Genomic DNA, 115,343 nt, shown 5'->3' with positions numbered 1-115,343 from the left:
TGCAGCTTGTCGTAAAAAAAACTCCCCCGGTCCTGCTGAAACCTAATAAATTCTTTTTGGGACTTGGGGATTTGAAATGCTATAATCTTTGACATAAATCAAAAGTAATAGTATTTTAAAACAAACACAGCCTATTGAATAAAATAAATATCAATATAGAATCAGTAAATATTAATTCTGTGAAAGACAGTGAGATGGTGGACAGCTACATTTGAAATAAAAAAAATCACTATGAACTGGAAAGGCGTATTCCCTGCTGTCACGACCAAGTTCCATGCAGATGGGACTTTGGACATGGACCTATTTTTCAAAAATATAGATTTTCAATTAGAGTCTGGTGTTCACGGAATTATTTTGGGAGGCACTTTGGGCGAAAGCTCTGTACTTTCTCAAGAAGAGAAAATTACTTTGACGAAAGAGACTGTAGACTATGTAGCCGGAAAAGTCCCAGTCATTTTAAATATCGCGGAAGGAGCCACACAAGACGCTCTATTCTGGGCAGAAAAGGCCAAAGAATTAGGTGCTTCTGGACTGATGATCCTTCCTCCTATGCGCTATGCTGCGGATGCCCGGGAAGTAGTGGCTTATTTCAAAACCGTCGCCAACAGCACTGATCTTCCGATCATGATCTACAATAATCCCGTGGACTACAAGACGCTAGTGACCATCGATATGTTTGCGGAGTTGGCTGAGTGCGACAACATTCAGGCGATCAAAGAATCCACCCGAGATATATCCAATGTAACTCGAATGATCAACAGATTCGGAGACAGATTCCAATTATTGTGCGGTGTGGATACCTTGGCAATGGAAGAGCTCCTCATGGGCGCTGTAGGATGGGTTGCAGGATTGGTTTGCGCCTTCCCCAAAGAAACCGTAACCATCTTTAACCTTGTCAATGAAGGGAAAATCGAAGAAGCGAGAGAAATCTACCGATGGTTCCTTCCCCTATTGGAGCTGGACATCCATCCTAAGCTCGTACAATACATCAAGCTGGCCGAGCAACACTGCGGCATCGGGTCTGAGCACGTGAGAGCTCCGAGACTTCCGCTGATAGGAGAAGAGAGGGAACGAATTGAGAAAATCATCGCAGACGGCATTGCCAAAAGACCAGCTTTGTAAAAGCCTCTTTACATGGCATCTGTCTTGCATCATTTTCTTACCTTGAATTCTTTCTATTAAAAATCAAAAGACTTATGATAGACGACATTTTCGCAGCATCCTCAGCTGCTTTTATCCAATACAAGAATATCCCTGCTTCGACAAAAGCGGATTTTCTGGAAAAAATAGCCGAAATACTAGAAGCCAACCGTCCGACTATCGTCCCTTTGGCGGTAGAGGAGTCCAATCTACCCGAAGGCCGAATCAACGGAGAACTGGGACGTACTACAGGTCAAGTCAAACTATTTGCCTCTATGGTCAGAGATGGCAGCTGGCTAGAAGCAACCATTGATCCTGGAGATTCTCATCGGGAGCCACTTCCTAAAGCTGACATCAGACGAATGCTGATTCCAGTAGGGCCCGTGGTCGTCTTTGGAGCGAGTAATTTCCCATTGGCATTTTCTACCGCAGGCGGAGACACGATTTCGGCTCTTGCTGCTGGCTGTCCGGTCATTTACAAAGGACACCCTGCCCATCCCAAAACCTCAAAACTGGTGGCGGAATGCATCAACCAAGCCGTGGTGGAATCCAAGCTTCCAGATGGCGTCTTCATTCACGTAGAAGGAGGTATAGAAGTAGGACAAGCGCTGGTCAAGCATCCTGCGGCTAAGGCAGTGGCATTTACGGGTTCTTTTGCCGGAGGCAAAGCGCTGTACGATTTGGCAGCTAATAGAGATGAGCCTATTCCTGTCTATGCCGAGATGGGCTCAGTCAATCCTGTCTTTACTTTTCCGGAAAAGCTGGAAAACGAATTGGTTCCACTTGCACAGTCCTATGTCAGTTCATTGACTTTGGGAGCGGGGCAGTTCTGCACCAACCCCGGGCTGATCTTTGTACCCAAGGCATTTGAAATTCCTTTTGAAGCAGCTGTAGCAGATGCAATCAAAGATCTCGCTGGCTCACCTATGCTCCACCCTGGCATTGCCAAGGCCTACTATGAGTCCATCTCTTATTACCAAACCAGAAATGAACTCAAGTGGATCAAGGTAGCCGGTCCGCAACATGAAATCCATGGTAGCCCTGCCATTGCATCTATCTCAGCTGCTGACTGGCTCAGCGATGATGCTTTCCAACAAGAAGTCTTTGGTGCTTTTGCCTTGATGGTAGTCTATGACTCACCAAATGAACTGATGGAGGTTGCCAAAAAACTCCATGGACAGCTGACTATCACCCTCTGGGGAGATATCGCAGAACTGAAGCTCCATGCTGCCCTGATCAATCTTCTCGAGGAAAAATGTGGAAGACTGCTATTTCATGGAGTACCTACAGGGGTGGAAGTAGGCTACGCCATGCAGCACGGAGGCCCATACCCTTCGACTACTGATTCGAGAACCACCTCCGTAGGCTCTGGTGCTATCAAACGCTTTGCAAGGCCGATCGCATTTCAGGATATGCCACAGGAACTGCTTCCGGATGCATTGAAAAATGAGAACCCGCTGAAAATTGTTCGTCAGGTCAATGGGAAGTTTACAGTAGAGAAAATCAAGTGATTTAAAATTTAGGATGTGAGAGACCGTCAATCGATAGTCGATTCCGGTTTCTCACTTTTATATCCTATCCATCATCAAGTCCACGTTCCCCTTATTTCAATTTTGAATTAATTCATGTCAACAAGGCACACTTTCTCCTGCATCGATGCCCATACCTGTGGCAATCCCGTGCGGGTGGTTTCTGGCGGAGTTCCATTTCTCAAAGGCTCCAACATGCTGGAAAAACGGCAGTATTTTCAGGAAAATCTGGACTGGATCCGGACGGGATTAATGTTCGAGCCAAGAGGTCACGATATGATGTCCGGCTCCATGCTTTTCCCTCCCCACAATTCTGAAAATGATGTAGCAGTGCTCTTCATCGAAACCAGCGGATGTCTGGCGATGTGTGGTCATGGGACTATCGGTACGGTGACGATCGCGATCGAGGAAGGTTTGATTTTTCCCAAAACTCCCGGACATCTTCGGCTAGAGACCCCTGCAGGATTGGTGTTGGTCGAGTACAAGCAAGAAGGTAAAAAAGTGAAATCCGTAAAGCTCACCAATGTCAAAAGCTTTTTGGCAGCGGAAGCTCTGGAAATTGAATCCGAAGAACTCGGAAAACTTACGGTCGATGTGGCCTATGGGGGCAACTTCTACTGCATTGTGGATCCTCAGCAAAATTTCCCTGGCTTGGAGCATTTCAAAGCGGAGCAATTGATCTCCATGGCCCGCTCTCTGCGTAAAAAGATGAATGAGCGCTATGACTTTGTCCATCCTGAGCATACCCAGATTCGGGGGCTTTCCCATATCCTATGGACAGGCAAGACATTAAACCCCACAAGTACAGCCAGAAATGCTGTCTTCTACGGAGACAAAGCGATCGATCGATCTCCATGTGGCACTGGTACTTCGGCGCGACTTGCACAGTGGTATGCCAAGGGACTTCTAAAACCCGGTGAGGACTTTGTGCATGAAAGCTTCATCGGCTCCAAATTCATCGGACGAATCGAAGAAGAAACTGAAATAAACGGCCAGCCAGCCATCATTCCCAGCATAGAAGGCTGGGCCAAAGTTTACGGATATAACACCATCATCCTGGACGATGACGATCCCTATGTCCATGGATTCCAAGTCATCTAAATTGTACAAAGTACGATGTACCAAGTACAAAGTCATTTTGACACACCTTGGTACGTTGTACATTGTACTTGGTACAAAAATATGAAACCAACCCTCATCATCGGCGGCGGAATAGTGGGACTTTTCTCTGCTTATTTTCTTCAAAAAGAAGGAATAGAAGTGCAGGTCATCGACAAAGGAGACATGCAGCAAAATTGTTCTACAGGCAATGCGGGCATGATCGTGCCGAGCCATATCATACCGCTGGCCGCTCCAGGGATGATCAGCAAGGGAATTTCCTGGATGTTTTCTTCCAAAAGCCCCTTTTATATTCAGCCCAGACTGGACGCCAAGCTGCTCAGCTGGTGCCTGCAATTTTATCGAGCAGCAACTCCGGCTCATGTGGAGCGAAGTATTCCTTTCCTAAAAAACCTAAGCTTACTCAGTAAGTCGCTTTATCAGGAACTAAGAGATGAGCACCCTGAGTCCCAACTTGCCCTAGCCGAAAAAGGCTTGATGATGATCTATCAGACAGAATCGATAGAAAAAGAAGAGACGGAGTTTGCGCACATTGCACGGAAACATGGCTTAGAAGCTGACATTCTTTCTCCTGAAGATATTCGAGCAATAGAGCCAAATTTGGAAGTACGAGCAAGAGGTGCCGTACGATTTCCGGGAGATGCTCATTTGGATCCGGGAAAGCTGTACTCGTTTCTTAAAACATACTTACTCGAAAAAGGAGTCAAATTCCTACCACAAACAGCTGTAACTGGTTTTGAAAAAAACGGAAATCATATCAGCGCGGTACTCACCGATCAAGGGAAGATTCCTGCCGAGAAAATCATATTGTGCGGCGGATCTTGGTCTGGTGAATTGGCAAAAATGCTCCAGTTCAACCTACCTATGATGGGAGGAAAAGGCTATTCATTTCTTCAGGAAAACAAACCAGAAATCCAGCAAGCAGCGATACTCACAGAGCAGAAAGTAGCTGTAAGCCCTTACGGATCCCAGATTCGATTTGGCGGAACGATGGAAATAGCCGGAACCAACGAAAAAATCAACCTCAATCGGGTCAAGGGTATTTTTGAATCAATCAATCGCTACTACCCTTCATTTGAGTCTAAATTTCCGGAGGAAAACAAAATCTGGAAGGGTCTCCGTCCCTGTTCACCAGATGGACTACCTTACCTGGGTTTCGCACCTACCTACTCTAATGTACTGGTAAATACAGGGCATTCTATGATGGGAGTAAGTCTGGCACCGGCTTCCGGCAAACTCATCGCCGAGCTACACCAACAAAAAGACTCCAGTTTGGAAATAGCAGGATTCGAACCAGGCAGATATCATTCATATAAGTAAAAGGCGCTTTATTGAATTTTTATTTCAAAAGAAAAAGGAAAGCTTCTACCTTTAAAAGACACCCTAATTCTTGACACCATGAAAGATTCAATGAATAAGCATCTCGGCATGTTGATCTTACGCTTAGGATCAGCCGGAATGATGCTGACACACGGCATCCCTAAAATAAATCGACTCTTTGCAGATGAAGTAAAGTTTGCAGACCCTTTTGGCTTGGGCCCCACTATTTCCTTAGCATTGGCTGTGTTTGCTGAAGTTGTCTGCTCGGCCTTACTCATTTTGGGCCTCAAAACCAGACTAGCCACAATTCCACTCATGATCACCATGCTGACAGCGGCATTTGTAGCACATGCAGCAGATCCTTTTGGAAGGAAGGAGCTTCCTCTACTCTATTTCACAGTCTTTTTGGTTCTCCTGATAGTAGGTGGAGGGAAATATTCACTAGACGCTTTTTGGAAGAAAAAAACGAGTCTACTCTAAGATTAGATAAAAGAACAGCCCTAGTGTATGCTAGGGCTGTTTTTAGTCTTAGTCGTTTATGAAACCAATCTGCTTCCATTCTCCGTCGATCGGATCGTTTGGTTGAGGAGCACCAGGTGTGCTTCTTCCCTCCTGGATGTACTTGCTCAGCAATTCTTTTAGCGAAGCTACCTTCTCCGGATTCTCAGCTTGTAGGTTCTTGGTTTCGCCAGGATCGGAGGCTAAATTATACAGTTGCACATCTGGAAGACCTTCCTCATCTGAAGTATTTGGTTTGGGTGAGCTCCAGCCACCAGACCCCTTGGCCATGATCAACTTCCAATCTCCTTGACGGATAGCAAAGCTTCCATTGATCGAATGAAAGACGGTCGCCTCCCGAAAAGTCTCAACTGGCTCAGCTGAGTCAAATAAACTCATTAGGCTATAGCTATCTTCTGCTTCGTTATCCTTTAGTGAATACCCGACAAAATCCGCAACCGTAGCCATCACATCCGTCAAACTAATGGTGTGCTCTCTCTCAGTACCCGCTTGGATTTGAGCTGGCCACTTGGCTATAAATGGAACTCTATGCCCTCCTTCGTAGATATCAGCCTTGTGTCCTCTGTAGATATAGCTGGAAAAGTGTCCTGCTGCCTGCATTACATCCAGCCCTGCTGCCGGAGATCCACCATTGTCACTGGTGAAGATGATCAGTGTATTTTCTTCGATCCCGGCTTCTTTTACAGCTGCGGACAATTGCCCCATGTAATCATCTATCATCATCATAAAGTCAGCAAATGGAGCTACTCCACTTTTGCCCTGCCACTCAGCTGGAGGGAGAATTGGCGTATGAGGAGACGGCAAAGCCAAATACAAAAAGAAGGGCTGATCAGTAGCAGCTTTTTCATGAATGAAAGAAATAGATTTTTTAAAAAAATGGGGAGTCACTTCTTCATGATCAAAATCAGGAGCAGTCGGGCCTTCTCTCCACCAAGAATATTTACCTTTGTTCACAGTGACAGTATCTGGAATAGCTGTCGCCTTTCCATTCTCTACATAGACATATGGTGCCATATCCAGAGATCCCGAATGGCCATAAGCATAGTCAAAGCCCAGATCATTGGGAGTATGCGTGACTGGTTTGCCGAAATCCAACTGGTCGAAATCCCTAGCATCCCAACCTTCACCTCGCAGGGAATCACCATCTACAAGGCCCCAATTCCAGCCCAAATGCCACTTTCCGATAAAAGCAGTCTGGTATCCTGCACTTTTCATCACATCAGCAATGGTAGTTCGCTCATCTTCTATCAAGGCTTCAGATTTCCCAGTAAGCACTCCTGACTTCAGTCTGCTACGCCAGTTGTACCGGCCGGTGAGTAGTCCATATCTCGTGGGAGTACAGACCGCCGATGGAGTATGAGCATCTGTGAAACGCATGCCTTCCGAGGCTAACTGATCGATATGCGGTGTTGGGATTTTGCTATCGGGATTAAAGGCTCCAATATCTCCATATCCGAGATCATCAGCCAAAACAATAATCACATTGGTTTTCTCACTCTTGTTTGTGTTTTGTTCCGGTTGGCAAGATGCCAAGAAGCCAAAAGCTAAAAGAGCAAAAATAAATTTGGATAGGGTTTGATTCATAAGTCAACAATTCAGGAAGCTAATCTAGTCCTTTCGCCCTAGTTAATCAAACGAAAATGAATAATCCATTACGCAAGCCAATCTCCGAGTTTTGACTGAGTTGGATTGAAAAAAACAAAAAACCACAACCCTTGCGAGCTGTGGTTTCGAAGATAGGTCTATTGTAATTAGTATCAGCCAAGCGCATTAGCACCTGCCACGATTTCCAAAATCTCATTGGTAATCGCCGCTTGACGAGTTCTATTGTACATCAATCTCAATTCTTTCAACAATTCTCCGGCGTTTTCAGTCGCCTTATCCATCGCTGTCATACGAGCACCATGTTCGGAAGCATTGCTTTCCAAAACGGCCTTGTAAAACTGGATTTTCAAAGAAGTAGGAACCAGCTCCTCGATGATATAGGTTCTGGAAGGCTCCATGATATAGTCAGTCTCTGCTGTTTTCTCCACCTCAGCGGCTTCATCTTTTGCCATAGGCAAAAACTGCTCGGTACGGATGATCTGAGTCGCTACGTTTTTGAATTCATTGAATACCAAAACTACCTGATCAAAATCTCCTGCAAGGAAGCCTTTCATCGCAAATTCGGATGCGGCCTTCACATTGTCAAAAGAGACGTCAGAGAATACCTGGTAGAAATCATTGATCACTGCAAACTCACGCTTTTTGAAGGTTTCGTAAGCTTTTCTACCAAGAGGCAAAATGGTAATTTCTTTACCTGCAAACTGCTTGGTGATCGCGGCGTTGGTAGCCTTGATTACATTGGTATTGAAAGCACCACAAAGGCCTTTGTCAGAAGTAACAGGTACGATCAATACCTTCTTCACATCACGCTTTTCAGCAAAAACAATGTCAGCAGCGCCTTCAGATGCAGCGGATACATTGTTCAGGATATTGGTCAACTTCTGAGAGTAAGGACGCATCTGAACGATTTTGTCCTGAGCTCTTCTGAGTTTCGCAGCGGATACCATTTTCATTGCTTTGGTAATCTGCTGTGTAGAGACTACCGAATTGATCCGTTCCTTTACTTCCTTGAGGTTAGCCATTCGTGCTTGATTGTAATCAGATATCTAAAATCCGGAGGCTTTCACCTCCGGAGGGTTTGATTTAGTTTGCGTATTTAGGAGCTAGTTCAGCGGCAGCTTTTTTCAAAACTTCACCTGCTCCGTCGATATTTCCTTTCAGGATCAACTCCAATGCATCTGGATAAGAAGTATCCAACAAGGTGTAGAATTCCTTCTCAAATGCTCTTGCCTTTTCTACAGGTACAGTATCCATCAAGCCTCTAGTAGAAGCGTAGATGATTGCTACCTGATGCGCTACAGATACTGGAGAGTACTGAGGCTGCTTCAAGATCTCTTGGTTTCTTCTACCTCTTTCGATGGTACGCTTGGTAGTAGCATCTAGGTCAGAACCGAACTTGGCAAATGCTTCCAATTCACGGAACTGAGCCTGATCCAACTTCAAAGTACCAGCTACTTTCTTCATAGATTTGATCTGCGCGTTACCACCTACACGAGATACGGAGATACCTACGTTGATCGCTGGACGGATACCTGAGTTAAACAAGTTTGTTTCCAAGAAGATCTGACCATCAGTAATGGAGATTACGTTAGTCGGGATATAAGCAGAAACGTCACCAGCTTGAGTTTCAATGATAGGAAGAGCGGTCAAAGAACCTCCACCTTTCACCAATGGTTTTAGAGACTCTGGAAGGTCATTCATCTGCTGAGCGATCTCATCAGACTTGTTGATTTTCGCAGCTCTTTCTAGCAATCTGGAGTGAAGGTAGAATACGTCACCTGGATATGCTTCACGTCCCGGAGGTCTTTTCAATAGAAGAGAAACTTCACGGTAAGCAACAGCTTGCTTGGAAAGATCATCATAAACTACCAAAGCAGGACGTCCGGTATCACGGAAGAACTCACCGATAGCTGCACCAGTAAATGGAGCAAAGAACTGCATAGGAGCAGGTTCAGAAGCAGCTGCAGAAACAACTACTGTATATGGAAGGGCACCGCCTTTTTCCAAAGCTGCTACCACACCGGCAACAGTGGAAGCTTTCTGGCCTACAGCAACGTAGATACAGAATACAGGCTCACCTTTGTCATAGAATTCTTTTTGGTTCAAGATGGTATCGATCACTACCGCAGTCTTTCCAGTCTGACGGTCACCGATGACCAATTCTCTTTGTCCTCTACCGATTGGAATCATGGCATCGATAGACTTGATACCCGTTTGAAGAGGCTCGGTTACAGGTTGTCTGTAGATTACACCTGGTGCTTTACGCTCCAAAGGCATTTCGTACAAATCACCAGCGATAGGGCCTTTACCGTCGATCGGGTTACCCAAGGTATCCACTACACGACCCAACATGCCCTCACCTACTTGGATGGAAGCAATTCTTTTGGTACGTTTTACAGTATCACCTTCTTTGATCTCTTTGGAGTCACCGAACAATACAGCACCTACGTTGTCTTCTTCCAAGTTCAGTACCATTGCTTTCAGACCATTGTCAAATTCCAGCAATTCACCTGACTGAGCCTTAGAAAGTCCATAGATACGAGCTACACCGTCCCCTACTTGGAGGACTGTACCCACTTCTTCGAGTTCGGCCTCTGTTCTGGCACCTGAGAGTTGCTCTCTCAAAATCGCCGAAACTTCATCTGGTCTTACTTCTGCCATGATATATGTTGATTAATGCTTTTAAGATTAGATTTTACTTTCGTAATGGTTTTGGCTAAACTGATTCTTCAATTCTCTCAGTTTGCTACTCAATGACTCATCCAACTGACGGTCATTTACTTTCAGAACAAATCCACCGATCAAAGCCGGATTGATTTTTTCTACCAATTGTACAGACTCTTTTCCGGAGATTTCCTTCACGATTTTGACAAATTCAGCTTTCAGCTTTTCGTCAATCGGGAATGTCGTTGTCACTTCTGCTACCTGGATAGACTTATGCTCATTGTACAGACTTTCGAATTGCTTCGCGACATCCAATAGGACATCTTCTCTGTTTTTGCGGGAGATGATTTCAAAAAACTTGATGGTCAACTCTTCTGCTTTTTCCCCATACAATGCTTTCAGAATGCTCAATTTCTTTTCAGAATTGACCACCGGGTTGTTCAGAAGCAAGTTCAGCTCACGATGCCCTTTGGCCATAGCGGTGAGTTTCTGAAAATCCGCATGTACTTCCTCCAGCTTGCCATTTTCTATGGCTAGTTCCAAAATGGCCTTCGCATATCTGGATGCTACTCTGTAGTTTGACATGTGCTGGGATTAATTAAGCTTCAAGTCGTTTACAAACCCGTCTACCAATTCCTTCTGGGCTTTGTCGTCTGACAGGTTCTTTTTCAACAATTTCTCTGTTACTTCCAAAGTCAAAGTAGCCACTTGAGTTTTCACTTCAGCAAGCGCAGCTTTTTTCTCTGTTTCGATCACAGCTTTGGCATTGGCGATCATTTGAGCACCTTGCTTTCCAGCTTCATCCTTCGCTTCTTCGATCATTTTAGCAGAAGCTTCCTGAGCTTTCTTCAGGATATTGTCTCTTTCTAGTCTTGCCTCAGCCAACAACTTCTCGTTCTCAGCTTTCAAGTTTGCCATTTCACTGCGAGCTTGCTCGGCAGATTTCAATGCATTGTCAATACTTGCTTCACGCTCTTCTAATGCGCCCAACATAGGCTTCCAAGCGAACTTGATCAAGATAAACAACAAGGCCAAGAAGCCAAACAATTGCCAGAAAATCAGGCCAGAACTAGGTAATATCAGATCCATGATGTAGTGTGTATAATTTCGATTTTGTTCAATAAGAAGGGATTGGCCTAGCGCCAATCCCTATTCTTTTGTTCTTAGAAGGTAAGACCACCTGCATTCAATGCAATAAGTAGACAAACTACTACTGCAAACAGGGAAACCACCTCGATCAACGCAGCGATGATCAACATAGCGGTTTGTACCTTACCAGCAGCCTCTGGCTGACGGGCAATAGATTCCATTGCCTGGCCACCGATACGACCGATTCCAAGTCCTGCGCCAATCGCAACAATACCTGCACCGATACCAGCACCCATTAGAGCCAATCCAGCAGACAACAAGATAGAAGTTAACATAACGTTAGATTTATAAATTGAACAAAGAAATTTAAATTAATGATGATCGTCATGCGCATGCTCAGCCACAGCCCCACCGATATACATCGCTGTAAATAGTGTGAAGACATAAGCCTGAATAGTCGCTACGAGCAATTCGATCATATTGATAAAGGTCACCATGATGGTACTCACTACCCCGATGGCATAGGACTCAAAGATGAACACCAATGCAATAAAGGCAAGTATCACGATGTGCCCAGCCGTGATCGCTACAAAAAGACGAACCATCAAGGCAAAAGGCTTAGTGAAAAGACCTATAAACTCAACCACTACAATAATAGGAAGCAATGGAGCCGGCACACCCGGAGTCGCAAATACGTGCTTCCAATAATCCTTATTCCCATTGACATTGACCAAAACAAATGTCAACATCGCCAAGGTAAATGTCACTGCAATGTTCCCGGTCAGGTTAGCCGCACCAGGCATCAAGCCTAGCAGGTTTCCTACCCAGATAAACAAAAACAAAGTGATCAGATAAGGAACGAATTTTTTGTATTTCGGCCCGATCGCTGTTTTGGCAATCTCATCACGAATAAAAATCACAATCGGCTCTACCAAAGCAGCAGCTCCTTTAGGCGCCACAGCCCCGTGCTTTTTGTAATGTCCAGCTGCAGAAAGCGCCAGATAAAGCACCAACGCAATCACAATGAACATCATGGCCACGTTTTTGGTAATAGAGAAGTCTGTAATAGAACCCCCATCTACTCTTCCCAAATGCTCATGGGAGTCGATGTAGATACCATTGTGAGCATTCTCCTCACCGAAAAGATGGGTCTCATGGTTTTGGAAATCAGAAGACATGTAAAACTCCAATCCTCTATCCGATGCGTAGGTAATCACCGGCAAAGGCAAAGTGACATGAGTATGTCCAATGTTGAAAAAATGCCATTCATGCGAATCCTTTACGTGGTGCATGATAAATCCCGTAGGGTCTTCCCCACCTTCTTCAGTCTCTGCTCCTGCTGCAAATGCCGCATTGGAGAAATTCAGCAAAAATGCTGAAAGTAAAAGACTTAGGGCCAGAATTTTACGCGTCATCAAGTCGTTTTTTTGAGGGCTACTTCGAAATCGGGCGCAAGTTAGCTATAAAGGTGTAGATATCAAAAACCAGATATAACAAAAAAAGCACAAAGAAATCTGAGATAAACAGAATAATATTCTCCATTCCGCCCCAAACCTGTATGCCAATAAATACAAAAGAGCCTATTATTCTGAGAATCATTGCCAAAAGAGATATTTGAAAGAAATTTTCAGCGCTTTTCTTCAGCAGAAAACTTGTCATCAAATTGATCAAAAAGAATAAAATCACTAGAAAAATATAAATCTCCCAAATCTGAGAATGGATCACTTGAGGCAAAACTTGCTGAAATAAGAGGATCAATCCCGCCAGAAAAGCTGACAAAATTGTGAATTTCAAATGGGTGCCTTTGCTAGAAGCCATGTTGATTTTTTTTTTTGCAAAGGTAGGCTTTTATGTCATTTTCACCTATCCTGCTTCATCGATACCCACAATTGGTAAAAGGCCAAAACCACCGAAAGGAAAGAAAACACTAAGATCCACACCGGAAATTTCATCTCACTTTGCTGCTGAATCCACCATCCCAGCCATGTCCCAAGCCCGATCACACCAAACAACTGAAAGGATAGGCCCATGTATTTGGCCCAAGTGGGAATTTGTCTTTTAGGTTGATTTTCGCTTTTTGCCATAGAAATCAAGTTTACTTTGCTTAGCAAACTAGTAGCTAAAAAAATGCCGAAAACTCAACTATGAATTTCCGGCAAAATCATTTCATTTTTTGATCCCGAAATTGAATATCGGATTTGAGGTTCGGACCCCATCCAATATCTCAGTTAGTTCAGCTGCTTTTTCTGGATATTGGTCCGCCACATTTTCAGTCTCTGATGGATCTTTTTCCAAATCATATAGCTCAATTGCCCCAGATGGATTTTTACCCACTTCGAGTCTGATGGCTTTCCATTGGTCTTTTAAGATCGCCTGTTTTCCTCCCTGCTCGTGAAACTCCCAATAGAGATAGTCATGGCTTGGCTGCTCACCTTGTCCTGTCAAGAGCGGAGCTAGAGATAGGCCATCCAGATTGTCTTGAGTGCTGACTCGCGCCAGTTCTGCGAAAGTCTGGGGCAAATCATAAAAAGAGGCTCGGTGATCAGAAAGCGAACCTGCTTTGACCTGTGCAGGCCATTTTAGGATAAAAGGCACATGTACTCCTCCTTCGTATAAGTCACGTTTCTTGCCTCTGTAGAAAGAGCTACTGCTAAAAAACTCAACATCTTTGTCCGTACGCCCACCTTCTGTGTGGGTACCATTATCAGAAGTGAAGATGAAAATCGTGTTTTCATCCAACCCTTTTTCTTTCAGCAGTTTCATCAAATCCCCTACTTGCTGATCCATGTGACTGACCATGGCGGCGTAGGCGGCCTTTGGATATTCCTGAGGTCCATAATGTCGACCATCTGGCCAAGCCACCTCGTCCGCGAATACGCTATTCCCCTCCTTATCCAAATACAAACTCAATGCTTTTGGATTCAAAATCAACTCTGCATGAGGTACTGTGAATGATAGATAAAGGAAAAAAGGCTTTTCGGCTGTCTGGTCAGAAATAAATTCACCGGCTCGTTGCGCAAAGTAATCATTGGCATACATACCACCGGGCACGGGAAGTTTCTCGATTTTCCCATCCACGATCATATCTATAGAGTCTGGGTGCTGATAGTGCGCATCGACATGATGGAGAAATCCAGCAAACACATCCCATCCTCTTTTTTCCGGACTGCTTTCTGTTTCTTTTTGCCCAAGCCCCCACTTGCCAAACATGGCCGTGTTGTATCCAGCTTGCTTCAGGTATTCGGGCATGATCTTTTGGCCTGGGTCTAGGGGATACTCACCGTTTCCTCTGACATGCCCGTGTCCAGTATGTTGACCAGTCATCAGAGCTGCTCTAGAAGGTGCACAAACGGTACTCCCGGCATAGAAATTGGTAAATTTCATCCCTTCCTGTGCCAATTGATCCAGATTGGGAGTTTGGATCAAAGTCTGTCCATAAGCACCAATATCCCCAATCCCTAGATCATCTGCCATGACAAAAACAATGTTGGGAGATTGGGTTTGTCCAAAAATCGAAAGAGATATGAATTGAAGTAAAAAGACAAAAATGGGTTTAAGGATAATTTTCATGAATTAAATAGATCGTTTCTGCAGAAATAGACGGAAAGGCAAATTAGTTATTTTTCAATGGATCGCCTTTTCCTTGCAAACAATATCGAATCCGAAACACTCTTCGTTCTCTAAATCCACCAAAAAGGCTAATTTAGAATCCTAATGGCAAAGCATTCATTTTTCAATCATCGCTTCTTCTGGATCACGGCTTTTGGTCTGGCTATGATAGCCTGCTCTTCGGAGCGCAATACTTTTGTCAATCGCAACTTCCATAATTTGACTGCCCACTACAACGCATTTTATCTGGCAGATGTCAAAATCAAGGAAGTGGAAGATGAGGTTCGGGCTAATTATAAGGAAGATTATACGCAGGTCTTACCTGTTTTTGTACCGATAGACTCAGCTACGATCCAATCCAACCAAGAAAAATTAGAGTCGGCACGGGAGCTCTCTTCCAAGGCCATCGAATGGCATCGTATCTCCAAATGGGTAGATGACAGCTACTACCTGATCGGCAAAATCGACTACCTCCAGGCTCAGTTTGACGATGCTCAGAATGCATTCAAATACGTCAATGTCAGCGGAAAGGACAAAGACCTAAGACATCAGACTTTGATCAGCTTGCTCAGGCTCTATGTAGATCTGGGGGACTATGAAGATGCCAATTTCACGATCGACTACCTTTCCAAAGAATCTGGGATCAATGACGACAATCGCTACGAGCTTTACAGGACTTTGGCATATTACTATGAAAAAAGGAATGACCGCAATGGGGTCATCGGTGCGCTGGACAAGGCTATAGAATATTCCAAAGACAAGAAGGAGGAATCTCGTATAAATTTCATTCTGGCACAGCGCTATCAAAGAGAAGGGCTGGATGCCTTGGCATATGACTTTTATAGAAAGGCCCAAGAAGGAAATCCTCCTTATGAAAGAAGCTTTTTTGCGCAGCTCTATGCGCAGCAAGTGGCAGAGCTCAACGCTTCTAAAGATCTCCGCAAGGTCAGAAACTACTACGAATCCCTGTATGATGACCCAAAAAACAAAGACCTCAAAGACGTAGTTGTCTACGAGCGTGCCCTATTTGAAGAAAAACAGGGGGACATCGATCTCACCGTAGACCTACTGCATCAAGCGGCCAAAGAGCCCGGAAGCAATCCACGCATCAAAGGCTATATCTACCAAAAGCTGGCAGATATAAGTTACAATGAATTCAATGACTACCGTGCCACCAAGTATTACTTAGACAGCGCTCTGACACACATTCGCGAGGGAGATCCCGTAGCTATTCAGATAGCACAACAAAAAGAGACACTGGACCAGTTTGTGTTTCATGTTGAGAGAATTCAGGAAAATGACAGCTTGTTGATCCTATCGGGACTGTCCAAGGACGAGCAAGTCGCGCAGGCTACTGCCTTTATCAAGGCTGAAGAGGAAAGGCTGCTAGCTGAGGCACGTGCTCAAGAGCAGCCCAAAGGCAATGGGATTTTTGACAATCTCCTCGCATTTGCAGATAGAGGCTCCGGCTCTTCCTTCTATTTTGACAATGCTGTGGCGATGCAGCAAGGATCTATAGAGTTTTACAGAACATGGGGCAACCGTCCTCTTCAGGACAATTGGAGAAGAAGTGCTGTCAATTTTCAAAGCAATTCTCCCCAGCCCGAGATTGCTCCCAAGGATTCCACTGCACAAGAAGAGAACCCACTCAATAAGCTCCCAGACGTAGAGAGCCTCTTGGCTAATATCCCGAGCAGCCCAGAGGAAAAACTGACCTTGAATAGCGAACTTGAAGAGTCCTATTTTGAACTAGGAAAGTTGCTCTACTTTGACTTGGATGAAACGGAGCAAAGTATCGATAACCTCGAGACACTCGTGAGAGAGTATCCTGAAAGCGCCCGAAAACCAGAAGCTTACTATCTCTTATATCTGGGACAAAAAGACCTAGGAGGAAATTCACAACAATATGTCACTCGACTCAATCGAGAATTCCCAGAATCCCAGTACACCTATTCGGTCAATAACCCTGAAGCTGCTTCCGGAAACCTAGCCTATCTCGAGTCATCCAAAAACTACGAAAAAGCCTACGAGCTCTATTATCAAGACCAATTTGCCCAAGCCAGACAACTCATCCAACGCACGCTGGAAGACTTCCCGCTCACTCGCAATACCGAGCGCCTACTCATCTTGGACATCATGGTGACAGGAAAATTGGAAAGCCGTGACCGGTATCGATCTAGACTTGAATCTTTCATAGAAAACTCAAAAGATGCAAATCTGGTAGAATTGGCAAGAAATATGCTAAAACCTATGCTGTCTGCTGAGGAGCTGGCTGCCCTTAATCCCGAAGACAACAGTTCGCTGGATTCGGCCGAGGTCAACCAAACCCTAACCGACTCACTTTCAACAGCCAATCAACTGACAGACTCGCCATTTAAGCTCAATGAGAGTCTGACTCATATCATGGTCTTGTCTATGAGTTTGGAAGAAGCAGCACAAGCGGAGGGTTTGACGGGAGATTTGGAGACATTCCATGCCAAAAACTTCTCTGGCTCCAGACTAAGAATCGGAAACATGAATATGAATCAGGAAAATGCGATTTATATCATCAGTCCTTTCAATAATGTCGAAAAAGCAAAAGAGTATTTTGTGAAGTTTTCAGAAGATTTTGAGTCCAGTCACTTGAGTCAGGAGATCAAAGAAAAATCATTCTTCATCTCTATCGAAAATTTCCAAATTCTCAACAAGTCCAAAAATATAGAGGAATACCTGGCTTTTTTCAGAGCCAATTATCAATAAACTATGAGTAAGAATACAAAACCGGAGAGCTCCAATTGGGCAAAAAAAACCGTCAAATTTCTTTGGATTGCTTTTGCCGCGGGATTCTTCGGATTCATCCTGTTTGTATGGATGGTCAGTGTCGATTTCCTAGGGTTGTTTGGGGCACTTCCTGATTTCAAAGCTCTGGAGAATCCAGACAGTGAAGTAGCCTCAGAGCTTTATTCCATTGACGGGTTTTTGCTAGGAACTTATGCCAGAGAAAATCGAAGCCCTGTCACCTACCAGGAACTTTCTCCCAATTTGGTCAATGCCTTAATCGCAACCGAAGACGAGCGATTTGAAGAGCATTCCGGTATAGATATCAGAGCAATGTCCCGTGTGTTTGTCAAGTCCATTCTTTTGGGACAAGATGCAGGTGGTGGGTCGACGCTATCACAGCAGACTGCCAAAAACCTATTTAAAACTCGGACAGACGATAATCAGGGATTTCTCAGCTCCATACCGGGATTGAGAATGCTGATCATCAAGACCAAAGAATGGATCGTAGCCTCCCAGCTCGAAAAAGCCTATACCAAACAGGAAATATTGACTTTGTACCTCAATACATCTGAATTTGGATCCAATGCTTACGGGATCAAAACTGCATCCAAGACTTTTTTCAATAAAACTCCAGACGAACTAGATATTCAAGAGGCAGCGGTTTTGGTAGGTCTTTTCAAAGCGCCCACCTATTATAGCCCCGTTTATAACCCTGACAACTCGCTTCGAAGAAGAAACACTGTATTGAACCAAATGGTCAAAAACAATTTTCTGAGTAAAAGTGACTATGATTCTATTTCCGCCATGCCTATCGAGCTGGATTACAAGGTTCAGAATCAAAATATCGGATTGGCCACTTACTTCAGGGAAGTAGTCAAAGCCGATTTGCTCCGCTGGACCAAGGAAAACATCAAGTCAGATGGCAGCTCCTATGACTTATTTGGCGATGGCCTGAAAATCTACGTAACCATTGACAGCCGCATGCAGCGCTATGCGGAGGAAGCTGTAGAAGAGCATATGAAAGCTCTTCAGGCATTGTTTTACAAAGACATGGGCTCTAGGGATCCTTGGATTGACGAGAGTCATAGAGTGATTCCAAACTTCATCGAAAATGCCGTCAAAAGAACAGAGGCCTATCGACTACTCAAGGTCAGATATGGTGATGACACGGACTCTATCGACATCAAGCTTCATGAAAAGAAGAAAATGAGAGTTTTCTCTTGGGACGGTGAGATAGACACATTGATGAGCACAATGGACTCTCTGAAGTACTACAAGAAATTTCTGCAGACTGGTTTTATGAGTATGGACCCACATACAGGCCATATCAAAGCTTGGGTGGGAGGTATAGACCACAAGTACTTCAAATTTGACCATGTGATGAAAGGCAAAAGACAACCGGGCTCCACTTTCAAACCATTCGTCTATGCAGCAGCGATCGAAAACGGCTACAGCCCTTGCTACTCCGTCGTAGATCAACCTGTGGAAGTTTATATCCCTGGTCAGCCAGCTTGGTCTCCCTCCAATGCAGATGGGAAGTTCACCTACCAGAAGATGACAATTAGAAAAGCAATGGCTCAATCTATCAATTCAGTCACTGCCTATATGATGAAAAAACTGAGTCCCAAGATCGTCGTAGAAACAGCCAGAAGACTGGGCGTAACTAGTGATCTGCAGGAAGTCCCTGCTTTGGCACTTGGAGTGAATGATGTATCTATTTATGAAATGATCGGCGCCTTTGGCACTTTTGTCAACAAAGGAGAACATACCACACCATTTTATATCGATCGCATCGAAGACAAAAATGGAAATGTGATTCAGCAATTCACCCCCAAAAAACGTCCCGCGATGAGTGAAGAGCATGCTTATCTGATGACCTATATGCTTAGAGGAGGGTTTGAAGAAGAATCCGGCACCAGCCAAGGCGTTCCTTGGTCCTTGCGTGAAGGAAATGAACTGGGAGGAAAAACAGGGACTACGCAAAATGCATCCGATGGATGGTATATCGGGATGAGCAAAGATCTAGTATCAGGTGCTTGGACTGGTGGCGATGATAGAGCAATTCACTTCCGTAGTTGGATTTCCGGTCAAGGTGGACGTACTGCAAGACCTATCTGGGTCAAATACATGGAGAAAGTATATGCAGACAAAGAGCTAGGCTATACCAAAGGTCCTTTCCCAAGACCGGAAAGACCATTGAGTATCGAGATAGACTGCGATGTCTACGAACGCGAAAGTCAACGGTTTGTCGAGTTTGACTATGATGCAAAAAAGAATGATTTCTAATTGACGATAAACCCATTTCACAAAAACAGCTTCATTCCGGAGCTGTTTTTTTAATTTAGAGCTATGCAAGCATCATCTTTTGCTCCGACCGATTATAGTCATTTGCCAGACCACCCTGGCGTATACAAATACTTCAATGAAGCTGAAGAACTTATCTATGTAGGCAAAGCCAAAAGCCTGAAAAAGCGGGTCAGCAGCTACTTCAACAAAAACACCGGAGTAAACCTCAAAACAAGACGGATGGTCAGGGAAATTCGTCGAATCGAAATCGTCCTGGTCAATTCGGAGTTTGATGCCTTGCTTCTCGAAAACAATCTAATCAAAAAGTCACATCCCAAATACAATATTTTGCTTCGGGATGATAAGACTTACCCTTATCTGTTAGTCACCAAAGAGAATTTCCCAAGGATATTCCAGACTCGAAAGATGATTCCCAAAAAAGGAACCTATTTCGGGCCTTTTGCCAGTGTCAAGGCAATGAATAACGTTCTGGACTTGATCCGGGAGCTCTTCACCATCCGGACTTGCAAACTGGACCTCTCCCCCTATAAAATCCAGGAAGGGCAATACAAAGTCTGTTTAGAATATCATATTGGAAACTGCCAAGGACCCTGCGTGGGCAACCAGACTGAAGCAGACTACCTCAAAGATCTAGAGCAAGCCAAACATATCTTAAAAGGAAATCTGGGAATAGCCAAAAGCTATTTCAAACAGAAAATGCAGGAAGCTGCAGAAAATCTGGAATTCGAAAAGGCCCAGAAAGTAAAAGATAAACTTGATCTGCTCGAAAAATATCAATCCAAATCTCTGGTAGCCAATCCTACTATCTCCAATCATGATGTTTGCAGTATCGTGATGGATGAAAAAAACGCCTATGTCAACTATATGCGCGTGAAAAATGGAGCATTGATAGTATCCAAAAACGTAGAGCTGAAAAAGAAATTGGATGAAAGCGAAGAGGAATTATTACTTGCTGCTTTGATCCAATTACAGGATCAATTCCACAGTGATGCAGAGGAAGTTCTAGTCAATATTGCTATTGAAAACCCTATAGAAGGACTCAACTTAACCCAGCCCAAAATCGGAGATCGAAAGAAGCTTGTAGAATTGTCGACCAAAAATGCCCTATTCTACAAGAAAGAGAAGGCATTACTGAAAGGTCTCAATCAAGACAAAAAAGACCGTGTCATTCGCCAGCTCCAGCAAGATCTAAGCCTTCCTGAGATTCCAGATCACATCGAGTGCTTTGACAATTCAAATATCCAAGGGACAAGTCCTGTAGCCAGTATGGTCTGTTTTCTCAATGGAAAGCCTGCTGTAAAAGAATATAGACACTACCACATCAAAACCGTAGAAGGCCCCAATGATTTCGCCAGTATGAAAGAGATCGTCTCACGGAGATACAAGAGACTAATGGAAGAAAACAAACCCCTTCCTAAACTGGTCGTAATCGACGGAGGTAAGGGCCAGCTATCCTCAGCCGTAGAGGCACTTCATGAGCTTGGGATCTATGGTTCGATGCCGATCATCGGCATCGCAAAACGTCTGGAAGAAATTTACTTTCCTGGGGACTCCTATCCCATTCACATTGACAAGAAATCAGAAAGCCTAAGACTCCTTCAACGGGTTCGAGATGAAGCTCATAGATTTGCGATCACCTTTCACCGGAAAGTACGAAGCAAAAATGCATTTGGCACCCAGCTGACTGCAATCCCAGGAATCGGAGAAAATACAGCGAATAAATTGCTCAGTCATTTCAAGTCTGTTAAAAAAATAAGTGAAGCCTCATTAGAAGAATTGACTGCCGTTGTAGGAGCTAGTAGAGCTCAAAACTTAATGGAATGGAAGGAAAAAAATAAAGGGGCTTAAAAGCCCCTTTTTTATTACCATTCCCAAAGGGAATTTTCAAATTCTAGAAGTTTGTACTCAAAGGCCAAAGCATCCATATATGCCTGAAGCTCTGGATTAGGATGATCAAAATCCACCATATCTGCTATCAAAGCGTCTTCAGAATTGGTGAACCTTTGTACCACGGATCTAAATAGTCGTGTTTCGAAAGCTTCATCGTAAGTCAGGCTTTTGGACAAGTTTTGGAAGTTGATCCATCGTGCCTCTGGATGATCTTTAAAGTAATTGAAGAAATCCTTGTAGCGGATATATCCAATTGTCTTTTGACCCGCATTAGAGTTCGTTGCGGACGGCATCACCAAATGAATGTACTTGATATCAAATACCATATCCGAATGATGCTTGTCAAAAACAAAATCTTCTTTGAAATCCAAATAATACAATTGCTTGACGAAAATACTATCACCGGTAGCATTCAACCAGAAGTTTTCCTGAAATTCAGCAATCGATAAAGGTTGGGTAAATTCTTCATCTCCGAACACCTCAAGTGCATTTTCATCTACAACAGCTTTATAGATTTGGTTGATAATCCCATTGGATTTGGCATCACCTTGTCCATAAAGAGCCAAGTTGTATTTTTCACGCAGATCTATTCTTCTCCAAACACCGATCTGGTACATTTTATCATCTTCTCTGATTCGCTTAGCAGAGAAAACTGTATCCATATCAAACTGTCTGTCTCCAAAGCCAGATGGGGTCACACTAGTGGCCACCTGAGCAGTACCCATCATAGGTGCTCCAAGCACAATGACCAGTAGAGAAAGGATGAATTTTTGAAGAAGATTTTTCATAATCATATTTTCTTTGTCCTGTGAGGAGTTTTTACTTCACTCCAATTCGGATGATTTGATTCAAATTAGAAGGAATTTTATTTCCTCTAAAGTTCGTTCTGGTCACTTGGTTGACTACAACCACGATATCATCACCAGCTCTGGCACTCTCGAGCAATTGACGCATCGCCAAACTATTTCCATTTGAAATCTGGATAGTCTGTCTTGGCACATCATTTCTCAACAATCTGACCTCGCCTCCGGTAACTTCGAAGTTAGCATCTCTGGCCATTGTTCTACCAAAAGTAGGCTCTGGAACAGCGGTTACTTTCAATCCTGTCAATGAGCCGATTGCATGAGACTGACTCAAATCAATCGCTGATCCATTGGACATGGATGGCACAATAGTCGGAGCAGGAACAGGTTTAATATCAAACGATTCCTCACCGATTTTATTTCCTCCCGAGCTCACTCCGATAGTCACTTGACCAGAAGCGCCAGGAATAATAGTCACTTGACCTGGAGTATTTCCTTTGATCGCATTACCGTTGCTTACTGCAAATTCAGGAGCATAAGTATTTCCCAAAGCAGGAACCTCAATCAATAGATCATTCGCACAATCAGCATATAACTGCTGAACTACTTCAGAAGATACTTTAATTACCGGCTGAGCTACGAAGTATTCATATTCGACAGGAAGAACCTGATCTTCACCTCCGATATTGGTTACGATTTCGCCTTGAAGTACTCTTCTAGCCAAACCTCTGTCATCATATTCAGAAGCAGGAGTTGCAGTGAATTCGATCTGACCAAAGCCTTTCTCATCCACAGTGACTGATCTCCCATCCAAGGTCATGGTAGGAGCAGCAGAAGAAGAGGAAGAAGCAATAAACATAGTACCTTCAAATTTGGTACCCGCAGCTACGATATTGGAAACTGCTGAGATTTTTGCTTCTGTGATATCTGCTTTGAAATAGAATGAACCGATCGTACCAGCTACAGCGTTTAGCGCTTCACTTTCGATGTTCAAAACTTCATTTTGATACTGAGAAAACTGAGTCATCACGGCTCCCACTGGAGACTTGACGAAGGTCAGAGCTACAAAGCTCTTGTTTCTAGCTTCTCTGTCGTTTGCAAAGATTTCCATTTCGGAAGCATCTAGTGCAATCGGCGCAAATTTTCGATCAGAGATCCCTACACTAGATAGGATTTCTTCGATTTTGCTTGGATAAGCATTCAAAGTCTGCTTCAATTCTTCTCCCATCCCATTATTCACAAACATGTTGCCTGCCACTTCTGTGTTTTTCAATGCAGAATTCACAAAGTTTCCTTCGTCATTTTTTGCATTGGACTGAGTGATCAGTTGTTGTTTGAGATCTTCGAGGTAGGCGTATATTTCTCTGGTAGCGGTTCTGATTTGCTCAGATGCTGCTACTTTCGGAATATCTTTTTCGTTATTGCCTTGCTGCTCCACATTGTATGCGATTGAGCTCACAGTGGCTTCATTTTTCTGGATGAAATTTCGGGAAGTTCGCTCCAAGCCGTCATTAATCAAGACGAACTTTTGGAGGATCTGATTACTTACCTGCAGTGCCAGCAATGCTGTCAATACGAGGTACATCATCCCGATCATCCGCTGTCTAGGTGTCTCTTTAGCTCCTGCCATTTGTTTTTGTAATGGTTTTGATGATTAGGAAAGAATTAACCTTTCATAGCGGATAGCATTCCACCATAGATTTTGTTGAGTGAACTTACGTTTTGATTGAGTTTCGAAAGTTCGTTTTTGAATGCTTCAGTCTCTTTTCCAGCTTCTGTCAGGCCTTCCATGGCAGCAGTCATATTGGAATAGAATTTATTCAATGTTTTCACATGGCTATTGGCATCCTGTAGCTCCATCTCATACACTGCGTTCAATGCTGAAAGATTTTTGGTTACAGTTACTACTTGCGTGTGATATTCTTTGGCATCCTGAGAAGCGGAAGACATTTCTGTCAACGCTGCAGCAGTTTTACCATAAGATGCATTCATGTCTACCAATGTTTTGGCAGCAGTCTTTACGTTAGTTGCATATTCATTTGTAGCTACAGCAGCATCAGACAAATTGCCCATTTTTTCAGCTGAAGAAGCCAAGTTTTGCATTCCTTTGCCTAAGCTCTCGATCAATTCAGGACCGACTTTGGCATTTGCTAGCATTTCATCAAGCTTTTGAGAAACTTGATCTCCACCTGCAACAGCGGCAACTCTCGCCTTTTTAGGTGCTGGAGCGTCACCAGCCAATTCAGGGTACACTTTACTCCAATCGACTTCTTCGGCACGAGGCTCAAAAGCAGAAAGAAAGAAGATCAATGCCTCTGTAGAAAGTCCAATCCCGATCATCCAGTTTGCTCCTTGCCAATCAAGGATTTTAAACATCGCTCCTAGGATTACGACTGCAGCGCCAATACCGTAAATCTTAGGCATGACGTTGGAATAAAAGAAGTTGTTGCTTGTGCTAGCCATTTGTAATTGAAATATTAAGGTTTCTGGTTTTTAGTGTGAAGTGTAGTATAAGTGTTATCTTCTTCTTCTTTTGCTGGATTTCACATCCATAGAACCCGATCTACCGATAAAGGTCATGACAGTTCTAAATCCTATGTGTGCTTGTGCCACATCTTGGTACTCGTATGTTCTTGTAGAAGTCTCCAAATAATGGGCAATGTCTTTCCAGCTACCTCCGCGAATTACTTTTCTAGGCTCAGTCTCTACATCATAGACTGGATTGAGGTCCCAAGTAGCAGTACTTGATGTCGCATCATAGGCATCCAAAACCCACTCTGATACGTTTCCTGACATGTTATGTAAACCGAATCCATTCGGTGCAAATACATCTACTGGAGCAGTGTAAGCAAACCCATCGTCGATATAGTTACCTCTTCCAGGCTTGAAGTTTGCCATGAGACAACCTCTTTTGTTCTTCAAATAAGGACCACCCCAAGGATATTTAGCCACGTCTTTACCTCCTTTAGCAGCATATTCCCATTCAGCCTCAGATGGCAAGCGGAAGCTTGGAGCATCAAAGTCATACTCATCATTGGCATTCTGATGATAAGATCTCCATTCACAGTACATTTTTGCTTGCTCCCAAGACACACCTACAACAGGATAATTGTCAAATGCAGGATGCTCAAAATAATACTCCATCAATGGATCTCCATAATGATAAGAAAAACTAGTAGACCATACAGTAGTATCAGGCACTAGTTCGTCGTAATTAAATTGGGGTTCTTCTTTCAGTGTAGTAGGAGTCCCTGTAGTAAGGGTTCCTTCTTTGACAGCCATCAAAAACTGTCTGTATTTATTATTGGACACTTCATATTTGTCCATAAAAAATTCTGAAATCGTAATCTGCTTGTTCATTGAAGATTGCGTGTAAGCAATATCTTCATCGGACTGTCCCATCCAAAAAGTACCTGCTTTGATGGGTACCATATCATATGGAAGATTTTGCTGCCAAGAATCCCTTTTGGGCACCCCTGTCACCTCTCCTCTACGATTTAGCTTTTCACTAGCCGACCCTTTTTTATTAAAAAGCCCACAGCCAGGTAAAATTGTCGCAATGGCTAAACCCATCAATATGGTAGTCAAGCGAATATTAAATTTACTATACATAAATGACGTTTTTTATATCATCAAATGAATGCCCAATCTAAAATACGGTCTGAAAGCGAAATTTAGCTGAATTTTCAACAGTTATGCAAATAACCTGCCAAATTTCAGGTCATTTTTTTGTTATGTTTTCAGCATATTCCGCCCATATTCCTATTCCAGATCAAAATCTGAACCTCGGGGTCCGCTGGATCACCCGCTGTACCTCTCTACTCACAGTACTGAGCTTATATCTCAGCATCAACTCATGGCTAGTTGGCGACTTGGCTTCCAGACCACTGATCACCAGATCAAATGCATATCCCAAAGTAAGCGAATTATCTCTCAAGAGAGAATAACCCAAAATCAACGAAACCGACTCCTCGCCTCTAAAAGCTATCCCTCCACTAATCTTATTCTGATGGGTAGCAATAACGCTGACATCATAAGAAAAATTATTGAAAGACACAGATTTAAGTAGAAAACTTGGCTCGATTCTCAATTGACCAATCGGTCTAAATCTATAACCAAGCAGTAAGTAAGAATGATTTAACAATGGATTCTCTACCCCTCCTTCTCCAAAATCAAATGTAGGCTGATTGATATGTCTGGAACTCAAACCTACATAATAATCTCCCCGGTCCAAAAGAAGCCCTGCCCCAAAATTAAGGTTCATGGAGTTTTCTTTTCCAGAAGTAGGCAAATTAGGCTCCGGATTCACTACCACCAGCTCCCCATAATCAAGCGAACTGGAAAACATCCCTACGTAAGCGCCTACACTTAAAGTAGCACGGTTGAATTTCTTATGATAGGCTCCTTGAAGATTGACTTCCAAGTTACCCGTAGCCCCGATCTGATCATTGGTAATTGTCAGACCGTAGCCTATATTTTTTCCTTCCAATCTTCCCTGCGCGGTCAAGAGCTGGGTGACAGGAGCTCCGCCAGCCCCTGATGAGGTTGAATAATTTGCCCACTGGCTCCTATGAAGAGCAGAAAATCTAAATCCCCCCTCTTTGCCTGCAAATGCAGGGTTGTAATACATGCCATTGTACATGTATTGGGTAAATTGGGCGTCCTGCTGGGCATATCCAGCGGTAGATAGCATCCAAAGGCCAAGCACCACTGCTAGGGTAAAAGTGAAATTCCATCGACCGCTTCGAATCATGAATTTGTAGTTTTGTCAGACGAAAGGACTATTGTAATCATTATAACTGAAAAACCACAGACTTTGATTCTAAGAATTACAAATTATTGGCTTTTTTGATATACAACTCCAACGCGCCTGTCATACTAGGTGCATTGGGAAGTGGAGCTTCAATATCCAAAATCAAGTCTAGATCCCTTACTGCACTGGCTGTGGTCGGACCAAAAGCAGCTATCCGGGTAGCCCCCTGCTCAAAGTCCGGAAAATTCACCTTCAGTGACTTGATTCCAGACGGACTGAAGAAGGCCAGAATATCATATTTCACATCAGCCAGATCAGATAGATCCGCAGCAACAGTGTGATAGATGATCCCCTCAGTGTAAGCAATACCGTTTTTCTCCAAAAAGTCCGGAATATCATTTTTTCTGATATCAGAACAAGGGAATAGGTATTTCTCGTTTTTATGTTTCTTGAAATAATCAAAAAGGTCCTGCGCAGTCTTCTGACCGACAAACAATTTCCTCTTTCTGATCACAATATACTTTTGCAGATAATGGGCAGTCTGGTCAGAAATACAGAAGTATTTCATATCTGCCGGCATCTCGATTTTAAACTCTTTACAAATATTGAAAAAGTGATCGATTGCATTTCTGCTGGTAAAAATCACAGCCGTATGCTTCAGGATGTCTATTTTCTGCTTTCTAAACTCCTTCGGCGGCACCGGTTCTACTTTGATAAATTGCCTGAAATCTACCTTCAGATTATACTTTTCAGCAAGCTGAAAATAAGGAGAATTTACATCGTTAGGTTTAGGTTGTGATACAAGAATACTTTTAACTGGCTTTAGCCGATCCTTGGTAGCTGCACTCATGCTCGTATGTTCCTTTTTTAAGATTTAAATTCTATTGACCCAAAATCATGATCCATTTTGCAAAGATCAGAAAAGGCACCAATTCTGCGATGCAAAGGTAAGTAAATAAATGATATTTCTTAAAGGATAGCTTATTCATCATAATCAGAAACAATCCTGCTATCCCCAGCAAATACATCCAGAAAAATCCTCGTAGCGCTACTTGAAGCACATTTTCTACTGCAAAAAACGAATTCATCAAATAAAAGAAACAAACGACCATCACCACCAGACTGGCCCATACGATCAACCTTAGCAAATAGAAAAAATGCGGGAACTCTACCTTGCCCAGATCAAACAGATATGCAAATATTCGGATTCCAATAAATTTGAGAATAGTCAACAAGAGCAGAAGTAAGGCACCTACAAACCAAACAGTTAACAAACTACCCAGACTAACCTCCAAATAGCGTGTCAGTAAGTCTTCTCTCACCAGGACGAAACCTAATGTCCCGACTAAAGCCGTCAGCAGATTGACCAGAAAAACAAAGAATAGAATGTCGAGTGAAAAAAACTTTTGCAAACTGCCCAATTCCGAAAAATCATCGTCGCTCAAAAGCCCTCTTGGACTCAAAAGACCTCTGAAAATATTAGGATAGGCCTGCTTATATAATGCCACCAAACTTAAAATCAACAAAACCGCCACTCCGAAAAAATCCCTCAACTCAGATCTTTTATCTTCTCTGAGTCGGAGCTGAGTCGTGCCACTTTGACTCTCCTGAGGCACCTGATTGGGATTGAGAATTTTCTTAAAAGGACTAGACTCGCCACCGATCCCATCCCTATAGAGGCTCAGCACAGTTTTCTTTTTTCCCAGTTCTGCAGCCACATCTTGAATCTGCCGAGTCCAAATAGTGTCATTTTCTACATAAAACCACAATTTCTCATCTGCAAAAACCACGGTTTCGCTGGGTATTTCCAGATAAAAGTAGGCCAAAGGAAAAGCTTCCAAATCCACTTCTTGACTGATTCTGTCTGAGCTACCAAACCAGCTTTCCCGCTCTCCTACTTCCCAGTTTTGACTATAATCCTCCAATACTTGGGCATGTAGCCCGATTTGGGACAAAAACAAAAGTAAAATTGAGCAAAGTATACTCTTCGTCATTTTTTAAAATCTAGCTAGATATCCGAAATGGATTTTGGACTGTGCAAAGGAAAAAGGCTGCTGACTTGATTTTCCGACTGCGTAGATAAATCGAAACACCCCAGAACCTGTCTCAAAATTCAAGCCCGCACCTGTCGCAATCGCATGGTCTTTTGACGATGCAAGGTAAGGGTTTTCCAGCAAGCCCCCATCCAAAAAAAGTAAGAGAAATGAGTTTTGGCCAAAAAACAAACGCTGCTCCATAGTCAGGTATCCAAAGGAAGACGCATAGAAAAAATTCTCATTGAATCCTCGGATGCTTTTCAAGCCCCCCAGTCTGTACAGATCATTGATGAGGAGATTTTTATTTTCAATCAGACCAGCAGCACCTGCTACATATATCCCCCAGTTTGCACGGACAAAAAAGTGTTGTTGCCAGTGAAGATCTCCCGCAAACTGTGTACTGGTCAAGGTCAACCCTTCGTAAATTTCTGGTGGTAGCCCTGTATTTTCCAAGATCCTCTTTTTACCTGCTGACATTCTCATCTCCAGCTTGAAACCTCTCCTCGGAGCAAAAGCATCGTCGAGTCGATTCCACTCCGTAGAAATCCCATACTCACTCCACCGAAAATCTGCCACCTCAGGAAGCGCTGTGATAGTCTCATAGCCAACGCTGCTAATCAAATCACTCGCCACTCTATTTCCCAAGAAAGTAATGTACCAATCTGGATGAAACCTATAGCCAAATTGGAGACCCAAGTTCCTCTTGATAAAAGTAGTGTCCTGCTTCAGCAAACTGAAATTCCCTTTCAAGTCCAACGCAGAATTAAATATATAGGACTCCTTGGCTTCTAGCTCCAAACTCTGGGTCAGTGCATTGAATCGCTGCCAACTCAATAGGATATCTCTTCCCCTCCCTCCTAAATGGTACAACTGTAAATCTAACTGGCCCGTGATCAGGAGTTTCCCAGGTTCATTTTCATTGGGCAAAAACCCGATAATCCCATCCAAAACATTGGCATTTTGATCTTGAATATGGAATGTAGGCTGTGCCTTTTGAATTTGAAAAGTCAAGCTGGCGGGCTGCAGTACTTTGAAATAGGGGCTTCTCTGCAGCGAGCGGTTGGCTGCTTCGAGCTCTTGCTGAGAAAATAAGGTGCCCGGCACTATTCCCGTCAAGCGCTGAAGGTACTTTGGGTTTGTCTTACTGCTTCCTCCCACCAAAAGGCTATCCCAGCGAATCAACGGCCCTGCGTCATAATTAATGGATGCACTTAAAATAGACCCTTTGCGGTCAAGGCTATCCAGACCAACTGACGCAAATGGATGTCCCAAATTCTCTGATTCCCGCAAAATCTGATGGAGCAGACCTTGGCTTTCGCTCAAAGTCAATTCGCCTAGTTTGAGATTCCTGACTACATTTTCAGGTAAGTTTCCTTTGCGCAAATAAACTTCTGAAATCTGAGGCCCCGGCGTTAGACTGAGCCAGACGGAGTCTTGCTTTTCTTTCTCATAGTGCCAATAGGCCCCGATATAGCCTTCCTCACGATAGCTTTGCAGCAAGGAGTCCAAGCTTAGTCTTTGCTGCTCTGAGTTCTCGAAAAAGATCCATTGCCTCTCTTGACCAGCGTACTGATGCCCCACCCATTTTCCTTGGGATCTCGCCGAAAAACAGACAAAAAATAAAAAAAGGAAATAAAACTGCCTCATAAAGGAGGAAATGGGAATGATTATATTCGCAAATTAATAGAAATCACTTGGCAGGCATCTACCTTCATATTCCATTTTGCAAACAAGCGTGTCATTATTGCGACTTCCATTTCAGCACCAATACTGACAGGATCGAAGAGATGATCCAGATGATGGCTAAGGAAGCAAACCTCAGAAAAGACTTTCTAGGCAATGAGACTGTAGAAACCATCTATTTTGGAGGAGGTACACCCTCACTATTAGAACCCAAATGGATTGATTACTTGCTTCAAAAATTAGATTCTATTTTCCCAACCAATCTCAAAGAAATCACCCTTGAGGCCAATCCAGACGATCTGACAGTCGAGAGGCTTCAATCCTGGAAATCGATGGGGGTGGATCGGCTGAGTCTGGGGATTCAGAGTTTTGATAATCGATTGCTCAACTATTATAATAGAGCCCACACTGCTCAAGAATCCAAAGATGCTATCAAAAAGGCCAGGTCTGCAGGCTTTTCAAAATTCAGCATGGATTTGATCTATGGATTTCCTGCCAAGGATCATTCGATCTGGAAAAAAGATTTAAGTCTGGCATTCGAGCAAAATCCAGGGCACTTATCGTGCTATGCGCTTACTGTCGAGCCACGAACAGCCCTAGGCGCTTGGGAGAAAAAAGGTGAGTTTATCCAGGCTGATGAAGATTTTGTAGCTGAGCAGTTTGAAATTTTGCAGGAAGAATCCGAAAAACATGGCTATCGCCAATATGAGATTTCCAATTTTGCCCCGGAAGGCAAAGAAGCTCTGCACAATACCAATTACTGGAGAGGGATTCCATATTTAGGGTTGGGGCCGGGCGCGCATTCCTTCGATGGAAGTATGCGGACTGCCAATATTCGCAACAATGCACTGTATATCAAACAAGTCCAAGCAGGTACTTTTCGGTCTGAAAGAGAAGATCTGGCCCAAGAGGACATCCTAAACGAGTACATCCTGACCAGTCTAAGAACAGTTTGGGGACTTGATTTGGATTACCTCCAGACACGCTTTGGGAAAAACCTGAAACAAGAAAAAGCAAGCCGACTTCAACAATTGGAAGAAGCGGGATGGCTACTTTGGTCCGGGAATACATTATCTTTGAGCAAAAGTGGAAAGCTACTCGCTGACAGCATTGCTTCCACCCTTTTCTACGAAAGCCCATGAATCACCACCATCCCAATCATCGTAAAAAAGAAGCCGCTCCGCTGGAAGAAGCCTTTAAAGAACTGCTCAAAGCCTATCGCCTTGAAGGAAAATTTCAAGAGAAAAGCTTGGTGCATGATTGGGGAGAAATGGTCGGCAAAACAATCGCCTCCCGGACCGAGTCGGTTTATATCCGAGACAAAAAACTATTTGTCAAGCTCAGCTCCGGACCGATCAAGCGGGAAGTGCAAATGAACAAAAGTAAAATCCTCCAGCTCATCGATAACAGATACGGCGAAGGAATGATCGAAGAGATCGTATGCCTTTGAGTGGATTCTCGGCGGTAATTACAATTTTTTAACAAACTGATAGTTACCTAATCCTGAGACAGAATAATTTTTCGAATCCCTTTGACTAATATTGGAGGGTAATTTCATGATCAAACTACCCAGTATACATATCGGCAAGCTCAGCTTTTTACTCGCCATTTTGGTATGGCTTGCGCTGCTTTTTGTAGACATGGTCCGTTTATTCGGTCTGATAAACGATCTCAATTCGGGAATCGTACCAGAGTTCACATGGATTTTGGAAATCCTGTTTTTCCTGACAGTCTACGGATTTTATAATTACTCGATCAATAAAAGTACCCGCAATGACTTCCTCAATGTCATCTGGCGTGCCTCGTCCACCGGGATAAGTGCATCTGTTTTGTTTTTATTGGTTCAGCTGTTCAAGTACGTTCTCGAAGGGAGCAAGCTTGCCCAAGATCCTTTTCTGCTCAATTTCTTTTATCATGTCCACTTTGCGCTGGTCACGATATTCTTGATATCCAGTGCTATCCTTTGGAAAAACCTGATCCTGTATCAGAAAACAAAACGCGTCGTCAAGCAATGGCAAACCTTTGAAATCGCCCTATTGCTGGGAATGTTTTTCATTTTTTTCAACCAAAACACCTTAGACTATAGCTTTCTATTTGGTTTGGTGATTTTGGGAGGGCTGGGAATAATGCTTGCCGGCAATCTAAAATGGATTCCCTATTTGACTTTTAAGGAAAAATGGAAATCCCTTTTGTTCCTGTTTCTGATCATACTCAGCACGGCTTATTTATTTCTTCAAAACAGTGTATTCAGCAATACCCAGCAGATCTATCCGATCAACCTGCTGGACAATTTATTCCTGATCTCATTGTTTGTCTTCATATTTGTCTATGCGCTGTTTAGCTTTTTGGTCACCCTCTTCAATCTGCCCACCTCATCTGTGTTTGAGCAGAAACTCACCGAGGCGATCAATTTTCAACGTCTAAGTCAGTCAATCCAGCCTGACGAAAATGAAGAACAAGTACTGGATATCCTGATCGACTCTTGCATGAGTGCGGCCTATGCAGATGCTGCCTGGCTGGAAATGAACAAAAACGAGAGTGGCAACGAATATGTCCAAGAGCGATGGATCGATGCGGAGACCCGGGAGGAACTCTCCCACCTGATAGAGCAGAGCAAATCTGCTACTGACTGGGCGACCGATCAAAAACCCGAGAATCTCAGCCCTCTCTCTTTGCGACTCTTCCATGAGAAATATGAATCCGTCATGCTGATTCCATTGGTGATCAATAAGTCAGTCATTGGACGGTTGATTCTATGCAAGGAGGTGCGCGATGGATTCAATAAAGAAATGGTGAATATCATCAGCACATTTGCCCGACAGGCAAGTATCGCTGTAGAAAACCATCGTCTTCTCAATCAAGCCATCCAAAACGAGCGCTATCAGGAAGAACTCAAAATCGCTCAAAGAGTACAAAAATCTCTCCTTCCTGTCAAGTTGGATCATAACGATGCCTTTGAGATCTGCGCCTATTCCAATGCCGCAGATGAAGTAGGAGGTGATTATTACGATACTTTCCAGCTAGATACGGACCGATTTGTAGTGATCATCGGAGACGTATCAGGCAAGGGAACTTCTGCAGCCTTTCATATGTCTCAGATGAAGGGCATTTTCCAAAGTCTCATCCAGCTCAATCTAGACGCTGAGCAGTTTATGATTCGAGCAAATGCAGCTTTGGGAAAATGTCTGGAAAGGAATCACTTCATCACCGCTTCTATATTTATAATCGATACTGCTAAGAAGACCTTCCAGCATGCCAGAGCAGGGCATGTGCCTACCCTGATGCTCGACCATCGCAATGGGAAAGCTGACTACTTAGGCGTAGATGGATTGGGATTGGGAATTTTAAGAAACATGCAGTATGAAAAACACGTTGAACAAAAGGTATTTGACTACCAACCCGGAGATATACTGGTGCTATTTACAGATGGAATAGTAGAGGCGAAAAACCAAAAATCACAACAATTCGGCTTTGAAAGAATCCGATCACTTGTAGAAGTCCACCAGCAACTCAACCCCAGAGAAATCCAAACCAAACTCATCGACTCCCTCCATGATTATGTCGGAGGAGGTGATGGATTGATCGACGACGATTACTCTTTGGTGGTAGTAAAATTCAATGAAAATTATGCTTGATATATCGATACAAGAAGAACACCCGCATCACATCATCAAGATACAGGGAGAAATAGATGCCAGCAACTCCGTCCAATTGGACGAGAAGATCCGCGAACTAGCCGAGCAAGGTAGTCGATCCATCTTGGTAGACGGAGCACAGCTGGAGTACATTTCTTCGGCAGGATTAGGCGTATTTATGTCCTATTTGGAGGAATTTCAGGAAAAAGAAATTCAGCTTAAAATTTATGGTTTGACACCCAAAGTATTTGAGGTATTCAGGATCCTGGGTCTAGACCAATTGATCAGTATTTTACCCACCAAAGAAGCAGCGCTGCAGGATAGCTAAACATGGAACATCACCTCCAGATAGCTTGCCGAACCACGGCACTTTCCGAATTGAGGCTATTCCTCAATCACACGCTTGCGGATACCCAACTCACCGAAAGCGAACTCAACCAGGTCACTCTGGCTGTGGAAGAAGTGTGCGCCAACCTGATCATTCACTCTCACCAGTGCAATGAAAGTGATCAGATCAAGCTCGCGGTGAGACAAGATCGGGACAAACTCACCTTTGAGATTACCGACAAAGGAAAGGCCTTCAACCTCTTGGATTATGAAGTACCGGATTTGAAAAAGGTCATTTCTGAAAAGCGAAAAGGTGGCCTCGGCATCATTTTGGTAAAGAAAATCATGGACGAAATCGAATTTGAAAGTGACCGCGGGTTGAATACCTGCCGTCTCATCAAATTATTTCGGTCCTAATTCTTGTTAAAACCTTGATCCAATAGGCATTTCGCTTGAAATCCTGATAATTTTGTAACATTGCATCTCGAAAATTCAGCTGTCAGATACATGATTTACCGATCTATTTCGGCCTTTCTATTTACCTTGATTTTGTTTGGTTCTTTTGCCTCGCCCACTATGGCCCAGGCACAGAGTCCGGACAATCCTCTCATGACCCTGGGAGGTCAGGATATTTCTATTGACGAATTCGTCTACCTGCTCGGCAAAGGCAACAATACCGAATCCAATGCCGCTGGACTCAGTCGGGAGGAATTTGACGAAAACCTCGACATGTTCATCAATTTCAAGCTCAAAGTACTGGAAGCAGAAGCTCTCGGCCTGGATGAGACAGACGAGTTCAAATCAGAATTTGCATCGTTCAAAGAGACGCTCAAAGCACCTTTTCTAATCAAAAACTCCCTGGAAGAAGGTGAGTTGAGAAAAGCATATTCCCGCATGCAAGAAGTGATTCGAGCGAGTCATATCCTATTTCGATTTCCGCCCAATGCCAATGCCGACGACAGTCTGATAGTGCTCAAAATGGCTCTCAAAGTCAAGCAGGAGATTCAAAACGGAGGAGATCTCAATGCTTTGGCCATTGAATACTCAGAAGATCCTTCTGCAAAATCCAATAAAGGAGATTTGGGCTATTTCACTGCCCTGCAGATGGTACAGCCATTTGAAGATGCTGCTTACACTTTGCAGACAGGTCAGGTTTCAGATCCTGTTTTGACCAGCTTTGGCTACCATATTATCAAAGTACAGGACAGACTACCCAATCCTGGCCAAGTACAGGTTTCTCATATTCTTGTACGAGTAGACGAAAACGATCCTAAGTCTGATGACTTGGCGAGAAGAAAAATCTCTGACATCTACGCAGAGATCCAAAAGCCCACGACTATCTGGGAAGACATTGTCAAAAACTATTCTGAAGATCCTGCCACCAGTCAAAATGGAGGCATACTACCCTGGTTTACAGTGGGAAATATGATCCCTGAGTTTGAGATGGCAGCCTTCTCGCTGACTGAGATCGGAGAAGTTTCCCCTCCGGTCAAAACCCGTTATGGCTATCATATTTTGAGATTGGAGGAGAAAAAACCCATTGATTCATTCGAAGAGATGGAAGATCTGATCCGGTCGCGAATTCTACGCGACTCCAGATCCACCATGATCCAATCCCAAGTCTTGGCTATTCAGAAAGCCCGATATGGTTTTCAGGAAAATGAGTCTCTTGTAGATCAACTCAGCCAACAGCTCAACAACCAGCCCAAATCCAGTTTCCCGGCAAAAATTCAGGCATTGGGACTTGGGAAGGACCTTCTTTTCACTGCAAAAGGTCAACAGTATCTGGTTGAAGACTTCGTGAAATACCTCACTGAAGACGAAGTATCTCCCAAAACAAGAGGAGGAACTTTTGACATATGGTATGATCGATACAGTGGGAGCATTCTTTCGGACCTGGAAGAAAAAGACCTCGAAACCAACAACAAGGAATACAGCATGCTTTTGAAAGAATACCGTGACGGCATTCTTCTCTTCAGTTTGATGAATGATCAGGTTTGGCAAAAAGGCTTGCTGGATTCAATAGGTCAGCGCAATTATTTTGATCAAAATAAAGCATCCTATCAGTGGAAAAACAGAGCTCATGCCTTGGTAGTCAAAGTACTTGACCCTTCCAAAAAGGACGCTGCCAAAACATTTCTTCAGGGTAAAAGCTATTCCGAAAGCTTAGTCGATGACTTTGAGGATCAACTGGTCAACACCAACCCGATGGCATACCAACTCAGAGCCGGCTTGATGGAAATCGAGGAAAATGAAGCGTTGAGTCAAGCAGATCCAACTTTGGAATTTCAGGAGATCACAGTCGCGGAGACCCCTTATCTGCTAGTTATCGGACAAAAAATCCCATCTGGCCCCAAGAAATTTGACGAAACGAGAGGAGCTGTCATACGAGACTATCAAGAATATCTCGATAGCCAGCTGATCGAAGAGCTCAAGAAAAAATACCCTGTCAAAGTCAATAATCAGGTAAAGGAAGAAGCCTTTATCTCACTAAATCAATGAAAATAAAAACCGGACCCACCGGAAAATTAGTTCATGAATAAATTACGCCTTTTCACAGTCGCAGTGCTCAGTCTGATTGCGACAAGCCAAAGTTTTGCTCAGGAAAATCCAGTTTCCGGTCAAGTCCTGGACAAGATCGTGGCAAAAGTAGACAATAACATTTTGCTGGAGTCTGACATCCAACAGGCCTACATCGAGGCGATCGCTCAAAATCAACAGGGGATGACCGCACCGACCAGATGTGAGGTATTTGAATCCCTACTGATCAATAAACTGATGGTGGCAAAAGCCGAAATCGACTCCATCATCGTGACAGAACCTGAAGTGATGCTCGAGACAGAAAATCGATTCAACATGGTTTTGCAGCAATTCGGAGGCAATGAAGACATGGTCCTTCAAATGTATGGCAAAACTGCCGAGCAATTGAAAGGGGAAATGGAAGAGATGATCCGTGAGCAAATGGTCGTACAGCGCATGAGAGGCAAAATCACCGAAGGCCTTACTGTCTCTCCTGCAGAAGTGAAAAAGTTTTTTGAAAGTATCCCAACTGATTCCCTTCCTTTCTTCTCAGCGGAAGTTACCGTAGGTCAGATCGTGAAGAAACCGGAAGTCAATGAAGCTACAAAGCAAAAAATGTACAATCAGCTGAAGCAATTCAAAGAGGACATTTTGGCCGGTACAGCCGACTTTGCCACTCTTGCCAAGGAGTATTCGGAAGATCCTGGTTCAGCAGCTCAAGGAGGCGATCTAGGCTTTTTTGGAAGAGGTCAGCTAGCTCCTGAATATGAATCGACGGCCCTTTCGCTTCGTCAGGGTGAAATATCTGACCCTGTGGAGACACAGTTTGGATTCCACATGATTCAATTGCTTGAAATCAAAAACAACACCTTCAACACCCGCCATATTTTAATGGTGCCAAAGGCAAATGAAGAGGATATTTTGAAAACAGAGAGATATCTGGACAGCATTAAAACTGAAATTCAAGCAGGTAAAATTGAGTTTGCCAATGCTGCCAAAGAGCATTCTGATGATAGAAGCACTTCGGATAATGGAGGCTTCTTTACCGATCCAGGTACCAGTTCCAATCGTCTGACTCTGCGTACTCTCGAAGACCCTGTCTTGTATTTTACACTTGACAGCATGGAAGTAGGGACTATCTCCAAGCCTATGAGATTTGAAGACCCTAGAGAAGGGACCAAAGTGAGAATCTTATTTTATCAGGCAAAATATCCTGCTCACCGAGCCAATCTCAATGATGACTATGAAAAAATGAAGGCTGCGGCACTTCGCAAGAAGGAAGATGAAATCCTCAGCACATGGTTTGTTACTGCCAAAGAAGATGTCTTTATAGATATAGATCCCACTTACGATCGCTGCAATGCACTGAGTGAAAAATAACTCAAATGCCCGGACTTCCGGGCATTTTTGTTTTCCAGCAAGCAGCGTTTATTTCTTTCCAAAAAGTGCTTTAAATGCTAGACCTATCTGCTTGATCCCGTCAAGAAAAAGCCCTTTGGATTCCTTGAACTGGGGCTCGTACTCTTTTTTCTTCTCTTCAAATTCCTTCTCCAGCATCTCCTTCCCCTTCTTCAATTCGGCTTCGAGTGTGGTTTTATTACTTTTGAGATCTTCGATTTTCTGCTCGATTTCCTCTTTCATCTCGGAGCCTGCCTCGGCTCCCTTTTTGACCAACTCTTCGATTTTGTCTCCTATTTCCTGCAGAGTAGCCTCTATGTCGCTGATTCCTTTTCTTTGCTTTGATTCCATGTCTAAAAAACTGATTTTGATTGAATTATCAATTTAATCAAATATCAAAACAGTTTTCAAAAAATAGCAAAGACTTAAAGGTTCGAGTCTACTGATTCGCCAGCTTGGGTTTGTTTCTCATAGAGCTCGGCATAGACACCTTTGAGTTTCATCAGAGATTGATGATTGCCTCTTTCGATGATTTTACCTTCGTCCAAGACAATGATCTGATCGGCCAGCTTGGCGGAAGAGACCCGATGAGAAATAATGACAGAGGTTCTGTCTTTCATGATTTTTTTAAGGGCATTGAGGATGACATTTTCTGTTTTGGTATCCACAGCCGAAAGACAATCATCCAAAATCAAAATCTTGGGTTCTTTGGCGATTGCCCTTGCGATAGAAACCCGTTGCTTCTGACCTCCCGAAAGAGTAATCCCTCTCTCGCCTAGCATCGTCTCAAATCCCTTTGGAAAATCGACAATGTTTTGATAGACATCTGCATCTTTGGCCGCTTGATGGATGATGTCCGGGTCGGGACTATCGATTCCAAAAGCGATGTTATTGCCAATCGTATCTGAAAACAAAAAGACATCTTGAGGCACATAACCGATGTTTTTTCTCAAATGAGAAATCTCATATGCCTCAATCGCTTTCTGGTCTATCTGGATCGACCCACTGCTAGGATCATACATTCTCATCAGCAAGTTGGCAATGGTAGACTTTCCAGATCCTGTAGTCCCAATGATACCCAATGTCTGCCCAGCCTGTATCTCGAAACTAACCGAATCGAGGGCCTGAATCCCAGAATCAGGGTAGACAAAGCTCACATCTTTGACTGCAATGCTTCCTTGGATAGGATCCACATTGTTTTCAGTACTGACGATATCGTTGGTTTCATCCAAAAATTCATTGATACGAGTTTGCGAGGCTGCTGCCCGCTGCACAATGCTAGTCACCCACCCAAGCGATGTCACTGGCCAGGTCAGTATATTAACATAAAGGATAAATTCTGCAATGACACCATACCCGATCTCTCCATTGATCACCTGCAAACCGCCGATATAGACCGTCACAATCGTAGAGATACCCACGAGCCCCATGATCAATGGGAAAAATAAGGCATTGACGCGCGTCAGGTTGATTGATTTTTCTTTGTAGTCCTCACTGGCATCCGCAAAATCTCGGACGCTGTCATTTTCTCTGACAAAAGCTTTGAGCACCCGAATGCCGGAAAAGGCTTCTTGGGTAAAAGTACTTAGACCTGACAGACTTCTTTGGATCTTCTCGGATCGCTCATTGATCAGATTGTTGACAAAATAAATGCTTACAGACAGCACCGGTAAAGGCAATAGGACATAAATCGTCAGCTCCACATTCACCATCAGCATATAGCTAATAACCATGGGAAAAAGAGTGAGCAAACTGATCCCATACATGATCGCCGGACCAAGATACATCCGGACACGACTCACATCTTCCGTGATCCTCGCCATCAGGTCTCCCGTACTGTTTTTGCGATAAAAGCTTAATGGCAAACTTTGATATTTCTCGTAGATTTCATTTTTGATATCATACTCCACCCTACGGGACATGATGATGATCGTCTGCCGCACGAGAAAAAGAAAAAATCCTCTCAGCAAGGCCATCACCAGAATCAAAACACCAAATACTACGACGAATTTTAGAAAATTATCCCGAGCCAAATCGCCCATTCCTGAGAGCTCTAAAGGCCTGAAAATGGAAAAACTTTCCACCACATAATCTATGGCTAATCGCACCAATTGAGCAGGGATTATTACGAACACATTGGAAATCACCGTAAATAGTATCCCCAACAGCAGCAATCCCTTGTACTTGTATAAATATTTATTGAGTCTCCAAAGCGGCTTCACCAAATAAAAACTTTAAAATCGAGAAATTAGTTTGATTATTCTAGGTATATTAATCCTTTGAAGGCCAATAAAAGTATTTAATTTTGTACCGGTCTTTTCACAAAGGAAACAACCCAAATATAACACATTCTAAAAAGCGAAGTTCACATGTTAGAGATTAAAGCTTCAGAAACCGTGAAAGAAGGATCCATCTTTGGACAGATTACACAAATGGATCATGAGCAGCTCGTGATCTGTCATGACGAGGCCACCGGCCTCAAAGCCCTCATCGGGATTCACAACACTACTTTGGGACCTGCATTGGGCGGCACCCGCATGTGGCCTTACGCTACAGAAGAGGAAGCTATCACGGATGTATTGAGACTATCCCGAGGCATGACTTTCAAGAATGCCCTGGCCGGATTAAATCTGGGAGGTGGAAAAGCCGTGATCATCGGTAATCCTAAGCTGAAAAACGAAGCTTTCCTAAGAAGATTCGGACGATTTGTCCAGAGTTTGGGAGGCCGCTATGTCACAGCTGAGGATGTCAATATGAAAACTTCCGACATGGAATACATCGCCATGGAGACGAGACATGTCACCGGTCTACCGGAAATCAAAGGTGGTGGTGGAGATCCCAGCCCCGTGACTGCTTATGGCACATACATGGGAATCAAAGCTGCTGCTCACAAAGCTTTTGGAAAAGACTCTCTAGAGGGCAAGAAAATCTGTGTTCAAGGAGTAGGCCAAGTTGGCACCTACCTGATCCAGCACCTCATCAAAGAAGGTGCTCAAGTGATGATTACAGATATCTTTGAAGACAAATTAAAAGCTGTCGCTAAAGAAACTGGAGCCACTGTGGTCGATCCAGATGTGATCTATGACATGGACATGGATATCTATGCCCCATGCGCGCTAGGTGCCACGATCAATGACAGCACTATTGACAGATTGAAGTGCGCAGTCATCGCAGGCGGAGCCAATAATCAGCTCAAAGATGAAGCAAAACATGGGAAAATTTTGCTTGAAAAAGGAATCATCTACGCTCCAGACTTCCTGATCAATGCCGGTGGAGTAATCAATGTCGGAGCAGAATACCTAGGAGACTATAATCGGGAGACAGTCTACAAACAGACAGAAAAAATCTATGACACCTGCTTGAGCATTTTGGACAAATCCCAAAACGAAAATATCCCTGCACAGCAGGCCGCTATCGAAGCTGCCAAAGAAAGAATCGCAGCGATCGGCAGAGTCAAACTCTCCTTCTAATCGAATCATAACATAAGCTTAAACCACCGGAAGCTCCTTCTGGTGGTTTTTTTGTCCTTATTCGGGTGGGGTAAGCCCATTCAAAATACCTATATTTACAGCTCGTTTCTTAGACTTATGCTAAATAGAAGAATCCTCAGGGTCAAAGCTTTTCAGAACCTTTATGCCTATGAGCAGTGCAAGGGGTCCAATTTCAACCTTGCAAAAGATTTCATAAGGGAATCATTTCTACCCGACTTGAACAGTATGGAGGTGCAGGACAAAGCCGCTCTAAACAGAGATGCAGAAGCCACCATTCAGGTTTTCGAGCGAAACTTGACCCACAATGATCCGATCAAAGACTCGGAAAACAATCCAAAAATCAAGAAGGTGGCTTTGGAAGCCATTCAGCAGTACCATCAGGCAAACAAAAAAGATCAGGAATTTTTGATCAAAAACATGGTTGTCTCTGCTGAGAGAATCCCCCAGCTCTACATCTTCGCCATCGAGTTGCTTCAGGCATTTGCCGTCCATGTCGGCAGAGAGTTTGAGAAAAAGAAAAAATTCCAAGGAGAAGGAGCCGTTGGTTTTTCGAGCGACCTCAATTTGGCCAATAACCAAGTATTGGCGAGACTGAGAGAATCAGATGTCTATCGGGCAGCAGTCGCCAAAAACAATGTGGATCTGGAAGACATCGAATTGGAAATCAAAGAATGGTTTAGAGACTATATCAAGCCTTCTGAAGAATATCAAGACTATCTCAAAATCACAGACCCAAGCTTAGAAGATGATTTCAAAGCGGCTGATGAGCTACTCAAAAAAATCATTTTCAAAAACGAAGTCCTTCTGAATTTCTTTTCAGAAAAAGACCTCAATTGGACAGAAAACAAATCTGTGGTCAGAAGTCTCGCTTCGAAAGTTCTGAAAAATGCAGCCTCTCTAGATGAGGGTTCAAATGGCCAATTGCCTGAGATCGCTATGAACTGGGACGAGGATAAGGAGTTTTTTCAAAATATCTTTAACTTCACCATCCAGAGTGACCGGGAAAACAAAGCCCTTATCGCTCAGAAAACCAAGAATTGGGATATTGACAGATTAGCCTTTACGGATAAGATCATCATATCGATGGCAATCACCGAAATGCAGAATTTCCCAAGTATTCCAGTAAAAGTAAGTATCAATGAGTACATTGATATCTCCAAAACATACAGTACTCCTAAAAGCAAGCAATTTGTCAATGGGCTACTTGATGTGATGGCTAAAGAGTTAACCGAAAGCGGAAAAATCCGTAAAAGTGGACGTGGACTTTTAGACAATAAATAATAAAACTATGAGCAAAAACAGTAATTCACTCCTTGCCTTTGTACTTGGCGCCGGTATCGGAGCCACCTTGGGAGTACTTTTCGCCCCAGACACTGGGTCCAATACCCGAGATCGACTGTCATACAGGCTCTCCAAATATAAAAAAGAGCTGGAAGACTTGATCGAGGAGCTGGTAGAAGGCAAAGAGCTTCATCTCAATGAGGCCAAGACTGAAGGCAAGCGTGTCATCAGTGACGCCAAAAATAAAGCAGAAAACCTGCTCAATGACGTAAACAAACTAATCGACCAAATCAACAAAGACTGATATGAAAGCTAGAATCATGAGCATGGCTGCTCTGGGACTAATGGTAGCATTAGGATCAGCTTGTAGCCCTAAAAGCGATCAAGAGGATAAAATCCAAGCACTAGAAGAGAAAATTGCACAGTTGGAGGCCAAAGGCTCATCCATCACACCTGTGAATGCGCAAGCTACCCAAACTGCCGATCCGAGCACTTTAGGCGGCTTTGAATTTTCGGAGATGGAGCACGACTTCGGTACTATCAACGAAGGCAAAGTAGTAGAACACATTTTCAACTTTACCAATAACGGACAAGCGCCATTGGTCATCTCCAATATCACAGCATCCTGTGGATGTACTAGCCCTGACTGGACCAAAACACCAGTTAATCCAGGAGAAGAAGGCTACGTGAAAGTGGTGTTTAATTCCACTGCAAAATCAGGTTCTCAGGCTCCTACTGTGACTATCCAAGCAAATACCAACCCTACTGTGACCAGACTAAGAATGAAAGGTACCGTGACTCCTAAAGCCGCAGGTGCTGCCACTCCAGTAGGTCCAGTTAAAAAATAATCAATGACAGCAACAATTTTGGCGCAAGTCTCAGGAGGCGGCGCAGGTATCATGGGACAGGTATTCCTGTTTGGATCGATCATCTTGATCATGTATTTCTTTATGATCCGTCCTCAGCAGAAAAAACAAAAAGAGTCCAAGAAATTTATCGAAGAAATCAAAAAAGGGGATGAAGTCGTGACCATCGGAGGTATCCATGGCAAAGTCAGCTCCGTCGAAGGAGACACCATCACACTGGAACTAGACAGAGGCCTCAAAGTCAAAGTCGAAAAGTCCGCCATCTCACTGGATTTCTCTAAGAAAACGACAAAATAAAATTGAATTTTGGTGGAAATTAAAAAATCCCCAACCGGGATTTCTCCTAAAAAACTCTCTAATCTCAAAGTGGTAGTCCTCTGCGTCGCAGCGGCTACCACTTTTTGGATTTTAAACGCCCTCAACAAGGACGACTATACGACTATTGTCGATTTCCCCGTCGAATTTGTCTTTGACCAGGAGGAATATATGGCTGTAGGCAAGCTCCCTTCCAGCGTAGAGATCGAAATCAGTGGCAATGGATGGGACCTGTTGAGAAAGTATTTTAAAATCAATAACACTCCCTACCCTATCGAACTGGACAACCCTAGTTCAAAAGCTTTTTTGCTGACCTCTGACCTGAAAAGAGGATTATCTGAATTTTTGGCACCGACTCAATTGATCTCCATGGTCAATGACTCGCTGGAATATGAAATTGACCAAATACAAACCGTCCAGCTCACCCCGACATTAGATTCCCTAAGCTATACCCTAGGTAAAAACTACCGCTTGGCAGACGATCCCACATTTGAACCCAAACGCATCACGCTTTCCGGCCCTAGCTCTATTTTGGAAATTTTCGAAGGAACCTTTCCTGTTCAGCTTAATGAAAGTAGAATTTCAGGCGCTATGAGCAAAGAAGTTTCGCTCGAGGTACCTCGCGATTTGGAAGACTATCTTTCGATTACAGAAGAGACTATCGTGGTCAACTTGGATGTCATTGGATTCATGGAAGGGAATAAGCGACTGAAAGTGAAAAAAATCAATTTCCCTCGCACAGTCACTCTCGAGGAAGAGGATCCTACCATCATGATGTATTATCTGGTAGATGCCAGATTTACCGAAGAACTCAAGGACATGGAATTCGAAGCGATTTTGGACTACGGAAAAAGAAACAAGCAAGACTCAACCATTTCTGTACAGATCCGACCTATGCCTGAATATCTCGATCAAGTAAGGATCGAACCTTCCCTTCTTAATCTGATTTACGAAAATGACTAAGCGAGTAGGAATCACTGGGGGGATAGGGTCCGGAAAATCCACCGTCGCAAAAATTTTTGAAATTCTCGGCATTCCAGTTTACTATGCGGACGATCGAGCCAAGTGGCTAATGAATCATCAAGAAGAGCTTAAAACCCAACTAATTGAAAAATTCGGGTCGGAAAGCTATACATCAGAAGGGCATCTCAACCGAGAGTTTCTTGCCAAAACAGTCTTCTCAGACCCTGAAAAAGTCAAAACGATCAATAATCTCGTCCATCCTGCGGTAGGAAAAGATTTTGAAACGTGGGCAGCTTCTCAAGAAACTCCCTATGTGCTCAAAGAAGCCGCACTCATTTTTGAAACTGGAGGAGAAAAAAAGCTGGATGCCGTCATCAATGTAAGTTCCCCTCTCAAAGTACGGGTGTCCCGAGTTTTGATGAGAGACCCTCAGAGAAGTTTGGATCAGGTCAATCAGATCATTGATCAGCAGCTCCCCGATGAGCAAAAAAATGAACTGGCCGACTTTGTCATCAAAAATACCGACAGCAAAATGCTGATTCCCCAAGTGCTGTCCATCCATCAAAAATTAATCGACTGATTTTTCGATGATTCATCTGATTTTCTTCGGATTTAACTGATAGTTTTGAGGAAAATCAATCTACATGCCCCGAACTAGCTTTTTTCTCTTTGCCGTCTTATGTCTAGTTTCTATAGAAACTTTCGCACAGGACCCCGCCCAAAGCCTATTATTTAAAAAACCTGCCTCCAATTTCACAGAGTCTCTGCCGATCGGAAACGGCAGACTGGGGGCTATGATTTTTGGAGATCCCACTCGAGACAGGATCATTCTCAATGAGAAATCTCTCTGGTCCGGTGGTGTGCAGGATGCAGATCGGGAGGATGCATTTCAATATTTGGAACCTATCCAATCTTTGCTTTTGCAAGGAAAAAATCAGGAAGCCCAAGAATTGCTCCAGCAAAATTTTGTGAGCAAAGGAGTTGGGTCCGGCTATGGAACAGGCGCCAATGAGCACTATGGAGCCTATCAGACCTTGGGGGATCTGTGGATCACCTGGCAGGACACTTTGGGTGAATTTAGCAAATACAAGAGAGTGCTGGATCTGGAGAATGCCATCTCATCGGTCAGCTGGGAGAGAAATGGAAATCAATACATCCAGGAAGCATTTTCCAGCATCCCTGATCAAGTGATGGTCATCCGATTGAGCTCGACCAAGAAAAATGGCTTGAATTTTCACTTGGCGATAGAAAGAAAAGAGCATGCAGAAATCAATGTGATTGGAAGTACTCAGCTTAAGATGATGGGGCAGCTCCCCAATAAAGATCAAGGAGGAATGAAGTTTGCCTCCATAGTTCGGGTAATCTCCAATGATGGAAAAGTTTCGGCGTCAGGCTCTAAAATCCAAGTTGAAAATTCCAGCGAATGCTATCTAATTCTAGCAGCTGCTACGGATTACAACATCTCAAATCCTTCTTTGAGAGCTGAAAACCCTCTGGAAAAGGTAGAAAAAACTCTGGACAACTTTGACCTCGAAAGTGCCAAAGAGAAACATATTCTAGCCTATCAAGCCTGGTATAAGCGCAACTCTTTTCAAATGGGAGATTCCTTTTCAGCCCTGGATAAACTCAGCACTCCAGAGAGATTGGAGCGCTACTCAAAGGGAGAAAGTGACCCACAGCTTCCGGTTCTTTACTACAACTATGGCAAGTATTTGTTAATCTCCTCCTCCCAGCCGGGTGAACTCCCAACCAATCTCCAAGGAATCTGGGCTCAGGAATATCAAACACCATGGAATGGAGACTACCATCTCAATATCAATGTGCAAATGAATTATTGGCATGCTGAGGCAGTGGGCTTGGGAGCCCTGACCATGCCGCTTCATGATTTTACTAAAAGCCTCGTGGAGAATGGTTCTAAAACTGCCCGTGCCTATTACAATGCTCCGGGCTGGGTAGCGCATGTGATTTCAAATCCTTGGAGATATACTTCTCCTGGAGAAGGAGCCAATTGGGGTTCGACCATGACCGGAGGCGCTTGGTTGACAGAGCACATTTGGGAGCATTTTAGATTTACAGGTGACACGACATTTCTCAGAGAGTACTATCCAGTACTTAAAGGAGCTTCTGAGTTTTTGGCTGCAGTGCTTATCAAAGAACCCAAAAACGGCTACTTTGTCACCGCTCCTTCTAATTCTCCGGAAAATTCCTATCGCATGCCGGATGGATTCAGTGGGTTCACGACGATGGGCCCCACCATCGATATGCAAATCGCACGTGAGCTTTTTGGCAACACCATTCAAGCCGCCGAAATCCTAGGTCTTGACTCGGGTCTAGTTAAAGAACTGGATGAAAAAAGAAGGAATCTTGCTCCCAATACAATCGGTGCAAAAGGAGATCTCAATGAATGGCTAGAAGACTGGGAAGACGCCGAACCTCAGCATAGACATGTCTCGCATCTTTATGGACTACATCCGTATGACGAAATCACACCATGGGACAGCCCGGATCTGGCGCAGGCCGTAAGAGAAACTTTGGCCCAAAGAGGAGATGGCGGCACAGGCTGGAGCCGAGCTTGGAAAATCAATTTTTGGGCAAGACTTGGAGATGGAGATCATGCCTTGGTTCTTTTGAAAAAACTCCTAGAGCCTGTGTGGGACAGCGGGGATAAAATCGTGATGTCCAACGGAGGCACCTACGCCAACTTATTCTGCGCGCATCCGCCTTTCCAGATCGATGGCAATTTCGGTGGAGCAGCTGGGATCTCCGAGATGCTTTTCCAAAGCCATGGAGAGGATGAAACCATTCGACTCTTGTCTGCATTGCCGCAGGATCAGGATTGGCAGAAAGGAGAACTGACAGGAATGCGCGCCAGAGGTGGATTTATTGTGGATTTTGTATGGGAAAATGGCAAAGTTCAAGAGGGACAACTTATCTCCAAATTGGGGAAGCCTTGTAGTTTCCTTTTGCCGGAAGGCATGAAAATCATGGACAGTTCAGAGGAAGTTCTTGCCGAAAACCTCAGCTCAGAAGCGCAGCTGGTGACTTTTGAAACTGAAAAGTCAGGAAACTATTTCTTACAAAAAATAGAATACCAGGAAAACTAAGCCAATATCCCCATTGCAAACCAAATGTAAAAAATGCTTTGGGCTTACAGGTCAGCACACGTATCTTCAGACAGAAAATCTTAATCTAATACCGAATGGCTTCAGGAATATTTGCACTACTGGATGATATTGCCACCTTGATGGACGACGTGTCAGTCATGAGTAAAGTTGCTGCCAAAAAAACCGCTGGAATCCTAGGGGACGATTTGGCTGTCAATGCAGAAAAAGCATCTGGTTTTGTCTCAGATAGGGAGCTACCCGTGCTATGGGCCATCACCAAGGGTTCCCTGCTCAACAAAGTGATAATCCTGCCTGTAGCCTTCCTGCTCAGTGCATTTCTTCCGATAGCAGTCACGATAATTCTAATCTTAGGAGGGCTTTACTTGGCCTATGAGGGAGCTGAGAAGATATATGAATATTTCGTCCCCCACCATCATGAATCCAAAGTGGACTTGGACGAAAAACTAAGCAAAGAAGAAATTCTCAAGCGAGAAAAGGAAAAAGTAAGATCTGCTATCGTTACAGATTTCATCCTATCCGTAGAAATCATCATCATCGCACTCGGCACGGTAGAAGGATCTCCGATCAGTACCCAGATCATGGTCGTCACTATCATCGCCCTCCTAGCGACAGTCGGTGTATATGGGATCGTGGCGCTGATAGTCAGAATGGATGAGTTTGGATACAAGCTCATTGACCACAATGACGAAACTGACAGCTTCTCGGACAAGGTAGGCCGCACATTGGTCAATGCACTTCCTGTGGTCATCAAGGCGCTCGGGTTTATTGGTACGATCGCACTCTTCTTAGTCTCCGGAGGTATTTTTGCCCATAAAATCGATCTTTTCCATCACCTGCTTCCTGAGGCGATTCCAGGTTTTTTACAAGAGTTCCTCTATGGTATAGTGATTGGCTTTGTGACTTTGATCCTAGTGATGGGAGTCAAAAAGCTATTTAAAATCGGAAATAAAGAACATTGAAAAAGTTATAAAAACTAGTTTCGCTCATTTCTACACGATCTCTCAAGCGCCAAAACAAACGGATTCCCATTTCTTTCCAGATTTTTCTCCCAACTTACAGCCGTGAAAATCCTGGTAATCGAAGATGAACCTTCCCTCCTCGCCAATATCCGCGAGTCATTGGAAAAAGAGAAATTTCTGATCGAATCAGCATCTGACTTTTCATCTGCTCAAGAAAAGCTCTTTGTCTATGATTATGACTGCATCCTACTGGACATCATGCTTCCGGGAGGCAGTGGGCTAGCACTCCTACAGGAGCTCAAAAATCATGGAAAAAGTGAAAATGTCATCATCATTTCGGCCAAAGACTCACTGGATGACAAACTCCAAGGACTGGAACTTGGAGCAGATGACTATCTCTGCAAACCATTTCACCTAGCCGAGCTTACAGCCCGAGTCAAAGCCGTCCTCCGAAGAAAAAAACTGGAAGGGAAAGACAGTATCCAAGCGGCCAATCTCACACTGGATATTTCCCAAAGACTTGTCCACATCGATCAAAATCCACTCGGCCTCAACAGGAAGGAGTTTGACACGCTCAACTACCTGCTGCTGAATAAGAATAGACTAGTGAGTAAAACGGCTTTGGCTGAGCATGTCTGGGGAGATCTTGCTGATCAATCGGACAACCTTGATTTTGTGTACTATCAAATCAAAAATCTCCGAAAAAAGCTTCATGATGCGAAGGCAAGTGTGGAAATCGAATCCATCTATGGCATAGGTTACAAACTGGTAGAAAAATGAAACTGCTCAACCAAACCTTATGGTATGTATCTATTTCCACGCTAGGAATAGTCAGCATCTGGGCAGTGATTTTCTACTTCAACATGCTCCAGGAAATCAAAAGCAGCATCGACGAGGGCCTGGAAAACTCAAAGCGGATCATCATCCAAAATGCCCAAGAAGACAGTACGATTCTTTCCAAGAAGTATTTTGACGAAAGCTTTTTTACGATTTCAAGCATCACCAGATCGGAGGCACTTTCCTTTCACGACACCTATCAAGATACCGTTATCTACATGCAGGACGCCGATGATCAGGCTCCCGAACCAGAACCTGTCCGCCTGCTGACCACGGCTTTTGAAATAGATGGAAAATACTACCAGCTTCACGTCGCCAATTCCATGGTGGAAGAAGACGATCTGATCAAAGAACTCCTGTGGGATGTGATCTGGCTCTATTTAGTCCTCCTGGTGAGCATGATAGTCATTCACAATTTGGTATTGAAAAAGCTCTGGAAGCCATTTTACCAGCTGCTTCATCAATTGAAAAAATTCAGGTTAGGAAAAACCAAAGACTTGCCACATGTCTCTACCCAAACCAAAGAATTTTTGGACCTCCAGCAAGCAGTCAACACCTTGCTGCAGCATAGCATCTCTACTTTTGAGCAGCAAAAAGAATTCATCGGAAATGCTTCCCATGAGCTCCAAACTCCCTTGGCTATGCTAACCGGCAAGCTGGAACTCCTCTTGGAAAAGGAAAGTCTCCAAGCGGAAGACGCTGAGAAAGTATCTGAAATTTTCCAGATCATCCAGCGACTTATCAAGCTGAATAAGTCCCTACTTCTTCTTTCAAAAATCGAAAACAAACAATTTCTCGACAATCAGGAAGTCTCCATTAATCAAGCCTGCCATCAAATCTTGGAAGAATTCGAGGAAATAGCAGCTGTCAAACAAATAGAAATTTCCTTGGAAGAATTGGGTGAAGTCAAGGTTTCCATGGACCCCAACCTCGCAATTACAGTTCTCAGCAATTTGCTAAAAAACGCTATTTCTCATAATCAGCCGCGAGGAAGGATTCTTATAAAAATTCATCCTGATCGGCTCATTATTTCCAACTCAGGTATCAGTCAGCCTCTGGCTGAAGAGCTGATCTTTCACCGCTTTCATAAATCCGAAAGTACAGCATCAGGCACTGGCTTGGGCTTGGCCATTGTCAAAGCTATTTGCAAACTCTATTCTTTTGAGATCGAGTATCGCTACGCAGAAGACCTCCACCATTTTGAGTTGAGATTTTTCTGAAAATTTCTCTAGCCTCCGTCTTATTCCCAATTCTTTCCCATCTCAGGTCTTTGTTTTGGCATATCAACTTAAAAAAACAAGGATATGAAAAAGCAAATTCTATTGGTCGCTACTCTGACAATAGTTGGACTGACCCAAGCACAAGACCTTCTGACTCAACAGGTCCCTTCTGTGATTCTCAATCAATTTCAGACAGAATATCCTAAAGCCTCAGATATCGATTGGGAGATAAAAGGAGATCTCTATCAGGTGGAATTCGAAACTGGATGGAATGTAGATCACGAAATCTGGTACAATGCCGAGGGGAAAATCCTCAAACACAAAGAGGACATTTCGGAAGATGACTTACCCAAAGCTGTCAAAGACAAAATAAAAGCCGATTTCAAAGGCTATTCCCTCGATGACTTAGAAAGAATAACTGACAAAGGAACAATAGTCTATAAGCTGGAGCTCAATGCTTTAACCAAGCAGGACTTTGACCTTGTGATAGATGCAAAAGGAATGATTTTGAGCAAAAAGGCTGATTAAATGCGTCTGATTTTATTAGGAGTTTTAGTGCTGGCAGTGAATTTTTCACTGCTGGCACAAGAAAAAGGCAAAACCAATAAGTGGTTTGAAAACATTCAAATTGGTGGCTACATGCAGATCCGATACAACGGCTTGTTTGAGAGCAATCCCAATCTGGAATGCGAGCAATGTGATGAATCTTGGGGGCATGAAGGAGGTGGAATTTCTTTTCGCCGCCTGCGATTTACCATCAAGGGGCAGATTTCCCCTCGAGTGTATTTCTATTTTCAACCTGATTTTGCCAAATCCATCGGAGGAGATCATCATGTTGGTCAACTCAAAGACGCCTACCTCGATGTGGGACTTGACAAAAGGAATGAGTTCAGGGTTCGAATCGGACAAAGCAAGGTCCCATACGGATTTGAAAATATGCAGTCAAGCAGCAACCGACTACCTCTGGATAGAAATGATGCGCTCAACAGTGCCGTGAAAGATGAGCGGGATCTGGGCGTTTTCTTTTTCTGGGCACCACAAGAAAAGAGAAAGCTTATCAAAAGCCTGCGAAAAGCTGGTTTGAGCGGAGGTGATTTTGGGCTTTTTGCGCTGGGATTTTACAATGGACAAACCGCGAATAAACTAGATGAAAATAATGAATTTCACCTGGTCACCCGTTTTTCTTACCCCCTAAAAATGGGAAATCAAGTGATAGAGCCCGGGATTCAGGCCTACACAGGAAGATACGTGGTCACGAATCACAGCCCTGAAATCCAGGTAAACGAGTCGGGATACCTGGACCAAAGAACCGCATTATCCTTTGTACTTTATCCTCAGCCTTTCGGCATACAGGCCGAATACAATTTGGGTCGAGGACCAGAATTTGACAAAGCAAGCAACTCGATCCAAGTAAATCATCTTGAAGGCGGCTATGCAACTTTTTCTTATTTTTTCGAAAAATGGAACCAACAGTTCTATCCTTTTGTGCGATTGCAATACTATGACGGAGGCAAAAAGCATGAATTGGATGCCCGAAGCTATACTGTCAAAGACACAGAAATCGGAATCGAATGCCATCCTTTGCCTCATTTCGAATTCTTGGTAGAATACACATTTTTGGACAGGAGGTATGAAGATTTTCAGAATCCCATCAATCATCAAATAGGAAGTCTGATGAGAATTCAGGCTCAATTAAAATTCTAAAAAACTATTTGACAGGAAATAAGAGCCTTAAAATTAAGATTTGACCGATCTTTACCGCAAAATTAGATTTCTCGATTTGATGCCTTTGAGAATAAAAAAGATTAGAATTTTGCAATTGGATTTAAAACAAGCCCCTTTTTCCAAACATGGAAACCTACGTACCCAAAGTACTCTGGCAGTTACTTTTTTTGGTCAGAAACTCAGAAAATCGCAGCAAATATAGAGGCATTATTTTCTACAGGAAAAACAGAAAATTGGAACCAATGGAAATACTAGGAAAGCCGTATTTGCCTGTACTATTCAGCGGATCTACCAGGGAATGTCCTTACGGTGAGCCTAGGCTATATGAATAATCTCTTGGGCCTATCCCCTACTTGGGATTCTCACTATTTGGCACTTGACATCCTTATCAAAGATCCCTTTTCAAAAAAATCTAGAGCTGATTGACAAATCACAACTAAATACTGAGAATCATTTCTTTAATGAAGTCAAAAAAACACAGCCTAACTTTCATCAGGCTGTGTTGCTATTTTGCTCTTTTGGTGTTTAGAAAGCCGCCAGTTCTGAAATTCTATTGGCATTGGTACCGCCATAAGAATTGTAAGTCTGGATTTTGAAATATCGGCCTTCAACAGGAGTATCCAAAACAATTTGCTGTCGAGTCATCGAGTTGGATGCGGTAAAATCACCTACCGTTGACCAATTTTCATTGTCATCAGACACATAAAGTGTAAAATCTTTTAGCATTCCATTGGTACTCTTCTGATTTTGGACTACAGAGATACCATGGATTGTCTTTTGGGACGCCATATCGATAGCAACCCAATGAGGATGCTTAGGAGGGCTTGTCTTCCAACCAGAATGCCAAAAGCTATCATAATCTCCATCTAGAAGGTACTCTGCCAAACCAGGCAAGGCACCTTCAGCTGCATATTCCTCTTGAGAAGAGAAACCTGCTATGGTCCAATTACTCCTATCATAATCCAAATAGGTTTTTTCATTTACATCGATATTGGGCTGACCGTTGACAAAAGAATATGGGTAAGATGTAGTGACTATCCTTCCGTTTTCATGTACCAATGAGAGTCTTAGCGAAAATGGATGTTCTTTGAAATGCTCATCAATATCACTAAGAGGCATTTTAAATGAAATACTATCACCATCAAATGTAGGTATAACCCCGTTTGCCCAAGTGATTGCATTATAATCCGCGTCATTTTCATTTGTTTTAGGATCATTATATACTATCGCACCTCTGACTGGGACAGTACTCGTAAATTTAGACTGTACATATAGATATTCACTGTCTGCATAGACCCTTTGATTCATAAACTCTACGACAGGACTTTCTTCATAAAACTGTATAGTTGGATCTGATGAAAACAATTGATTATAGCGTAGAATCATTGCGGATGCTTTTGTCAATTTAATATTGTTTGGCTGATTCCAATAGGAACTGTTACCATTACCCATCATTGCGATAAAATCATCGGAAACTCTTTGACGATTATGAGGAAGGTTAAGCCCATGTCCTAATTCATGTATCGTTCCTCCTATCCACTTATCCTCCACCGTAGGAAATCCTTCACCATCTACCCATTTTTCCATATCATAGCCTCCTGCATAATCACGAGTAAATGCAAACTTACCAAGACCATAAAAAGGGACCCCAGTACCATCCTCATGGACAGGGATAAAAACGAGGAAATGATCACTTGTCTTTTCTTCGGGATGAGCTTCAAAATAGGCCTTTATTTCGTTCACCGCCTTATTTCCTCCTCCAGAATAAGGGTAGTCCTTGTGATCTCCAGCTGCGTGAATGACTTTTATATTGACATACCCCGGAATCTCAGGATGTTCTTGGACCCCAAAGGTCTTGTAACCATAGCCATTTTGCTCCAATTGACGACCAAAATATCCTTGCATATGCCGCAAAGCACCAGAAAGCCTTCGCTCATACTCCAAATGAGGCTCCATATCACTCGGCAAAAAGTAAATTACATTGAGTTTGTGAGGATTAACAGTGTCTGCTTTTTGAATAAACACTATATCAATTAGCTCACAAGAACTAAGCAACATAGAAAGTGAAAGACATAGTAATGTCAGCCTAGAAAAATAATTGTTTTTTTTCATAATTATATATTAATTTTTATAAATATTTAATACATAATTATACTATAATTCAACAACTTAATAAAACAAAACTCACAGATTTTTTATCGATTTTCAAATCGAAATAAAGCATAAAAAAAGAAAAAAATATCACAAAAATATGTATTGTTTTATAAAAAAATTTATTCAAAAAAATAAAAAATCACCCCTAAATTACTATTCCTGTTTAATGGAAACACAAACTATAAAACACCTCTATACAACATATAAATAAACTTATATATACCGCTACAGGTTAAAAAAAAGAAAGGGAAGAAGCAGAAAACCTCCTCCCCTTTTATATTTCAAATATCAATAACCCGGGTTTTGAACAAGATTTGGATTATCAGCAATCAATGCCAAGGAAATCGGCAAATAGTAGCGCTCAGGGCCAAATACGCGGTCTTCCCCTTCAGCATTTTTTAGGGTGATGACATATTTGTCAGCATCCATATCATAGTTGAATACCAACCCTTTGGTACGGACATTGTCCAAATACTGAGGAGCAATTCTCCAGCGAATCAGGTCCCAAAATCTATGACCTTCAAAGGCAAGCTCCACTTGTCTCTCCTGTCTGATATTCTCCTCTGTGACATCAGTCAATAGCGGCATTCCCGCACGATCTCTCAATTGATTCAATGCTTCCAAGGCTTCATTGGTATTGCCAAGATAAAATGCCGCTTCAGCAAAATTCAAAAGTGTCTCAGCATATCTAAACACATAATAATCCTGACCAGACCTACCTGCAATTGGCTCAAGATTGGACTCGTCAAGTCTTTTTCGCAAAAGCAAGGCGGTGTTTCTTGCATTTCGAGGATGGCAAGCTGCAGGCCACTCTTCTCCATTTCTATCCAAAGTGCCGGAAGTAACCGTCACACGCTCTCCAGCATCATTGGTATATGTGGTGCTACTGTGAAAATATGCCAAACCACCCTGCCAAACAGACTCAGGATAGAAAACGGAGGACTTGAATCTAGGATCTCTCATTCCGAAGAAATCATCGATATCCCAAGAGTTGTCAGCATTTAAATCATCTCTAGAAATGTCTGTTCCCTTTCTGCCATCGACAAAATCAAACTGCTCCACAAAATCATACAGAACTGGATAATTAGAATTCCAGGTAGATAAAAAACCAGCAGGTGTAGCCAGATTGTCCAGGCCATGCCCTCTAATAATTGGCTCAAATACCTCCGCGAAAATCACTTCTTCATTCCCTTCATCGAGAAACAGTTGAGTGAAGTTAGTAACCTTATCATCATGCTTATTGTAAAGAGCAAACATCCCACTCTCGATGATTTCCTTACTTGCATTATAGGATTTCTGATAAAAACCCTCTACATCTGATGATGAAATGCCTACTACTCCATCGGCTTGGACTTCTCCAAACTGACCGATACTGGCTGCATACAAGGAAGCTCGTGACAATAAAGACAAAGCTGTGTATTTATCCGCTCTACCACTTGCTCCAGTTTTTGCATCCGGCATAGTGACTAAGATATCATCCAGCTCAGACAGCACAAACTCATAAATCTCCTGCTCGGAAGCTCTAGCCGGAAACAACTCCTCTTCTGGATCCTCCACATCTTGAACCTTGGTGATCAATGGAACTCCTCCAAATCTCTTGGCCATTTCAAAATAGATAAAGGCTCTCAGAAATCTTGCTTCATTGCTTTTCTGAAGAATATACTCTTCATCCAGAGATTCACTATTCACGATGTTTTCGAGGAGATAATTGAGGTCACGAATAGCACCGTATTTCCAATAGTTCAATGGACCGGGTCCTGAAGCTGCTGTATAAGACCTTCTATAGGTACTATTTGGGGTTTGCCAGTTGGCAAAATTAATATGTTCTGCTCCGGCAGCCGGGATCATTCCCATGTTTAGAGTACCTTCCCCTCCGGTATCTATAAACTCCATCCTGTTGTATACACTGGCCAGGTAAGCTTCTGTCAGACTTTCGTCCTCAAAGACCACATCTTCTGAAATAAAATCAGGAGTTTTGGTCAACTGACTTTCACATGATGCAAAAACGGCCAACAAAAGCACCACTATTACTATTCTTGATTTCATGATATTCATGTTTTTTCGTTGATACATTATTAAAATCCAAGCTGTACACCAAAGGACATAGTACGAAGTAGAGGCAGACCAAAACCATTGTTGCTCGAGGCTTCCTCTGGATCTATTGCATCTTTATAAATTCCCAGCTTATTAAAAGACACTAGATTGTCTCCAGACATGTACACATTGGCATTGCTCAGTCCTACTTTATCTAAGATGGCACTTGGAAAAGAATAAGATAGAGTCGCTGTTTTCAGACGAATATAGGTTCCGTCATACATCCAGAAATCTGAGTTGATGTTATTCCATGGTCTTGTACCGTTTCTTTCATAGGCAGGCAATTGAGCATTGGGATTGGAGCCTACCCCTGGATTACTTGGATCTTGAGCCCAGGTATATTGCTCATGAATCTTTAGAGGAACTTGCTCATTATTAAATGCCGCTCTATTCAATCCTGTCATATTTACACTAAAGTGTGTTCCTCCCTGCCATAGCATGGCTAGACTGAATCCTTTGTAAGACACTCTTGGAGAAATGTTGTAAGTAATGTCAGGATTGTTTCCATATCCTATCTGATATCGGTCAGCGCGGTTGATCACACCATCACCGTTGATATCCACATAGCGGATGTCTCCTGGTTTTGGGGAGCCGTTGATATCTTCGATGGTATATTGCTCTAAATATTGATCTACTTCAGCCTGTGTATCAAAAAGGCCATCGGTCTTATACCCATAAGTGATATTCACCCATCTTCCGCTTAATTGATCAAATTGAACTTGGATAGGGTCTGACATGTCAATGTCTTCTTCGTAATTTTCATATTTCTGTCTGGCATAGGCCACCCCTACATTGATGTCATATCTAAAATCTCCAACAGCACCTTGATTCCCAATAGAAAGTTCAAACCCTCTATTACTTCTGGAATCCAAATTCACTTGAGGCAATGTCGCTCCAAAAGTAGATGGAAGTGCCTCAAGTGGAGTTCTCAACAAACCATCTCTATATCTATAAAATACATCAAGGGTAGAATATAGAGTCCCATTAAACATGGTCAGATCTACACCTGCATTGTATAGGGTAGTCTCTTCCCAAGTAATATCCGGATTTACCAAGCCGGTATTGTCAATCATAGCTGTAGGAGAACCATCTAGGTAATAAACAGCTGAACCTGATTGCTCAAAACCAGAAAGATAATTAAATGAGGTATTGCCAACATTGCTGTCCACACCAGTCTGGCTATAGGATAGCCTCAACTTCAATTGATCGATGGTAGATGAATTGGCCAAGAAATCTTCTCGGGCAATATTCCACCCTGCAGAAATGGACGGGAAATAACCCCAAGCATTGGACCCAAATTTAGAGCTGGCATCCGCACGAAGAGTCGCTTCAAACAAATACTTCCCTGCATAAGCGTAGTTAAATCTTCCTGCGAAACTCACTCGAGTATATTCGATATCTCTACCAGTACCAGAAGTACGAGTCAATTCATTGGTTCCACCGACCTGTGGCACCTCAGTAGACAAGAGATCTACTCGTGTCACAGTCAGAGAGCGGTACGTGTTATTTTCATTTTCACCGAATAGCAACGCTCCAAACTCATGATCATTCACCTCTTTATTGTAAGTAGCGTAGAATCTAGATAGCACTCTACTGTTGGGGTCATTGGCCCCTCCGAAATAGTTGGATCTACTGAAGGAATTTCCCTGAATAGAGCCTTGCAACGTATATCCGTCAAAATCCGAAGTCACCGCATCAGCATCATAAGTATAAACTTCGTATGGAGTATTTAATGTAGCATTTTGGAGGTTTCTTGCTCTCACATTGATTTTACCTCCCACAGCTAGTCCTTTTACAAAAGGTAAATCATACTTTAGCTCTGCAGATCCTGTAAGGGTATGCTTATCGGTTCTGTCATATCCTACAAATTTTTGATAGATTCTTGCCACAGGAGATCTCGCTGAGAACCCAGAGTACGGAGCCTTATCATCATCTGGAAGATTTGGGTTGAAAATTGGCTGCGATGTACGCAGGTCATTCCAGATTACCGAGGGAGCCTCAGCTGAGTAGTCTTGTTCTTCTTTGATATACTGCCCATTGATAGTCAAGGTCACATTTTTGAAAAGGTCAATATCAAGGTTATTGGTCAAGGTAAGTTTGTTGTAATCATAATCCCCCTTGAAAATCCCTGTCTGAGCCAAATAGCCTACAGAAGAATAGTAACGAATCTTTTCGCTTCCACCTCTGATACTTAGGTTATGACTCATCAATGGCGAACCGCTATCTTTTACCACGGCGTCTACCCAATTGTAGCTTGGTAGCTCACCCGACTCATATAGATTCAGGTTTTCTTCGGTAAATAAAGTACCGTAGCTAATGTCAGCATCAGGGTTTGCGGGGTCGTATTGTCCATTGAATACCGCATCCCTTCCTAGTTTGATAAAACCTGCTGCATCTACCTGCTCGGCAAATGTCAATCTCTTCTGGGACGCTACATAGCCATGGTAGTTGACCGACATAGACCCTGATTCACCTCTTTTGGTAGTGACCAAAATCACCCCGTTACCAGCTCTAGCTCCATAAATAGCCGCTGAAGCATCTTTCAAAACTGTGATCGTCTCTATATCATTAGGATCGATTCTATCCAGATTGGACTCTATCCCATCTACAATGACTAGAGGATCCCCAAATCCACGGATGCTCAGGGAGGCATTGTCCTGACCAGGTAAGCCCGGGTTTTGATTGGAAATCAAGCCAGGGACTTGACCAATTAAAAGTCCTTTTACATTGGTGACAGGCGTCTGAACCAATTTATCAGCTTTCAGATCCGTAACCGACCCTGTCAGGTTACTTTTCTTCTGAGTACCATACCCAACCACCACGATTTCATCCAAATCACCGTAGTCATTTTGCAAAAACACATCTATGTAACTTCTACCATCTACTGCTATAGTCTGGGTAGTATATCCAATAAATGAAAAAACCAATGACGCTCCTTCTTGGACACTCAATTGGTATTTCCCATCTAAGTCAGTCACTGTTCCATTGGTAGTTCCTTTTTCGATGACAGTCACTCCAGGTATCGGGAATTCAGCATCATCTTTCACTACTCCAGTCACCTCGATTACCTCCTCGGCTACTTCCAATAAAGCAGCCAGCTCTTGATTTTTTCCTACATAGATACTGTTGTTGACTTGCTTGAATTTCAACCCTGTCTCCTGCGCAAAGACCTTCAGGATGTCTTCCACAGTCTTTTTGCCCTTCTCAAAGTCGATCTCTGGAAGTCCATAGACCACATCATCCGGATAGACAAAGGTGTAATCCGAGTTGGACTCGATAAACTCAAACAGATCTCGAATACTCCAGACCTCCTTGCTGAGCTTCACAGCCACTTGGTCGATGGACTTGATCTGTGCATTTGACTCCCCGGCTATCAGGGTAGTCAGAAACATACTTTGGATCAAAAGACCGTACAAGCAGCACTTGGACAGCCTCTTCATTTTTCGGAGTAAGTTTTGTTTCATATATGTATGGTTTTAGGTGGTTTCACGAGTTCCAAATCCTGAAATAGGATTTTGGCGATTTGGTAAATCTGCTTCATCAGTTAGTATTTAGGGTTTAATGATTACTTGTTCATCTTGGATCGAAAACTCAAATCCCATAGAAAATGAAAGGCCCACGAGGATATTCTCGAGGCTCTCGTTATTGAAAACTCCAGAGACTTTGCGCTGAACTTGGACACCGGGCTTCAACTGAAAATCCACTCCATACCAGCTCTGTAGCTGATCAAAAATGTCTTTGAGTTTTTCTCTTTGAAATCTGATTTTCCCTTCTTTCCAGGCCGTCAGATTCTGAGTATCAAACTTCCCAGCTTGGATCGAAGGATCCTTCCGGGAAAAAGTAGCTGACTCACCTGGCACCAAGACCAACTCACCCTCGGAAGACTGCGCATGTTCCAAAGTGACCAGAACTTTTCCTTCAGTCAAAGCAATTTGCTCTAGGTCATTTCTGGTATTGATGTTAAACTCAGTACCCAAAGCCCTCGTCAGCAAATCCCCTGAGTCTACAATAAATGGACGCTCAGGATCAGATGACACGACGAAATATGCCTCTCCATTGACCTTGATCCTGCGATCCTCTTTGCCATAGTTGGAGTCAAACTCCAGAGAAGAATTGGAATTCAGGATGACCACACTTTGATCTGGAAGCTTCAGAGTGAGTTTTTGTCCAGGCTTTGTCTCTCTATGAATTACAGCAAGTTGCGGCTGTTCTGTAGCTTCCTCAGAGTCCCGATAGGTCTCTACTACTAGAAATAGAAGCGCGGCAATCAAAAAAATGGACGCAGCTATGCCCCAAGGGAATGAAAGAGCTCTACCCTTTCCCGGCTTTTTGAAGTCTATAGCCTGATCATGGACGTTTCGAAGGATTTTTCCCAAAACCTCTTCCTCACCGGAAGGCTCAGTAGTATCCCATGCTTCTTGCATGATCTGATCCAAATGCTCTTGGGAACCTGGCAAACTAAGCCACTCGATCACCTGAGCCTCCTCAGAGGCTGTGCATTTTTTATTTAAAAACTTAATGAGAAGATCTCTATCCACAGTTTGGTGTATTCTTTGGTCCTAATACACCTTCGACCCAGGGACTACTTACTATTTTTTAAAAAAAATTTCAAAATCTTTTCACGCCGTATCAGAAAGCAAAAATCCGCTATCTACCTATCACTTAAAGAAAGATAGAAAAGAGTAGAATGATAAAGGGAACCTTCTTGAGAACTTGGCTTTTCAGTTGCTTTTTGGCCAAATAAATGTGATGCTCCACCGTCCTGATCGACACATCCATCATATCAGCTATTTCCTGATGGGAATATCCCTCCAGTTTACTCAGTGTGAAAATTTCCTTTTGTGTCGGTGGAAGATGTCCCAAAATCTGAAAGACAGCAGCTTTTCTACTTTCAAAAAAACTACTTTCCTCCACATATGATTCATCCACTAGTGCATCAGCAGCATTCTCTTCCAGTCTCACTTCTTTCTTTCGGGCTCTCAGCTGATTGAAAACCCTGTTTTTGACGCAGGTGAATAAAAACGATTCAATGTTTTGGTCTGATTTTATTTTCTTCCTCTTTTCCCACAATTGGATAAAAATCTCCTGCACGACCTCTTCCGCGTCAGCCCCCTCTACAAAAAATGTCCGGGCAAAACCCAACAGCTTCCCCGAGTACCTCCGATACAATTCATCAAACGCAGCTACTTTCCCTTCCTTCAGCAAAGTAGCCAACTGTCCATCTGAATATTCCTGATACTTCTTCAACTCTAATCGAATGCTAATCTATCAAAGAGATTTTTTGGCTTTTATTCTTTGGAAAAGAGACTCAAACCCAAAAGAAAATAGCAACAAAAACCTTCATTATTACTCTTAAGTTTCACTTAAGTAGCATCAATAATATTATATTTTTATGGTAATCATAGTACTTTTTTTATTTTTTTCCGGAAATGATTTCGGTAAAAAGCCATTGAAAACCTTTAAAACAAGGAAATATGGCCGTATTAGTCCATAACACCTATTTTTCACACACTCCCGCTTTGGTCAAATAATTCACTTGTCGTATTTTTTCCGATATGAAAACCTATGAATCCAAAGACCTCTGGCAATTTCTGTTTGTAGTCCGCCGGTCAGACACACTTTCCAAGCTGGCCCCACTTATCTTTTTTCTGGTTTGCTATACCGTGGGAGTTGTCGCCTTGGAGCTAGAGGTACTCCATGTATCTCAAGATAGCTGGCTGCGAAATCTACCCGCCATGCATAGTTTGCTGAGCTTTGTGATTTCGCTTTTATTGGTATTCCGAACAAACACCGCCTATGACCGCTGGTGGGAAGGCCGTAAACTCTGGGGAAGCCTGGTAAATAACAGTCGGAATTTTGCAATAAAAATCGATGCAATGGTCCCCAATGAGGATGCTGAGAGTCGACAGTTTTTCAGAAGGCTGATTCCCATGTATGCTTTTGCCCTTAAGGATCACCTGCGTTCCAAAAAGACAAAATACAGCTTAGATGACTCCGAGGGGAGCAATAAAAAGCTGTTTGAGATGGATTACAACAAGCACATCCCCAATCAGATCGCAAAGCAACTTTTTGGCAAAGTCAACCAGCTCCACCTAGAGGGCAAAATCAACGGTGACCAGCTCATCGTTCTCAATGGAGAAGTCTCCAGCTTCACAGACATCTGTGGAGCATGTGAGCGGATTCTCAACACCCCGATTCCCTACAGCTATAGTGCTTTTATCAAAAAATTTATCATGCTGTACATCCTCACACTTCCATGGGGTTACTCGTTCTCGCTCGGGTACTTCGCTGCTCCTATCGTGGCTTTTATTTTCTATGTATTGGCAAGCTTGGAGTTGATTGCTGAGGAAATCGAAGAACCTTTTGGCACCGACGCAAATGATCTACCTATGGATAAAATTTCCCAAAACATCGAGAAGCATGTCGGAGAAATTTTGGAATAGGGCCTACTGATAAACTCTCACCCAATCAATCTCCATTTCTACTGGCAGGTGATCGGGATTAGCTTTGCCTACCCAGCTACCTTCGAGCTGCATGTCGATCATGAGGTAAAATGGCTGATCGTAAGGCCACTGACTGGGATCCACATCTGTCAGTCTCGGGTAAGTAAAAGTTTCTTCTCCATTCAGAGTGAAAACCAATCGATCAGGATACCACTCCAATCCAAATGTATTGAAATCATCCTTGTCAAATTCAGCTGTACCACCATGAGGTGGAACTTGAGTTTGTTTGAGATCTAGAGTATAGTAAGAATGAGTCGTCTGATAGATTTTATCTTCGAAATTAATATGCTCCATGATATCGATTTCTCCATTTTTAGGATAGTTCCCATACTTATCCTGCTCAGCCAGCATCCACATCGCTGGCCAGGCGCCTTGCGCTGAGCCCAATTTGGCGTGGATTTCTATTTTCCCATATTGATAGGCAAACTTCCCTTTGGTATAGATTCCTCCAGTCAAATAAGGGCGTGGGTCGTCCAGGTTATTTTCATTGGAGATGCCCCTTAAGATCATTTTTCCTTCATTCAAATCATAGCATCGCTCATCATCTGACATGTAATTCCCCCAATCGGCCTGATTGGGAGGAATCTTAGTCCACTTTGTCGTATCCAGCGATGTCGCGTCAAACTCATCCTTCCATACCAACTCCCATTGTTTACCAGCGCGTCCATTTTTCTGAAGGTAGATATAGTCATCCTGCAATCTATAGGGGTGTCGACTACAAGATCCAATGAGCGCCATTAAAACTAAAAGGAACAGTGATTTTTTCATCCCGCAAAGTAATCATTTCTCTGTGCCTCCCTGTCATGAGTTTAGGCCACATCGAGCTATCCATTCAAATCCTTGTGCGGATATTCCACCAAAAGTGAATCACTTTCCCCACCGCATCAGGGATTTATGCCGCTCAATGATACTCTGGTGCCGTTTAGCCCACTGGTACAATTATTTCTCTTCTAAATCCGAGAACCAGAAATGTGAAAGAAGATGAATCATACTAAATCCCCTTATACCAAATTTATCCTCATGTGCCTAGCGTCGGCCATCTCCATGTATATCACGATGTACTTTCATACTTATGAATTTAGCCATGTTTATTTCAGCTGGACTAGGCTTTATATGACGCTCATAGGCGTATCGGGAATGGCGCTGATCATGTTTTTCTTCATGAAAAAAATGTATACCAACTCTCTCAAAAACTCTGCAATAGTCATCTCCAGTATGATGCTGATGCTGATCTCCACCATTCTCGTGAGATCCCAGACGCCAATAGAGGATGTCAAATGGATGAAAGCCATGATTCCTCATCACTCTATTGCTGTTTTGACGAGCTCACAGGCCAACCTTGAAGATCCTGAAGTAAAAAAACTGGCAGAAGACATCATCCAAACTCAAGAGAAAGAAATTGCACAGATGAAAGAAATGATCCAAAGACTTGAAAATGAAGAACAATAAAAAAGGAATCTCGATTGAGATTCCTTTTAAGTGTAACAGTAGACCCTGTTTATATAAATGCAGACCGGAACACCTTCCGGCCCGTTGATTTAACGATCTATAGATCCCAACACTTTTTTCATGAAAGCATTCCCGGCATCTTTTTCAGACATTCCGTCCGCCACTAGCTCATGAACTTCCAAAGCACCACATAGGTTGGAGATCAGCTCTCCGATCACGTCGATTTCTGGCTCTTTCAGCGATGGAGCTTCAGAGATATTTTCCAATACCTCCAATGCCGTCTCGATTTGCTCAGGAGTGCAGGTTCGTTGGATAGTCTTAATTACTGGCAACTTCATGGATCAAAGCTTTTAATTGGTCCTCTTTATTCGTTTGTATTTGGTTGACCAACTGACCTCCTTTGAAAGAAGCGAAAGTTGGCAGATTATTTACCTGAGCCAATTTTCTGGACTGAGGAAATTTTTCGGCATCGACGATGACAAAAACCTTGTCCGCGTTTTCGCCAGCCAGTCTTCTAAACTTTGGCTTCATGATGCGGCAGTTGCCACACCAGCCAGCAGAAAATTGTACGATGACTTGATCGTTGCTATCTACTAGCTCCTGTAGAGTATCTTCAGTTAGTTCAATCATGGTTTTCTAATTAATTGTTGGATAGGTAAGTAGCCACACCTTCGTTGGTAGCTTTCATAGCCTCTTTTCCTTCCTCCCAGTTGGCAGGACATACTTCGCCAAATTTCTCCACGTGAAGTTGTGCATCTAGAATTCTCAAATATTCGTCGATGTTTCTTCCTAGAGGAAGGTCGTTGATAGACTCATGACGTACGATTCCTTCTTTGTCGATCAAGAATGTACCTCTATATGCTACAGGAGCACCTTCGAATGACCATAGGTTGGTCTCAGGATCAAATCCATACTCTCCAGCCAAAACACCGTAGTTCAAAGAAATAGTTTTTGCAGCGTCAGCCAAGATGGTGTAATTCACACCTTCGATACCGCCTTCAGCTTTTGGAGTCATCAACCACGCTAGGTGAGTCTCTTCAGTATCTGTAGAGCAACCGATCACTACAGTATCTCTTTTTTCAAATTCAGCCAATTTGGACTGGAAAGCGTGAAGCTCAGTTGGGCACACAAAAGTAAAATCCTTTGGATAGAAGAAAAGAACAACATTCTTCTTGCCTAGGAATTGCTCCAAGTTGAAGTTTTCTACGATTTCCTCTCCGTTGATTACTGCTCCTACATTGAACGCTGGAGCTTTTTTTCCGACTAATGCCATGTTTCGTTGTTTTGTTAAAATTTGATAGTACAAAGCTAGCTCAGGAATTAAGAATTTAAAAAGTAGAAGTGTCTGCGAGAGCCAAATCATCAGTGATCAGACCAGTTATTATTTCATCTAATTGATTTATGAAAAATATAATTTCGAAAAAATAGACAGGAGAGCATCAGAAAAATTTCCGCAATCCGTTGCGAACAGTAGAAAAAATTTCCAATTGAAAGATTCTATTGATCATTTGAAAAAGCTATCGTGGTTAGTGTTTTAGTGAACAGTCTTAGTATCCAGATAAAGGAGGAATAAAAAACCCTTCAAGAGTTTTAAACTCTTAAAGGGTTTATTTAAAGTTCCCAGTAATCAGTAGGAGCATTCAGAAACCCAATCAACTTTAGTCTTGATCCTTGTTTCTTGACACTTAGCTCTTGACTCTGTAAGCTTATATTTTGTCGAAACCTAAATAAGGCTGCAATACTTTCGGCATGATGATGCCCTCAGGAGTCTGATTGTTTTCCAAAATCGCAGCTACGATTCTTGGCAGAGCCAATGCCGAACCATTGAGAGAGTGAGCCAATTGAGTTTTCTTATCAGCACCTTTGAATCTCAACTTCAAGCGGTTGGACTGGTATGTTTCAAAATTGGAAACTGAGCTCACTTCCAGCCATCTTTCCTGCGCTGCTGAATATACTTCCATATCAAATGTCAATGCAGAGGTAAAGCCCATATCACCTCCACATAGTCTCAACACGCGATAAGGTAGTTCCAGCTTTTGCAATAGCATCTGCACGTGCTGACTCATTTCCTCCAAAGCCTCATAGGATTTGTCTGGATGTGTGATCTGCACGATCTCTACCTTGTCAAATTGATGCAATCTGTTCAAACCTCTCACATGAGCACCCCAAGAACCTGCTTCTCTTCTGAAGCAAGGAGTATGTCCCACGTTTTTCACAGGGAGGTCTTCTTCGCCCAAAATCACATCTCGATACATATTTGTAATCGGCACCTCGGCTGTCGGGATCAAATACAAATTATCAGCAGTCGAATGGTACATCTGACCTTCTTTATCCGGCAATTGACCTGTGCCATAGCCGGAGTCCTCATTGACCAAGATGGGAGGCTGCACTTCATAATAGCCAGCAGCAATCGCTTCATCTAGAAAGAAATTGATCAACGCTCTCTGAAGTCTGGCTCCTTTTCCTTTATACACAGGAAATCCAGCTCCGGTGATTTTCACGCCCAAATCAAAATCAATGATGTCATGCTTCTTGATCAGTTCCCAATGTGGCAATTTATCATCGGCTAGCGTTGGGATCACTCCATGCTCCAGCACCACTTCATTGTCCTCAGCGGCTTTTCCAACAGGAACAGAAATATGTGGCACATTCGGAATGGTGTAAAGCAGAGCTTTCAAGGCTTCCTCCGCCTTGGAGTTTTCCTCCTCCAAATCCTTGATTTGAGATTTGATCTCTGCAGTTCTGGCTTTTGCCTGCTCGGCCTCCTCACGCTTTCCTTCTTTCATCAACATCCCGATTTGCTTCGAAATCGAATTGAACTCAGCCTGAATCTGATCCCGCTGTGTCTGGGACGACTTGCGCTGATCATCTAGCTGGATCACCTCTTGCAGGGTGCTTTCAGCATTTGGAAAATTGCGTTTTTGAAGACCTGCTAATACAGTCTCAAAGTTCTCTCGGATTTGATTTACTAATAGCATGAGAAAATTGGTAATAAATAAAGCTGCAAAGATAGGGACTTATCTTACAATGATGGCCTTGCTGACTGAAGAGAATGGACCTGAAAGCTCCTCTCCGTTGGTGCGAAGCAGCTTGATCTGCATTTGATAGTTGCCAGCAGGCAGGTTGGCCACCCGGATCGGGGCCATGTGGTCTATTTCATAGGAATACTCTCCCACCTGTACCTGTACCTTCAAACCATCCAGCTTCATATCTCCTCCCACTACCAAAAAATCCACAATCAACTCATGGGATTCATCCACAATCTGATTATTGATCGGAAGATTAACTGCCAAATAGGGCTCCGCGGAATAGGGAAAAGGGCGTGAATCCCCCACTTGAAAGTCTCGATCCACATAATTGCCAAAGTTTTTCAAAGCCAACCCCTCCTCATCCACCAAATAAGCGACCACGCGATAGCTTCCTTCTTTGAGGTCTCTCTGAAAAATCGGAGAACGAAATCCATGCGGGTCATCTCCGTTGAGGATATTGAAAAGCAAAAAGCGATCAGAAGCTTCTTCTTCAAAGGGATAGTTTTTGATATTGAACTCAAAGGGAACCTTGCCCGGCTTAAAAACCTGATTGCCCAATGGTGTATAGAGTTCCAAAATCGCATCTGGATAAGCCTGGGTATCTTCGTATTGATAAAAACTCACCTTTGGCTTTTGCTGATCGACCTGAACCGAATCTCTAGGCAAATCCACCTCAGATTCATTGATTTTCTTCCGTTCCTCACTACAGGAGACAAGTGCTAACACTAGCGGCAGAGTCCAGATCAGATATTTTTTCATACAGCGGGCTTTTGATATTAAAGGTATTATTTTTTGTGATTATGAGCTAAGCCATGAATTCCTTAGTTTCTTGCTCATCAGCCAAAAAGTGAAGGAATTTGGCGCATTTTGTGTTTTTTCCTACCGAAAAAGCAGAGAGACCTGTTATTTTTAGTCAAAATTTTGAATGAAAGCTTTAAGCAAATCTTACCATGGATATACTATTTGATGAAATACCCAGCCTAGATCTGGCAGATTTCACTTCGGGAACACCGGCTCAAAAGGCCGAATTTGTGAAAAAACTGGGCGATGCTTATCAGAACATCGGCTTCGTTGCCATCAAAAACCATGGCTTGACGCAGGATCTGCAGGATCGGCTTTATGCTTCTATCAAATCGTTTTTTGCATTGGAAGACCAAGTCAAATCCCAATACGAAAAACCGGAAATCGGATACCAGCGCGGCTACACTGGCAAAGGAAAAGAACATGCCAAAGGCAGAAACACTGGAGATCTGAAAGAATTCTACCATGTAGGACAGGAAATTTCATTCATCCCGGAGTCAGATCCAGTCAAAAATGAGTACCCTGAAAATGTCTGGCCAGCAGAGATTCCCGCTTTTCAGCAAGATGCAGTCGAGGCTTATCAGACTTTGGAGAAAGCCGGAAAGGCCATGCTTCAGGCTATCGCTTTGATCCTTGATTTACCAGAGGATTATTTTGAAGACAAGGTCGCTTATGGCAATTCTATTTTGAGACAAATCCACTATTTCCCAATTACCAATCCAGACGAGGTGCCAGAAGACGCGGTACGAGCTGCGGAGCACGGTGACATCAATTTGATCACCCTCCTGATGGGAGCCAGTGCGGATGGACTGCAAGTACTTCGCAAGGACGGGAAGTGGATCCCGATTACAGCGCTACCTGATCAACTGGTCGTCAATGTCGGCGATATGCTGGAGCGACTGACCAATAAAAAACTGAAATCTACCATCCACCGCGTAGTCAACCCTCCACGTGAACTGATGAATACCAGCCGTTATTCCATTCCGTTTTTCATGCACCCAAGATCGGAGATGGATTTGACCTGTTTGGAAAGTTGCGTGAATTCCGAAAACCCAAAACTTTTCAAGGATGCTACGGCAGGAGAGTTTTTGGAAGAAAGACTGCGTGAACTAGGTCTTCGCAAATAAATATGTCTGTAAAAAGGGTCAGATATTACCTATTTCTCAGGGACATTCTGGCCCTTTCTTTGACTGCATTTGGTGGTCCTCAGGCATTCTTGGCCATGCTTCTGGAGCGAATGGTCAAGCAGCGAAATTACATTACAGAAGAAGATCTCTGGGAGCTCAATGCCCTATGCAATATGTTGCCTGGACCATCTTCGACACAACTAGTTTCAGCGATAGGTTTTAGAGTTGGCGGACCAAATCTGGCCTATCTGGCACTTTTGGTTTGGATTATTCCGGCATCCTTGCTCATGACGGGAGCTGCAGCATTGATCTATTTTTTGAAAGAAAATACTCCCGGCGCCCTCAATTTTGCCAAATTCATTCAGCCTATGGCTATCGGCTTTATCATTTTTGCCGCACAAAAGACCATCTCCAAAATGATCCAGACCACCGAAGCGATGGTGCTGGTTTTGATATCAACTTTCATTTCATTTTTCTACAGCTCTCCCTATGTCTTCCCTGTCTTGCTGATCATCGGAGGACTGAGCACCTCTATCAAATACAAGAAGCAACCGAAAATAGAAAAAGAGGAACCTCTGGTCATCCAGTGGGCCAACTTCTATCTATGGGGAGGCGTATTGATCCTTGCTGCACTTTTAGGTGCAGCCACACAGTACCAACCTGTCATTCTTTTCGAAAACTTTTATCGAAATGGCAGCTTGATCTTCGGAGGCGGACAAGTGCTCGTCCCCTATTTATACACAGAATTTGTCGACTTCAAGCATTTTTTGAGTTCTGAAGAATTCTTGACCGGATATGCCATTTCGCAGGGAGTACCAGGCCCCACGTTCTCGTTTTCCTCCTATGTAGGAGCATTTTCCATGAAGGAATTCGGCTTTATCGGTTTCTTAACTGGAGGTCTGATTGCCGCAGCGGGAATATTTCTTCCGGGGATATTCATGATATTTTTTGTAATACGCTTTTGGGATCAGTTGAAAAAGTACCGACCTGTCCGTGCCGCTCTGGAGGGCATCAATGCTGTATCCTGCGGTATGTTGATTGCGGCTGCCTATTTACTTTTTGAGCCGCTGGAAGCCAACCTCCTTAACATTTTTATGATTTTGGGCACGTATTGCTTGCTTCAATTCACCAAAATATCCTCCCCTCTGATCATTTTGGGAGGGATTTTGCTAGGGATTGCAGTCAACCATTTCATATAACACTAGCTCCCGATCGAGCAAATTATTGGCAGCAGGAACAAGAAAGGGCTTTTTGACGTTTTAAAAATCTAAATCATTGCCTATCTTTCTTCTATGCAGGCCTACGAATTTATCAACAATCTAATCCCACCCCTCAAACTGACAGACAAAACCAAGATGGCTTTGGGCTGGATGGAAGAGATCCGCACGGATGTCTTACCAGTGGTGGAGAAAGGAAAATTCCTTGGTTTGCTCAACGAGGACATGATTTTTGATCTCAATGATCCAGAGAGACAAGTGGGAGAAATCATGCCGGATCATGCCAATTGCTGGGTATTCAGCGATAAGCACATCTATGACGTCCTCAAGGTCAGCTCAGAGCATCAATCCAATGTCGTCGCGGTACTAGATCGAGAATCCACTTATCTGGGAGTGGTGACGATGGAAGACGCTATCGCAGCTTTTGCGGAGAGCCTGTCGATTCAGTCCCATGGGTCTGTATTGATAATATCATTGAGCATGACGGACTATTCCCTTTCGGAAATATCCAGAGTCATCGAGTCGGAAAACACAAAAATCCTGAGTTCATTCATCACCAGTGACCCTTTGGATGACTCCAAAATCAAATTGACTCTCAAGTTGGATCAGCCTGAGTTAAGACATGTCAAAGCCACTTTGGAACGGTTTGGATACCGAATACTCGATCATTACCAAGAGGAAACGGGTATCAGCAGTGAAGAAGACCGAATCGGAAACTTGCTTCGATTTTTAGATATTTAGAGCAAGGGTCCTTGCATTGAAAAGTATTTCGCCTACTGAGATACCGGCAAACACCTATTTACATGTAAAGAATAGCAATTTGAATTACTGCTATTGGATCATTAAGCCTTTATTTTGGCAAGGGCTTAGCTTGGAGTAAAAAATTCAATTCGCTATACTTCAAAGCAATATTTTAGCCATCACTAATTTTAAAAGGAAAAGCTTCCTGATCATCATACAAAATTTCAACAAATGAAAGTCGCTTTGCACGGCTTGACACTCAAGGCAGAATTTATCCGAGATGTCAAGTCCCTTTTTCAGGCTCTCCAGCAGCATCATATGGAGGTTTTTGTCACCGAGCAATTTGACCGACAGCTACGCATGCACGGGAATATAGGCCTCAATTATTGGCTTCTCGATGGATCGGATGACATGAGTCAGATGGACTTTTTGATTTCAATTGGAGGAGATGGCACTTTGCTGGACTCCGTTTGCCAAGTCGGTGAGTTAGAAACCCCCATTTTAGGCTTGAATACTGGAAGGTTAGGTTTTTTGGCAACCGTCGCCACTGATAAAATCCATGAAGCGGTGCAGCATCTTGGTGAAAACAACTATCAAGTTGAAAAGCGAAGTCTCGTCTCTTTGGACTGCAACCGCCGTCTCTTCAATGGCCTCAATTTTGGCCTGAATGAATTTACTATTCACAAGAGAGATACCTCTTCCATGATCACGGTACATACCTACATCGATGGCAAATATCTCAATAGTTATTGGGCTGATGGCCTGATAGTGGCTACACCCACAGGCTCCACGGGCTACTCTCTTAGTTGCGGAGGACCATTGATCTCTCCCGAGGCAAAAAACCTGGTCATCACTCCGGTGAGCCCCCACAATCTCAACGTCCGGCCGATTATCGTTTCTGATGAAAGTGAAATCACTTTTGAAATCGAAGGAAGAGCCGAAAAATTTCTAATATCTTTAGATTCCAGGTCTACTTCCATCTCTTCAGATTTGAAATTGATGGTGAAAAAGGAGAACTTCCACGCCCGCTTGGTCAAACTACCCAGCTACAATTTTTTTGATACGCTGAGGTACAAATTGAACTGGGGCTTTGACATGAGAAATTAAGGCCCAAATGCCTCAAAAAGGGCATTTTGAGCTTAACAAATATTAACCGCCGAAATACTAGTCTGCGTTTTTTAAACGTTGGGTACTTTATAACTTGCACCGTCTTGAAAAAGGTCAAATTTCATTTTTCCAAAATCTTACTCATTTGCTTTGTATTGCTTGCATGTATCCATGCAGAATCCCAAGCCCAAAAGTATGAAGTAGGAGGTGGACTAGGGACTACAGCCTACACTGGCGATATTCTCAGAAAGATTGATCTGGACCATTTGGGTCTTCACGGCACGTTGTTTGGCAAGAGAAATTTTGACAATGTATGGTCGCTCCGGGTCGGTATCACTGCCGGCACACTACGGGCGACTGACAGTGTAAAACCCTACGATGCAGTAGTGGACAGCAGAGATGCCCGTTTCCGAGGGGGTATTCTGGAAGCTTCGGCTGTGATGGAATTCAATTTTTTGGATTTCCTCCGCAATGACTCCGAATTCTTTTGGTCTCCCTATGCGTTCTTTGGATTAGGCTATTCACACATCTTTGCCAAAGGAAACACATTTGCCTACAATGTCTCCGAGAGATATAATGTGGGTACCGTGGTCATTCCATTTGGAGCAGGAGTGAAATACCGACTCAATGATCGCTGGACTCTGGCAGCTGAAGCTGGCGTACGTGCTACGTTTACAGACTATTTGGACAAAATAGACAGTAGTGATCCAGCTATCCCGAGATTTCCGGACAGTACCAATCCAGATCAGCCGTGGGGGATCAACTATGGTAATCCCTACGATAAGGACTGGTATTACTTTTTGGGCCTGACGATCAGCTATACTTTGGAATCCGTAAAATGCTACGCCTATTAATTAATTGAGCCTGAGGCTTAATTTTTGGAAAAGAAATAGCATTTTTGTACCTCCAAAAATGTAAGGTATTCGGAAACCAAGTAAATGAAGGAAGTACTCAACCCAGATCGGATCCCCAGACATATTGCAATTATCATGGATGGCAATGGCCGATGGGCCAAGAAAAAAGGCGCCATGAGGATCTTTGGTCACCGACATGCTATCAAGGCAGTGAAGGACACTATCGAATGTGCCGAAAACTTGGGTGTTGACTACCTTACCCTATTTTCATTTTCCACAGAAAACTGGTCCAGACCGCTCGAAGAAGTGAATGGACTGATGGAGCTACTGGTAAAAACCATCACCGACGAAGTACCGATGATGATGGATAACAATATCCAGCTGGAAAGTATAGGGGACATCGACAGTCTACCCAAATCTGCATACAACAAACTGATGGAGGCAAAAAAAACCACCTCAGTCAATACCGGACTCACTGTTATCTTGGCACTCAGCTATAGTGGCAAGTGGGAAATCACCCAAGCGACCAAGCGCATTGCTCAAAAAATCTCAGAAGGGAAATTGAAAGTGGAAGATGTCACCCAAGAGGTGGTAGCTGATCACTTAGAAACTGCCGGCATCCCTGACCCTGAACTTATGATCAGGACCAGTGGCGAATACCGCATCAGCAATTTCCTGCTTTGGCAATCGGCCTACACAGAGCTGTTTTTCAGCCCTGTTCTATGGCCGGATTTTAGAAGAGAGCATCTGGTCTCAGCCATTCTCGACTTTCAAAAAAGGGAAAGAAGGTTTGGAAAAACCGGTGAGCAAGTTAAATCTTAAGTAATTGATGAAAAGAAGTTTACTGATTCTGTTTTGTCTGATATGGGCAAGTTCAGCCATGGCACAGATACGTCTGGGACAAAGTCGCTATTCGTCCTCCAGACCTGTGGACATTATGGAGCTAAACTACTCCAAGCCTCAGACCTATAGAATCGCAGAAATCAAAGCGGTAGGACTTTCCACCTTGGATGAGACCGCCATTATCTCCCTATCCGGTCTCAAAGTAGATGATCGGATCGAAGTGCCTGGCGAGGCTATTTCCGGTGCTTTGAAAAAACTCTGGAATCAAGGAATCATCGGAGATGTCAAAATCTTAGTGACCAAAATTGAAGGCGAAGACATTTCTCTTCTTCTGGATTTGACAGAGAGACCTCGTTTTTCCAGAGTGGAATTTACAGGGGTCAATAAGACCCAGGAAAGCGAACTCCGAGACAAAGTAAATATCCGCGGACGAGTGGTACGAGAAGATGTACTCAACTCAGCACAGAGAAACATCGAAAAATATTTTGTGGACAAGGGCTTTCTCAATGCAGATGTAAGAGTCGCACAGGAAAGAGACACGACACTTCCCAACTCGGTGAGATTGAGATTTGACGTAGACACAAAGTCCAAAGTAAAAATCAATGAAATCCGCATCTTGGGCAATGAGGAAATCGCAGACAGCAAAGTCAAAGGAAAACTCAAAAAAACCAAGGAACATGCCAGAGTCAGTGTATTCAAAGACGTTTACTCAAGACTGACCGGAGCCAATGCGAGTGACGTAGCCAATAGTCTGAAATATACAGAGCCTACTTCCACAGAGGAGGTAAAAACCTACATCAACAAAAATTTCAAACTCAACTTCTTTGCCGGGTCTAAATACATTCCAAAGGAATATCGAAACGACAAAGACAATGTGATCAACTTCTACCAAAGCAAAGGCTTCCGTGATGCCAAAATCCTCGAGGACTCGGTGTATAAGTATGGTCAAGATGAGATCAACATCGATATCAATATCGAGGAAGGTAAAAAATACTATTACAGAAACATTGAGTTTTCAGGCAATTTCATCCATCCGGATGCCGTGCTTAAAGCCAAGCTGGGTATTCAAAAAGGAGATGTCTATGACAAAGAAAAGCTTGACAAACGCCTCAACTATGACCCGACTAAAGGGGATGACGTCAGCTCACTCTACCAAGATGATGGATACTTGTTCTTCAACATTGATCCAGTAGAAGTCAATGTAGTGGGAGATTCCATCGACATGGAAATGAGAATTTTCGAAGGTCCGCAGGTAACTGTAAACTCCGTCAATATCAAAGGGAATGAGCGTACCTCTGACCACGTCGTGATGAGGGAAATCAGAATTCTTCCAGGCCAGAAGTTTAATAGAGCCTTGCTGGTACGGACTATTCGAGAACTTTCTCAGTTGGGATATTTTGATCCTGAGAAAATCAATCCTGATTTGAGACCTAATTTTGAGGCTGCTACAGTAGACATCACTTTTGAATTGGAAGAAAGACCTAATGACCAGATCGAACTTTCCGGTGGTTGGGGAGGATTCTATGGTTTTGTCGGTACCGTCGGCTTGGTCTTTAATAACTTCTCGATCAAAAATATCGGAAACTTCGACAAGTGGGATCCACTTCCGGTAGGAGATGGCCAAAAACTATCCCTACGAGTGCAAGCAAACGGTAAATCCTTCCAAAACTACTCCGTCTCTCTGACTGAGCCTTGGTTTGGTGGCAAAAAACCAAATGCATTGAGTTTTAGCTTCAATCACTCTGTACAGAGACAGGTGGATTTCTACAACTCCAATCCTCTGTCGGATGATTTAGGATTCTTCAAAATCACTGGGGCTACTGTTGGTTTGGCAAGACGTGTAACTTGGCCAGATGATTACTTTAGTATCTCCAACTCCCTGCAGTTCCAGATCTATGAATTTGATCAGTTTGGTACATCTTTCGGCCTGAGCTATCCTACCGGAAAATCAAACAGTATCACCTTCAACAATACTATCTCGAGAAATAACGTGGACAACCCAATCTATCCAAGATTTGGTTCCAACTTTATGCTCTCTACCTCCTTGACCCCACCTTATGCCTCTCTGAACAAAAACTTGAATTCAGAGTCCACAGACGAAGAAAAGTACAAGTGGCTGGAATATCATAAATGGATGTTTGACGCATCTATTTATACCCCACTATTTGGATCTACCAAATTCGTCGCAAGCGCGAGAGCACACATGGGCTTCTTGGGATCCTATGGTGACAAGATCGGAATCATTCCACTAGAGCGATTTGTGATGGGTGGCGATGGCATGACCTTCAATAACTTTGCTTTGGGTCAAGAAATCATCGGCTTGAGAGGGTATGAAAATCAATCCATCACTCCAGGACGAGACAGTAGAGGTACCGTAGATCCTGAACCATACGGTGGTATTGTCTACAATAAGTACGTGATGGAAGTACGATTCCTCGTATCTCCAAACCCTTCCGCTACCATCTTCCTATTGGGATTTGCAGAAGCGGGTAACAACTGGGGATCATACAAGGACTTCAATCCATACGACCTTAAAAAGTCAGCAGGATTCGGTGCCAGAATCTTTATGCCAGCCTTTGGGTTGCTTGGGGTAGATTGGGGTTATGGATTTGATCCTATCCCTGGAAGTACTCAGAGAAGTGGGCCTCAATTCCACTTTACTATCGGGCAGCAATTCAGATAATCTTGGAATCAGGCCGGGAATGGTTAATTTATGTCAAAATTTTAATAGCCAGATGCTCGTTTTAAGAGCTACATCATCAATTGAAAAAAGACATGAATAACTCGCCGAAAATCGTACTTTTGTTGCTCTTTATGCTGATTTCAGGCTCTTTGGCAGCACAAAAGTTTGGATATGTAGATTCTGAATATATACTGAACAAGCATCCAGATTACAAAATAGTCCAGCAAGAACTCCAGAATCTTGGAGATGCTTGGAGGAAAGAGGCACAAAGTTTGGATAAAGAGATCAAAGAAATGTACACTCAGCTCAAAGCGGAAGAAGTCCTTTTGACTGAGGAGATGTACCAAAATAGATTGCAGGAAATCAAAAAAAGAGAAACTGCCTCTCAGGAATTCAACAGTAGGATTTTCGGAATTGACGGTCAGTATTTTCAAAAACAGGCAGAGCTGTTACAGCCGCTCCAGTCCAAGATCTACGATGCAATCGAGCGGGTTTCCCGCAAAAATAATTTGGCCATGTTATTTGACAAGGCATCGGTTCCTTCGGGAATCATTTACACAGATCCAAGACATGATTATTCTGAATTTGTCCTGGATGAATTGGGAATAGAAGACAATAATTAAAAATAGAAACCTAAGAATGATGAAAGTTAAAGTTATCCTTTCCGCAATCGCGTTGTTTTGCGTAGGATTTGCCGCTCAAGCACAAGAGTTGAAAATTGGTTATACCAATGTAGAATTTATCATGGACCTGATGCCAGAAATGGAGCAGATCGGTGCTGACCTTCAAGATTACCAAACTCAGCTCCAAACAAACATCCAAACCAAGGGAGCAGACTTCCAAAGACAGGTACAGACTTACCAGCAAGCTGCTCAGACCATGACTGAAGAGGCTAGAGCTGCCAAGCAACAAGAATTGATGAAATTGGAGGAAGATCTTCAAAAATATCAAAATGATGCCCAGATTTCTTACCAGAGAAAATTGGGTGAATTGTTAGAGCCAGTACAAACCAAAGTCATCAATGCGATCAATGCAGTAGCTGCTGAAAACAACTACACACACGTATTTGCTGAAACTGCCGGTCAAGCACCTATCTTGCTTTACACTAAAGAAGAAGATAAATTCACTGAGTTGGTTTTGGCCAAACTTGGACTTCAGATGCCAGTTGCACCTACTGAAGGAAATTAATCTTAAGATTTCGAAATCTAAAAACCGGTCCAAAAGGCCGGTTTTTTTTAGTTTTACCCATGCCAAAAAAGAACCCCAAAGAGCTGATCAGTAAAAGTATGGATGCCGTCTTGGTAGATTTTAGGGCTGATTGGTGCGGTCCCTGCCAAACCATGGACCCGATCATAGAGGAGGTTTTAGATGAATTGGGAGGCAAAATAAATCTGCTGAAACTGGATATTGACAAACACCCGCAACTCGCTCAGCAATTTGGAGTCCGCTCCATCCCACATTATATCCTGTTCAAAAGGGGAAAGATTCTTTGGAGAAAGGGTGGTATTCTGCCTAAAAGAGACCTAGAAAAAGCTCTAAAAGGTTTTACATAAAAAAAGCTCCCAATTTGGGAGCTTTGACTATTCTAAACGAAGAATTTTAATTTGATGACTTCTTTTTCAGATAAGAACCGGTAATTGCCCCGCTTCAAATCCTTTTTGTCTAGACCAGCAAACATGACTCGGTCCAAGGCAGTGACTTCATATCCCAGATGTGCAAAAATCCTTCTTACGATTCGATTTCTACCGATATGAATTTCCAATCCCAAAATCGTTCTGTCTTTAGAAAGCACCTGCATGTCATCTACATTAGCAGGTCCATCTTCCAATGTCAGGCCTTCTAGAATCGCCTCTTCGTCTTTTTTAGTAAGAGGCTTGTCCAAAGTCACCTGATAGATTTTTTTGATCTCATTAGAAGGGTGAGATAGCTTTGCTGCCAATTCCCCATCATTTGTGAAAAGCAACAAACCGGTTGTATTCCTATCCAATCGTCCTACCGGGAAAATCCGCTCTTCACAAGCCTTCTCCACCAGTCGCATTACTGTCTTTCGATCCATGGGATCATCTGTAGTGGTGATGAAATCCTTTGGCTTATTTAGCAGGACATAGACAGGTTTTTCAGGATTGATTCTTTTACCTTGATACACCACTCTATCAGCCTTCTTCACTTTGTAGCCCAGCTCAGTGATCACTTCGTTATTTACCGTGACTAGTCCCTGTGCGATCAGTTCGTCTGCCTCTCTCCTACTACAAATCCCTGAATTAGCGATGTACTTATTCAAACGAATCAAGTCAGAATCTTCGGATTTCTTGGACTTTTTGGCGGGCAAAGCATCGAAGTTGTAATCGGGTCTTTCTTGTTCCTGCTCCATACGAACAGGCCTATTCTTACCAAAGCCTCTCTTTACTGGTTTTTTGCCAAAGTTGGAATCCTCTTTCTCTCCATAGATAGGCTTTTGATCTTTGCCACGTCCGAGATAGGTACGTTTTTTATCTCCACCAAAGGCGGTCGGTTTATCTTCTTCTCTTCTTTTACCAAAAGATTTTTTACCAGATGTACTTCTTGAAGTATCTTGCTGCTCTTCAGCCTTGCCTCCAAAAAATCTCTTTTTGCTTTCACCTGGTCTCCCAAAAGATCTTTTTCCTTCCTCTTGGAATCGGGGCTTTTTATCAAAGTTATCTCCTTGATCAGATTTCTTGGAGAAGCCTCCTTTTTTCCATTCTTTTTTGTCTCCAAATTTCCCTTTTTCTCTGTCATTAGAGTCGGAAAATTTGCCTTTGGAAAACTTTTTATTTTCACCAGATTCTTCAGAATTGCTGTTGAAAAAAGGGCGTTTTGAATTGTGTTTTTTCATAAGGATGCAGCATCACTGCTGTATTTATTTTCGTTGCAAACAAGCCATTGATTTTCAATCGCTTAAATGGGACGCAAAGATACAGTCATTCCAGAGAATAATCTGCATAGCAATGAAAATTTACTTGTTTTTGTAATACCATTCCGTTGCATTTCTCACAGAGCCTTCCGATAGCAAGAGTTTTTTGGCTTCTATTTCTTCCAAACCTGTGGCTTCCATGATCATACGAGTACCTCGATCTACCAGTTTTGCATTGGAGAGCTGCATATCTACCATTTTATTCCCCTTCACTTTTCCCAATTTGATCATCACCGTGGTAGAAATCATATTCAATACCAGCTTCTGAGCAGTGCCAGCTTTCATGCGGGTACTTCCGGTCACGAATTCAGGGCCGACTACAGCCTCGATGGGATGGTCCACCTCTTGACTTAATGGAGAATTAGGGTTACAAGTAATGCAGCCGGTCAACAAGCCTTTTTCTCGGGCTGTTTTCACACCACCAATCACATAGGGAGTAGTACCAGAGGCCGCAATACCGATAATCGTATCTTGATCATTGAAGCCATAGTCCAAAATATCTGTCCAAGCTTGATTAGGATCATCTTCTGCATTTTCCACGGCCTTGCGGATGGCTGTATCTCCACCGGCTATCAGCCCAATCACCATGTCAAATGGCACTCCATAAGTCGGAGGGCATTCAGAGGCATCTAGTACCCCCAATCGTCCGGAAGTACCTGCTCCGATATAAATCAATCTACCTCCCTTTTCCATCCTAGGCACTATTTCTTCTACCAACTGACTGATGTCTGGTATGACCAATTTGACAGCTTCAGCTACCCGATGATCTTCTTTATTGATGTTTCCCAAAAGTTCCTGAACAGACATCTTGTCCAGGTTATCATAGTTAGAGGTACTTTCTGTTACTTTCATGTGGTTGAATTTTGGATGGGCAAGGCACCTGCATTTGGCCTTTCACTAATTTGTCTACTTCATGCAGACTTGATTTCACAATTTTTCCTGATGGTATAATGTCAAGCCGGCTATTGGGCTCTCAATAATGATATTAACTGTAAGACCTCGGTCCTGAGCTGCCTTCCGAAGAATGTCCGAGTTGTAGTAGGCGATTGAGCCCACAAAGTTGACTGGCTTATCCTGATAATTTTGGTATTTACAGACATGCTGGTCAAAGAAATCCTGAAAAGAATCATAAAACAGGCTGTAGCAGTAAGGATGGGCTTTGTGCTCAGTAATAAAACGACAAAAACTAGCCATATACCGATTTGGGAAGGGTTGACGATAGACATGATCTTGAATCATGTTTTGATTGAGGTGAAACCTTTCTTCCAGTTCCTTACGGATTTCGGATGGCATATCCCCATAGATGAAATCCCGAAGGAATTTACGTCCTACGTATCCACCACCTCCCTCATCCCCCAAGATATATCCTGGAGCGGGTCTGGACCCTATCAGCTTTTCCCCATCATAGTCACAACTATTGGAGCCGGTACCCAGAATACATGCGATACCCGGTCTATGCCCACAGGTGGCATGGGCAGCAGCAGCCAGATCATGATCAACGATAATATCAGCATGAGAAAAAATAGTGCGCAACGCCTGCTCCACTTCCTGCTTTCGCTCCGGCACTGAGCAGCCAGCTCCATAATAATAGATCTTGCTGATCTCACTTTCCAAATTCACCAAAAAATCATGTCTCATCTGGATTGCCATTTCCTCTGAGGTTTGGTAATAAGGATTGAATCCTACCCCTCTGTGCTGAGAGATTTTACCATTTTGATGAATCACCCTCCAGTCTGTCTTGCTGGATCCACTATCTGCAATTAAAATCATATCAAATCAACCTTCCAATAGGCGAAAATTTCTCAAATACTTGATCTGTATGAGGGGCATCGGCCAACTCTTCGGTAAGATCTTGTCCGGCCCAGTGTTCATAATGTTTTCCCGACTTCCAAAGTCTAGACTCAGTCACTTCATAGATCAAGCCCCTGAAAGCTATCCAGATTTCAGGTTTATCTTGCCCATTTCGCAGGGCTAGTTGCTGCTTTGTGATCTCTCTCATTAGAGCATTTTGATCTGAGCGTTGATCCATCTTTCAGGGATTTCCCCTTGTTGAGCCACCTGATAGTCCGAATAGCTACACGGCACCGTACTCACCCGATCATACTTTTCAGTTTCATTTTGGGGGATTTCCATCCACCATTTCCCACTTCGCTTACTCTTGTAAAAGACAAGTGTATTGGGTTTGGCATCCAGCGAAACCGTGTATTTAATGTATTCACTGCTTTTGAACGAAAGACTGTCCTTTCTGGAATAAAATCCTTCGATAAAATACCAGATCATCACAGCAGCTACTTTGGCGGTCTTGTTGGACGCATCGTCATAGTAAGGCTCATAGCCATATATACCAATAGAACTTAGTTTTTCATTCATCCCAGCAAACCAACAAATTTGGCAAGCTTCCTCAGCAGTCAAGCCAAATGGCTGCGGGTCTACAGCTCCGGGAGCATCAGATGACTGAATGGCACAAAGATCGAAACTCAGAAAATCCGCATGTCGGATCAGCGGTTCGATTTCTTTGAACTCCTTCCGCACCAAACCCAATCGCATATGATCAAAATACAACTTTTCGACCACATTGATCAAGCTGGGGTCCACCAAAAAACTCTGATACGCCAGATGCGAATAGGAAAAAAGAAAATTGGGCTGGTGCAAAATGATCTCCTGAGTATGAAGATCAGCCATCGGACCCTCTTCCTCCATATCCAATTTGGCATCTACTGTGAGCAGACTGACCAATTTTTTCATCTTCTGGTAGGACAGGTATTGCCCATAATCCAGATCATGTGTTCCCCCAAAATAAATGGGTAGAATCTGCTGCTTCATCAGATATTCACCTACCTGCTGAATCTTCTGGTAAGTATCTTCTAGTGTCTCACCGGGAATCAAATCTCCCAAATCTGCAACCCTATAGGGCCCTACCCCTTTTTTGAGCTCATATAGCTTTTCTCTGATCTCCAATGAGCCCCGCTCGACACTCTCTGATTTTTTGATACCTCGAGCTTCTTTGAGCCCGATCAGAGCGATTTGTATTCCTTTTAGGTCAGGAAACTCTTCTCCATACCAATGAATCTGTTTGAAAAAGGAATTATTGGAGTGCTTACCTTGCCAAAGTAACTCAGGAACTGGGTCAAAAAAAGATTGAATATTCATAATTGGGTGTGATCTAGGGTAAAAATAATCAAAAAAGAACCAAGTATTAGCCGAAATTCTTAAAGAACTCTAAAGGCCTTAGCATAGCGCTTTACTAGAGGCGAAAAATAGGAGCCAAAGTCAGAATGACCAAACACGACATTTGCATAAAAACAAAAAATCCCGCCGAAGCGGGATTTATTTATTTCAATTGAATTAACCACCGAAGTCGTCAAATCGAATGTTTTCTTGAGGGATACCTAGATCATCAAGCATTTTCAATACTGCTGAGTTCATCAAAGGAGGCCCACATAGGTAGAATTCTACCTCGTCTGGCTCAGGATGATCCTTCAGATAATTGTCGTACAATACTTGGTGAATGAAGCCTACATAACCGTCTCCTTCTTTATCATCCAATGATTTTTTGATTTTCCAGTTGTCCTCAGGCAGAGGTTCGGAAAGCCCGATATTGAACTGGAAGTTTGGAAAATCTTTTTCGATTTCTCTGAAGTGAGGCACATAGAACAATTCTTTCTTGGATCTACCACCGTACCAGTAAGATACTTTTCTACCAGTCTTCTCTGTATGGAACAGGTGGAAAATCTGAGCTCTCAAAGGAGCCATACCAGCACCACCACCGATGTAGATCATTTCTCTTTGTGTCGGGTTGATGTGGAACTCACCATAAGGACCTGAGATGGTCACTTTATCACCTGGCTTTCTAGAGAACACATAAGAAGAACAAACACCTGGATTGACATCCATCCATTTATTGTTGGCTCTATCCCATGGCGGTGTAGCGATACGGATAGTCAGCATCACGATATTACCTTCTGCTGGGTGATTGGCCATCGAGTACGCTCGGAATAGCTCTTCGTCATTTTTCATGACCAAATCCCAAAGACCGAATTTATCCCAATCACTCTGATAAACATCCGCTGGGTGACCCAATTCAGGATGTGGAGTGATATCCATATCTTTAAAGTTGACCGTGATAGTAGGCACGTCAATCTGGATATATCCACCCGCTTCGAAGTTCAAAGTTTCGCCTTCAGGGAGTTTCACTTTGAATTCTTTGATGAACGTAGAGACGTTGTAGTTGGAAATAACTTCACAATCCCACTTTTTGATACCGAAGATTTCCTCAGGAACGCGGATTTTCATATCCTGCTTCACCTTCACCTGACAAGCCAATCTGACATTGCCTTGCTGCTCTGCGCGGCTCAAGTGACCTACTTCGGTAGGAAGTACTTCTCCACCACCTTCTTCCACGACACACTTACACATGGCGCAAGTACCGCCACCACCGCAAGCGGATGGAAGGAAGATTTTCTGGTTACCCAGTGTGGAAAGCAAACTCACCCCTGCTGAAGTGACGATTGGACTTCCATCATCTCCGTTGATAACGATTTTAACATCTCCTGAATTGACCAGTTTGGACTGGGCAAACAAAAGAATAAATACCAGTAGCAATATGATTATCGTAAATGCTACAATGGATGTAATAATTACAGAACCCATGAAATTTTGGTTTTACTTTTCTTATGGATTGACACCCTGTTTGGGTGCACAAATATATTTATTAATCAATAAAAGAGGCCAATAGTTTTCCAAAATTGCCCTTCTTGATCTTTATATTTTTGTAAAGAGGGAGATTAATTGTTCAAAAGGTTCAGCAAGGTGCTCAACTTAGTTTTCAATTGTCTCCTATCGACGATGAAATCCAAAAAGCCATGCTCCAGAACAAATTCTGAACTTTGGAAGCCTTTTGGAAGGTCTTTGCCAATGGTCTCACGGATCACTCTTGGGCCTGCAAAGCCAATTAATGCTTCAGGTTCGGCGATATTGAAATCACCCAACATGGCATAAGAGGCTGTCACACCACCAGTAGTAGGATCTGTAAGCAAAGAAATGTACGGAATCCCGGCCTGATCCAGAAGTGCTAGTTTGGCAGAGGTCTTTGCCATCTGCATCAATGAAAAACCTGCTTCCATCATTCTTGCTCCTCCAGATTTGGAGATCATCAAGAATGGTACTTTGTTTTTCAGAGCATGATCTATCGCCCGGGCAATCTTTTCTCCTACTACAGAGCCCATGGATCCTCCGATGAAATTAAAATCCATACAGGAAACGACGATATCCAAGCCGTTCATTTTGCCATAGGCGGAACGCACGGCATCATTGAGGTCGGTTTTTTCTATCGTTGCCTTGATTCGGGAGGTGTAGGGTTTGGTATCGGAGAATTTCAAAGGATCTCCAGAAGTCATATCCTTGTCCAGTTCTGTAAACTGGTTGTTATCAAAAAGAATCTCAAAATATTCCTTGGATCCGATTTTCACATGAAAGTCATCATCTGGACATACAAAAGCATTGTTTTTCAGCTCACGGGTATGGATGATGTTTCCATTTGGGGTTTTGAACCACAGACCATCCGGTGCATCTTTTTTCTCTGCAGTGGAGGTTTTGATCCCTTTGTCAGTTCTTTTAAACCAAGCCATATTGAGTTTTTAAAATGAATTTTGACGAGTCAAAGGCTACAAATTTAGACCGAAAATCTTTTAAATAAAACCTTCCAAATCCAAAGCTTGCCATTCTGCCTATTTATCCCCGCTCTTCGCCCCTAGTCAAAATACTTTTACGTTGGGTCAATTTTCCATAATTTTGAACGTAGTTTTACCAGTCAAATCCCTTGCCTACACCAATAATACCCAAATAATATCCCATGAACCTGATACTACTCCTTTTAATTTCTGCAGTTATTTTGATCATTGCATATAGGTTCTATGGCGCATATGTTTACAAAAGATTCGGTTTATCAGATAAAAATCCCGCCCCCTCCCACACCCATCGGGATGGAGTAGATTATGAGCCCAGTAAGCCCATCGTCGTCTTGGGGCACCACTTTGCGTCGATCGCTGGTGCAGGCCCCATTGTCGGACCTATCATTGCGGTGACTTTTGGATGGATTCCGGCAGTGATCTGGATTTTGGTAGGAGGAATTTTCTTTGGCGCAGTGCATGATTTGGGCAGCATGGCCGCTTCACTGAGAGCAGATGGAAAATCCATCGGTGTGATCATCCGGCAACAAATCGGAACCAGAGGAAAACAACTTTTCGTGCTTTTCAGCTTTTCGACATTGATCTTGGTAATAGGTGTTTTTGCTGATATCATCGCCAAAACGTTTGTTTCCAACCCTGGAGTGGCTTCAGCTTCCATTCTATTCATTGTATTGGCCATTGGATTTGGACTAGTCAATCGACTCGTCGGAAGTAAGAAGACAGCCTTTATCCTTATCTCTGTGATTGGGGTGATTTTGATGTATTTCTTTGTCTATCTCGGCATGCAGCTTCCATTTGCTCTCGATTATAAAATCTGGATTTTGGCACTTTTAGCATATGCTTTTTTGGCTTCCGTGACACCAGTGAGTCTCTTACTGCAGCCAAGGGACTATCTGAACAGCTTCTTGCTTTACGGAATGATGATTGCCGCGATTCTGGGAGTTTTCATTGCCAATCCTGAGATCAAAATGAGCAATGAGATCACAGTTTCTACTGAAAATCTAGGTTATATTTTCCCGGTATTGTTTGTCACGATTGCTTGCGGGGCGATCTCGGGATTTCATTCTTTAGTAGCTTCCGGCACTACTTCCAAGCAACTGGACAAAGAATCAGATGCCAAAGTAGTTGGGTTTGGGGGGATGCTGATCGAGTCATTTTTAGCCATCATCTCTGTGGGAGCAGTTGTGGTCCTGACCAAGGCCGAATACCTTGAAAGACTTGCAGGAGAAGGTCCCGTGGCACTTTTCTCTACTGGTTTGGGAGGGATGATTGCTACTTTGGGGATTTCTGAAGAGTTTGCTACAGGATTTGTAGCTCTCACGGTTTCTGCTTTTGCCTTGACGACTTTGGATACCTGCACCCGTCTGGCCCGATTTACCTTGCAGGAATATTTTGAAGATATGCCTCAACCAGCTGCCAAGACCATTTCGCAAAACCGCTACGTTTCGACAGGATTGGTGGTACTCTTTTCAATCCTCTTGCTCCTATCTGGCGGATTCACGACTCTATGGCCGATTTTTGGGAGTGCCAACCAACTTTTGGCAGCTTTGGCCTTGCTCACAATCGCAGTATGGATGATTCGAAAAAAGAAAAATGCCTTGTTCGTGACTTTGCCCATGTTTTTTATGTTCACAGTCACGCTAGCCTCTTTGGGTCTTTTTGCTTGGAAAAATTTTCAGGATCAGATCTATGTGCTTTCCATTATTGCAGCACTGCTCTTTGTGTTAGCTATTGCATTGATGATTTTGGCAACCAAAAGCATTAAAAAAGAAATCAAAGAGCCCGCGAAGGCTCTCTGACCTCATTTGTTATTCTATAAAATCAAAAATCTGCTCCATCTTGCCTAGCCCGATCGATGGAGTATTGGGCCACGTTGATTCCTTGTGTCGTCCCGACAGTTGCATCAAAGGTCCAGTGAATTCCTCCATAAACTCTTGAAATAGCAGCTTCTTCCGCCCAACCTCGCACTAGGTTGGCTTTTTCGGGAAAGACATAAGCCAGAACCTCCGCGGCGGCAGCCGAAAAGACAGAATGTCCGGATGTGTAGGAAGGGAAATTGGGAGTACCCGCAATAGTTTTAAAACCCTCAATCGTCTGGATCGGCCGGGGATAGTGGTAGTAATATTTGGCATCCCAGCAACTGATCCCCGCATCCATCACTGCCATATTGAGATAGGCCAAGGTACGAGCAGCCCTCAGGGTATTCATTTTGCTCTCGACTATGAAGCGATTGGCAAATTCATTCCAGTGTCCAGGAGGAGTATAGGTCCCCAGACCATCCTGCCAAAAATTGGCGATTCTGCGATATTCTTGGTTCTTTTCAGCCAAATAGCCTTCCAGAATTTTCACATCTGCATTGTAAGCCTCTGAACCTGGAGTCGGAGGAACCGGCGGACGGGTAGCTTCCACATTTGGAACATTCCACATTTTGACTTTCCCAAAAAGTGGCGTCAGACCTACCGGTCTTTGAGGAGATTCTTGGTTGATCCACATCCAGCCAAACCTTTCATAGGCAGCATTGGCAATGGAATCAGATACAGCTTTGGAAGTTTGGGCATTTTTCATCCCATCACCTGCGGCTCTGGTCAAAGCCAATGCAGCAATTTCCTGCCCTATTTTGACTCCGCCATCCAAATCACTTGGGACAGCCTCACCTGAAAGTAACAGTGCTTCCAAATGTTCATTTTGCTTTTGCTCCAGATAGGCAGCCTCCAAGGGAAACATCGCTTTCAAAACCGCACCCGAAGCCGCAGCGACCACCGCTCCGTCTGAAGGATACGCAGGGATCGGGTTGGCCACAAAAGCATGCTCAATATCTGGATCTAAGACATAAGGAGCATCTCTATTGTATTCAAATTTGTAGTGCCAGGCAGCTATCAACCCATCAAACTGAGCCACTGACATGTAAGCCAAAGCCCGACTCGCATAAGGCGGATGCGCAAATGGGAATGCAGGAGGCCCATCCGGATTGCCAGGATTGGGAAGTGTATAGGTTCCATCGGCATTCGGCCCTGGGATCAAGTTGTATTTGGCTATAAGCTCCAGCGCAATCTCATTCCATCTCACAACAGGGTTATTTGTCCATTGCTCGACAGCCTTCTTTTGAGAAGCGGTCATCGATGCAATGGCAGATTTCACCTCTGCTAGCTCCGCTTGATATGCATCAGAATTCACATCCGTCGGTACTGGTATCTCTATCGCTGCACCATCCGAAATCAAAATGGGAATCCAATCACCGCCATTTTCATCTATGCTTGCAAATTGATAACTGGAATACGCTAGCTCAGTGGGCAGATCTTTGCTACAGGAAAATACGCCAAGTGCCAGTAGGATATATAGTAATTGTATTCTTTTCATGATTGATAGATTAGAGTCCAAACTGATATGTGACACCGCCACCAAAAGCCGTCATTTTCGGAGCATTTTGTCCAGAAATAGTCTGAGACGCATACCCCAGCACTCCCAAGCCTTTTACTTTTGGGAAATAATAATGGGCAAAACCTCCGACTCTACTCATATCCACTTTATTGGTAGGCTGAGGGGCATTGTAGGCTCGGATATCATCACCAGAGGTCGAGGTCTGACTGCTAAAAGTCGCTTCCACTCTTAGATCATGTCCAAAAAACCATTTACCTACTGCAAGATCCAGGTTCCATGAACTGGGCACATCCATCCAGGCAGTGTAATAGCTCCCATTATTGTAATAGTATTCTCTTTCGGCCTCCGTATAGCCTTTCCAAACATAGGCTCCAGATAAACGCCCATAAAACCCACTTTGCAACTGATAGTGGGCGATGGCTCTCCAAGCGATTTGAGGTGCTCCCAACCCTAAGCTGTAAGGCTGATAATCAGAGAGGTAATTAGAAGCCGGAGTAGAAAACAAAACTGAAGCAAAAAGAGAAAAATCAGACTTCTCCTGCTTGCTTTCTATGACCTTATACTTCAGACCCAAGGACAAATCCTGAATACCGGAAGTCCCGGCAAACTTCCCACCATTTGGCGTGGTAGAATTGGTCGAGACATAGGGAAGCCCCACGTAAGCATCCAGTCTGTCCGTGATTCCATAAGCGGCCATCAGCAGCAGAGTTCGTCTTTGTACAGTAGCGATGGTCGCGTTTTCCCGCAGAGAGTCACCTTCCCAGTAGTGGTCAAAGTCTCCGTATTCATAATTGAGCAGGAAACATATTTCTTTCTTTGGCATCATCAGTTCATCCGTGGGAGACTGCGCCAAAGTATTTATAGAAAAGCCCAACAAGCACCCAAGGATGCCTGTCAAGCTAGTGATTCGAATGTTCATTTTGGATTGTATTGAATTTCTAAAATGCTCCTAAGAGCCTTATCAAAGTGAATGAAATACCTCCTTGACCTTTTTGGGAATGCGCCAAGCCAGAGAGAAATTGATAAGATAATCTGCAAAAGCAGCGTCTCCGTGGACGACTTCATCAGGAGTGGAATTCTCGATATCCGTGACACTTTGTGTTCTATTTCTCCAAAGAGCTATCGGCACATTGAGCGTGCCTGTCACATTTCCTTTCATATAACTGACCCCAGGCTCCACCGAAATGATATAGCCCGGTCTTCGGAATCCTTCACTTCCACCGATCACATCATGAACCGGAATTCCTTCCATTCTTCCGCCAAGAGATAGGCCGAGACCATGGATTTTTTCAAAAGACCGAAAAACACCCGTTCTCACAGCATATTGATCCGGTACACTCATAATGGACTCATTCTCCCGACGTCTATTTGTAGGAGTTCCATTGGTTTCTTTGGGACTGAGCATATAAAACCCATCGTAGTACCAGAAATTGGTTCCGCCAATATTCCAGAGCCCCTGGAAATCCAAGATGATTCCGGTACCCCCGTCCCCCAATTGGATGGATTGATCTACGGTTTTCTCCTCCGGCAATCCTTCCCCTCCCTGATTGTAAAAGGTGCTGGTCGCCGCATAGTCCCCAGTCGGGAACTTTAAACCCAAGCCGATTGCCGTATTTCCTTTTTTGGCCTTTTCGCCAGATAGTAACCAATAGCCAGCTCCGATTCTCATATCGCTGAAGCCCTTGGAATAGGTAGTATGCCTCTCCGTCCGACCATGTTCGTACAAAGAGCTACGTTCATTGTATTGGAAAGGAAGAGAAACGATCCCGTAGATACGCTCGGTAAAGGCATAGCTGACATTGATATCCAATCCATGCTGATGATTGATCACCTCAGTGCCGTCTTCGATTCGGTTAGGCTCCTCATGTGTCCCTCTGAAATGTCGGAATGATTTGAAATAGCGGTAATTGGCAGAAATATTCCATTCCCCTTGATTGAGAATATTGCCTTGGCCTACGGCATTGCCCAAGCCGGAAAATTGACGGATAGCTACACAGCCTTGCGCATGTGAAAGGGCAGGAAGTATCCCTAGACTCGCTGCTACGAGTCCTGATAGTATCATTTTTTTCATTAGAATAAAGCGTAACAGATGACAGTCAAGCAGAGGCTTGACATAAGATAGATATATAGAGATCCCAGCCAGAATCATAGGACTCGTGAGATCTGTGTCGCATGTCACCTAGCTATGCTGAGGAGGAGGGGAATCTGGATGAGTAGATCGAGTCTGGTAAGATGAAAAAACGTACCCAATCTGTATACTAAAAATACTTCTCTCGGGCGATTGCAAGTCTAAAGTGCCCGATTCCAAATAGTCTTTGGCGAAAAGTTTCATTTGTACAGTGCTTCCCTGATCTTGAGATTGCTCGTCTTCTGTCAAGGATGAAATCCAGCGCTGAACTGTATTCTCTAAGGTCTTCCGAGCCGTATCCGGCACATAGATTATTTGTAAGGTATCATTTTGATAGCGCTGCTTGATCGCTCGATAATAGCGACCATCTTTTTCAAAACTGGTATTGGTAGCCTGAAACTCTTCCTGATTGGCCATGTAAGGCGCCGCAAGTGGAATTTCCATGAGTTGCTCCTGCTGAGGCAGATCCTCTACCCCATAGATCCTCTCATGCCATTCAGACTCTAGCTGGTATTGATGAGAATAATAGAATCCATAGTAGCCAAAGTGGTAGATGGCAAAGCAAGCAAAAAGCAGTATGGAGGCGAATTTTCTCAATGGGTAAATTTGACCCAATTAATTATAAAAGCCCTTTTGATCCAAATTTTACAGGATATTATTTCAGGAAAATAAAAATATAACGAATAATATTATAGTTAAAGAAAGAAGTACTGTTCCAAAGATCTGAATCACACGAAGTCTGTGAAAACTATCCAAAAACCATAATACCCAAACTGGTCGGATCAACCCCAGGATCAACTGGACCAAGGCTAAAACCCAAAGAATCCATATCACTGCATGCAACGCCTCAAGCATATCTAAAACTAAAAAAAGGGACGATTCTCACCGTCCCTTTACCTTCATTATTTTTTACGGATTATTTTTTCCGCTTCACTTCTCTCATTTCATATCCTTCGATCGTATCATCGATCTGGATATTGTTGAAACCTTTGATCGAAATACCACATTCGTATCCGGCTTTCACTTCAGCTACATCGTCTTTGAATCGCTTCAACTGATCGATTTCACCTTCGTGGATGACGATACCATCCCGAATGACACGGATCTTGTTCTTTCTGGTGATATAGCCATCGGTCACATAAGAACCCGCGACTGTACCTACTTTAGAAATCTTGAAGACTTCTCTCACTTGGATATTACCAGTGATCACTTCTTCAAACTCAGGCTCAAGCATACCTTCGATCGCATCCTTGATCTGGTTGATCGCATCATAGATGATGGAGTAATGACGGATTTCGATTTCTTCCTGCTCGGCCAATCTCTTAGCATTTGCAGAAGGACGAACCTGGAAGCCGAGGATGATTGCATCAGAAGCCGAAGCAAGCAATACATCGGATTCGGAAATCTGCCCCACACCTTTGTGGATGATGCTTACTTTTACTTCGTCTTTGGATAGCTTCAGCAAGGAATCAGAAAGTGCCTCAACGGAACCATCCACGTCACCTTTGATGATGATATTCAATTCTTTAAATGAACCGATTGCCAAACGACGACCGATCTCATCCAAAGTGATATGCTTTTTAGTTCTCAAGCTTTGCTCACGCTGGATCTGCTCTCTAGAGTTGGCAATCTCTCTTGCCTCACGCTCGGAGTCATAGACTTTGACGGTATCACCAGCCTGTGGTGCACCACTTAGACCTAGCACCTGAGCAGGCGTAGATGGCCCAGCTTCCTTGAGTTTTTTGCCTTTGTGATCAAACATCGCCTTCACACGTCCATAGTGCTGACCAGCTAGCATGACATCTCCGACTCTCAAGGTACCAGACTGAATCATCATCGTAGCTACATAGCCTCGTCCTTTGTCCAAGGAAGCTTCGATAATAGAGCCAACCGCATTTTTGTTTGGATTCGCTTTGAGTTCAAGGATTTCAGATTCGAGTAGGACTTTTTCCAACAATTCATCCACACCTTGACCTGTCTTGGCTGAGATATCCTGGGACTGGAATTTTCCACCCCACTCTTCTACCAAGAGATTCATATTTGCCAGTTCCTCCTTGATCTTGTTTGGATTCGCATTTGGCTTATCCACTTTATTGATCGCAAAGATCATCGGTACACCCGCTACCTGCGCGTGATTGATAGCTTCTTTGGTTTGAGGCATGATGCTATCATCAGCTGCGATCACGATAATCGCCACGTCTGTGATTTTGGCACCACGAGCACGCATCGCTGTAAAGGCTTCGTGTCCCGGAGTATCCAAGAATGCAATTTTATGCCCCGTTTTGGTCATTACGTCATAGGCACCGATGTGCTGGGTAATTCCCCCGGCTTCATCTGCGGTGACTTTGGACATACGGATATAATCGAGCAAGGAAGTTTTACCGTGATCGACGTGACCCATGATGGTCACAATCGGAGCTCTCTCTTCGAGATCTTCTGGGCTTTCCTCCTCTACTGCTACTGCTTCTTCCTCGATATCTTTGGTAAATTCTACATCGTAGCCAAATTCATCAGCAATAATGGTAATTGCCTCTGCATCTAGTCGCTGGTTGATAGAAACGAACATTCCCAAGGACATACAGGTGGAGATAATCTGATTGACAGTCACATCCATCAACGCCGCAAGGTCATTTGCTGAGATAAACTCAGTTACCTTTAGGATTTTGTTTTCTTCGTTTTCTACATCTACCTCACGCTCGCGTTCGGCCTTTTTATCTCTACGGCTTTTCTTTCCACCGGACTTATTGCCCTGGAGTCTAGCCAGTGTCTGCTTGATTTGATCTTGGATCTCCTTCTGAGTAGGTTCAGCTTTTTGAGTTCTCTGCTGCTGATTTCCTCTCGGACCTCGATTCCCTTGATTCCGGTTTCCTTGGTTTCCACCTTGATTCCGGTTTCCTTGATTGCCTCCTTTATCGATTCTTTTACGAGGACGTTTTTTGTCCCTCGACTTTTCATCTGAGGAAGCTACCGGACCGCCTTTCTTCTTAGGCTTATCTACCGGAAGTTCAATTTTACCCAACACGGTCAGTCCTTTGAGAGAGTCTGCTTTAGCGGCAATCACCTCATTTTCAGCTGGCTTTTCCGGTTTAGGAGGAGTAGCTGGAGCTGCAGGCTTTTCTGCTTTGGGCGGTGTAGTCGGCTTGTCCTTCGGCTGAGGTGCTTTGTCTACAGGGTTTGCTTCTGTCTTTGGAGCTTGAGGTTTTTTAGGAGCCTCAGGTTTTGGTGATGCTTTTGCCTCTGGAGCCTTCGCAGGAGCCGCAGGTTTAGGAGCCGGTGTCGGCTTTTTGTTCAAATCTATTTTTCCCAAGACCTTAATGCCTTCTAGTTTTGGGCCTTCATTGGAGATTTTCTCCGGCTCAGGAGTGGCAGTAGGTGCTGGTTTTGGAGCAGGTGCTGGTTCCTCTTTTTTAGCCTCAGGTGCTGGCTCAGGCTTGGGCGCAGGCGCCGGGGTAGGTTCCGCCGGTGCTGGCTCTGGTTTAGTCTCTTGCTTGGGCTCAGGCTTTGGTTCTGGTTCCAAGGAGACTGTTTCATGCCTTTTCCCTATCGAGAGGTGGGAAGCCTCTTCCTTCTCAAGTGCGGAGGACTTAAATTCCTTGTTCAGCATATTTACCTGCTCCATGCTGATTTTGGAATTCGGATTGTCCTGCACGTCAAAGCCCTTTTTTGCCAGAGACTCCACGATGGTTGCCGTTCCCACGTTGAGTTTTCTAGCTAAAGCGCCTAATCGCATCATTTTTTCTTCTGACATAAGCAAAAACCTCTTTCGAAATCTTATTTAAAATTGGGTAATTATCCGGGCATTATTGCCCATTACTGTTCAAATTCTTGTCTGAGAATTCGGAAAATCTCATCGATTGTCTCTTCCTCCAGCTCAGTTCTTCTCAGTAGATCTTCTTTACCGAGTGCCAATACACTCTTGGCAGTGTCCAATCCGGTTTTTTTCAACTCTTCGATGATCCATGCATCGATTTCGTCTTGGAACTCGATCAGAGCCACATCTTCTTCCTCGCTTTCGGAAAGCTCTCTGAATACATCTATCTCAAAGTTTACCAATCGACTTGCCAATTTGATATTGTATCCACCTTTACCGATCGCCAATGAAACCTGATCAGGCTTCAAAAATACGGAAATCCGCTTGGTCTCTTCATTGACAGAGATGGAGGAAACTTTGGCAGGGCTCAGGGCTCTGGATACGTAAAGCTCCAAATTGTCCGTATAATTGATCACGTCGATATTTTCGTTTTGCAACTCCCGAACGACGGCGTGAATTCTGGATCCTTTCATCCCCACACATGCTCCTACCGGATCGATTCTGTCATCGTAGGACTCTACAGCTACCTTGGCTCTTTCACCTGGCTCACGCACGATCTTCACGATCGTGATCAGACCATCGTACACCTCAGGCACCTCATTCTCAAATAATCTTTCCAAGAAAACTGGAGAAGTACGGGAAAGGATGATTTTCGGATTCCCGTTCATCATGTCCACTTTGTGCACAATTGCTTTGACGGTATCCCCTTTTCTGAATCTATCCTTAGGGATCTGCTCTCCTTTTGGAAGGATCAGCTCATTGCCTTCTCCATCGATCAAGAGAATCTCTCTGCCCAAGATCTGATAGACCTCTGCAGAAATGACCTCTCCTACTTGCTCTTCGTATTTATTGAATAGAATATCTTTTTCAAGATCCTTGATCCGCTGGATCAAAGTCTGACGGGCCATCTGTACAGCTCTTCTTCCAAACTCCTCCAACTCGATCTTCTCGTAAACTTCCTCTCCGATCTCAAAATCTGGCTCAATCTTCCTTGCATCGGAAAAACTGATTTTATCCAGATCCCAAATATCCTCGGAATTGTCGTCTACAATCTCCCGGATTCTGAAAATCTCCAAGTCTCCCTTATCAGCATTGATCGTCACGTCGAAGTTGTCATCGTTTTCAAACTTCTTCCGAATCATTGCTCTGAAAACATCTTCAAGAATACGGATCATGGTAGGTCGATCCACATTTTTAGATCTCGCAAACTCAGCGAAGGATTCTATTAAGACTTTGGCATCCATTTGATTTATTTAAAAGATACTTGTACAACTGATTTTTTTATTTCTTCAAAAGGGAATGAGGTCTCTTCCTCAGTCGCCTTTTTGCCTTTTTCTTTTTTGGCTACCAAGAGCACAATCTCCTGGTCTTTGACATCGACGAGCTTTCCTTTGACTTCTTTGCCTGACTCCAAGTTGACCTTGAGCGTCCTGCCTATATTTTTCTGATACTGTCTCCTGCTGGCAAGCGGATAATCCACCCCGGGAGAAGACACCTCGATTCGATAGGCCGTATCGATCAGATCTTTGGCCTCGATCTCCTCAGAGACATTTCTGCTGACTTTGGCACAAGTCTCAATCGTCACACCCTGATCAGCATCGATCAGTATATTGAGCGTCGTCTGGTCCCCTTTGGCACCCATACTGAGCTCCACGAGAAAGTGGCTTTCATCCGGCAGATGATTCTCCACGATCTGAGTCAATGTTTGTTTTAAATCCGACATAGTATGCATAATGAAAGAGGGGACATGGTGTCCCCTCCAGAAACTTTTCGAATACGGCACAAAGGTAAAATAATTTTATTCGAAAAACAATTGTTGGCAAAAAACGAAAAAATGTCGCCTAGCTCTGGGAAAAGGGCTCAAAATGACAGGATTGATAGAAGATCGCCTGACTGCCAAGTGGAGAATTCTGGGGAAAATAATCTTCAAAAAATATCGGGAATCACTCCATTTTGTGGGATGAACATAATAATTTTGCCGACCCCCGTTTAATAAGCATCTTCTTTCGTGCTATATTAAACCGTAAACCTGAATTAGTAAACGCCAATCAATACACATGGGATTATTTGATTTTTTCTCAAGCGATATCGCCATCGACCTGGGTACAGCCAACACTCTGATCATTCACAAGGACAAAATTGTCGTAGATGAGCCTTCGATCATTGCGATCGACAAGACGACCAACCGGGTGCTGGCAGTAGGGAGAGAGGCGATGAATATGCACGAGAAAACCCATGAAAACATCAAAACCATCCGTCCTCTCAAAGACGGGGTGATCGCAGACTTCTACGCCGCCGAGCAGATGATCCGTGGTCTGATCAAAATGATCCCTGGTCAGAAAAAAGGAATGTTTCCTCAGTCTCACCGGATGGTGATCTGTATCCCCTCTGGAATCACGGAAGTAGAAAAAAGAGCCGTACGTGACTCTGCAGAGCATGCAGGGGCCAAAGAGGTCTATATGATTTTTGAACCGATCGCTGCAGCTATCGGTATCGGTATCGATATCGAAAAACCGATGGGCTCCATGATCGTGGATATCGGGGGCGGTACCACTGAGATTGCCTTGATCGCTTTGTCTGGAATCGTGGCTGATCAGTCTATCCGAGTGGCAGGCGACACCTTCACCAAGGACATCTTGGACTACATGCGCCGGCAGCACAACTTACTGATCGGAGAGCGATCTGCCGAAAAAGTAAAAATAGCCATCGGTTCGGCCTTGACTGAGCTGGATGAAGCTCCAGAAGACTACGAAATCAGAGGCCGTGACTTGATGACTGGTATCCCTAAAGTGATCAAAGTCTCTTATTCCGAAATCGCTTTTGCTTTAGACAAATCTGTATCCAAAATAGAGGAAGCGGTCTTGAAGGCTTTGGAAATCGCTCCACCGGAACTTTCTGCAGATATCTATGACAATGGGATTCATCTCACAGGTGGTGGAGCATTGCTCAAGGGTCTTGACAAGAGATTGCATCAAAAAACCAAACTTCCTATCCATATCGCCGAGGATCCGCTGAGAGCTGTGGTGAGAGGTACCGGAACCGCCTTGAAAAACGTTCAAAATTTCAGAACCGTATTGATGACCTAATCCCTGAATGCTACGCATCCTTCAATTCCTTTATAGTCTCAGGTCCTTTCTTCTTTTTGTAATACTGGAAGTGGTGGCAGTCTGGATGATAGTCGCCAACAATTCTCCGCAAGGTGCTGCTTTCTTTAACTCCTCCAATGCCCTGACCGGTTCTGTACTTCAGACTCAGTCAGACGTCGTGGATTTCTTTTCATTGGCAGACGCCAATCAGAAACTCACAGAGCAAAATGCAGCGCTATTGGAAGCATTGAACCAACTGAAACCTGTCAGCGACTCGGTTACATTCGAATTGGACTCTGCATTTGAGGCCACATTCGAGTTTAGAAGTGCGAGAGTGATCAGTCAGACCGTCCGATTTGCACAAAATCACATCACCTTAAACAAAGGTGCCAAAGATGGAGTGAAAGAAGGTATGGGTATCTTCAATCAAGAAGGAGTTGTCGGACGAATCAAGACCGTTTCTGAAAATTTCTCAGTAGGAATCTCTCTACTCAATACCGGGCTTCTGATTTCTTCCAAAATCAAAGCAACTGATGTTTTTGGATCAATCAACTGGGACGGCGGCAATGCCAATGAGGCCAAAATGCTCTACGTCCCAAGGCATGTCACGGCTCAAGTCGGAGACACGATTGTCAGCTCTGGATTCAATGCCGTATTCCCTGAGGGGATTCCTATTGGCACTATCTTATCAATAGAGCCTGGCAGTGATCAGAACTATCACGACATCAAAGTGAAACTAAGTGCTGATTTCAGCAAAATCAACTATGTCTACCTCGTAGAAAACACTCAATTGCCTGAGTTGGATTCTCTACATCAAGAAGCAGAAGTCATCAATGAATATTAGGACATTCATCACCTATTTCTTATTGGGCTTAGTCCTGATCTGTGTGCAGATTCTTCTACTGAAGAATCTGGCGCTATTTGGGGTGGCGATGTGCTTCCTATATCTTTTGGCGATATTGTCACTGCCTGTTACGATTGATCACGTCCCCTTGATTTTGATCAGTTTTGGAATGGGATTGACCGTTGATATCTTTTATGACACCATCGGTATACACGCTGCAGCAGCCACATTCATTGGCTTTTTGCGCCCCTACTGGCTCAAAGTCATCAGCCCTACCGGAGGCTATACAGACAGCAGTGAACCTGACTTGAAAGAAATGGGAATGGGTTGGTACTTTACTTACGCCATGCCTATGCTATTTGCATTTTCTCTGGTCTTCTTTCTGATAGACCAATGGGGCACAGGAGGCTTTTTTCAGGTACTGAACAAAAGCTTTTTTTCCTCGATTTTGACCTTCGTTTTGGCTATACTTGTACAGTTGCTGTTCTTTAAACGCAGGAGAGGAATTTAATGAAAGATCAGAGACCAGTAGTCATCATCCTATTAATTTTGGGAGTAGGCTTGGTATTGTTGACCAAGCTTTTCTCCATTCAGGTCATGGACGACAGCTTTATGAAAAGAGCTGAGCGAAATGCCATTCAGCGTGTCGTGGATCACCCCTACCGCGGACTGGTATATGACCGTAACGGGAAGTTGTTGGTATACAACAATCCTATCTTCGACCTGATGGTCGTGCCCAAGGAATTTAACGTGCAGGATACAGCTCGATTTTTGGAGCTTTTTGATATCAGCAAAGAACATCTGATCGAAAATTACAATGCAGCCCGTAAATACTCCTGGGTCAAGCCTTCTCCGCTGATCAAGCAAATCTCTACCACCGAGTTTGCCAAAATGCAGGATTATTTGATCGACTATCCGGGACTGTTTATCATGACTAGGTCAGTCAGGTCTTATCCAGAGCCCATTGCATCTCATGCCTTGGGCTATATCGGTGAAATCAGTGCCCGCCAGTTGGAGCGTGATAGTGTCAACTATTATTCTCAAGGAGACTATGTGGGATTAAGTGGATTGGAGCGCTACTACGAAGACGATCTCCGAGGTGTCAAGGGCGTCAAATATAAAATGGTCAATGTACGAGGGATCGACAAAGGACCTTTCAAAGACGGGGAATATGACACTGCTTCTGTAGCCGGCCGCAATCTGACCTCCACGCTGGATCGTGAGTTGCAGCTTTATGGTGAATTTTTGATGCAGGGCAAAACCGGCTCCGTGGTCGCTATCGAACCTAAATCCGGAGAGATTCTTGCCATGATCTCGGCCCCCTACTACAACCCCAATGAATTGACAGGATCCGAGTTTGGCAAAACCTATACCCGACTCAATAAAGATCCTCAAAAACCCCTTTTCAATCGCCCTATCATGGCGATGTATCCCCCGGGGTCCATTTTCAAAATCGTCCAGAGTCTGATCGGTTTACAGGATGGAATATTATTTCCTGAAACTACATTTGCCTGCAACAAGTCACTAGTGGCCTGCCACAATCACCCTTCACCAGTCAATCTTTTCGGAGCTATCCGAAACTCTTGCAATCCCTATTACCATCAGGCATTTCGTAAAATGATCAATCGGGAAGTGTCAAGCAACACCTTCAAAGACACCGAAATAGGCTTGGATGATTGGAGAGGAAAGGTCATGAAATTCGGATTGGGAGGAAGACTGGGAATAGACATCGTAGGTGAAAAAGGAGGCGATGTCCCCTCTAGCCAACTTTACGATCGGTTTTATGGAGAAGGCAGATGGAAATATTCTACCATCTACTCTCTTTCTATTGGCCAAGGAGAACTTCAAGTGACGCCTTTACAGATGGCAAACTTGGCGGCTATTTTCGCGAACAAAGGCTATTATTATACTCCGCACCTTATCAAAGCGGTAGACGGAGATCCTAGTCAAATCCCTGCGGAATACCGGGTGAAAAATGAGGTGGGTGTGGACGCGCATCATTTTGACATGGTACAGGATGCCATGGCAGAGGCACTCTATGGTACGGCTACTAGAGCGATCATTCAAGATCTTGTCATTGCTGGTAAAACAGGGACAGCCCAAAACCCACACGGAGAAGATCACTCGGTTTTTGTGGCTTTCGCTCCAAAGGATGATCCCAAAATCGCCATCGCCGTCTATGTGGAAAATGCCGGCTGGGGAGGTCGTGCAGCAGCCAGTACAGCTTCTCTGATGATAGAAAAATACATCAAAGGAGAAATCACACGTCCGGCACTTCAGGAATATGTACTTGCCGGTAATTTTATCTATTAAATGAGGGGATCTGCAGACGTACAAATAAGCCGGGTAGACTGGTTGGTCGTAGTTATTTATTTCGCACTGGTCTTTATCGGCTGGTTCAATATCTACGCTGCAGTCTATGACAGTCAGGCGCCCCAGAGTATGTTTGACATGTCCATCAATTCCGGTCAGCAATTGGTCCGGATCGGGATTTCTGTCGTTTTGATCATCCTCATTATGGTAGCAGATTATCGGTTTTTCGAAAATCTCTCCCTCTATATCTATCTCGTATTCATTCTCATCTTGATCGCTACTCCTTTTATAGGAAAGGAAGTGAATGGCCAAGTATTGTCTATCGGTGTGGGTTCCTTACGGATTCAGCCCGGAGAGTTTGCCAAGTTGGCAACAGCTTTGGCTCTCGCCAAAGTCATGGAAAGGCCTTCTTTTGATCTGACCAAAACCAAGGATCAATTAACAGCTTTTGGGGTTTTGATTCTGCCGGTTTTTCTGATCCTCCTCCAACCGGACACAGGGACTGCCATGGTGTATTTTTCCATGTTTCTGATGTTTTACAGAGAAGGATTTCCTCAGCGATACTATATTTTGGGCATTGGTTTCATAGCACTTTCCCTACTTTCTTTGGGCATTGAAAACAATCTCTATTTGGCCATCGGGATCGTTTTGATCATGCTGATCTTGATTCTAATGGGAAAGAAAACCTGGCAGAGAATTGTCGCTTTTTCTTTGATCGGCATCGGAATGATTGCGTACAGCTACAGTATTGACTTTGTAGTTTCCAAGCTTCCAGAGCATCAGCAAAACAGGATTATGGTTCTTTTCAACCCCAACCTAGATCCTCTAGGTGTGGGCTGGAATGTGACTCAATCCAAGATCGCAATTGGATCAGGGGGACTGCTGGGCAAAGGATACTTGGAAGGAACTCAGACCAAGTTTGATTTTGTACCGGAGCAGCACACCGATTTTATTTTTTGCACCTTGGGAGAGGAATTTGGCTGGGTCGGGAGCCTAGTGGTGATTGGACTCTTTGTCACATTGCTGGTAAGACTTGTGGTGATGGCCGAAAGACAGAAAACTCGATTTGCTCGAATCTATGGCTATTGCGTGATCTCGATCTTACTTTTCCACTTTATGATCAATATCGCAATGACCATCGGACTATTTCCCGTGGTCGGGATTCCACTCCCATTCTTCAGCTATGGTGGATCATCCCTTTGGGCATTCACCGTATTGCTTTTCATTTTCGTCAAGCTCGACTCTTCCAGATCTCAGCAGCTAGGAAGGATTTATTAAGTGAAAAGTAAATCCGCTTTTCGATACAATCCCAATTTCTTTGAGTTTAGGATGGAAGACTGATCATTACATGCTATTCGCGGTAATCTCTCTGTCTAGTTGAAAAATAAAAAGCCTTTCCATTTCAGGAAAGGCTTGATTACAATTTCGGAGCGGTGTCACTTCTTCAAGTTCTATTTTTTACTTTGCAAAAGATCGGCAATCTTAATCAGCAAATTTGCGATAGACCAGCTGCATAAATTCGTGAACCGGTTCTGCAGAGCTATCCCAATTGAGCTCCTCCACATAGCGGTGGTTAATGAGCCCTACCGCTTCTTCAAAGGAACTACACTCATCGATTGATTTGAGCGCATGACCGAGCAGATCCGCGTTGCCATCAAATAGCTCTTTTGTAAACATAAATCTCTGGTTGATTGCCAAGCTTTCTGACAGTTCACCGATGACATTTTTCATTCCCCTATAGCTCTCTGCCGAATACCGAACTTTCAAATCTTGGGCATTGATTTTACCATTGGAATAAGTGGTTTTGGCCTCTTGAACTACAGGCTCTGGTCTAGGCGTCACCTGAGGCTCTGGACTAGGCGCAGGTTGTTTTTCTTGCGGAGCTTCGACTTGATCAAAAAAGGACCCCTGCCCCTCATCCTCTACAGGGCTGCTAGTGGATGAGACAGTAGTAGACTGACTGCCTTGCAAGTAAGCATCCAGATCAAAAGCCTTCACATCACCCAATGTTGCTATCAACAAATTGACAGATTCCAGGCTATCTGCAATGGCTTGGTAATTGGCCGCAATGGCTCGTTTGTATGCAGACTCATCATGGCCAAAACCAGCTTTGTCTATCAGAAAAGTTATGGCCTTTTCATGCCATTTGTAGTACTTCTTATTTTCCTTCAGAAATTCATTGATCTTTCCCGCAGGAGCTTTATCGATTTCTTGCTGGAAAAACGAAACTGGATCGGTAGCCACCAGAATAGATTGAGCCACGGCATATTTGACCAGCGGCTCGAAACTTCCGCGCTCCACTTTGATTCGACGCGAGAGCACATTCATAAACTGAGTCAAAGCTTCATGTACCGAAATATCCCTGTAATCAAAATACGGATTGGCGGTCAGGTTGGCGAGTTCATCCTGCCACAATTCAAAAAGTCGCTTGATGACAAAGAAATTGACCTGAACAGAACTCGTCAGCTGTACGATATCCTGTCCTGTAATAAACTGCTTGCCAGCATAATATCGATCACAAACGATCGAGGCGTACTCTTCGGCGTATTTTTCTAAATAATTGCTGTTAATTTGAATGGTCATTGGATGCAGGTGTTTTACAAAAGTCAACGAACAAATGCCCAGAATCGTCATTGAAAATCTATTTAATCACTCAATTAATTCAGAGGCAAGTAATCGTAAAGTTATTGAATTAATTCATGAAAACGGTATAGACTGGATGCATGCCTGCGGCAAAAAAGGCCGCTGCACTTCCTGTAAGATCATCGTGCGCTCTGGAATGGAAAATCTCAGCGAACTAAACGATCGGGAGCTTTTTTTCCGGAAGCAAAACAGACTTCAACTCAATGAACGCTTATCTTGTCAGGCAGTTTTACAAAAAGGGGAAATTTGCGTGCGTGTAGCTGACACCAACAAGTTTCCACATCTAGATTATAGCGAATAACATGATTTTCGAATCTTCCATAGAGAGCCGCAAAGACAAAAAGGGACAGATAGAAGTGATCTGCGGCTCCATGTTTTCTGGCAAAACCGAAGAGCTGATCCGTCGCCTCAACCGAGCTAAAATTGCCCGTCAAAAAGTGGAAATTTTCAAGCCAAGTATCGACAAACGCTACCATGAAGAAGACGTGGTTTCGCACAATGATACCTCCATACGGTCCAGTCCTGTCAATTTTGCAGAAGACATCCTGCTATGGAGTGGAGGCTGCGATGTCGTGGGCATCGATGAGGTACAGTTTTTTGATGATCAGATCGTCTCTGTGGCTCAAAAACTAGCCCTACAAGGCAAACGGGTCATTTTAGCAGGATTGGATATGGATTTCGAAGGGCAGCCTTTTGAACCCATGCCGAAGCTCATGGCCATAGCTGAATATGTCACCAAAGTCCATGCAATCTGCATGAAATGCGGAGATTTGGCTGCGTTTTCATTTCGACTTTCTGATTCGAAGCAAAAGGTCATGCTAGGCGAAAAAGAAAGCTACGAAGCCAGATGTAGGAAGTGTTTTTATGAAGACAAAAAGTAAGTTGGCAGTCTCAGTGATCAGTGTTACAGATTGTCCACCGCCTACAGTCAACGGACCACAGTGGGCAGTGGTCTGTGGCCTGTGGTCTTCGAAAGTTCTTGATTCTTATTTCTAGGCTCTTGAATCTAATGTCTTATGTCTAAAGCCAATCGTCTCAAACAGTAAATGCTAAAAAAAACGGAAGGCATTGTACTCAGCGCAATCAAATACAAGGAAACAAGCCTGATTGTACGGATTTTTACCCGGGAGCTCGGACTCAAATCCTATATCATCAATGGAATCCGCAGTCAGGGAAAAAAATCCAAAGCGGCTCTTTTTCAGCCTATGACCCTCCTCGAGCTCGTCGTCTACGAAAAAGAAAGCAGCAGCCTCCAGCGGATTTCTGAAGCCAAAATTTCCCATCCATTTCGACTGATCCCTTTTGACTTTAGTAGATCTGGTATGGCGATGTTTATGGCTGAGGTCACTGGAAAAGCCATCTATGACAACTACCAAAACGAATGGCTTTATGATTTTTTATCCGAAAGCCTTCATCGCCTCGATCAGAACACCAGTGATATCAAGCATTTTCCTCTAGCCTACCTTGTCAAACAAGCCCAATTTTTGGGATTTGGTCCGGATGAAGCTGATGAATACCTCCAGGAAAGTCGCTCGCTCCCCTTCGCTACGGAGGAAATCCCACTCGTCAAATCCTACCTTGAAGCGCTTCTAAGTGATGGATTTCGATGCAGTTCCACTCACGGCATCCGCATCCGCAGACTTCTTTTGGATTATTTATTGGAGTTTTATAGCGAGCAGCTGGACAACCCAAGCCCTTGGAAATCAATCGGAATCTTGCGTCAACTGATGCCCTGACAAAAAAGAAAGGAAATATTGGGAGTCGAAAAAGCAAAAATTTGCGATTTCCGAGAGGAACACTTAATATTGTGCCATCACCGTGTATGAGCAAGCCAGCCCACTTTGGCTTGAGTTTTTCCTGCAGACCTTTTTTGCTCAGAAAATCATTCACGATCCCAAGTTTGTATTTTACTACACAATACTCATTTCATACCCTCTTTATGTACAACATAGAAGAACTCAGAATCAGGCTACTATCTGAACTGAAGGAAATCGCAGAGGAATTAGGCGTCAAAAACCACAAATCTCTCAAAAAAGACGATCTCGTCTATGCTATCCTAGATCAGCAAGCCATCACCCCAGAGCAAGCTCTGCCAAAGAAAAAGCCCTCTCTCGCTGAATCCCAGCAACCTGAAGCTCCCAAACCCGAGGAGAAAAAATCAGAAAAGCCCGCCCCTCAAGAAGAAAAGGAATACAAGCCTAAGTTCAAAAGGCAAAATGTAGCCGAGTCCAAAGAGGAAGAAAAAACATCCAAGGCTCCTGAAGCAAAAGAAAAACCTGAGCCAAAACCGAAAAAGGAAGCAAAACCGAAAGAAGAAGCTCCTAAAAACACGGCTCCTGAAGAAAAGCCTGCTGAGGAAAATAAAACTTTTAGACCTAGAAAAAGGGTATTCGAGGAAGTGAACGTAGATAAATCTTCTCAGCAAGAAGAAAAGCCTAAATCCTCTGAAGAAAAACCAACCACTCCTGCCAAAAACGAGCAAGAGGCTGATTTGCCAAAGAGAAAAAATTTCAAATCCCAAGACGAAGTACTCGCTCCTGCAGCGGAGACAGTTTCTCATCCCCGCAAGAAGGCCTACGTTAGCCCTCGTGAGTTCGATGGAGTAATCGAAAATGAAGGTGTGCTGGAAATGATGCAGGAAGGTTATGGCTTTCTACGCTCTTTGGATTACAATTACTTGGCGTCTCCAGATGATATATATGTATCTCCGAGTCAGGTCAAGCTTTTTGGCTTAAAAACCGGTGATCATATCAAAGGCTCCATCCGTCCACCAAAAGAAGGTGAAAAATACTTTGCTCTTTTGAAAATCGGTACTGTCAATGGCAAAACCACAGATGAAATTCGAGATCGAGTTCCATTTGAATACTTGACCCCGCTTTTCCCAGAAGAAAGACTCAACTTGACCACGACTCCGGACAAGATGTCCACCAGAGTGGTTGATTTATTCGCGCCTATTGGTAAGGGGCAAAGAGGCATGATCGTCGCTCAGCCAAAAACCGGTAAAACGGTATTGCTACAGCAGATCGCCAATGCCATCACCAAAAACCATCCGGAAGTACACCTGATGATCCTCTTGATCGATGAGCGTCCAGAGGAAGTGACTGATATGGCTCGATCAGTGAATGCTGAGGTCATTTCATCTACATTTGACGAGACTGCAGACCGTCATGTAAAGGTGGCAAACATTGTCTTGGAAAAAGCGAAAAGAATGGTGGAAGTCGGTCATGATGTGGTAATCCTTTTGGACTCCATCACTCGACTGGCCAGAGCTCACAATACTGTGGTACCTAGCTCAGGCAAGATCCTCTCCGGTGGTGTGGATGCCAATGCACTTCACAAGCCTAAGAGATTCTTCGGTGCTGCAAGAAACGTAGAAAACGGTGGTTCCTTGACCATCATTGCTACTGCACTAGTAGAAACAGGTTCCAAAATGGACGAGGTCATCTTCGAAGAATTCAAAGGAACAGGAAATATGGAACTGGCCTTGGACAGAAAGCTGGCCAACAGAAGAATCTACCCATCTATCGATGTATTGAGTTCTGGTACCAGAAGAGAAGATCTATTGATGGATAAGGAAGAGATGCAGCGAGTTTGGATCTTGAGAAAGCTCATGAGCGATATGACTTCCCAGGAATCCATGGAATTCCTACTTCAAAGAATGAAAGGAACTCGTGACAATGCCGAGTTTTTGATCAGTATGAATGGGTAGGAAGCCCTTCACCTGAAGATTTGGATGCCCTCTTGATTGGAACAAATCAAGGGGGCATTTGTTTTACAGGCATTATCAGCAAACTTCATAGCTGATTCTTGGACAATACCTCTTACCATGAAAAGGCTTAAATAAAATATAAAAAACATTTTTCATTATATATTTTTAAAATCATTAAAACCTTAACTACCTTTGCAAAACCCTTAATAGCTTAATCACTAATCACTTGGGATCACCCTTCCCAAAAACTTAGAATTTTCCTTGAAGAATCAGATTCTATTTGTTTTTCTGTTTTTTTGTGCTGTCCAAATATTGGGCATGGGAGAGGTATGGGGACAGTGTGCTGGCTGTAGCGCAACGAAAACTTATAACAGTACATCTAGCGGTACGGTAACAAATGGAAGTTCAAATTGGTCTCCATCAGGGAAAATTTCAAACGGTTCAGCAATCGTCCGATTTAACGGATCCAATGCTTCTTACCTATGGCAAGAAAATGACCTAAAAATTGGTGGAATTGTCCTTTCCAATGGAGCTGACTTGACTTTGGATAGAGGGAATGAAGGAAACAATCCTGGTTTTAGAGTTGAAGGTGGCTGCATTTCTGTTGGTGCAGGCTCAACACTTACACTCGGCTATATTTCTGAACTAAAAAATGTGACCATTTGCGTTGAAGAAGGCGGGAAATTAGTTTTAGATTCAAGGGCAAGCGATCGAAATGATTTCACCCTTGAAAATGTGGAGATCAACCTTCAAGGTCCAGCTTCAGAAATTGTAATTGGAGAAGCTGATTTTATTCTAGGCGCATCTGGAGTGTCTATATCGGGATGGACCGGAAATGCAAATGGTATTTGCCCATCTTCAACCTCTGGTGTTGCGGGTAGTTCAGGTAATATATCGTGGACCTCATCTAGTGACGGAGCTGAAGTTTGCAAGATTTTAAGCGCAAACGCTTCATGCGGACCAGCAGGTTGCGATGTTGTTGTCAATGGCAACACCATAACCGGCACAATTCAAGACGGATCAACCATCTGTATCAGAGGAAATAGAGGATATGCGATAGATCTTCAAAATAAAGACAATTTGACTATCTGCATCGCTTCCGGAGTCACTTTATCAGGTTTGTTTACCAATTATAATTCATCGAAGAAAATTACAGTAAATGTTTACGGAACTGCTGTAGGAAGTCTAACCATGAACAATGATCAGAGTAGTTTTAATGTCTTTTCAGGTGGGAGATATAATAACTACGGAACCTTAGATGTACAAAAAGGCAATGTTTCTAATCAAGGGACGATAACCAATACCATTAACCTCTCAAATTCGTCCTCATTTTACAATTCAGGTACTCAGTCAGGTCAAACCGTGGCCAACAATTCGGCATCAGTTGTTAATACTGCTCTTCTTTCTGGAAGTATTACGATGAATAACACTTCTTCCTTCACAAACTCTGGAACATCATCAAATACTGTCAGGATTAATAATACTGCAAACTTTACTAACACTGGGACACAGTCTGGACAAGTTACGATTGATAATAACACTGTATACATTAATAATGGGATTCAAACCGGAAACCTTACAATCAATGCAAGCGGAAGTGTCACCAATAATGGTACTTTAAACATTTCCACCCTATCCTTTGATACAAATGTAGCTACGATGACCTTCAACAATTCGGCATCAAGCACTTTAATTGTTACCAATTCAACTACAATGGCTGGTACAATCTCATTAAATGGCTCCTCAACATTTAATGATAATGTGACATTTTTCACAAATAACAACCCTACAACTGTTACCCTTAATGGGAAAGCTATTTTCAAGAAAAATTTGAATCTTTTAGCAAACAATGGGTCTAACGACGTTACAGTAAATATTGGTGAAACAGGTGGAATTGATGTCACGGAAACTCTGACCATTTCAAGAAATGGCATCATCAATTTGACAAATAATTCAACTATCTCACCACAACCATACATAAAGGCTAAAAATCTAACTTTTAGTGATGCAGGAGGAAGAGGAGGTAAACTGAATGCAGGAGAAAATACTGATGTCATTATTTCCAACCAAACCTTAATCAATGGAGCGGCAGGCTCCCAACTTAATATTGAAGGAACCTATTCCACCAATACAGTAAACTCCGGAGGCAGTGGGGGTTCGATTAATCTTGGAGAAAATGCGAAACTCACTGTGTCTACAGATTTCAATCTGAATGGAAACCTAAATGTTACTATTGAAGGAGAACTTGACGCTGGATCAATAAAGTCAAATGGAGCTGGAGGAAACTCTTTATTGATTAAAACAACTGGTAAAGTATCTATTGATGATGATCTTAACATCAATGGATATCCTTTCACTACACAAGGTGAGGCAAGTATCCATGTAGGAGGTGACTTATTAGTAACTAACTCTGGCCAATCCAAAGTTTACATTAATGACAATACAGTCTTTTATGTAAATGGTGATACTTCCATTGGCAATTTAGTTCAAATAAACGATGATGCTTTTGTGACATTTAAGGGGAGTGTTAACGTTAGCGATTCAGGAGACGCATCACTCACTTTAAATGATAACGCAGACATCCTTATTCAAACGAACCTCACAAAATCCAGTTATTGGAGCGGGTCTGTAATAGTCAATGGCTCTAGTCAGTTAGTTATTTGTAACGAAAGAAGACCATCTGGCACTGTAACTGGTGACTTCCCAACGGATGAATCAAATGACAAAATAACAATTGCCACCTCCCCTGCTTATTATGGAGGCTGTCGAATCCTTCCTGTTGAATTTCTATCCTTTACTGCTGACTACCTTTCTCAATCAAGGAGTGCTAAACTGAATTGGGTTTCCGCCAAAGAATGGGAAAATTCTCATTTTGAAATAGAGAGAGGATTAAATTCAGTCACTGAATGGGAAACACTAGGCGAAGTAGAAGGAAGCGGCTATTCGGATGTTGTCCAAAGCTATCAATTTACTGACGGAGCCCTACCACCGACTGGAGGATACATCTACTATCGCATCAAGCAAGTGGATTTTGATGGGGACTTTAGTTACAGTGCTACCCGATCCATCAAAATTGATGCTATCCAAGGTGAGAATCAATGGCTGCTCTACCCCAATCCAAGTAGTAATGGCTCAGAAATTAAAATCCTACTTAAGGATCAGGGAATAATCCAAGATGAAAAAATAAGAATCACCCTCTCTAATGCCTTTGGTCAAGTTACATACCAAGAAGTCAATCATCCTGACGAAGTGGCATCTACAGTCAATTCTTGGCTCACTAATTCCGTTAAGGGCTTATTTGTCCTTCAAATCCAATGGGGTAGCAACAGCCAGTCCCTCAAAATAATCCGGAATTAATCATTCCCCATCTTCCTGATTTTCAGAAAAATAATTCTGAATTATTTGCAGTATGTCAAAATATTATTTCAATTTTGACCTAAACAAACCTTTCAATCAGACAATTCGTTACGATAAATAAGTAAAATCAGAATTTAATTCCATTTTTACCAATTCGAAATACAATTTATACAGTATAACCAACAACAAACTATTCCGATCACTATTCTTATGAAAAACAAATTAGTACTCGGTCTTGCCTTGAGCTTTGCAGTTTTCTCATGCCAGGACAACACAGACCCGTTGGAACAAGATCCAATTCAAATAAATACAGATACTGAGACTTTGAGTCAACGTATATCCAAAGAAGGAGCAGGCGTCATTGGTATCACCGATCCCACCTTGCCAGCTGGCAGAATTTCTCAGGATGAAATCCCCGCATCGGAGATCCCTTTGATCTTGATATCAAAAGTAGACGCTCCTCAATCTAATGGAAACACCCTCAAAGCTACTCATGTGGATATTGATGGGGATTTTGCATATGTATCTTATAATACAGAAGGCGAAACATATCTTGGCGGAGTAGAAATTTTTGACATCAGCGATGCCTATAATCCAAAAATCACTGCTCAAGCAATATTCCAAGACGTAGATATCAGTTCAATTGCATACAAGGACGGAAAACTCTTTCTAGCCGCTGCGGTCAATGTAGATGCCGATTATGGAGTAGATACCCCAGCAAATCTAATCACTGTTTCAGTGGCTGGTGGACAGTTTACTTCTGACTTCAACTTCTCCACTATTCCTGGATTTGTTGCGACAGATGTGACACACACAAATACCAATACAGTCATCACCAGTGGGAACCCTGGAATTGTCGGATTGATGGATGCAAATAATGTTTTGGGCTCCTCTCAAGAAATTACTGACTTGAGAGCTGCTGCTTTTGGATCAGATAGATTAGCTGTTTTGAGCGGAACAGAAGGAGTCAGAGTCATGGATCCAACTAACCTATCTACGATTTACACCATTCCTGTGGCGATAGAATCTAGCGGTGCCAAAAGAACAATTGAGATTGACAATGACTATCTCTACGTTTCTGAAGGAAGCACTGGCGCTGGGATCTATCAAATCAATGATGGAACAGAAGTAGCCAATCTTGAAATCCCTATCAAGCCATCTGATGTCGATCCAAGTGAAATCGTAACTAACGCAGTTTCTGTGGATGATAATTTGCTTTTCATGGCTAATGGTGCCGCTGGAATCAGCATCTCCGATGTAAGTGACAAAGCCAACATTAAGGAATTTGGTGTTTTGGACCTAGATGGTTCTTCCAATTTTGTAAGAAATGAAGAAAAATTTGTATTCGTAGCTACAGGAGCAGATGGATTGCAAATTCTTAAAATAAATACCCAAGAAACTCCTCCTGCTGGCGTTGATTTAGGTTGTGATGGACTTCCAAGCTATACTGGAAATCAAAATCTCAATATTAATAGCAATGAGAGTCAAGCTTACTCAGGTGCAGCTGTCTTGAAGAATGTAAACGTAGGTGGAGATTTCCTATTCTGCGGATCTTTGGCTATTGAGCAAAACCTGAATGTCAACAGCAATGGTATGATGACGGTTAGCGGATCATTTGTATTTGGCCAGTATCAGAAAAACACTTCTTTGAATATCAATAGTCAATCTACTCTTCGTCTTCACGGTAGTACTGTCATCTATGGAGACTTGAGATTAAACTCTGGCGCGACTCTAGAATTTGTCGGAGAAGGGAATACACTTACTGTCTATGGCACCGTGACTATAAATAGCGGAGCTCAGATTATAGGTGATTTTACTGACACAGAAGGCAAACTTGATTAAAAATAAGTAACACCCTATTCTTTTAGGCCTGACAGATTTGTCAGGCCTTTTTGTTTAGACTAATTTCTACAAAGGCTTAAAAATGAATTATTACGTATATTCAAGTCTTACAGATTAAACATAAGAGGGAAAATCAGGAACAAGTAGGCATCTATTTGACTCCAAATTTAACTGAACGACATCTTAAGTTCGACAAGTCCTCTTATCATCTGATTCTCAAACAATTGCAGCTACAAATTTTCTAGCATAAATAGATTTACGTATATTTGAAATACATTTTAATGGTTTTGAAATTTAATTTCTGAACTAAAACCCAATGTATCTGAAGCAGTTTTTACCCAAAGTAGCTTTCCTATTATTTTTTCTGATTTCGATCGGGTGGGAGGCGCATGGGCAAAACCCAAGAATATTAACTTCAGGAACTTCATTTATTGTCCCAACTAACACAAAAATAATGAAAGTTGAAGTTTGGGGTGCTGGTGGTGCTGGAGGGTATAATAGTGGAGGAGGTGGTGGATCAGGAGCTTACTCTCAATCTACTTTCACTACTTTGCTTTCTTCCTATAATTACTCAATTGGTCAAGGCGGAACAACAGGAAATTTGAATGGGGGTAATACTTGGTTTTCTTCCAACACCATTTTGATGGCTGCAGGTGGAGTTGCCGGCACTAATAATAATGGTTCAGGTGGTTTAGGAGGACAAGCCACAGCTGGTTATGGTACAATTAAAACAAATGGAGGAAATGGTGCTAATAGATCTGGAAATTCAGGAGGAAACGGTGGCACCTCTCCCAATTCTGGAATAGGTGGAAATGGTGGTGGAAATGGCCAACCAGGCCAAGCAGGACCAAATCCAGGAAGTGGTGGCGGTGGATCTGGCAATAATAATAATACAGTTGCTGCAGGAGCAAATGGTCAAATCAGGATATCTTATATAGCACTTACCTCTGCAACAGGCACGGACAACCAAACCATTTGTTCGGGTTCTAATATGACAACGGCTACATATTCAGTTCCTACTGGATCTTCAGCAACTGTTACAAATTTACCGACAGGAATCAACGCCAACTTTGTCAGTGCCACGGGCATTTTGACAATCTCAGGGAGTACAACCGTTTCTGGAACTTATAATATTGCTATTACAACCAATTATGGAGTAACATTAAATACTACAGGAACTATTTCTGTTAACCCACTTCCAACTCCAACCTTTACCGCTCAGGCAAATGCATCAAGCTGTATCGATGAGTCTATAACCTATACCACTCAATCCGGTATGAGTGCTTATTCATGGTCTTTTCCCGGAACTGCTGGAACAGATTATGTCATCTCCTCTGGTGGTGGATCTACGGACAATTCTGTGACATTGGTCTGGAAATCAACAGGGGCCAAATCTGTCTCTGTAAACTATACAAATACCAACGGGTGTACGGCTGCCGCTGCAGTTTCTTCCAACTCAACTACCGTCAACGCCCTTCCTACCCCAACCTTTACCGCTCAGGCAAATGCATCAAGCTGTATCG

The 115,343-nt window shown here is 43.3% G+C and carries 99 protein-coding genes (1 of these 99 running past the window's edge); 53 read left to right on the top strand and 46 right to left on the bottom strand.

Annotation, left to right across the window (positions count from 1 at the left end; translation table 11 throughout):
* Positions 1-95: the 5' portion of an AraC family transcriptional regulator gene (locus G460_RS0109350; protein WP_026955110.1), read on the bottom strand. The gene continues 787 nt to the left of window position 1, outside the view; 95 of the gene's 882 nt are visible here — the first part of the coding sequence; its start codon is at positions 93-95; its stop codon lies beyond the left edge, outside the window.
* A 136-nt stretch (positions 96-231) separates the two neighbouring features.
* Here G460_RS0109350 and G460_RS0109345 point away from each other — a divergent pair, with 136 nt between their 5' ends.
* The 5 genes from G460_RS0109345 (at position 232) to G460_RS0109325 (ending at position 5,588) form a co-directional block, all read left to right on the top strand.
* Positions 232-1,122: a dihydrodipicolinate synthase family protein gene (locus tag G460_RS0109345; protein ID WP_026955109.1), complete on the top strand. Its 891-nt coding sequence runs from the start codon at positions 232-234 to the stop codon at positions 1,120-1,122.
* Positions 1,123-1,196: 74 nt separating this feature from the next.
* Positions 1,197-2,651 (top strand): aldehyde dehydrogenase (NADP(+)), encoded by a 1,455-nt coding sequence (locus tag G460_RS0109340; protein WP_026955108.1) that lies wholly within the window; start codon positions 1,197-1,199, stop codon positions 2,649-2,651.
* A gap of 114 nt (positions 2,652-2,765) precedes the next feature.
* A complete protein-coding gene (locus G460_RS0109335) occupies positions 2,766-3,770 on the top strand; it encodes a 4-hydroxyproline epimerase (protein ID WP_026955107.1) in 1,005 nt (334 codons plus the stop codon).
* 81 nt (positions 3,771-3,851) lie between these two features.
* Positions 3,852-5,108 carry an NAD(P)/FAD-dependent oxidoreductase gene (locus G460_RS0109330; protein WP_026955106.1) on the top strand — a complete coding sequence of 419 codons (1,257 nt, stop codon included), beginning with the start codon at positions 3,852-3,854 and terminating at the stop codon, positions 5,106-5,108.
* Positions 5,109-5,186: 78 nt separating this feature from the next.
* On the top strand, positions 5,187-5,588 hold the full coding sequence (locus tag G460_RS0109325; protein WP_026955105.1) for a DoxX family protein: 402 nt from the start codon (positions 5,187-5,189) through the stop codon (positions 5,586-5,588).
* A 48-nt stretch (positions 5,589-5,636) separates the two neighbouring features.
* On the opposite strand, the gene G460_RS0109320 is transcribed toward G460_RS0109325, so the two are convergent.
* The 9 genes from G460_RS0109320 to G460_RS0109275 all read right to left on the bottom strand — a co-directional run bounded on the left by G460_RS0109320 (position 5,637) and on the right by G460_RS0109275 (position 14,555).
* Complete coding sequence (locus G460_RS0109320; RefSeq protein WP_026955104.1) at positions 5,637-7,211, bottom strand: sulfatase family protein; 1,575 nt, start codon at positions 7,209-7,211, stop codon at positions 5,637-5,639.
* Positions 7,212-7,384: 173 nt separating this feature from the next.
* Positions 7,385-8,254, bottom strand: a complete 870-nt coding sequence (atpG, locus tag G460_RS0109315; protein ID WP_026955103.1) for an ATP synthase F1 subunit gamma — start codon at positions 8,252-8,254, stop codon at positions 7,385-7,387.
* A gap of 61 nt (positions 8,255-8,315) precedes the next feature.
* Positions 8,316-9,893 (bottom strand): F0F1 ATP synthase subunit alpha, encoded by a 1,578-nt coding sequence (gene atpA, locus G460_RS0109310; RefSeq protein WP_026955102.1) that lies wholly within the window; start codon positions 9,891-9,893, stop codon positions 8,316-8,318.
* A gap of 27 nt (positions 9,894-9,920) precedes the next feature.
* Positions 9,921-10,481 carry an ATP synthase F1 subunit delta gene (gene atpH / locus G460_RS0109305; RefSeq protein ID WP_026955101.1) on the bottom strand — a complete coding sequence of 187 codons (561 nt, stop codon included), beginning with the start codon at positions 10,479-10,481 and terminating at the stop codon, positions 9,921-9,923.
* Between the two features lie 9 nt (positions 10,482-10,490).
* The gene (locus tag G460_RS0109300; protein WP_026955100.1) at positions 10,491-10,985 is read right to left on the bottom strand and encodes a F0F1 ATP synthase subunit B; all 495 of its coding nucleotides are present in this window, start codon (positions 10,983-10,985) and stop codon (positions 10,491-10,493) included.
* 74 nt (positions 10,986-11,059) lie between these two features.
* A complete protein-coding gene (gene atpE / locus G460_RS0109295) occupies positions 11,060-11,320 on the bottom strand; it encodes an ATP synthase F0 subunit C (protein ID WP_026955099.1) in 261 nt (86 codons plus the stop codon).
* A 36-nt stretch (positions 11,321-11,356) separates the two neighbouring features.
* Positions 11,357-12,400, bottom strand: a complete 1,044-nt coding sequence (atpB, locus tag G460_RS0109290) for a F0F1 ATP synthase subunit A (protein WP_026955098.1) — start codon at positions 12,398-12,400, stop codon at positions 11,357-11,359.
* Positions 12,401-12,844: 444 nt separating this feature from the next.
* Positions 12,845-13,069 (bottom strand): AtpZ/AtpI family protein, encoded by a 225-nt coding sequence (locus tag G460_RS0109280; protein WP_026955096.1) that lies wholly within the window; start codon positions 13,067-13,069, stop codon positions 12,845-12,847.
* Between the two features lie 82 nt (positions 13,070-13,151).
* Positions 13,152-14,555: an arylsulfatase gene (locus G460_RS0109275; protein WP_035464274.1), complete on the bottom strand. Its 1,404-nt coding sequence runs from the start codon at positions 14,553-14,555 to the stop codon at positions 13,152-13,154.
* A gap of 144 nt (positions 14,556-14,699) precedes the next feature.
* Between G460_RS0109275 and porW the strand changes: the two genes are divergently transcribed.
* From porW to uvrC, 3 genes are all read left to right on the top strand, one after another.
* On the top strand, positions 14,700-17,333 hold the full coding sequence (gene porW / locus G460_RS0109270; RefSeq protein WP_026955094.1) for a type IX secretion system periplasmic lipoprotein PorW/SprE: 2,634 nt from the start codon (positions 14,700-14,702) through the stop codon (positions 17,331-17,333).
* Positions 17,334-17,336: 3 nt separating this feature from the next.
* Positions 17,337-19,640 (top strand): penicillin-binding protein 1A, encoded by a 2,304-nt coding sequence (locus G460_RS0109265; RefSeq protein ID WP_026955093.1) that lies wholly within the window; start codon positions 17,337-17,339, stop codon positions 19,638-19,640.
* Positions 19,641-19,703: 63 nt separating this feature from the next.
* Complete coding sequence (gene uvrC, locus G460_RS0109260) at positions 19,704-21,509, top strand: excinuclease ABC subunit UvrC (protein WP_026955092.1); 1,806 nt, start codon at positions 19,704-19,706, stop codon at positions 21,507-21,509.
* Between the two features lie 14 nt (positions 21,510-21,523).
* On the opposite strand, the gene porN is transcribed toward uvrC, so the two are convergent.
* The 8 genes from porN to G460_RS0109220 all read right to left on the bottom strand — a co-directional run bounded on the left by porN (position 21,524) and on the right by G460_RS0109220 (position 30,790).
* Positions 21,524-22,339, bottom strand: a complete 816-nt coding sequence (gene porN, locus G460_RS0109255) for a type IX secretion system ring subunit PorN/GldN (RefSeq protein ID WP_026955091.1) — start codon at positions 22,337-22,339, stop codon at positions 21,524-21,526.
* Between the two features lie 31 nt (positions 22,340-22,370).
* Entirely contained in the window at positions 22,371-23,984 is a 1,614-nt protein-coding gene (gene porM / locus G460_RS0109250; protein ID WP_026955090.1) for a type IX secretion system motor protein PorM/GldM, read from the bottom strand.
* A 35-nt stretch (positions 23,985-24,019) separates the two neighbouring features.
* On the bottom strand, positions 24,020-24,778 hold the full coding sequence (porL, locus tag G460_RS0109245) for a type IX secretion system motor protein PorL/GldL (protein ID WP_245578719.1): 759 nt from the start codon (positions 24,776-24,778) through the stop codon (positions 24,020-24,022).
* Positions 24,779-24,871: 93 nt separating this feature from the next.
* Positions 24,872-25,966 (bottom strand): T9SS ring complex lipoprotein PorK/GldK, encoded by a 1,095-nt coding sequence (gene porK, locus G460_RS0109240; RefSeq protein WP_026955088.1) that lies wholly within the window; start codon positions 25,964-25,966, stop codon positions 24,872-24,874.
* A 160-nt stretch (positions 25,967-26,126) separates the two neighbouring features.
* On the bottom strand, positions 26,127-27,107 hold the full coding sequence (locus tag G460_RS0109235) for a PorP/SprF family type IX secretion system membrane protein (protein WP_026955087.1): 981 nt from the start codon (positions 27,105-27,107) through the stop codon (positions 26,127-26,129).
* Positions 27,108-27,183: 76 nt separating this feature from the next.
* Positions 27,184-27,957, bottom strand: coding sequence for a uroporphyrinogen-III synthase (locus G460_RS0109230; RefSeq protein WP_026955086.1), 774 nt, complete (start codon positions 27,955-27,957; stop codon positions 27,184-27,186).
* A 31-nt stretch (positions 27,958-27,988) separates the two neighbouring features.
* A complete protein-coding gene (locus G460_RS0109225; RefSeq protein WP_084421237.1) occupies positions 27,989-29,101 on the bottom strand; it encodes a DUF4271 domain-containing protein in 1,113 nt (370 codons plus the stop codon).
* A 3-nt stretch (positions 29,102-29,104) separates the two neighbouring features.
* Positions 29,105-30,790 (bottom strand): BamA/TamA family outer membrane protein, encoded by a 1,686-nt coding sequence (locus tag G460_RS0109220; protein WP_026955084.1) that lies wholly within the window; start codon positions 30,788-30,790, stop codon positions 29,105-29,107.
* Positions 30,791-30,837: 47 nt separating this feature from the next.
* Here G460_RS0109220 and hemW point away from each other — a divergent pair, with 47 nt between their 5' ends.
* The 7 genes from hemW to G460_RS0109185 all read left to right on the top strand — a co-directional run bounded on the left by hemW (position 30,838) and on the right by G460_RS0109185 (position 38,688).
* On the top strand, positions 30,838-31,968 hold the full coding sequence (gene hemW / locus G460_RS0109215; RefSeq protein WP_026955083.1) for a radical SAM family heme chaperone HemW: 1,131 nt from the start codon (positions 30,838-30,840) through the stop codon (positions 31,966-31,968).
* The gene (locus G460_RS0109210; protein ID WP_026955082.1) at positions 31,965-32,276 is read left to right on the top strand and encodes a DciA family protein; all 312 of its coding nucleotides are present in this window, start codon (positions 31,965-31,967) and stop codon (positions 32,274-32,276) included. Before hemW ends, G460_RS0109210 begins: the two co-directional genes overlap by 4 nt.
* A 106-nt stretch (positions 32,277-32,382) precedes the next feature.
* Positions 32,383-34,461, top strand: coding sequence for a GAF domain-containing SpoIIE family protein phosphatase (locus G460_RS0109205; RefSeq protein WP_026955081.1), 2,079 nt, complete (start codon positions 32,383-32,385; stop codon positions 34,459-34,461).
* Positions 34,454-34,789: an STAS domain-containing protein gene (locus tag G460_RS0109200; RefSeq protein WP_026955080.1), complete on the top strand. Its 336-nt coding sequence runs from the start codon at positions 34,454-34,456 to the stop codon at positions 34,787-34,789. The genes G460_RS0109205 and G460_RS0109200 overlap by 8 nt, the downstream gene beginning before the upstream one ends.
* A 2-nt stretch (positions 34,790-34,791) precedes the next feature.
* Complete coding sequence (locus G460_RS0109195) at positions 34,792-35,205, top strand: ATP-binding protein (RefSeq protein ID WP_026955079.1); 414 nt, start codon at positions 34,792-34,794, stop codon at positions 35,203-35,205.
* 90 nt (positions 35,206-35,295) lie between these two features.
* The gene (locus tag G460_RS0109190) at positions 35,296-37,290 is read left to right on the top strand and encodes a peptidylprolyl isomerase (RefSeq protein WP_026955078.1); all 1,995 of its coding nucleotides are present in this window, start codon (positions 35,296-35,298) and stop codon (positions 37,288-37,290) included.
* A gap of 33 nt (positions 37,291-37,323) precedes the next feature.
* Positions 37,324-38,688: a peptidylprolyl isomerase gene (locus tag G460_RS0109185; RefSeq protein ID WP_026955077.1), complete on the top strand. Its 1,365-nt coding sequence runs from the start codon at positions 37,324-37,326 to the stop codon at positions 38,686-38,688.
* A gap of 48 nt (positions 38,689-38,736) precedes the next feature.
* Here G460_RS0109185 and G460_RS0109180 read toward each other — a convergent pair whose 3' ends face one another.
* Both G460_RS0109180 and G460_RS0109175 read right to left on the bottom strand, forming a co-directional pair.
* The gene (locus tag G460_RS0109180) at positions 38,737-39,057 is read right to left on the bottom strand and encodes a hypothetical protein (RefSeq protein ID WP_026955076.1); all 321 of its coding nucleotides are present in this window, start codon (positions 39,055-39,057) and stop codon (positions 38,737-38,739) included.
* 74 nt (positions 39,058-39,131) lie between these two features.
* Entirely contained in the window at positions 39,132-40,928 is a 1,797-nt protein-coding gene (locus G460_RS0109175; protein WP_026955075.1) for an ABC transporter ATP-binding protein, read from the bottom strand.
* A 147-nt stretch (positions 40,929-41,075) separates the two neighbouring features.
* On the opposite strand from G460_RS0109175, the gene G460_RS0109170 reads away from it, so the two are divergent.
* The 13 genes from G460_RS0109170 (at position 41,076) to G460_RS0109110 (ending at position 53,467) form a co-directional block, all read left to right on the top strand.
* Entirely contained in the window at positions 41,076-42,176 is a 1,101-nt protein-coding gene (locus G460_RS0109170; RefSeq protein WP_026955074.1) for a Glu/Leu/Phe/Val dehydrogenase dimerization domain-containing protein, read from the top strand.
* A gap of 117 nt (positions 42,177-42,293) precedes the next feature.
* Entirely contained in the window at positions 42,294-43,478 is a 1,185-nt protein-coding gene (gene nusB, locus G460_RS0109165; protein ID WP_026955073.1) for a transcription antitermination factor NusB, read from the top strand.
* Positions 43,479-43,485: 7 nt separating this feature from the next.
* Positions 43,486-43,782 carry a YtxH domain-containing protein gene (locus G460_RS0109160; RefSeq protein WP_026955072.1) on the top strand — a complete coding sequence of 99 codons (297 nt, stop codon included), beginning with the start codon at positions 43,486-43,488 and terminating at the stop codon, positions 43,780-43,782.
* Position 43,783: 1 nt separating this feature from the next.
* Positions 43,784-44,326 carry a DUF1573 domain-containing protein gene (locus G460_RS0109155; protein ID WP_026955071.1) on the top strand — a complete coding sequence of 181 codons (543 nt, stop codon included), beginning with the start codon at positions 43,784-43,786 and terminating at the stop codon, positions 44,324-44,326.
* Between the two features lie 3 nt (positions 44,327-44,329).
* Positions 44,330-44,641 (top strand): preprotein translocase subunit YajC, encoded by a 312-nt coding sequence (yajC, locus tag G460_RS0109150; protein ID WP_026955070.1) that lies wholly within the window; start codon positions 44,330-44,332, stop codon positions 44,639-44,641.
* 12 nt (positions 44,642-44,653) lie between these two features.
* The gene (locus G460_RS0109145; protein WP_245578718.1) at positions 44,654-45,622 is read left to right on the top strand and encodes a YbbR-like domain-containing protein; all 969 of its coding nucleotides are present in this window, start codon (positions 44,654-44,656) and stop codon (positions 45,620-45,622) included.
* Positions 45,615-46,202: a dephospho-CoA kinase gene (gene coaE / locus G460_RS0109140; protein WP_026955068.1), complete on the top strand. Its 588-nt coding sequence runs from the start codon at positions 45,615-45,617 to the stop codon at positions 46,200-46,202. Before G460_RS0109145 ends, coaE begins: the two co-directional genes overlap by 8 nt.
* A 64-nt stretch (positions 46,203-46,266) precedes the next feature.
* Entirely contained in the window at positions 46,267-48,726 is a 2,460-nt protein-coding gene (locus G460_RS0109135) for a glycoside hydrolase family 95 protein (protein ID WP_026955067.1), read from the top strand.
* Positions 48,727-48,821: 95 nt separating this feature from the next.
* The gene (locus tag G460_RS0109130; protein ID WP_026955066.1) at positions 48,822-49,706 is read left to right on the top strand and encodes a DUF808 domain-containing protein; all 885 of its coding nucleotides are present in this window, start codon (positions 48,822-48,824) and stop codon (positions 49,704-49,706) included.
* A gap of 102 nt (positions 49,707-49,808) precedes the next feature.
* A complete protein-coding gene (locus tag G460_RS0109125; RefSeq protein ID WP_026955065.1) occupies positions 49,809-50,486 on the top strand; it encodes a response regulator transcription factor in 678 nt (225 codons plus the stop codon).
* Entirely contained in the window at positions 50,483-51,763 is a 1,281-nt protein-coding gene (locus tag G460_RS0109120; RefSeq protein ID WP_026955064.1) for a sensor histidine kinase, read from the top strand. The genes G460_RS0109125 and G460_RS0109120 overlap by 4 nt, the downstream gene beginning before the upstream one ends.
* An 84-nt stretch (positions 51,764-51,847) precedes the next feature.
* Positions 51,848-52,291: a PepSY-like domain-containing protein gene (locus tag G460_RS23170; RefSeq protein WP_026955063.1), complete on the top strand. Its 444-nt coding sequence runs from the start codon at positions 51,848-51,850 to the stop codon at positions 52,289-52,291.
* Complete coding sequence (locus tag G460_RS0109110) at positions 52,292-53,467, top strand: porin (protein ID WP_026955062.1); 1,176 nt, start codon at positions 52,292-52,294, stop codon at positions 53,465-53,467.
* Between the two features lie 546 nt (positions 53,468-54,013).
* On the opposite strand, the gene G460_RS0109095 is transcribed toward G460_RS0109110, so the two are convergent.
* From G460_RS0109095 to G460_RS0109075, 5 genes are all read right to left on the bottom strand, one after another.
* A complete protein-coding gene (locus tag G460_RS0109095) occupies positions 54,014-55,600 on the bottom strand; it encodes a discoidin domain-containing protein (RefSeq protein WP_084421232.1) in 1,587 nt (528 codons plus the stop codon).
* A gap of 330 nt (positions 55,601-55,930) precedes the next feature.
* The gene (locus G460_RS0109090) at positions 55,931-57,688 is read right to left on the bottom strand and encodes a RagB/SusD family nutrient uptake outer membrane protein (RefSeq protein ID WP_169817508.1); all 1,758 of its coding nucleotides are present in this window, start codon (positions 57,686-57,688) and stop codon (positions 55,931-55,933) included.
* A gap of 29 nt (positions 57,689-57,717) precedes the next feature.
* Positions 57,718-61,200 carry a TonB-dependent receptor gene (locus G460_RS0109085; RefSeq protein WP_026955058.1) on the bottom strand — a complete coding sequence of 1,161 codons (3,483 nt, stop codon included), beginning with the start codon at positions 61,198-61,200 and terminating at the stop codon, positions 57,718-57,720.
* An 87-nt stretch (positions 61,201-61,287) separates the two neighbouring features.
* Positions 61,288-62,274, bottom strand: a complete 987-nt coding sequence (locus G460_RS0109080; RefSeq protein WP_026955057.1) for a FecR family protein — start codon at positions 62,272-62,274, stop codon at positions 61,288-61,290.
* Positions 62,275-62,398: 124 nt separating this feature from the next.
* Positions 62,399-62,983 carry an RNA polymerase sigma factor gene (locus tag G460_RS0109075; protein WP_169817507.1) on the bottom strand — a complete coding sequence of 195 codons (585 nt, stop codon included), beginning with the start codon at positions 62,981-62,983 and terminating at the stop codon, positions 62,399-62,401.
* A gap of 308 nt (positions 62,984-63,291) precedes the next feature.
* On the opposite strand from G460_RS0109075, the gene G460_RS0109070 reads away from it, so the two are divergent.
* Positions 63,292-64,179, top strand: a complete 888-nt coding sequence (locus tag G460_RS0109070) for a bestrophin family protein (RefSeq protein ID WP_026955055.1) — start codon at positions 63,292-63,294, stop codon at positions 64,177-64,179.
* A 3-nt stretch (positions 64,180-64,182) separates the two neighbouring features.
* On the opposite strand, the gene G460_RS0109065 is transcribed toward G460_RS0109070, so the two are convergent.
* Complete coding sequence (locus G460_RS0109065; protein WP_026955054.1) at positions 64,183-65,007, bottom strand: glycoside hydrolase family 16 protein; 825 nt, start codon at positions 65,005-65,007, stop codon at positions 64,183-64,185.
* 252 nt (positions 65,008-65,259) lie between these two features.
* Between G460_RS0109065 and G460_RS0109060 the strand changes: the two genes are divergently transcribed.
* On the top strand, positions 65,260-65,688 hold the full coding sequence (locus G460_RS0109060) for a DUF305 domain-containing protein (RefSeq protein WP_245578717.1): 429 nt from the start codon (positions 65,260-65,262) through the stop codon (positions 65,686-65,688).
* Positions 65,689-65,777: 89 nt separating this feature from the next.
* Here G460_RS0109060 and G460_RS0109055 read toward each other — a convergent pair whose 3' ends face one another.
* The 5 genes from G460_RS0109055 to G460_RS0109035 all read right to left on the bottom strand — a co-directional run bounded on the left by G460_RS0109055 (position 65,778) and on the right by G460_RS0109035 (position 69,476).
* Positions 65,778-66,026: a DUF6952 family protein gene (locus G460_RS0109055; RefSeq protein WP_026955052.1), complete on the bottom strand. Its 249-nt coding sequence runs from the start codon at positions 66,024-66,026 to the stop codon at positions 65,778-65,780.
* The gene (locus tag G460_RS0109050) at positions 66,007-66,318 is read right to left on the bottom strand and encodes a thioredoxin family protein (protein WP_026955051.1); all 312 of its coding nucleotides are present in this window, start codon (positions 66,316-66,318) and stop codon (positions 66,007-66,009) included. Before G460_RS0109050 ends, G460_RS0109055 begins: the two co-directional genes overlap by 20 nt.
* Before the next feature lie 10 nt (positions 66,319-66,328).
* A complete protein-coding gene (locus tag G460_RS0109045; RefSeq protein ID WP_026955050.1) occupies positions 66,329-66,961 on the bottom strand; it encodes a peroxiredoxin in 633 nt (210 codons plus the stop codon).
* Positions 66,962-67,394: 433 nt separating this feature from the next.
* Positions 67,395-68,666, bottom strand: coding sequence for a serine--tRNA ligase (serS, locus tag G460_RS0109040; RefSeq protein ID WP_026955049.1), 1,272 nt, complete (start codon positions 68,664-68,666; stop codon positions 67,395-67,397).
* Between the two features lie 39 nt (positions 68,667-68,705).
* On the bottom strand, positions 68,706-69,476 hold the full coding sequence (locus tag G460_RS0109035; protein WP_026955048.1) for a hypothetical protein: 771 nt from the start codon (positions 69,474-69,476) through the stop codon (positions 68,706-68,708).
* Positions 69,477-69,667: 191 nt separating this feature from the next.
* Between G460_RS0109035 and G460_RS0109030 the strand changes: the two genes are divergently transcribed.
* From G460_RS0109030 to trxA, 10 genes are all read left to right on the top strand, one after another.
* Entirely contained in the window at positions 69,668-70,645 is a 978-nt protein-coding gene (locus G460_RS0109030) for an isopenicillin N synthase family dioxygenase (protein ID WP_026955047.1), read from the top strand.
* Positions 70,646-70,647: 2 nt separating this feature from the next.
* Positions 70,648-71,844 (top strand): chromate efflux transporter, encoded by a 1,197-nt coding sequence (gene chrA / locus G460_RS0109025; protein WP_026955046.1) that lies wholly within the window; start codon positions 70,648-70,650, stop codon positions 71,842-71,844.
* A 93-nt stretch (positions 71,845-71,937) separates the two neighbouring features.
* Entirely contained in the window at positions 71,938-72,603 is a 666-nt protein-coding gene (locus G460_RS0109020) for a CBS domain-containing protein (RefSeq protein ID WP_026955045.1), read from the top strand.
* A gap of 231 nt (positions 72,604-72,834) precedes the next feature.
* Positions 72,835-73,710, top strand: a complete 876-nt coding sequence (locus tag G460_RS0109015) for an NAD kinase (RefSeq protein ID WP_026955044.1) — start codon at positions 72,835-72,837, stop codon at positions 73,708-73,710.
* 104 nt (positions 73,711-73,814) lie between these two features.
* Positions 73,815-74,564, top strand: a complete 750-nt coding sequence (porG, locus tag G460_RS0109010; protein WP_026955043.1) for a type IX secretion system protein PorG — start codon at positions 73,815-73,817, stop codon at positions 74,562-74,564.
* Between the two features lie 84 nt (positions 74,565-74,648).
* Positions 74,649-75,386 (top strand): undecaprenyl pyrophosphate synthase, encoded by a 738-nt coding sequence (locus G460_RS0109005; protein ID WP_026955042.1) that lies wholly within the window; start codon positions 74,649-74,651, stop codon positions 75,384-75,386.
* 7 nt (positions 75,387-75,393) lie between these two features.
* On the top strand, positions 75,394-78,090 hold the full coding sequence (locus G460_RS0109000) for a BamA/OMP85 family outer membrane protein (protein WP_026955041.1): 2,697 nt from the start codon (positions 75,394-75,396) through the stop codon (positions 78,088-78,090).
* A 92-nt stretch (positions 78,091-78,182) separates the two neighbouring features.
* Positions 78,183-78,713, top strand: a complete 531-nt coding sequence (locus tag G460_RS0108995) for an OmpH/Skp family outer membrane protein (RefSeq protein WP_026955040.1) — start codon at positions 78,183-78,185, stop codon at positions 78,711-78,713.
* Positions 78,714-78,729: 16 nt separating this feature from the next.
* Positions 78,730-79,278 carry an OmpH/Skp family outer membrane protein gene (locus tag G460_RS0108990; RefSeq protein WP_026955039.1) on the top strand — a complete coding sequence of 183 codons (549 nt, stop codon included), beginning with the start codon at positions 78,730-78,732 and terminating at the stop codon, positions 79,276-79,278.
* 59 nt (positions 79,279-79,337) lie between these two features.
* Positions 79,338-79,643, top strand: a complete 306-nt coding sequence (gene trxA, locus G460_RS0108985) for a thioredoxin (protein ID WP_026955038.1) — start codon at positions 79,338-79,340, stop codon at positions 79,641-79,643.
* A gap of 32 nt (positions 79,644-79,675) precedes the next feature.
* On the opposite strand, the gene G460_RS0108980 is transcribed toward trxA, so the two are convergent.
* The 7 genes from G460_RS0108980 to accD all read right to left on the bottom strand — a co-directional run bounded on the left by G460_RS0108980 (position 79,676) and on the right by accD (position 86,649).
* The gene (locus G460_RS0108980; protein ID WP_026955037.1) at positions 79,676-80,944 is read right to left on the bottom strand and encodes a pseudouridine synthase; all 1,269 of its coding nucleotides are present in this window, start codon (positions 80,942-80,944) and stop codon (positions 79,676-79,678) included.
* Between the two features lie 120 nt (positions 80,945-81,064).
* Entirely contained in the window at positions 81,065-81,874 is an 810-nt protein-coding gene (murQ, locus tag G460_RS0108975) for an N-acetylmuramic acid 6-phosphate etherase (RefSeq protein ID WP_026955036.1), read from the bottom strand.
* Between the two features lie 75 nt (positions 81,875-81,949).
* Positions 81,950-82,792 carry an N-acetylglucosamine kinase gene (locus G460_RS0108970; RefSeq protein ID WP_026955035.1) on the bottom strand — a complete coding sequence of 281 codons (843 nt, stop codon included), beginning with the start codon at positions 82,790-82,792 and terminating at the stop codon, positions 81,950-81,952.
* Between the two features lies 1 nt (position 82,793).
* Complete coding sequence (locus tag G460_RS0108965) at positions 82,794-83,021, bottom strand: cytochrome b5 domain-containing protein (protein ID WP_026955034.1); 228 nt, start codon at positions 83,019-83,021, stop codon at positions 82,794-82,796.
* The gene (locus G460_RS0108960) at positions 83,021-84,172 is read right to left on the bottom strand and encodes a formimidoylglutamase (RefSeq protein ID WP_026955033.1); all 1,152 of its coding nucleotides are present in this window, start codon (positions 84,170-84,172) and stop codon (positions 83,021-83,023) included. Before G460_RS0108960 ends, G460_RS0108965 begins: the two co-directional genes overlap by 1 nt.
* Before the next feature lie 195 nt (positions 84,173-84,367).
* Positions 84,368-85,672, bottom strand: a complete 1,305-nt coding sequence (nqrF, locus tag G460_RS0108955) for an NADH:ubiquinone reductase (Na(+)-transporting) subunit F (protein ID WP_026955032.1) — start codon at positions 85,670-85,672, stop codon at positions 84,368-84,370.
* A gap of 134 nt (positions 85,673-85,806) precedes the next feature.
* Positions 85,807-86,649: an acetyl-CoA carboxylase, carboxyltransferase subunit beta gene (gene accD / locus G460_RS0108950; RefSeq protein WP_026955031.1), complete on the bottom strand. Its 843-nt coding sequence runs from the start codon at positions 86,647-86,649 to the stop codon at positions 85,807-85,809.
* A 224-nt stretch (positions 86,650-86,873) separates the two neighbouring features.
* On the opposite strand from accD, the gene G460_RS0108945 reads away from it, so the two are divergent.
* Positions 86,874-88,508, top strand: coding sequence for a carbon starvation CstA family protein (locus G460_RS0108945; protein ID WP_026955030.1), 1,635 nt, complete (start codon positions 86,874-86,876; stop codon positions 88,506-88,508).
* Between the two features lie 22 nt (positions 88,509-88,530).
* Here the strand turns inward: G460_RS0108945 and G460_RS0108940 are convergent, their stop codons facing one another.
* From G460_RS0108940 to G460_RS0108910, 7 genes are all read right to left on the bottom strand, one after another.
* Positions 88,531-90,066 (bottom strand): vanadium-dependent haloperoxidase, encoded by a 1,536-nt coding sequence (locus G460_RS0108940; protein WP_026955029.1) that lies wholly within the window; start codon positions 90,064-90,066, stop codon positions 88,531-88,533.
* 10 nt (positions 90,067-90,076) lie between these two features.
* Positions 90,077-91,006 carry a transporter gene (locus G460_RS0108935; protein WP_026955028.1) on the bottom strand — a complete coding sequence of 310 codons (930 nt, stop codon included), beginning with the start codon at positions 91,004-91,006 and terminating at the stop codon, positions 90,077-90,079.
* A 42-nt stretch (positions 91,007-91,048) separates the two neighbouring features.
* Entirely contained in the window at positions 91,049-92,149 is a 1,101-nt protein-coding gene (locus G460_RS0108930; RefSeq protein ID WP_245578716.1) for a hypothetical protein, read from the bottom strand.
* A 117-nt stretch (positions 92,150-92,266) separates the two neighbouring features.
* Positions 92,267-92,812 (bottom strand): DinB family protein, encoded by a 546-nt coding sequence (locus tag G460_RS0108925; protein WP_026955026.1) that lies wholly within the window; start codon positions 92,810-92,812, stop codon positions 92,267-92,269.
* A gap of 319 nt (positions 92,813-93,131) precedes the next feature.
* Entirely contained in the window at positions 93,132-95,963 is a 2,832-nt protein-coding gene (gene infB / locus G460_RS0108920) for a translation initiation factor IF-2 (RefSeq protein ID WP_026955025.1), read from the bottom strand.
* A 62-nt stretch (positions 95,964-96,025) separates the two neighbouring features.
* Positions 96,026-97,270 (bottom strand): transcription termination factor NusA, encoded by a 1,245-nt coding sequence (nusA, locus tag G460_RS0108915; RefSeq protein WP_026955024.1) that lies wholly within the window; start codon positions 97,268-97,270, stop codon positions 96,026-96,028.
* A 5-nt stretch (positions 97,271-97,275) separates the two neighbouring features.
* Positions 97,276-97,749, bottom strand: coding sequence for a ribosome maturation factor RimP (locus G460_RS0108910; RefSeq protein WP_026955023.1), 474 nt, complete (start codon positions 97,747-97,749; stop codon positions 97,276-97,278).
* Between the two features lie 334 nt (positions 97,750-98,083).
* Between G460_RS0108910 and G460_RS0108900 the strand changes: the two genes are divergently transcribed.
* From G460_RS0108900 to rodA, 5 genes are read left to right on the top strand one after another with little or no spacing between them, the layout of a single operon-like run.
* Positions 98,084-99,112 (top strand): rod shape-determining protein, encoded by a 1,029-nt coding sequence (locus G460_RS0108900; protein WP_026955021.1) that lies wholly within the window; start codon positions 98,084-98,086, stop codon positions 99,110-99,112.
* Between the two features lie 7 nt (positions 99,113-99,119).
* Entirely contained in the window at positions 99,120-99,956 is an 837-nt protein-coding gene (gene mreC, locus G460_RS0108895; protein ID WP_026955020.1) for a rod shape-determining protein MreC, read from the top strand.
* The gene (gene mreD / locus G460_RS0108890; protein WP_026955019.1) at positions 99,946-100,467 is read left to right on the top strand and encodes a rod shape-determining protein MreD; all 522 of its coding nucleotides are present in this window, start codon (positions 99,946-99,948) and stop codon (positions 100,465-100,467) included. Before mreC ends, mreD begins: the two co-directional genes overlap by 11 nt.
* Positions 100,467-102,269, top strand: coding sequence for a penicillin-binding protein 2 (gene mrdA / locus G460_RS0108885; protein ID WP_026955018.1), 1,803 nt, complete (start codon positions 100,467-100,469; stop codon positions 102,267-102,269). The genes mreD and mrdA overlap by 1 nt, the downstream gene beginning before the upstream one ends.
* Positions 102,270-103,547, top strand: coding sequence for a rod shape-determining protein RodA (rodA, locus tag G460_RS0108880; protein ID WP_026955017.1), 1,278 nt, complete (start codon positions 102,270-102,272; stop codon positions 103,545-103,547).
* A 204-nt stretch (positions 103,548-103,751) separates the two neighbouring features.
* Here rodA and G460_RS0108875 read toward each other — a convergent pair whose 3' ends face one another.
* On the bottom strand, positions 103,752-104,852 hold the full coding sequence (locus G460_RS0108875; RefSeq protein WP_026955016.1) for a hypothetical protein: 1,101 nt from the start codon (positions 104,850-104,852) through the stop codon (positions 103,752-103,754).
* Between the two features lie 34 nt (positions 104,853-104,886).
* Here G460_RS0108875 and G460_RS0108870 point away from each other — a divergent pair, with 34 nt between their 5' ends.
* The 7 genes from G460_RS0108870 to G460_RS22645 form a co-directional block, all read left to right on the top strand.
* A complete protein-coding gene (locus tag G460_RS0108870) occupies positions 104,887-105,213 on the top strand; it encodes a 2Fe-2S iron-sulfur cluster-binding protein (RefSeq protein WP_026955015.1) in 327 nt (108 codons plus the stop codon).
* Position 105,214: 1 nt separating this feature from the next.
* Positions 105,215-105,793: a thymidine kinase gene (locus G460_RS0108865; RefSeq protein ID WP_026955014.1), complete on the top strand. Its 579-nt coding sequence runs from the start codon at positions 105,215-105,217 to the stop codon at positions 105,791-105,793.
* A 165-nt stretch (positions 105,794-105,958) separates the two neighbouring features.
* Positions 105,959-106,648, top strand: coding sequence for a DNA repair protein RecO (recO, locus tag G460_RS0108860; RefSeq protein WP_026955013.1), 690 nt, complete (start codon positions 105,959-105,961; stop codon positions 106,646-106,648).
* 203 nt (positions 106,649-106,851) lie between these two features.
* Positions 106,852-108,621 (top strand): transcription termination factor Rho, encoded by a 1,770-nt coding sequence (gene rho / locus G460_RS0108855; protein ID WP_026955012.1) that lies wholly within the window; start codon positions 106,852-106,854, stop codon positions 108,619-108,621.
* Between the two features lie 318 nt (positions 108,622-108,939).
* Positions 108,940-111,978 (top strand): beta strand repeat-containing protein, encoded by a 3,039-nt coding sequence (locus tag G460_RS0108845; RefSeq protein WP_026955011.1) that lies wholly within the window; start codon positions 108,940-108,942, stop codon positions 111,976-111,978.
* Positions 111,979-112,188: 210 nt separating this feature from the next.
* Positions 112,189-113,820, top strand: coding sequence for an LVIVD repeat-containing protein (locus G460_RS0108840; RefSeq protein WP_026955010.1), 1,632 nt, complete (start codon positions 112,189-112,191; stop codon positions 113,818-113,820).
* Positions 113,821-114,274: 454 nt separating this feature from the next.
* Positions 114,275-115,343 (top strand): glycine-rich domain-containing protein (locus G460_RS22645; RefSeq protein WP_026955009.1); only part of this gene is annotated, 1,069 nt, incomplete at its 3' end.

The organism is Algoriphagus vanfongensis DSM 17529 (assembly GCF_000429465.1).
Taxonomy (GTDB): domain Bacteria; phylum Bacteroidota; class Bacteroidia; order Cytophagales; family Cyclobacteriaceae; genus Algoriphagus; species Algoriphagus vanfongensis.
Note: the sequence above shows the minus strand (reverse complement) of the source record. Positions and strands in the feature narration are given on the sequence as shown.

What these genes read in the sequence shown, in the direction of transcription:
- atpE (WP_026955099.1), bottom strand. Translation starts at nt 11,320, where the DNA reads ATGTTAACTTCTATCTTGTTGTCTGCTGGATTGGCTCTAATGGGTGCT.
- nusB (WP_026955073.1), top strand. Translation starts at nt 42,294, where the DNA reads ATGCTAAATAGAAGAATCCTCAGGGTCAAAGCTTTTCAGAACCTTTAT.
- porW (WP_026955094.1), top strand. Translation starts at nt 14,700, where the DNA reads ATGGCAAAGCATTCATTTTTCAATCATCGCTTCTTCTGGATCACGGCT.
- G460_RS0109275 (WP_035464274.1), bottom strand. Translation starts at nt 14,555, where the DNA reads ATGAAAATTATCCTTAAACCCATTTTTGTCTTTTTACTTCAATTCATA.
- G460_RS0109325 (WP_026955105.1), top strand. Translation starts at nt 5,187, where the DNA reads ATGAAAGATTCAATGAATAAGCATCTCGGCATGTTGATCTTACGCTTA.
- G460_RS0109050 (WP_026955051.1), bottom strand. Translation starts at nt 66,318, where the DNA reads ATGATTGAACTAACTGAAGATACTCTACAGGAGCTAGTAGATAGCAAC.
- mreC (WP_026955020.1), top strand. Translation starts at nt 99,120, where the DNA reads ATGCTACGCATCCTTCAATTCCTTTATAGTCTCAGGTCCTTTCTTCTT.
- trxA (WP_026955038.1), top strand. Translation starts at nt 79,338, where the DNA reads ATGCCAAAAAAGAACCCCAAAGAGCTGATCAGTAAAAGTATGGATGCC.
- G460_RS0108980 (WP_026955037.1), bottom strand. Translation starts at nt 80,944, where the DNA reads ATGAAAAAACACAATTCAAAACGCCCTTTTTTCAACAGCAATTCTGAA.
- mrdA (WP_026955018.1), top strand. Translation starts at nt 100,467, where the DNA reads ATGAAAGATCAGAGACCAGTAGTCATCATCCTATTAATTTTGGGAGTA.
- G460_RS0109335 (WP_026955107.1), top strand. Translation starts at nt 2,766, where the DNA reads ATGTCAACAAGGCACACTTTCTCCTGCATCGATGCCCATACCTGTGGC.
- G460_RS0108910 (WP_026955023.1), bottom strand. Translation starts at nt 97,749, where the DNA reads ATGTCGGATTTAAAACAAACATTGACTCAGATCGTGGAGAATCATCTG.
- porN (WP_026955091.1), bottom strand. Translation starts at nt 22,339, where the DNA reads ATGAAAAATCTTCTTCAAAAATTCATCCTTTCTCTACTGGTCATTGTG.
- G460_RS0109180 (WP_026955076.1), bottom strand. Translation starts at nt 39,057, where the DNA reads ATGGAATCAAAGCAAAGAAAAGGAATCAGCGACATAGAGGCTACTCTG.
- murQ (WP_026955036.1), bottom strand. Translation starts at nt 81,874, where the DNA reads ATGAAAGTAACAGAAAGTACCTCTAACTATGATAACCTGGACAAGATG.
- atpG (WP_026955103.1), bottom strand. Translation starts at nt 8,254, where the DNA reads ATGGCTAACCTCAAGGAAGTAAAGGAACGGATCAATTCGGTAGTCTCT.
- G460_RS0109070 (WP_026955055.1), top strand. Translation starts at nt 63,292, where the DNA reads ATGAAAACCTATGAATCCAAAGACCTCTGGCAATTTCTGTTTGTAGTC.
- infB (WP_026955025.1), bottom strand. Translation starts at nt 95,963, where the DNA reads ATGTCAGAAGAAAAAATGATGCGATTAGGCGCTTTAGCTAGAAAACTC.
- G460_RS0109020 (WP_026955045.1), top strand. Translation starts at nt 71,938, where the DNA reads ATGCAGGCCTACGAATTTATCAACAATCTAATCCCACCCCTCAAACTG.
- G460_RS0109265 (WP_026955093.1), top strand. Translation starts at nt 17,337, where the DNA reads ATGAGTAAGAATACAAAACCGGAGAGCTCCAATTGGGCAAAAAAAACC.
- G460_RS0108935 (WP_026955028.1), bottom strand. Translation starts at nt 91,006, where the DNA reads ATGAACATTCGAATCACTAGCTTGACAGGCATCCTTGGGTGCTTGTTG.
- G460_RS0109090 (WP_169817508.1), bottom strand. Translation starts at nt 57,688, where the DNA reads ATGAAATCAAGAATAGTAATAGTGGTGCTTTTGTTGGCCGTTTTTGCA.
- G460_RS0108870 (WP_026955015.1), top strand. Translation starts at nt 104,887, where the DNA reads ATGCCCAGAATCGTCATTGAAAATCTATTTAATCACTCAATTAATTCA.
- uvrC (WP_026955092.1), top strand. Translation starts at nt 19,704, where the DNA reads ATGCAAGCATCATCTTTTGCTCCGACCGATTATAGTCATTTGCCAGAC.
- G460_RS0109185 (WP_026955077.1), top strand. Translation starts at nt 37,324, where the DNA reads ATGAATAAATTACGCCTTTTCACAGTCGCAGTGCTCAGTCTGATTGCG.
- atpH (WP_026955101.1), bottom strand. Translation starts at nt 10,481, where the DNA reads ATGTCAAACTACAGAGTAGCATCCAGATATGCGAAGGCCATTTTGGAA.
- G460_RS0109330 (WP_026955106.1), top strand. Translation starts at nt 3,852, where the DNA reads ATGAAACCAACCCTCATCATCGGCGGCGGAATAGTGGGACTTTTCTCT.
- porK (WP_026955088.1), bottom strand. Translation starts at nt 25,966, where the DNA reads ATGTATAGTAAATTTAATATTCGCTTGACTACCATATTGATGGGTTTA.
- G460_RS0109065 (WP_026955054.1), bottom strand. Translation starts at nt 65,007, where the DNA reads ATGAAAAAATCACTGTTCCTTTTAGTTTTAATGGCGCTCATTGGATCT.
- G460_RS0109095 (WP_084421232.1), bottom strand. Translation starts at nt 55,600, where the DNA reads ATGAAAAAAAACAATTATTTTTCTAGGCTGACATTACTATGTCTTTCA.
- yajC (WP_026955070.1), top strand. Translation starts at nt 44,330, where the DNA reads ATGACAGCAACAATTTTGGCGCAAGTCTCAGGAGGCGGCGCAGGTATC.
- atpB (WP_026955098.1), bottom strand. Translation starts at nt 12,400, where the DNA reads ATGACGCGTAAAATTCTGGCCCTAAGTCTTTTACTTTCAGCATTTTTG.
- G460_RS0109135 (WP_026955067.1), top strand. Translation starts at nt 46,267, where the DNA reads ATGCCCCGAACTAGCTTTTTTCTCTTTGCCGTCTTATGTCTAGTTTCT.
- G460_RS0109055 (WP_026955052.1), bottom strand. Translation starts at nt 66,026, where the DNA reads ATGAAGTTGCCAGTAATTAAGACTATCCAACGAACCTGCACTCCTGAG.
- nqrF (WP_026955032.1), bottom strand. Translation starts at nt 85,672, where the DNA reads ATGGGTTCTGTAATTATTACATCCATTGTAGCATTTACGATAATCATA.
- G460_RS0109085 (WP_026955058.1), bottom strand. Translation starts at nt 61,200, where the DNA reads ATGAAACAAAACTTACTCCGAAAAATGAAGAGGCTGTCCAAGTGCTGC.
- G460_RS0109210 (WP_026955082.1), top strand. Translation starts at nt 31,965, where the DNA reads ATGAATCACCACCATCCCAATCATCGTAAAAAAGAAGCCGCTCCGCTG.
- atpA (WP_026955102.1), bottom strand. Translation starts at nt 9,893, where the DNA reads ATGGCAGAAGTAAGACCAGATGAAGTTTCGGCGATTTTGAGAGAGCAA.
- G460_RS0109280 (WP_026955096.1), bottom strand. Translation starts at nt 13,069, where the DNA reads ATGGCAAAAAGCGAAAATCAACCTAAAAGACAAATTCCCACTTGGGCC.
- coaE (WP_026955068.1), top strand. Translation starts at nt 45,615, where the DNA reads ATGACTAAGCGAGTAGGAATCACTGGGGGGATAGGGTCCGGAAAATCC.
- G460_RS0108900 (WP_026955021.1), top strand. Translation starts at nt 98,084, where the DNA reads ATGGGATTATTTGATTTTTTCTCAAGCGATATCGCCATCGACCTGGGT.
- G460_RS0109045 (WP_026955050.1), bottom strand. Translation starts at nt 66,961, where the DNA reads ATGGCATTAGTCGGAAAAAAAGCTCCAGCGTTCAATGTAGGAGCAGTA.
- G460_RS0109230 (WP_026955086.1), bottom strand. Translation starts at nt 27,957, where the DNA reads ATGAGTGCAGCTACCAAGGATCGGCTAAAGCCAGTTAAAAGTATTCTT.
- G460_RS0109170 (WP_026955074.1), top strand. Translation starts at nt 41,076, where the DNA reads ATGTTAGAGATTAAAGCTTCAGAAACCGTGAAAGAAGGATCCATCTTT.
- G460_RS0109130 (WP_026955066.1), top strand. Translation starts at nt 48,822, where the DNA reads ATGGCTTCAGGAATATTTGCACTACTGGATGATATTGCCACCTTGATG.
- G460_RS0109320 (WP_026955104.1), bottom strand. Translation starts at nt 7,211, where the DNA reads ATGAATCAAACCCTATCCAAATTTATTTTTGCTCTTTTAGCTTTTGGC.
- G460_RS0109120 (WP_026955064.1), top strand. Translation starts at nt 50,483, where the DNA reads ATGAAACTGCTCAACCAAACCTTATGGTATGTATCTATTTCCACGCTA.
- G460_RS0109205 (WP_026955081.1), top strand. Translation starts at nt 32,383, where the DNA reads ATGATCAAACTACCCAGTATACATATCGGCAAGCTCAGCTTTTTACTC.
- G460_RS0108865 (WP_026955014.1), top strand. Translation starts at nt 105,215, where the DNA reads ATGATTTTCGAATCTTCCATAGAGAGCCGCAAAGACAAAAAGGGACAG.
- chrA (WP_026955046.1), top strand. Translation starts at nt 70,648, where the DNA reads ATGTCTGTAAAAAGGGTCAGATATTACCTATTTCTCAGGGACATTCTG.
- rho (WP_026955012.1), top strand. Translation starts at nt 106,852, where the DNA reads ATGTACAACATAGAAGAACTCAGAATCAGGCTACTATCTGAACTGAAG.
- G460_RS0109345 (WP_026955109.1), top strand. Translation starts at nt 232, where the DNA reads ATGAACTGGAAAGGCGTATTCCCTGCTGTCACGACCAAGTTCCATGCA.
- G460_RS0109110 (WP_026955062.1), top strand. Translation starts at nt 52,292, where the DNA reads ATGCGTCTGATTTTATTAGGAGTTTTAGTGCTGGCAGTGAATTTTTCA.
- G460_RS0109035 (WP_026955048.1), bottom strand. Translation starts at nt 69,476, where the DNA reads ATGAAAAAATATCTGATCTGGACTCTGCCGCTAGTGTTAGCACTTGTC.
- G460_RS0108960 (WP_026955033.1), bottom strand. Translation starts at nt 84,172, where the DNA reads ATGAATATTCAATCTTTTTTTGACCCAGTTCCTGAGTTACTTTGGCAA.
- G460_RS0109340 (WP_026955108.1), top strand. Translation starts at nt 1,197, where the DNA reads ATGATAGACGACATTTTCGCAGCATCCTCAGCTGCTTTTATCCAATAC.
- G460_RS0109225 (WP_084421237.1), bottom strand. Translation starts at nt 29,101, where the DNA reads ATGACGAAGAGTATACTTTGCTCAATTTTACTTTTGTTTTTGTCCCAA.
- G460_RS0109195 (WP_026955079.1), top strand. Translation starts at nt 34,792, where the DNA reads ATGGAACATCACCTCCAGATAGCTTGCCGAACCACGGCACTTTCCGAA.
- serS (WP_026955049.1), bottom strand. Translation starts at nt 68,666, where the DNA reads ATGCTATTAGTAAATCAAATCCGAGAGAACTTTGAGACTGTATTAGCA.
- G460_RS0108845 (WP_026955011.1), top strand. Translation starts at nt 108,940, where the DNA reads ATGGGAGAGGTATGGGGACAGTGTGCTGGCTGTAGCGCAACGAAAACT.
- G460_RS0108945 (WP_026955030.1), top strand. Translation starts at nt 86,874, where the DNA reads ATGAACCTGATACTACTCCTTTTAATTTCTGCAGTTATTTTGATCATT.
- G460_RS0109160 (WP_026955072.1), top strand. Translation starts at nt 43,486, where the DNA reads ATGAGCAAAAACAGTAATTCACTCCTTGCCTTTGTACTTGGCGCCGGT.
- G460_RS0108875 (WP_026955016.1), bottom strand. Translation starts at nt 104,852, where the DNA reads ATGACCATTCAAATTAACAGCAATTATTTAGAAAAATACGCCGAAGAG.
- recO (WP_026955013.1), top strand. Translation starts at nt 105,959, where the DNA reads ATGCTAAAAAAAACGGAAGGCATTGTACTCAGCGCAATCAAATACAAG.
- G460_RS0109220 (WP_026955084.1), bottom strand. Translation starts at nt 30,790, where the DNA reads ATGAGGCAGTTTTATTTCCTTTTTTTATTTTTTGTCTGTTTTTCGGCG.
- G460_RS0109015 (WP_026955044.1), top strand. Translation starts at nt 72,835, where the DNA reads ATGAAAGTCGCTTTGCACGGCTTGACACTCAAGGCAGAATTTATCCGA.
- G460_RS0109005 (WP_026955042.1), top strand. Translation starts at nt 74,649, where the DNA reads ATGAAGGAAGTACTCAACCCAGATCGGATCCCCAGACATATTGCAATT.
- mreD (WP_026955019.1), top strand. Translation starts at nt 99,946, where the DNA reads ATGAATATTAGGACATTCATCACCTATTTCTTATTGGGCTTAGTCCTG.
- G460_RS0108930 (WP_245578716.1), bottom strand. Translation starts at nt 92,149, where the DNA reads ATGATACTATCAGGACTCGTAGCAGCGAGTCTAGGGATACTTCCTGCC.
- G460_RS0109060 (WP_245578717.1), top strand. Translation starts at nt 65,260, where the DNA reads ATGTGCCTAGCGTCGGCCATCTCCATGTATATCACGATGTACTTTCAT.
- G460_RS23170 (WP_026955063.1), top strand. Translation starts at nt 51,848, where the DNA reads ATGAAAAAGCAAATTCTATTGGTCGCTACTCTGACAATAGTTGGACTG.
- porL (WP_245578719.1), bottom strand. Translation starts at nt 24,778, where the DNA reads ATGCCTAAGATTTACGGTATTGGCGCTGCAGTCGTAATCCTAGGAGCG.
- G460_RS0109155 (WP_026955071.1), top strand. Translation starts at nt 43,784, where the DNA reads ATGAAAGCTAGAATCATGAGCATGGCTGCTCTGGGACTAATGGTAGCA.
- G460_RS0108995 (WP_026955040.1), top strand. Translation starts at nt 78,183, where the DNA reads ATGAATAACTCGCCGAAAATCGTACTTTTGTTGCTCTTTATGCTGATT.
- G460_RS0109235 (WP_026955087.1), bottom strand. Translation starts at nt 27,107, where the DNA reads ATGATTCGAAGCGGTCGATGGAATTTCACTTTTACCCTAGCAGTGGTG.
- G460_RS0108965 (WP_026955034.1), bottom strand. Translation starts at nt 83,021, where the DNA reads ATGAGAGAGATCACAAAGCAGCAACTAGCCCTGCGAAATGGGCAAGAT.
- G460_RS0108940 (WP_026955029.1), bottom strand. Translation starts at nt 90,066, where the DNA reads ATGAAAAGAATACAATTACTATATATCCTACTGGCACTTGGCGTATTT.
- accD (WP_026955031.1), bottom strand. Translation starts at nt 86,649, where the DNA reads ATGGCTTGGTTTAAAAGAACTGACAAAGGGATCAAAACCTCCACTGCA.
- G460_RS0108970 (WP_026955035.1), bottom strand. Translation starts at nt 82,792, where the DNA reads ATGATTTTAATTGCAGATAGTGGATCCAGCAAGACAGACTGGAGGGTG.
- G460_RS0109190 (WP_026955078.1), top strand. Translation starts at nt 35,296, where the DNA reads ATGATTTACCGATCTATTTCGGCCTTTCTATTTACCTTGATTTTGTTT.
- G460_RS0109000 (WP_026955041.1), top strand. Translation starts at nt 75,394, where the DNA reads ATGAAAAGAAGTTTACTGATTCTGTTTTGTCTGATATGGGCAAGTTCA.
- G460_RS0109300 (WP_026955100.1), bottom strand. Translation starts at nt 10,985, where the DNA reads ATGGATCTGATATTACCTAGTTCTGGCCTGATTTTCTGGCAATTGTTT.
- G460_RS0108990 (WP_026955039.1), top strand. Translation starts at nt 78,730, where the DNA reads ATGATGAAAGTTAAAGTTATCCTTTCCGCAATCGCGTTGTTTTGCGTA.
- nusA (WP_026955024.1), bottom strand. Translation starts at nt 97,270, where the DNA reads ATGGATGCCAAAGTCTTAATAGAATCCTTCGCTGAGTTTGCGAGATCT.
- rodA (WP_026955017.1), top strand. Translation starts at nt 102,270, where the DNA reads ATGAGGGGATCTGCAGACGTACAAATAAGCCGGGTAGACTGGTTGGTC.
- G460_RS0108840 (WP_026955010.1), top strand. Translation starts at nt 112,189, where the DNA reads ATGAAAAACAAATTAGTACTCGGTCTTGCCTTGAGCTTTGCAGTTTTC.
- porM (WP_026955090.1), bottom strand. Translation starts at nt 23,984, where the DNA reads ATGGCAGGAGCTAAAGAGACACCTAGACAGCGGATGATCGGGATGATG.
- G460_RS0109200 (WP_026955080.1), top strand. Translation starts at nt 34,454, where the DNA reads ATGCTTGATATATCGATACAAGAAGAACACCCGCATCACATCATCAAG.
- G460_RS0109030 (WP_026955047.1), top strand. Translation starts at nt 69,668, where the DNA reads ATGGATATACTATTTGATGAAATACCCAGCCTAGATCTGGCAGATTTC.